Origin of the sequence: Microcoleus sp. FACHB-1515 (assembly GCF_014696105.1) — a bacterium.
GTDB lineage: Bacteria > Cyanobacteriota > Cyanobacteriia > Elainellales > Elainellaceae > JAAUTJ01.
Window position 1 is genome coordinate 1 of record NZ_JACJPO010000019.1, and the last position, 85837, is coordinate 85837.

Annotated in this window: 79 protein-coding genes; 44 read left to right on the forward strand and 35 right to left on the reverse strand. The window is 53.1% G+C overall.

Features of this window, described 5'->3' with window-relative positions:
- From H6F67_RS05215 to crtW, 3 genes are all read right to left on the reverse strand, one after another.
- The coding region (locus tag H6F67_RS05215) for an aquaporin (protein ID WP_190764033.1) at positions 1–440 on the reverse strand (440 nt) is incomplete at its 3' end.
- Between the two features lie 335 nt (positions 441–775).
- Positions 776–1390, reverse strand: a complete 615-nt coding sequence (locus tag H6F67_RS05220; protein WP_190764035.1) for a DUF732 domain-containing protein — start codon at positions 1388–1390, stop codon at positions 776–778.
- Between the two features lie 101 nt (positions 1391–1491).
- Positions 1492–2274, reverse strand: coding sequence for a beta-carotene ketolase CrtW (crtW, locus tag H6F67_RS05225; RefSeq protein WP_313926765.1), 783 nt, complete (start codon positions 2272–2274; stop codon positions 1492–1494).
- A 304-nt stretch (positions 2275–2578) separates the two neighbouring features.
- Between crtW and H6F67_RS05230 the strand changes: the two genes are divergently transcribed.
- Entirely contained in the window at positions 2579–3400 is an 822-nt protein-coding gene (locus tag H6F67_RS05230; RefSeq protein WP_190764037.1) for an SDR family oxidoreductase, read from the forward strand.
- A 50-nt stretch (positions 3401–3450) separates the two neighbouring features.
- Here the strand turns inward: H6F67_RS05230 and H6F67_RS05235 are convergent, their stop codons facing one another.
- From H6F67_RS05235 to H6F67_RS05250, 4 genes are all read right to left on the reverse strand, one after another.
- Positions 3451–4050, reverse strand: a complete 600-nt coding sequence (locus H6F67_RS05235; protein WP_190764039.1) for a nucleoside triphosphate pyrophosphatase — start codon at positions 4048–4050, stop codon at positions 3451–3453.
- Between the two features lie 62 nt (positions 4051–4112).
- Positions 4113–4652 (reverse strand): photosystem II reaction center PsbP, encoded by a 540-nt coding sequence (gene psbP / locus H6F67_RS05240; RefSeq protein WP_190764041.1) that lies wholly within the window; start codon positions 4650–4652, stop codon positions 4113–4115.
- A gap of 50 nt (positions 4653–4702) precedes the next feature.
- Positions 4703–5614 (reverse strand): homoserine kinase, encoded by a 912-nt coding sequence (gene thrB / locus H6F67_RS05245; protein ID WP_190764043.1) that lies wholly within the window; start codon positions 5612–5614, stop codon positions 4703–4705.
- A 60-nt stretch (positions 5615–5674) separates the two neighbouring features.
- A complete protein-coding gene (locus tag H6F67_RS05250) occupies positions 5675–6136 on the reverse strand; it encodes an NUDIX hydrolase (RefSeq protein WP_190764045.1) in 462 nt (153 codons plus the stop codon).
- Positions 6137–6500: 364 nt separating this feature from the next.
- Between H6F67_RS05250 and H6F67_RS05255 the strand changes: the two genes are divergently transcribed.
- From H6F67_RS05255 to H6F67_RS05285, 7 genes are all read left to right on the forward strand, one after another.
- Positions 6501–8306 (forward strand): ATP-binding protein, encoded by a 1806-nt coding sequence (locus H6F67_RS05255; protein WP_190764047.1) that lies wholly within the window; start codon positions 6501–6503, stop codon positions 8304–8306.
- Positions 8307–8372: 66 nt separating this feature from the next.
- The gene (gene psb32 / locus H6F67_RS05260; RefSeq protein ID WP_190764049.1) at positions 8373–9131 is read left to right on the forward strand and encodes a photosystem II repair protein Psb32; all 759 of its coding nucleotides are present in this window, start codon (positions 8373–8375) and stop codon (positions 9129–9131) included.
- A gap of 313 nt (positions 9132–9444) precedes the next feature.
- Complete coding sequence (locus H6F67_RS05265) at positions 9445–10788, forward strand: nicotinate phosphoribosyltransferase (RefSeq protein WP_190764051.1); 1344 nt, start codon at positions 9445–9447, stop codon at positions 10786–10788.
- Between the two features lie 3 nt (positions 10789–10791).
- A complete protein-coding gene (locus H6F67_RS05270) occupies positions 10792–11388 on the forward strand; it encodes a nicotinate-nucleotide adenylyltransferase (protein WP_190764054.1) in 597 nt (198 codons plus the stop codon).
- Positions 11352–12095 carry an NrtR DNA-binding winged helix domain-containing protein gene (locus H6F67_RS05275; RefSeq protein ID WP_190764056.1) on the forward strand — a complete coding sequence of 248 codons (744 nt, stop codon included), beginning with the start codon at positions 11352–11354 and terminating at the stop codon, positions 12093–12095. Before H6F67_RS05270 ends, H6F67_RS05275 begins: the two co-directional genes overlap by 37 nt.
- A gap of 84 nt (positions 12096–12179) precedes the next feature.
- Positions 12180–12959, forward strand: a complete 780-nt coding sequence (locus H6F67_RS05280) for an NYN domain-containing protein (protein WP_190764058.1) — start codon at positions 12180–12182, stop codon at positions 12957–12959.
- Positions 12960–12961: 2 nt separating this feature from the next.
- On the forward strand, positions 12962–14695 hold the full coding sequence (locus H6F67_RS05285; RefSeq protein WP_190764060.1) for an NAD+ synthase: 1734 nt from the start codon (positions 12962–12964) through the stop codon (positions 14693–14695).
- Position 14696: 1 nt separating this feature from the next.
- On the opposite strand, the gene H6F67_RS05290 is transcribed toward H6F67_RS05285, so the two are convergent.
- Positions 14697–15572 carry a 4-hydroxybenzoate solanesyltransferase gene (locus H6F67_RS05290; protein WP_190764062.1) on the reverse strand — a complete coding sequence of 292 codons (876 nt, stop codon included), beginning with the start codon at positions 15570–15572 and terminating at the stop codon, positions 14697–14699.
- A gap of 140 nt (positions 15573–15712) precedes the next feature.
- Here H6F67_RS05290 and H6F67_RS05295 point away from each other — a divergent pair, with 140 nt between their 5' ends.
- Both H6F67_RS05295 and smpB read left to right on the forward strand, forming a co-directional pair.
- Entirely contained in the window at positions 15713–15979 is a 267-nt protein-coding gene (locus tag H6F67_RS05295; protein WP_190764184.1) for a YciI family protein, read from the forward strand.
- 37 nt (positions 15980–16016) lie between these two features.
- Positions 16017–16481 (forward strand): SsrA-binding protein SmpB, encoded by a 465-nt coding sequence (gene smpB / locus H6F67_RS05300; RefSeq protein ID WP_190764071.1) that lies wholly within the window; start codon positions 16017–16019, stop codon positions 16479–16481.
- A 30-nt stretch (positions 16482–16511) separates the two neighbouring features.
- Here the strand turns inward: smpB and H6F67_RS05305 are convergent, their stop codons facing one another.
- Both H6F67_RS05305 and holA read right to left on the reverse strand, forming a co-directional pair.
- On the reverse strand, positions 16512–16802 hold the full coding sequence (locus tag H6F67_RS05305; RefSeq protein ID WP_190764073.1) for a hypothetical protein: 291 nt from the start codon (positions 16800–16802) through the stop codon (positions 16512–16514).
- A 93-nt stretch (positions 16803–16895) separates the two neighbouring features.
- The gene (gene holA / locus H6F67_RS05310) at positions 16896–17879 is read right to left on the reverse strand and encodes a DNA polymerase III subunit delta (RefSeq protein ID WP_190764075.1); all 984 of its coding nucleotides are present in this window, start codon (positions 17877–17879) and stop codon (positions 16896–16898) included.
- Positions 17880–18166: 287 nt separating this feature from the next.
- Between holA and H6F67_RS05315 the strand changes: the two genes are divergently transcribed.
- The 5 genes from H6F67_RS05315 to H6F67_RS05335 all read left to right on the forward strand — a co-directional run bounded on the left by H6F67_RS05315 (position 18167) and on the right by H6F67_RS05335 (position 26182).
- The gene (locus tag H6F67_RS05315) at positions 18167–18949 is read left to right on the forward strand and encodes a DUF1868 domain-containing protein (protein WP_190764077.1); all 783 of its coding nucleotides are present in this window, start codon (positions 18167–18169) and stop codon (positions 18947–18949) included.
- Positions 18946–19575: a cobalt-precorrin-8X methylmutase gene (locus tag H6F67_RS05320; RefSeq protein ID WP_190764079.1), complete on the forward strand. Its 630-nt coding sequence runs from the start codon at positions 18946–18948 to the stop codon at positions 19573–19575. The genes H6F67_RS05315 and H6F67_RS05320 overlap by 4 nt, the downstream gene beginning before the upstream one ends.
- A gap of 382 nt (positions 19576–19957) precedes the next feature.
- Positions 19958–21367, forward strand: coding sequence for a glycoside hydrolase 100 family protein (locus H6F67_RS05325; protein WP_190764081.1), 1410 nt, complete (start codon positions 19958–19960; stop codon positions 21365–21367).
- Between the two features lie 412 nt (positions 21368–21779).
- A complete protein-coding gene (locus H6F67_RS05330) occupies positions 21780–22019 on the forward strand; it encodes a transcriptional regulator (RefSeq protein WP_190764083.1) in 240 nt (79 codons plus the stop codon).
- Positions 22016–26182 carry an ATP-binding protein gene (locus tag H6F67_RS05335; RefSeq protein WP_190764085.1) on the forward strand — a complete coding sequence of 1389 codons (4167 nt, stop codon included), beginning with the start codon at positions 22016–22018 and terminating at the stop codon, positions 26180–26182. The genes H6F67_RS05330 and H6F67_RS05335 overlap by 4 nt, the downstream gene beginning before the upstream one ends.
- A gap of 39 nt (positions 26183–26221) precedes the next feature.
- Here H6F67_RS05335 and H6F67_RS05340 read toward each other — a convergent pair whose 3' ends face one another.
- Entirely contained in the window at positions 26222–26920 is a 699-nt protein-coding gene (locus H6F67_RS05340) for a triacylglycerol lipase (protein WP_190764087.1), read from the reverse strand.
- Positions 26921–27027: 107 nt separating this feature from the next.
- Positions 27028–27918 carry an alpha/beta fold hydrolase gene (locus tag H6F67_RS05345; RefSeq protein ID WP_190764089.1) on the reverse strand — a complete coding sequence of 297 codons (891 nt, stop codon included), beginning with the start codon at positions 27916–27918 and terminating at the stop codon, positions 27028–27030.
- A gap of 55 nt (positions 27919–27973) precedes the next feature.
- Between H6F67_RS05345 and H6F67_RS05350 the strand changes: the two genes are divergently transcribed.
- A complete protein-coding gene (locus H6F67_RS05350) occupies positions 27974–28675 on the forward strand; it encodes a hypothetical protein (protein WP_190764091.1) in 702 nt (233 codons plus the stop codon).
- On the opposite strand, the gene H6F67_RS05355 is transcribed toward H6F67_RS05350, so the two are convergent.
- From H6F67_RS05355 to H6F67_RS05390, 8 genes are all read right to left on the reverse strand, one after another.
- On the reverse strand, positions 28672–29814 hold the full coding sequence (locus H6F67_RS05355; protein ID WP_190764093.1) for a glycosyltransferase family 4 protein: 1143 nt from the start codon (positions 29812–29814) through the stop codon (positions 28672–28674). The two genes, H6F67_RS05350 and H6F67_RS05355, sit on opposite strands and share 4 nt — an antisense overlap.
- A gap of 68 nt (positions 29815–29882) precedes the next feature.
- Entirely contained in the window at positions 29883–31436 is a 1554-nt protein-coding gene (locus tag H6F67_RS05360; protein ID WP_190764094.1) for an MFS transporter, read from the reverse strand.
- A gap of 9 nt (positions 31437–31445) precedes the next feature.
- The gene (gene recO / locus H6F67_RS05365) at positions 31446–32333 is read right to left on the reverse strand and encodes a DNA repair protein RecO (RefSeq protein WP_190764096.1); all 888 of its coding nucleotides are present in this window, start codon (positions 32331–32333) and stop codon (positions 31446–31448) included.
- An 87-nt stretch (positions 32334–32420) separates the two neighbouring features.
- Positions 32421–33101 carry a deoxyribose-phosphate aldolase gene (gene deoC / locus H6F67_RS05370; RefSeq protein ID WP_190764098.1) on the reverse strand — a complete coding sequence of 227 codons (681 nt, stop codon included), beginning with the start codon at positions 33099–33101 and terminating at the stop codon, positions 32421–32423.
- 318 nt (positions 33102–33419) lie between these two features.
- Positions 33420–34385, reverse strand: coding sequence for a manganese catalase family protein (locus H6F67_RS05375; RefSeq protein ID WP_190764100.1), 966 nt, complete (start codon positions 34383–34385; stop codon positions 33420–33422).
- 438 nt (positions 34386–34823) lie between these two features.
- A complete protein-coding gene (locus H6F67_RS05380) occupies positions 34824–35684 on the reverse strand; it encodes an Npun_R2479 family HD domain-containing metalloprotein (RefSeq protein ID WP_190764102.1) in 861 nt (286 codons plus the stop codon).
- A 269-nt stretch (positions 35685–35953) separates the two neighbouring features.
- Positions 35954–36154 (reverse strand): hypothetical protein, encoded by a 201-nt coding sequence (locus H6F67_RS05385; RefSeq protein ID WP_190764104.1) that lies wholly within the window; start codon positions 36152–36154, stop codon positions 35954–35956.
- A 35-nt stretch (positions 36155–36189) separates the two neighbouring features.
- Positions 36190–36468: a hypothetical protein gene (locus tag H6F67_RS05390; RefSeq protein WP_190764106.1), complete on the reverse strand. Its 279-nt coding sequence runs from the start codon at positions 36466–36468 to the stop codon at positions 36190–36192.
- A 524-nt stretch (positions 36469–36992) separates the two neighbouring features.
- Here H6F67_RS05390 and H6F67_RS05395 point away from each other — a divergent pair.
- Both H6F67_RS05395 and H6F67_RS05400 read left to right on the forward strand, forming a co-directional pair.
- Complete coding sequence (locus tag H6F67_RS05395) at positions 36993–37565, forward strand: N-acetylmuramoyl-L-alanine amidase (RefSeq protein ID WP_190764108.1); 573 nt, start codon at positions 36993–36995, stop codon at positions 37563–37565.
- A 225-nt stretch (positions 37566–37790) separates the two neighbouring features.
- Positions 37791–38873, forward strand: coding sequence for a tol-pal system YbgF family protein (locus H6F67_RS05400; protein WP_190764110.1), 1083 nt, complete (start codon positions 37791–37793; stop codon positions 38871–38873).
- A gap of 39 nt (positions 38874–38912) precedes the next feature.
- Here the strand turns inward: H6F67_RS05400 and H6F67_RS05405 are convergent, their stop codons facing one another.
- Positions 38913–39446, reverse strand: coding sequence for a hypothetical protein (locus H6F67_RS05405; RefSeq protein WP_190764112.1), 534 nt, complete (start codon positions 39444–39446; stop codon positions 38913–38915).
- A 415-nt stretch (positions 39447–39861) separates the two neighbouring features.
- Between H6F67_RS05405 and H6F67_RS05410 the strand changes: the two genes are divergently transcribed.
- Positions 39862–41022, forward strand: coding sequence for a murein hydrolase activator EnvC (locus H6F67_RS05410; RefSeq protein WP_190764114.1), 1161 nt, complete (start codon positions 39862–39864; stop codon positions 41020–41022).
- Between the two features lie 359 nt (positions 41023–41381).
- Positions 41382–42761, forward strand: coding sequence for a hypothetical protein (locus H6F67_RS05415; protein ID WP_190764116.1), 1380 nt, complete (start codon positions 41382–41384; stop codon positions 42759–42761).
- Between the two features lie 7 nt (positions 42762–42768).
- On the opposite strand, the gene H6F67_RS05420 is transcribed toward H6F67_RS05415, so the two are convergent.
- The 3 genes from H6F67_RS05420 to H6F67_RS05430 form a co-directional block, all read right to left on the reverse strand.
- Positions 42769–43083 carry a 2Fe-2S iron-sulfur cluster-binding protein gene (locus H6F67_RS05420; protein ID WP_190764118.1) on the reverse strand — a complete coding sequence of 105 codons (315 nt, stop codon included), beginning with the start codon at positions 43081–43083 and terminating at the stop codon, positions 42769–42771.
- A gap of 17 nt (positions 43084–43100) precedes the next feature.
- Positions 43101–44465, reverse strand: a complete 1365-nt coding sequence (locus tag H6F67_RS05425) for a selenium-binding family protein (protein ID WP_190764120.1) — start codon at positions 44463–44465, stop codon at positions 43101–43103.
- A gap of 90 nt (positions 44466–44555) precedes the next feature.
- Positions 44556–45275, reverse strand: coding sequence for a Uma2 family endonuclease (locus H6F67_RS05430; protein ID WP_190764122.1), 720 nt, complete (start codon positions 45273–45275; stop codon positions 44556–44558).
- Between the two features lie 117 nt (positions 45276–45392).
- On the opposite strand from H6F67_RS05430, the gene H6F67_RS05435 reads away from it, so the two are divergent.
- Positions 45393–45881 (forward strand): molybdenum cofactor biosynthesis protein MoaE, encoded by a 489-nt coding sequence (locus H6F67_RS05435; protein WP_190764124.1) that lies wholly within the window; start codon positions 45393–45395, stop codon positions 45879–45881.
- A gap of 82 nt (positions 45882–45963) precedes the next feature.
- On the opposite strand, the gene H6F67_RS05440 is transcribed toward H6F67_RS05435, so the two are convergent.
- Together H6F67_RS05440 and H6F67_RS05445 are read right to left on the reverse strand one after the other, a co-directional pair.
- A complete protein-coding gene (locus tag H6F67_RS05440; protein ID WP_190764126.1) occupies positions 45964–46506 on the reverse strand; it encodes a hypothetical protein in 543 nt (180 codons plus the stop codon).
- Positions 46506–48917 carry an ATP-binding protein gene (locus H6F67_RS05445; protein WP_190764128.1) on the reverse strand — a complete coding sequence of 804 codons (2412 nt, stop codon included), beginning with the start codon at positions 48915–48917 and terminating at the stop codon, positions 46506–46508. Before H6F67_RS05445 ends, H6F67_RS05440 begins: the two co-directional genes overlap by 1 nt.
- Positions 48918–49323: 406 nt before the next feature.
- Between H6F67_RS05445 and H6F67_RS05450 the strand changes: the two genes are divergently transcribed.
- The 3 genes from H6F67_RS05450 to H6F67_RS05460 all read left to right on the forward strand — a co-directional run bounded on the left by H6F67_RS05450 (position 49324) and on the right by H6F67_RS05460 (position 53476).
- Entirely contained in the window at positions 49324–50928 is a 1605-nt protein-coding gene (locus H6F67_RS05450) for a peptide ligase PGM1-related protein (RefSeq protein WP_190764130.1), read from the forward strand.
- A 209-nt stretch (positions 50929–51137) separates the two neighbouring features.
- The gene (locus tag H6F67_RS05455) at positions 51138–52181 is read left to right on the forward strand and encodes a hemerythrin domain-containing protein (RefSeq protein ID WP_190764132.1); all 1044 of its coding nucleotides are present in this window, start codon (positions 51138–51140) and stop codon (positions 52179–52181) included.
- A gap of 137 nt (positions 52182–52318) precedes the next feature.
- Positions 52319–53476 (forward strand): hypothetical protein, encoded by a 1158-nt coding sequence (locus H6F67_RS05460; RefSeq protein ID WP_190764134.1) that lies wholly within the window; start codon positions 52319–52321, stop codon positions 53474–53476.
- A 300-nt stretch (positions 53477–53776) separates the two neighbouring features.
- Here the strand turns inward: H6F67_RS05460 and H6F67_RS05465 are convergent, their stop codons facing one another.
- Both H6F67_RS05465 and H6F67_RS05470 read right to left on the reverse strand, forming a co-directional pair.
- Positions 53777–54553, reverse strand: coding sequence for an MBL fold metallo-hydrolase (locus H6F67_RS05465; protein ID WP_190764136.1), 777 nt, complete (start codon positions 54551–54553; stop codon positions 53777–53779).
- Positions 54554–54647: 94 nt separating this feature from the next.
- The gene (locus tag H6F67_RS05470; RefSeq protein WP_190764138.1) at positions 54648–55958 is read right to left on the reverse strand and encodes a hemolysin family protein; all 1311 of its coding nucleotides are present in this window, start codon (positions 55956–55958) and stop codon (positions 54648–54650) included.
- Positions 55959–56186: 228 nt separating this feature from the next.
- Here H6F67_RS05470 and H6F67_RS05475 point away from each other — a divergent pair, with 228 nt between their 5' ends.
- From H6F67_RS05475 to H6F67_RS05490, 4 genes are all read left to right on the forward strand, one after another.
- Positions 56187–56906: a rhomboid family intramembrane serine protease gene (locus tag H6F67_RS05475; RefSeq protein ID WP_190764140.1), complete on the forward strand. Its 720-nt coding sequence runs from the start codon at positions 56187–56189 to the stop codon at positions 56904–56906.
- A 199-nt stretch (positions 56907–57105) separates the two neighbouring features.
- Entirely contained in the window at positions 57106–60078 is a 2973-nt protein-coding gene (pruA, locus tag H6F67_RS05480; RefSeq protein WP_190764142.1) for an L-glutamate gamma-semialdehyde dehydrogenase, read from the forward strand.
- A 63-nt stretch (positions 60079–60141) separates the two neighbouring features.
- Complete coding sequence (locus H6F67_RS05485) at positions 60142–60795, forward strand: restriction endonuclease subunit R (RefSeq protein ID WP_190764144.1); 654 nt, start codon at positions 60142–60144, stop codon at positions 60793–60795.
- Positions 60795–61001 (forward strand): hypothetical protein, encoded by a 207-nt coding sequence (locus H6F67_RS05490; RefSeq protein WP_190764146.1) that lies wholly within the window; start codon positions 60795–60797, stop codon positions 60999–61001. The genes H6F67_RS05485 and H6F67_RS05490 overlap by 1 nt, the downstream gene beginning before the upstream one ends.
- Positions 61002–61077: 76 nt before the next feature.
- On the opposite strand, the gene H6F67_RS05495 is transcribed toward H6F67_RS05490, so the two are convergent.
- Positions 61078–61563, reverse strand: a complete 486-nt coding sequence (locus H6F67_RS05495) for a thioesterase family protein (protein WP_242020513.1) — start codon at positions 61561–61563, stop codon at positions 61078–61080.
- A gap of 343 nt (positions 61564–61906) precedes the next feature.
- Between H6F67_RS05495 and H6F67_RS05500 the strand changes: the two genes are divergently transcribed.
- The 4 genes from H6F67_RS05500 to H6F67_RS05515 all read left to right on the forward strand — a co-directional run bounded on the left by H6F67_RS05500 (position 61907) and on the right by H6F67_RS05515 (position 65060).
- A complete protein-coding gene (locus H6F67_RS05500; RefSeq protein WP_190764150.1) occupies positions 61907–62755 on the forward strand; it encodes a universal stress protein in 849 nt (282 codons plus the stop codon).
- Positions 62752–63702 carry a site-specific DNA-methyltransferase gene (locus H6F67_RS05505; RefSeq protein ID WP_190764152.1) on the forward strand — a complete coding sequence of 317 codons (951 nt, stop codon included), beginning with the start codon at positions 62752–62754 and terminating at the stop codon, positions 63700–63702. Before H6F67_RS05500 ends, H6F67_RS05505 begins: the two co-directional genes overlap by 4 nt.
- A 415-nt stretch (positions 63703–64117) precedes the next feature.
- Positions 64118–64663: an HNH endonuclease gene (locus H6F67_RS05510; RefSeq protein ID WP_190764153.1), complete on the forward strand. Its 546-nt coding sequence runs from the start codon at positions 64118–64120 to the stop codon at positions 64661–64663.
- A 16-nt stretch (positions 64664–64679) separates the two neighbouring features.
- Complete coding sequence (locus H6F67_RS05515; protein WP_190764154.1) at positions 64680–65060, forward strand: alr0857 family protein; 381 nt, start codon at positions 64680–64682, stop codon at positions 65058–65060.
- Positions 65061–65347: 287 nt separating this feature from the next.
- On the opposite strand, the gene H6F67_RS05520 is transcribed toward H6F67_RS05515, so the two are convergent.
- A complete protein-coding gene (locus tag H6F67_RS05520) occupies positions 65348–66826 on the reverse strand; it encodes an aminotransferase class I/II-fold pyridoxal phosphate-dependent enzyme (protein WP_190764155.1) in 1479 nt (492 codons plus the stop codon).
- A 240-nt stretch (positions 66827–67066) separates the two neighbouring features.
- Here H6F67_RS05520 and H6F67_RS05525 point away from each other — a divergent pair, with 240 nt between their 5' ends.
- A complete protein-coding gene (locus tag H6F67_RS05525) occupies positions 67067–67336 on the forward strand; it encodes a hypothetical protein (protein WP_190764156.1) in 270 nt (89 codons plus the stop codon).
- A 77-nt stretch (positions 67337–67413) separates the two neighbouring features.
- Positions 67414–68172 carry a TSUP family transporter gene (locus tag H6F67_RS05530; RefSeq protein WP_190764157.1) on the forward strand — a complete coding sequence of 253 codons (759 nt, stop codon included), beginning with the start codon at positions 67414–67416 and terminating at the stop codon, positions 68170–68172.
- Positions 68173–68350: 178 nt separating this feature from the next.
- Here the strand turns inward: H6F67_RS05530 and H6F67_RS05535 are convergent, their stop codons facing one another.
- Positions 68351–69538, reverse strand: a complete 1188-nt coding sequence (locus H6F67_RS05535) for an aminotransferase class V-fold PLP-dependent enzyme (protein WP_190764158.1) — start codon at positions 69536–69538, stop codon at positions 68351–68353.
- A 249-nt stretch (positions 69539–69787) separates the two neighbouring features.
- Here H6F67_RS05535 and H6F67_RS05540 point away from each other — a divergent pair, with 249 nt between their 5' ends.
- Together H6F67_RS05540 and H6F67_RS05545 are read left to right on the forward strand one after the other, a co-directional pair.
- Positions 69788–70342, forward strand: a complete 555-nt coding sequence (locus H6F67_RS05540; RefSeq protein WP_190764160.1) for a hypothetical protein — start codon at positions 69788–69790, stop codon at positions 70340–70342.
- Between the two features lie 110 nt (positions 70343–70452).
- Complete coding sequence (locus H6F67_RS05545; protein ID WP_190764162.1) at positions 70453–71919, forward strand: TM0106 family RecB-like putative nuclease; 1467 nt, start codon at positions 70453–70455, stop codon at positions 71917–71919.
- A gap of 8 nt (positions 71920–71927) precedes the next feature.
- Here the strand turns inward: H6F67_RS05545 and H6F67_RS28320 are convergent, their stop codons facing one another.
- Complete coding sequence (locus H6F67_RS28320) at positions 71928–73601, reverse strand: AAA family ATPase (protein ID WP_199304253.1); 1674 nt, start codon at positions 73599–73601, stop codon at positions 71928–71930.
- Positions 73602–74252: 651 nt separating this feature from the next.
- On the opposite strand from H6F67_RS28320, the gene secD reads away from it, so the two are divergent.
- The 6 genes from secD (at position 74253) to grxD (ending at position 78477) form a co-directional block, all read left to right on the forward strand.
- Positions 74253–75647, forward strand: a complete 1395-nt coding sequence (gene secD / locus H6F67_RS05555) for a protein translocase subunit SecD (protein ID WP_190764165.1) — start codon at positions 74253–74255, stop codon at positions 75645–75647.
- A 9-nt stretch (positions 75648–75656) separates the two neighbouring features.
- A complete protein-coding gene (secF, locus tag H6F67_RS05560) occupies positions 75657–76616 on the forward strand; it encodes a protein translocase subunit SecF (protein WP_190764167.1) in 960 nt (319 codons plus the stop codon).
- Positions 76617–76621: 5 nt separating this feature from the next.
- On the forward strand, positions 76622–77035 hold the full coding sequence (locus tag H6F67_RS05565; RefSeq protein ID WP_190764169.1) for a hypothetical protein: 414 nt from the start codon (positions 76622–76624) through the stop codon (positions 77033–77035).
- A 140-nt stretch (positions 77036–77175) separates the two neighbouring features.
- The gene (locus H6F67_RS05570) at positions 77176–77796 is read left to right on the forward strand and encodes a hypothetical protein (protein WP_190764170.1); all 621 of its coding nucleotides are present in this window, start codon (positions 77176–77178) and stop codon (positions 77794–77796) included.
- 24 nt (positions 77797–77820) lie between these two features.
- Entirely contained in the window at positions 77821–78081 is a 261-nt protein-coding gene (locus tag H6F67_RS05575) for a BolA family protein (RefSeq protein ID WP_190764172.1), read from the forward strand.
- A 72-nt stretch (positions 78082–78153) separates the two neighbouring features.
- Positions 78154–78477 carry a Grx4 family monothiol glutaredoxin gene (gene grxD, locus H6F67_RS05580; protein ID WP_190764174.1) on the forward strand — a complete coding sequence of 108 codons (324 nt, stop codon included), beginning with the start codon at positions 78154–78156 and terminating at the stop codon, positions 78475–78477.
- Between the two features lie 156 nt (positions 78478–78633).
- Here the strand turns inward: grxD and H6F67_RS05585 are convergent, their stop codons facing one another.
- From H6F67_RS05585 to pgeF, 3 genes are all read right to left on the reverse strand, one after another.
- Entirely contained in the window at positions 78634–80985 is a 2352-nt protein-coding gene (locus H6F67_RS05585; RefSeq protein ID WP_190764176.1) for an amylo-alpha-1,6-glucosidase, read from the reverse strand.
- Between the two features lie 225 nt (positions 80986–81210).
- Complete coding sequence (locus tag H6F67_RS05590; protein WP_190764178.1) at positions 81211–82287, reverse strand: glycosyltransferase family 4 protein; 1077 nt, start codon at positions 82285–82287, stop codon at positions 81211–81213.
- A 287-nt stretch (positions 82288–82574) separates the two neighbouring features.
- The gene (gene pgeF / locus H6F67_RS05595) at positions 82575–83360 is read right to left on the reverse strand and encodes a peptidoglycan editing factor PgeF (protein ID WP_190764180.1); all 786 of its coding nucleotides are present in this window, start codon (positions 83358–83360) and stop codon (positions 82575–82577) included.
- 36 nt (positions 83361–83396) lie between these two features.
- Between pgeF and H6F67_RS05600 the strand changes: the two genes are divergently transcribed.
- On the forward strand, positions 83397–84260 hold the full coding sequence (locus H6F67_RS05600) for a biotin--[acetyl-CoA-carboxylase] ligase (protein ID WP_190764188.1): 864 nt from the start codon (positions 83397–83399) through the stop codon (positions 84258–84260).
- A gap of 105 nt (positions 84261–84365) precedes the next feature.
- Entirely contained in the window at positions 84366–85592 is a 1227-nt protein-coding gene (locus tag H6F67_RS05605) for a M23 family metallopeptidase (protein ID WP_242020514.1), read from the forward strand.
- Positions 85593–85837: the final 245 nt, after the last annotated feature.

The window sequence follows — 85837 nt, forward strand, 5'->3', positions numbered from 1 at the left end:
AACAAGCCGTAGCCACCGGGCGAGTGCACGCCATAGCCGTTGGTTGCCAGCGGATTGCCGCCCGTGAGCGTGAAGCCGTCGCGTCCGCTGGCAATGAGGTAGATCGTGCCGCCCGCCACGATCGCGCCGAGCACCTGAGCGACGATGTAGGGCAGCAGGTCACCCGCCGGAAAGCGCTTGCCTGCCCACAGGCCGAAGGAGACAGCCGGGTTGAAGTGGCCGCCTGAGACATGACCGACGGCATAAGCCATCGTCAGCACAGTCAAGCCGAACGCGAGCGAGACGCCGACCAGTCCGATGCCCAAAGGGAACAGCGTGTTGTCAGCGATGGTCGCGCCATCGCTGGTGAAGGAAGCGGCGAGCACGGCGCTACCGCAGCCACCCAGGACGAGCCAAAAGGTGCCAAAGAACTCAGCAATACATCGTTTAATCAGAGGCATTTCATCAACTCCGAATACAGTTAAAAAACCGTTGTTCAGCAACCGATTGGAACAACCTAATCGATCGCTGCTGTCTGAAAAAATACTTGAAAATCGTAAACTGCCCGCGATCGAAACCAGTGATATAAAAAGATTTCGTCATCTAGAACACACGCAAAACATCTAGCCCGAACAATTGGCAAGATTCGTATTCTCAGGCTTTTTCCAGCAATTTGATCAGTAATAGTTTGAATGACGCGGTAACAAAGCTGTAAGCGGCTTAAGCCTTTTTTAAGAATTGGACGACTCTCGCCGCTGTTCAACACAGAGGTTTAGGGGTGGTTTACAGTTCGTTTCTAGCGCCCGATCTGATTGATGAACTGCGGACAGTATGTATGAATGGCGGCGACGTTGACGGCAGCATCAAAAGCCGCAGGCAGACCGCTTTGCACCTGAACCGATCGAATCTGCGGCAACGTACCACCGCTGCTTAGAAACGGACAAATTGTTGTGCTGTAGGCCAAAAGCTGCTGGCGATCGATCGACTCGCTGTATTCGATCGCGGCTGGACTAGCAATGTTCAAAAATGCTTCCCAAAATGCGTTCTGCGTCGGATCGGGCGGCGGCGTTTGCTGCTCTACAAGCTGCACCTGTTGCTGACAGTATTCATTCAGCGACACAAGTTGACTCGCGCTGTTGACGATCGATCGCCCACCCAATTCGCCCACGCTGCAAATTCCATACGGATCAGGCAAAATCGCTTCGGAAGCTTGCGCCTGTCCAGAAAGCAGCATGAACAGTCCAATCCACAAGAAACGCACAAGATTGATTTGCTCGATTTCTATCGAATCACTGCGGCTATTTCGATGACGAATTGTCAGCAGCAGGCGAATTGCGATCGAAATCGCTGCTCGACAGGTAAAGGCTTTCGAGCGTCCAGCTTTGTGCATCTGTCGCGGTCGGCCACTCAATGGCTCGTCCTGCCTGCTTCGATCGGTTCTTGTTTTGCTGCGCCATTGTTCCTTCACCAGTTCCGAGCCTCAGCATAGAACGTTGCGGAAGGCGCTCGCCTCTAGCTAGAGGCACATTCGCGCTGAGAGCGGTGAACAGCGGGAAGTTGCCACCAAGGAACATGCGGAAATTCGTGATGTTCACGGTGATAGCCGAAGTGGTAGCAGGTGATGAACGACCAGAAGGTGGGCAGTGCCGTTGTGGACGCTCGAAACGGTTCTTCGTAGCCATCTTCCGGTTCACGATGCGGGCGGTAGGTGCCGAAATAGAAAAGCTGAGCCGAGCTTGCGATCGAGGGAATTACCCAAAACAAATTCAGATTTTGCTGTGGAATATGCAGCAGTCCGTGCAGCGAATGGTAAATCGCAACTAGACCAATGATCCGCCACCAACTCCAGTAGTTTTTCATGAAGGTGAAATACCAAGCAAAGAAATTTTTGTGATTGCCATCATGAAAATCCGGGTCGCGATCGCTTGCGGGATGATAGTGATGCTGCCAATGGGTTCTTAACAGTTTCTTAAACGAAAATAGCGCGTAGAGCTGAAGGGCGATCGCACCAATCAGATTATTAACTTTAGGATTCGAGTAGACAACGCCGTGCATTGCATCGTGGGCAGTGATGAACAAGCCAGTATAAAGAAACATCTGCACCAGCATTGCCAAAATAATTGCAGCAGGCGGCATTTGTGCCACATTTGCAGTCAGCAAAAGCGTTAAACTGCCCGCCCAAATGAAGAGAATTGCCAGCGCAACGATCAAGCCTTTTGCACCCGTTGGACGATCGACAACCGATCGATCAATTGCAGTGGCCGGAAGAGGGGGGGGAGATGAAATGGCAGTCACATTAAGCTCCAAAAAGTCGATCGAGACTCAAACAAGAAAAGTTGATGAATTAAATTTGCTTTTTTGAACGATGCTTATCAATTCAAACAAAGTAACTGTTTGTTAACTTTACAAAGTTTAACACTTGGTTTGCCTGTTCCGTCTCAACCATTAGCGGCAATCTTGACTTGTTTTTCAGCGCGTCACATCTGCCAAAAGCTGAAGTCTGTGTACGCGGTCACAGACGCCAAACCTCGCTTTCGGTAGAGGTTGCATCAGTGGCAATCGCCGTTCATAAAAGAAAGACTTCAAAACACGAGTAGATATGGCTCCTACAGCACTGATTACAGGTGGTTCCCAAGGCATCGGGCGCGAAACAGCCCTGCTTTTTGCCAGCAAAGGCTACAACATTGCGATCGCAGCGCGGAACGCCGAGCGGCTCGAAGCAGCGGCCAATGAAATTCGCAGACAAGGTGTGGAAGTGCTGGCTCATCCCGCCGATACGCGCGATTTTGGGCAGGTGCGATCGCTTGTTGAAAAAGTGCAGTCGCAGTTTGGCGCGATCGATGTGCTGATCAACAACGCAGGCATCTACTGCTCTGGCCCGACCGAAGCATTTTCGCTCGATGACTGGCACACGATTCTTGATACGAATTTGTGGGGCTACATCCACACAATTCATGCTGTTTTGCCCGCGATGATCGAGCGCGGCAAAGGAACGATTATCAACCTGAGTTCGATCGGCGGCAAAGTTCCGGTTCCCTACCTCACCGTCTATTGCACCAGCAAGTTTGCCGTTGCAGGGTTGACCGAATCGCTGCACAGCGAACTCGAACCCAAAGGCATTCACGTCGGCGGCATCTATCCCAACTTGATCAAAAGCGATTTCATGGAACGCGCTGTTTTTCGCGGCAAAGACATGGAAGATGCGAAGGCTCGTCGCGATCAGTTAAATCAAGTGCTGGCTGCTCCGATCGTCGAAAAACCAACAGATGTCGCGAAAGCCGTTTGGGAAGCGGTCGATCAGCGCAAAAAAGAAGTAATCGTCGGTTCCGCAAATGCTTCGATCGCGTCTCATCGCTTGATCCCTGGTGCGATGCAAGCGCTGTTTCGTCGCACATTTAAGCTGCAAGACAACTGGAAATAGGCCGTGCTTTTTGGGATAGAAGTTCGATCGTCCGAGCAGTTGGCACTGCTTTAGCGTTGCCAAAACTGCGTCACGTCGTAGCCTAATTCAGCTAGCATCTGGCGCAGCAGCGGTAGGCTGAGGCCAATCACGTTAGTGTGACAGCCTTCTAGCTTTTCCACAAATAGTCCGCCTTTGCCTTCGAGTGCGAAGCATCCAGCGCAGTTGAGCGGTTCACCTGTGGCGATGTAGGCTTCAATTTCGCGATCGCTCACATCGGCAAAATGTACCCACGTGACGCGATAGCGCACCAAGGTTTTTTGCTGCGTTTGATCGATCAGAACATGGCCTGTGTAGAGTTCGCCGACGCGCCCGCGCATGAGTTGCCAGCGGGCGATCGCCTCGCTCACATCCGCTGGCTTCCCGTGAATTTCGCCATTAAAGGCAAGAACCGAATCGCAGCCTAAAATTAGCGAATTCGATCGCGTTTGAGCAATTGCTTTTGCCTTTCCCTGCGCTAAAGTTTGCACGAGATCGGCAGCGTTGCGGCTGGTCACTTGCGATTCGTCGAAGTCGCTGGGACAAACGATCGCCTCGATTCCCACACTTTGCAGCAGGCGACGGCGGGCAGGCGAGGCAGAAGCAAGGATGAATGGAGGAATTCGCTGCATAAAGTATCGGCTGTCCGCTGTTTGATTCACCACTCAGCCCTCAGTCCTCAATTCTCAGCTTGTCAAAAGACCGAGAAGGAGTCTGCGATCGTCCGCATTTTTTCCTGAAGTTTCTGCCAGCGCTGTTCGGTTGTAGAGATGTTGAAGGTGAACAGTTGGCCGCGCCGCACAACGACGCTGGCAAGATTGTGGCGAAGCTGATCCGGCAGTTTGACGGCATATTCCAGCAGGTAGTAGGTCACGTCGCCAAGCTGACGCGCTTCGGCGTTGACGAGTTCGGCTTCGCGGCCAGAGTCAGGTGGAGCGATCGCATTTTTGGACAGACGATAGCCGACTTCGCTGGGGCTGCCCAAATCTTCGAGGGTTTTGTTGTCGGGAACAGGACTAATCACAACGCTGACGTTTTCCGTTTCCTGAATCAAATCATGAAAAACAATGTCAGGACCGTCGCTGACCTGTACAGGAACCCAGCCGACCGGATAGAGAAACTGATAGCCGTCGTATTCATCGACATAGCTTTTTAGCCCGGAGGTTGCCGAGGCGCAGCTTTGTAAACTCAAACTCACCACGAGTAGAACAACGATCGCAATTCGCCTCAACATCTCTGATCCCTTCATCCGCTTACCGTTTAACATTCTCCCATCAACTGCGGTCATCGCGTTGAGATTCGTGCGCCTTGGGGATCGATCGCCAAAATCTGCACCTGCGGATCAACATCGATCGATCGCCACGCTTCACGCATTGCCGCTGCCACATCCGAAGCGCGATCGCCCGACGCCAAAGCCAGCAGCGTTGGCCCCGCGCCGCTGATCACCAATCCATAAGCTCCTGCTGCAAGAGCGGCCTGCTCGATCGCGTTATAGCCGCGAATCAAAACTTTGCGGTAGGGCTGATGAATTCGGTCTTGCAGCGCACTTTTGAGCCAGTCGGCGTGATTGGTTTGCAGGCCGCGCAGCAGCAGTCCAAAATGCGCCACGTTAAAAATTGCGTCTGCACGACTGTAGGTTTGCGGCAGAACGCGGCGTGCCTCGGCAGTCGATAGCTCAAAGTTCGGACTCGCGACGATCGGCACAATCTCGAAATGCCAATCGATCGCGCAGATCGCCCAGTCCGAATTTGTCGAAGCCGCCAACTGACATCCGCCGATCAAAGCAGGCACAACGTTGTCGGGATGACCTTCGATCGCGATCGCCAGCTTCATCACTGCATCTTTTGACAATGGCGATCCGGCCAGCACGTTTGCGCCCAGCAGTCCGCCGACGATCGCCGTTGCTGAACTGCCTAAGCCTCTGGCAAGCGGAACGTTGAGCGCGATCGCAATTCGCACCGACGGCACAGGCTGATTGATTTGCTCATAGAGTTTGACAAACGATCGATAGGCAAGATTGCTTTCATCGCAAGCGACGCGATCGGCTTCCAGTCCAGTTGCGGTAATTTGCAGCGGTTCGCCTTCCGGCAGCGGCGTAAATTCAAACTCGTTATACAGCGTCAACGCCGCGCCGACGCAGTCAAATCCCGCGCCTAAATTGGCAGTCGTTGCCGGAACAATAATCGAAGCAGTCATACCCTTGATCTAGAAAATCGCTCAATTAGCATGGCATGAAACGCGATCGGGTGTCGGGGGTCAGCCGAAACGCGACAAATACTGCAAGCACTGTTCGGGAACGAGGCGCAGTTCGCCAGATAAAAATCGATCGATCGCCACCCAAACTGCGGTTTTCTTGAAGTCGCCTTCGGTAAACAAAACGCTGTCTTGTTCGTAGAGATGGCGATCGACAAAATCGCAGCGGTAAAGCTGAATGATTTCGTGGCCGGGATTGCCGTTGAAGGTGAAGATGTTTTCGATCGTGGCGAGGTAGCGAATGTTCGTGAGGGCTGCGCCAACTTCTTCCTCAAATTCGCGCTGCAATGCGACTTCACTGGTTTCACCAAACTCCACACCCCCACCCAACGCGCGATAAAACGTTTGCTGTTTTGTGCGATCGAAGCCTTCACCGACAAACAGGCGATCGCCATCTTGAATCAAACCCAGCGCGATGACGCGGATCGATCGCGGCGGCCAAACAGAAGCTTGTGGTTCAGTCATTGCCCATTGGAAAACGATTGAGATGCAATTAGCCTGCCTCATCATCTCGTCTATCTGCAACTCCAAACAATGACGCCAAAAGTCTCTCCTAAGTGGGGTATGGCGGACTGAGGCAATCGGCTAGGTTCGAGAGGTGAGTTATCCCTGATTTTTCCCTGTCTGGTTTTTTCCTGCCTGTTGTTGTGTGTTTCCCCCGATCGAAATTTCGTCCGGCTGAGGCAAGTGATTTTCCCTGAGTCGGCGCTTAGTGTTACTCGGCTACAGGCGATCGCGCCAACTTAAAACGGCTGACAATTTGGATTGTTTGCACTCCAAAATTCTCGCCTGAAATCAACGTGCTGGGTATTTAGTTGTCACGATTTCAATGAAGAAATGGCTGAAAGCGCAGTTTTTGACTGTGCAAATGGGTGTTGCATTCAGTTTTGCAGCAGTGTCGCTGGTGACAATTGCCAATCGAGAATGGCAGTCTGCGATCGCGCTGGCTGCCTGCGGAGCGATCGGCCTGCTGCTAGTTTCAAGACGATTGCATCGCAGTATCGATCGCAAACAGGTGGCGATCGAACCGACCGAAAGCAATCGGTGGGAGTGGAATTTGCGCTCAGACAGTTTCGTTTGGAACCGCGCAACTCGATCGTTTGCAGGCAACTCTGAGGTGCTGCTGGACTCGGTTCACCCAGACGATCGCGCGGTTGTTGCCGCAGCGATGCAGCAGGCCAAGCGATCGCGTCCTGGCGACACGATCGCGCAGGAATTTCGCGTCCAGCAGTCTGACGGTTCTACCTTGTGGCTGGCGGCAACAGGTCGCGTATTGAGCGGCGATCGCATTGCTGGCACGGCGATCGACATCACGCCCTACAAGCAAACGGCGATCGAACTTCAGCAAATCAACTCCCAGCTTGAAGCGCAACTTCAACTTCGCACCGCCCAGCTTGAGCAGGCGAACGACCTGGAAACGCGCCTGAAGCGAATTAGCGACAAGGTGCGCGATTCGCTCGACGAGTCGCAAATTTTGCAAACCGTCGTGCAGGAGTTGGGCGTGGGTTTGGGCGTGCGATCGTGCAATGCCGCGCTATACGATTTGGTCGATCGCACCAGCACGATTTGCTATGAATACAATTCGACGCTGTTTCCGCTCAAAGGTCACGTCGCAAAAATGGCGAATTTTGCCGAAGTGTATGACCGTCTGCTGCAAGGCGAATACCTTCAGTTTTGCAATTTCATCGCCAATCCGATGCGCGGACATGTGGTCATGCTCGCCTGTCCGATCGCAGACGATCGCGGTGTGCTCGGTGATTTGTGGCTGATTAACGACAAAGACTATTTGTTTCGCGATTTGGAATTGCGCTTGGTGCAGCAGGTGGCAAACCAGTGTGCGATCGCCATTCGCCAAGCGCGTCTTTATGAAGCAGCCCAAGCGGAAGTGCGATCGCTAGAGCGAATCAACTGGCTCAAAGATGAATTTTTGAGTACCGTGTCATATGAACTTTGTGCACCTGTCGCCAATATGAAGCTGTCGATTCGGCTGCTGGAAACGGCGATCGATCAAACAGAATCCACGACAAAAACACGCCAATATTTGCAGATTCTCAACAGCGAATGCGATCGCGAAATCCGCTTGATCAACGATTTGCTGGAATTGCAGCGGCTTGATGCGGGACGGCGATCGCTGCTCCTGGAATCGATCGATCTGACCAGCTTGCTGCCCCAAGTGGTCGCCGCATTTCAACCCCGCGCCCGATCGCGTCAGCAGCACCTTCATCTGGAGCTTGGATCTGAAGCATTACCCGCGATCGTCACCGATCGCGTCAGTTTCGATCGCATTCTCAACGAACTGCTCACGAACGCCTGCAAGTTTTCGCCGCCCGCCGCCGAAATTGCTGTCACAGTGGAACTGACGGGCGATCGCGTCTGCTTCATCGTTTGCAACAGCGGCGTTGAAATTCCCGCTGCCGAAATGCCTCGCCTGTTTGACAAGTTCTACCGAGTTCCTCAAGGCGATCCTTGGCAGCAAGGCGGCACAGGGCTTGGCCTCGCGCTCGTCAAGCGGCTTGTCGATCTGCTTGAAGGTTCAATTCACGTTACTTCTTCATCGAATCAAACCTGCTTCATCGTTCAACTGCCAGACTTGCAGGCGCGATCGCTGCCTGCCGATGTTGCCACCTTTAGCTAATGCGCTTCCCCGCACTGGCTGGAACTGTATTATTTTGAATAAATCAGTATTTGGAAGCCATTCATCATGTCTTTGTTTTCCTTGGTGATCCGGCCTCGCCAGTGGCTGCTGGCAATGGCGATCGCGCTGGCTGCTTTTGTTCAGGTGTGGCTGCTAGAAATGCCAAACGCGCTGGCGACGGGCGTTTACAGCTTTCCGGTCAGCGTCGATCGATCGACTTTTGTGATTGACGAAGCCGAAATTCTCAGTCGTTTGAGCGAGAACAACATCAGCGGTCAGCTCAGCAGTCTGGCGAAAAAAACAGGCAACGAAGTTCGCTTAGTCACCATCCACCGCTTGGACTACGGAGAAACGATCGACAGCTTTGCCGACCAGCTTTTTGACCAGTGGTTTCCCACGCCCGAAGCAAAAGCGCACCAAACGCTAATCGTCCTCGATGAAGTCACCAACACAACCGCCATCCGCAAAGGCGACCAGACGCCGCTGACCGACGAAATTGCCACCAGCGTTGTGCAAGAAACCATGCAGGTTCCCCTCCGCGACGGCAACAAATACAATCAGGCGTTTGCAGATGCGAGCGATCGACTGGTCGCTGTCCTGTCCGGTCAGCCTGATCCGGGACCACCGATCGTCGAGTCAAACGTGCAAACGAAAGGCACGTTCGCCACAGCGGAACAAACCAAAGCCGGAGCCACGAACTACATCGGCTGGGTTGTTGGCCTGCTGATCGCCGCGACAATCATTCCAATGGCAACCTACTATCTCTATTTAGTTGCTCAACCTGCACCGTCCGAACCGTCGGATTCGTCAGATTCACAAAGTTAAACAGCTATCCTTCATCCTCATTCCTTCTCCTCAAGAAAGAAGCGGATCAAAAGTCCCTCTCCCACCGGGAGAGGGATTGAGGGTGAGGGCAAGACTGGCGGAAAAGCGATCGCCTCTCCATCAATAATTTTTGGTTAATTTCAACATTAAAAGATTTGTTAAATAGAACACGGAATTCGGATTTTATTGGTTTTCAAGCTTCTCACCTCTGAAAGAGGCGGGTAGTTCGATCGAATTTATCTGGTTTCCCTGCTGTTGCGCGATCGAATTTTGGTTAGTATAACTATAACTACCTCACATTTGGTGCGCGGCAATGGCACTCGACGTTTCTTCGTCCGACTACAGCCTCTTGACCGATCTCTATGAACTGACGATGGCTGCTTGCTATGCAGGCGAACAAATTGACCAGCGCCGCGCCAGCTTTGAACTTTTTGTGCGCCGTCTGCCCGATCGCTACGGCTATCTCATTGCAATGGGACTGGCTCAGGCGCTGGAGTATCTAGAAGCGTTGCGCTTTAGCGAGACGCAAATTCAGCAGCTACAGGCAACCGGAATTTTCGATCGCGCTCCGGCTGCTTTCTGGGAACTGCTGCAAACGGGACGATTCACCGGAGACGTTTGGGCAGTCCCCGAAGGTACACCAATTTTTGCCAACGAGCCGCTGCTGCGAATTGAAGCTCCGCTGTGGCAGGCGCAAATCGTTGAAACCTATTTGCTCAACACGCTCAACTATCAAACCTTGGTGGCAACGCGATCGGCCAGACTGCGCGATACAGCAGGCGATCGTGCTACCCTGCTCGAATTCGGGACGCGCCGCGCCTTCAGTCCGCAAGCCTCACTTTGGGCAGCCCGCGCCAGCCTTGCCGCCGGACTTGATGCCACGTCCAACGTCCTCGCCGCCCTGCAACTCGGCCAGAAACCGAGCGGCACAATGGCACATGCTCTCGTCATGGCGCTGGGCGCGATCGAAGGCAGCGAAGACGAAGCATTCACCGCCTTTCACCGCTACTTTCCCGGTGCGCCTTTGCTGATCGACACCTACGATGCGATCGCCGCCGCCCAACGACTGCGCGATCGCGTTCGATCGGGTGAAATGCAGCTTACAGGTGTCCGACTCGACTCTGGCGATCTCGTCTCCCAGTCGCAACAGGTGCGCGAACTGCTGCCAGACATCACGATTTTTGCGAGTGGCGATCTCGATGAGTACGAAATCGATCGCCTCCAAAAATCTGGAGCATCGATCGACGGCTACGGACTCGGAACGCGCTTGGTTACGGGAACTCCCGTCAATGGCGTTTACAAACTAGTCGAAATCGACGGCATTCCCACGTTCAAAGCCGCCAGCGGCAAAGCCACGTATCCCGGTCGCAAGCAGATTTTTCGATCGAGCCGAGGCGATCGCTTAGGCTTAGCCGACGAATCCCCGCAGTCCGACGAACAACCGCTTCTCCAGCTTGTCATGCGCGAGGGTAATCGCATCAATCCGCCCGAATCGCTCCAGTCGATCGCCCGCCGCACTCGTCAAAACGTTCTTCACCTGCCCGAATCGGTTCGCCACATTCACGACCCGATCGATCGCTCCCCTCAACTTTCCACCGCTCTACTAGCGTTGACCGACCAAGCGCAACGCCGCCTCCACAAACTGCAAGCCGTTTAACCCATGACCTCGATCGCCCTCTTCGGAACCAGTGCCGACCCGCCCACGACCGGACACCAGCAGATTCTTAGCTGGCTGGCCGATCATTACGATCGCGTTTTCGTCTGGGCATCCAACAATCCGTTTAAGTCGCACCAAACGCCCTTAGAGCATCGCGCCACCATGCTGCGATTGCTCGTTGAAGAAATCGATCCGCCCTGTGAAAATGTGCAGTTTCGGCAGGAGTTGAGCAGTCCAAGATCGATCGTCACGATCGAGTTGGCTCGCCAGCTTTATCCCAATGCCGAATTTACCTTTGTCATTGGCTCGGATCTCGTCGCGCAACTGCCAAGCTGGTATCGAATTGCCGATGTGGTTCAAGCCGTGAAGCTGCTGGTGATCCCGCGTCCGGGTCATGGCATCACCGAGACGGATCTGAAAGAATTAAAGGAAATGGGGGCGGATGTGGCGATCGCCAACCTGACCGGACTGCCCGTCTCCTCCACCACCTATCGGCAGGTGCATGACCCGCATCTGCTCACCGCCCGCATCGAAGACTATATTCACCGAGAACGCCTTTATTCATGCCGGGACGCAATGCCAAAAATACCGACGCGGTAGCGCCACGAGCCTTGGCCGATTTCAAAGTCGGTGTCGATAACGTGATTTTCTCGCTCGACACCGACCAAAATCGCCTGCTCGTCCTGCTCGTGATGCGGCAAGATGAACCGTATCTCGGCCAGTGGAGCCTACCGGGAACCTTGGTGCGGCAGGGCGAATCGCTCGAAGATGCCGCCTACCGCGTTCTAGCGGAAAAAATTCGCGTCAAAAATCTGTATCTAGAACAGCTTTATACGTTCGGTGGGCCAGAGCGCGATCCGCGAGAATCGCCCGATCGCTTCGGTGTCCGCTATCTCTCCGTCAGCTATTTCGCCCTCGTCCGCTTTGTCGAAGCCGAACTCGTCGCCGTCGGATTAACGGGGATCGCTTGGTATCCGCTCAAAGATGTGCCGAAACTCGCGTTCGATCACAACCAAATTCTCGAATATGGCTATCGCCGTTTACGCAACAAATTAGAGTACAGCCCGATCGCTTTTGAAGTCCTCCCCGAACTCTTCACCTTGAGCGATCTCTATCAGCTTTACACCACCGTTCTAGGCGAAAATTTCTCTGATTACTCCAACTTCCGCGCCCGCCTTCTAAAGCTCGGTTTCTTGAGCGACACAGGCATCAAAGCCTCTCGTGGTGCAGGTCGTCCCGCCAGCCTTTACCGCTTCGATGCCGAAGCGTTCGCGCCCTTTAAAGATAAACCGCTGGTGTTTATTTAAACGATGAAAATTAAGGAAGAACACAAGGGAAAGCTGTATGAATCAAGATAATGGCGATCGAGCCTCACCCCAGGAATTGTAATCATGAGCAACAAAGGTCAATTCAACTCAGCCCGACTTGCAGTTTTGATTGATGCGGACAATGCCAACCCTGATTTGATTGAACCTTTGCTGAAAGAAGTTGCAACCTATGGAATTGCTCATGTTAAAAGAATTTATGGAGATTGGACGACTCCGCAGCTTGGCAAATGGAAGGAGAACCTGAATAAATATGCAATTCAACCAATACAGCAATTTGGATATACGAAAGGAAAAAATGCAACAGACAGCGCAATGATTATCGATGCGATGGATTTACTTTATACTCAAAATTTTGATGGCTTCTGTATTGTTTCAAGCGACAGCGATTTCACTCGACTAGCAAGTCGAATTCGCGAATCTGGCTTGATTGTTTACGGTTTTGGCGACAAGGAGAAGACACCGCAAGCATTTATCAGTGCTTGTGATAAATTCATCTACACAGAGATTCTAGAGCGACCAGACAGTATCAGCAAAACTCAATTACCTAGCAGCAATGCCAAGGAGGGCGGTCTGAAGGAGTCTTTAGAACCCAAAAACGGCCAAAAGACAAAGGAAAACCAGGAATTGATTCGCCTCCTCAAAGATGCTTATGAAGCATCTCCGGCAGAAGATGGATGGGCAAATTTGGGATTACTGGGACATAATTTGCAAAAAATATCTCCATCATTTGATTCTAGAAACTACGGATACAAGCGACTTGGACTAGCAAATTTAGTGCGAGCAGTTGAAATCTTTGAGGTGAAGGACACCTCAAAAGGAACACAGATAAGGTTAAAGACTTAAGTATGCAAATTGCGATCGCCCAACTCAACCCCACTATTGGCAACCTTGCCACCAACGCTCAGCAAATCCTCGATGCTGCCAATTCTGCTCACGCCCAAGGTGCAGAATTATTGCTCACAACTGAACTATCGCTGTGTGGCTATCCGCCTCGCGATTTGCTGATGCAGCCCAGCTTTATTTCAGCGATGAATGTGGAGCTTGAGAAGCTAGCGCGATCGCTCCCTGCCAATCTCGCCGTTTTAGTGGGAACTGTGACACCAAATGAGCGATCGGTCGAGCTTGGCGGCAAACCATTGTTTAACAGCACAGCGCTTTTACAGCACGGTAAAATTCAGCAAATTTTCCACAAGCGACTATTGCCAACCTACGATGTTTTTGATGAAGACCGCTACTTTGAACCGAGCTTGCAGAGCAGCGAATTTGAGCTAAACGGTGTGCGAATTGGCGTGACGATTTGCGAAGATTTGTGGAACGATGAACAGTTTTGGGGTAAGCGGAATTATCGCGAAAATCCGATCGCAGATCTCGCTCGTCAAGGCGTTGATCTCGTTGTCAATCTATCAGCCTCGCCTTACAGTCAAGGCAAGCAAAAACTGCGAGAAGCGATGCTGCAACACGCCGCCCGACGCTATGAATTACCGATTCTGTACGCGAATCAGGTTGGCGGAAATGATGATCTAATCTTTGATGGCAATAGTGTGGGGTTCGATCGCGCTGGCAATCTTGTTTGTCGATCGAAATCCTTCGCTTCAGATTTAACTATTGTCGAATTTGCAGGTGATTTGCTGCCCGGATCGATCGCACCTCAGCCGGAAGAAATCGATGCAGAAATTTGGGCGGCACTCGTCTTAGGCGTACAGGATTATGCTCGAAAATGCGGCTTTTCAAAAGTCGTAATCGGATTAAGTGGCGGAATTGATTCGGCGTTGGTGGCGGCGATCGCAACAGCCGCTTTAGGACACGAAAATGTCTTCGGAATCTTGATGCCGTCGCCTTATAGTTCCGAGCATTCGATTACCGATGCGCTGAAGCTGGCGGAGAATTTGGGAATTGCAACGCAAACTTTGGCGATCGCGCCGATGATGCAGGCGTTCGATCAAACGCTGGCAAACTTGTTTGAAAACACCGACTTTGGCTTAGCGGAAGAAAATTTGCAGTCGCGCATTCGCGGCACGTTGCTGATGTCAATTTCCAATAAATTTGGACATTTGCTGCTTTCAACAGGCAACAAATCCGAAATGGCAGTCGGCTACTGTACGCTGTATGGCGACATGAATGGCGGGCTGGCGGCGATCGCAGACGTGCCCAAAACGCGAGTTTATGCCCTCTGTCGCTGGCTGAATCGGACGATGGCAACACCACCGATCCCCGAAAACGTCCTCATCAAGCCGCCCAGTGCCGAACTCAAACCGGGACAGGTCGATCAAGATTCGCTGCCGCCTTACGATGTGCTGGATGACATTCTCGATCGCTTTTTGCATCAGCACCAGTCGCCGGATGCGATCGCCCAGTCCGGCCACGATCCCGATACGGTAAATTGGGTGATTAAACTGGTGACGCGATCGGAGTTCAAACGCAAGCAGGCTCCTCCGGGCTTGAAAATTACCGATCGCGCCTTCGGAACCGGATGGCGAATGCCGATCGCAAGTCGATGGCTGGCAAAAGGCGATTCTGAAGCTGCCGTTTCGCCTGCTTTGACCGAAGCAATGGTGATCAATGTGAAAGCACCAACTTGAGCTAGAAGCAGCCTGCGATCATGCCCGCCAGCAGCACAAACCCGATCCAGACATTTTGGCGGAAGATGCGACCATAAATTGAATGGTGCGGCTTGTGCGGACGCAGTTCCCAGTAGTGATATGCCCAAGCGATCGCCGCGCCCACCAGCGTCAACCAAAACACCCAGTTCAACCCTAATCCATAGCCGATCAAGCCCAGCAAAATCACCGTTCCGGCAAAGAACAGAGCGACCGCATTAGCCGCTTGATTCCCGAAAAACAAAGCGCTCGATCGCACTCCCAAGCGGCGATCGTCCTCGCGATCGGACATCGCATAGACGGTATCAAAGCCCAACGTCCACAGCACCGTTGCGCCCCACAGCACCCAGGTTGCAGGTTCCAAATTTCCCGTGACGGCACTCCAGCTAATCAAAACGGCGAAACCCCACGCGATCGACAGCACCAGTTGCGGCACAGGAAAGACGCGCTTTGCCGCCGGATAAAAAATGATGAACGGCACAGCCGCCACGCAGAGCCAATAGCTAAGCGGATTCAGGTAGGCCGCAAGTACCCAGGCGCAGAGGAAGGAAATCAGGGCGATGACCACACCGATTTGGACGGAGAGCGATCGCGCCGCCAGTGGGCGATTTCGCGTCCGTTTCACTTTCGGATCGATGTTGCGATCCCACAAGTCATTCACGACGCAGCCCGCCGCGCTGGTTGCCAGCGTTCCCAGGACGATCACGCCGACAAGCGGTAACGGTGGCGTTCCGCGTGCGGCGAGGAAGACTGCCCACAGTGCGGGGATCATCAGAATCAGGCGACCTGCGGGCTTGTCCCAGCGCAGGAGGCGCAGCACAATCAGCCAAGTAGGTTCCTGTCGCGGTTCGGTTCGCATAGCGGGCGATCGAAGTAAAGATTGATGAAGGCTTGTCCTCTAGGATATCGCTTTGCGAAGCGCGATTTGGGGATCGATCGAGGCAATGCGATATTGTTGATTTTGAGCGTCAGAAGATGTCTAAAGCGAGAAGCCAACCGATGCCCTGGTTTGTCAAGATTGAAAAAGGCGTAGTCGATAAAGCAACGTTTGACCAGTCCGTGCCTGCTCACAAAGCCTATGTGCGATCGCTGATCGAACAAGGCCATCGTGCCAAGTCCGGCTACTGGGCAGAATTTGGCGGCGGAATGCTGCTATTTTGGGCGGATTCGTTGCAGCAAGCTCAGGCGATCGTCCTGCAAGACCCGCTGATTCAAAACGGCTGCGTCAAATATGAACTACACGAATGGCGTGTTGTCGTTGAATAGTTTCTCTTTGTATCTTTTTGAGATTAAATAACAGCTTATGAGTGAAAGTGACGGCTATAAGATTGTTAGCGATAACCGCCAAGCTCGATTTCTCTACGAGATTTTAGAAACCTATGAAGCCGGAATTGAACTGCGCGGGACAGAGGTGAAATCAATTCGTCAAGGTAAAGTGAATTTGCGCGATGGATACGCTTTGATTCGCAATGGGGAAGCGTGGCTGCACAACGTTCACATCTCGCCGCACGAAAGCGCCAGCCAAGTTTTCAATCACGACCCGCGCCGGACACGCCGCTTGCTGCTGCACAATCAGGAAATCCGCAAACTAATTGGTCAAGTTGAGCAAAAAGGCTTAACGCTGATTCCTTTGAAGCTGTATCTCAAGCGCGGCTGGCTGAAAGTGACGATCGGTTTAGCGCGAGGTAAAAAGCTGCACGACAAGCGCGAAGACCTGAAGCGCAAACAGGAAAAACGCGAGATCGATCGCGCCGTCAAGAACTTCTAAAGGCACGATCGATCTGAATCAAAAATTAATTTATTTGCCCTGTTGATCGTCTCTCAAGCTGATGTTGCCGTCGCCTTGTTCGGTATCAATTGGATAGCCACTTGCGGCATTTTGCGAAGCAGCATTCGGATTCGATTTGCGATCAGGAGAAGCATTTGTGGCAGCAGGATTGGAGTCAATCGGCTCGATAATATCTTGTTCGGTCAAAGCGGCTTCGGCATCGAGCATTGCGCTTCCGCCCGCATATTGCGAGGTTTGCGTTTCGGCTTTGGCATCGATCGCCGCTTGACTCGGCTTCGATTGTGCGTCGGGATTCGTCATGATTTTAAACTGTGAATTTTATCGTCTATTTCGATCGTGGCGATCGCTTTTCGACAATTCACGAATCCACAGATAGATCATCGAAAAGATAAATCATTGAAACAGCGCACACAGTTCGATCGCTTTCGTCTGCATCAGGGCAACAGGTTCGGCTCCGCGCTTGAGGCCAAATTCCAGATCGAGCAGCAGCGGCAAGGTTTGCAAGAGGCGATCGAGCCGCACCGAGCGAACTTCCTGCTGAAGAAAATAGATGCGCTTGGGATTGGCAATTTCGGCAGCTTTGGCGATCGTCCGTTCGTCGCGTTCGCCCGATTCGATCAGCAGCTTCAGCCACAGCCACAGGCGAAACTGAGTTACCAGCGTTGCCACAATTCGCAGCGGTGCTTCATTTTGGCGAAACAAATCGTCAATCAGTCCCAGAGCGCGAGCCGTGTCGCCCTGCCGAATCGCGGTGGCAAGCTGCAAACTGCTTTGCGTGGAAGTGGTGACAAGCTGAGCGATCGCTGCCCCGTCGATCGCCTTTTGCGTCGCCATCTGATAGAGCTTAAGCTTTTCGAGTTCGGTGTAAAGCTGGCGCGACTGGTTGCCGACCGCTTCCACCAAGCGATCGAGTCCGTCGCCAGTCAGCTTCACGCCCACTTCCTGTGCCGCCTGCCGCGCCTGCTGCATCAGCAAATCCGTTTTCCAAGGCGGGATCTGAGCAAATTCGCGAATTTCCAGGGCGTGCTGTTGCAGCAGTTTAGTAGATTTAATGCGTCCATCCGGCTTATTGGCAGTCGTCAGCAGCAGCACCGTCGATTCGGGGATCGCGGGCAGGGTGCGATCGAGTTCCGTCAGCAAATCTTCCGGGCAGCGCTGGCAGATAGTTGTATCGGCTAGCCACACAAAGCGACTGCCTGCGCCAAATGGAGCGGTCATTGCTTGGTTCAGGGCTTGGCGAACTGGATCGGGTTGGTCGGGCGCAATTTTCTCAAAGTTGAAGCTTGCCCAGTCGGGATCGAGGACTCGATCGCGCAGCACGGTCACGGCTCGACTCAGCGCAAAATCATCGTCGCCCCAGTAAAGGTAAACGGGCATCCTGGTAAACTAATGCAGGGATTTCTGGACTGGTTCTGGATCTTGCACTCGCGGCGGCGATGCCCTGAATTCAAATTCGGGCTAAAAGCTCAAGTCTGTTGCAACAGACTCAAAGCCAAATCAGCCGGAAGTCATCACCCCTTTCAATGGGTTTTGGCTTCCAGACAGGAAATTGATTTCCTGGCTTGAGTTGCAAGATCTTAGCCATAGTAGCGCGACACAGCACCCGCCGAAAATTCCCGCTACAGTAAGGATCGAGCAATCACTTTGGTTAAGGACGGGCAGCGATGGACGATACCTATTCGGCGTATGTGAATCGCGTGGCGCGGCTGACGCTGCCGGATGCCTACCAGTCGCAGGTGCAGCATCTCCAAACTTCCCCGAAGTTTCAGCGGCAGGCCGACGGCAAGGTTGCGACCGTGCCGTTTCCGGGCTATTCGGTGATCACGCCGCCTCTAAGCGATGATCCCGAAAATGCCGAATACTATCAGGCATTGGCTGACCTTCAGCGGCAAGTGTGCGATCGCCTCCCTGCCGATCTGGTGATCCCCTTGCCGCCCGACAGCTTTCACATGACGCTGGCCGATCTAATTTGGGATAGCGCCTTTCGTCACGCGATCGAAAACCCGGATTTTGAGCAGCAGTTGCGCGATCGAATTGCCGAAAGTTTTCAGCAGTGCCAACCGCAACTTGCCGGAGGCCCGCCGATCTACTGGCAAACCTTAGGACTGATCCTCATGCCCAGAGCGATCGGCGTTTGCCTCGCGCCCAAAGACGAAGCCGCCTACAGCCGCATTTTGCAGCTTCGCCGCGCCATCTACCAAAACCAAGAGCTGATCGGCCTGGGAATCGAGCAGCAATATCACTTCACCGCGCATGTAACGCTGGGCTACTTCGGGACGGTTCCCGACGATCGATCGACGATCAGCGACACGCTCAACGACCTGACGCACGAGTGGATCGAAAGCAATTCACCGCAGTCACTTTGGGTGCATCGCGCTGAACTGCGGAAGTTTGAAGATATGACACGCTACGATCGACAACCGGACTGGCCGAGGCTGGAGTTTTGAGCGAATCGCCGCTGCATCATCCGATTCTAAAGCAAAGTTTTGCCGCGATCGATCGCGAAATTGGCTCCCACCATTTCACGCCCGCCGAATATGCGATCGTCCGGCGCATCATCCACAGCACAGCGGATTTTGAGTTTAAGCATCTGCTGCGCTTCAGTCCCAGTGCGATCGACTCGGCCATTGCTGCCCTGCAAGCCCAAACGCCGATCGTCGTGGACGTGAGCATGGTGGCGCAGGGAATCGGGTCGATGGTGCAAAAAACCTTTGGCAATCCGGTGATGGCGGCGATCGATCGTGCCCCCAAAGCGCTTCCTGGCAAAACGCGCACCGAAACTGGCCTACTCGACTGCTGGCGCGAATTTCCACAGGCGGTTTATGTGATTGGTAATGCGCCGACTGCGCTGTTGGCTTTGTGCGAACAGATGGCACAGGCAGAAATTAAGCCGCCGATCGTGATTGGTGCGCCTGTCGGGTTTATTGCGGTTGTGGAGTCGAAAGCGGCACTGGCAGACATTTCGGTTCCACAAATTCGCGTCGAAGGGCGCAAAGGCGGCTCTCCGGTGGCGGCGGCGATCGTCAATGCGCTACTTGTTTTAGCCTGGGAACAAACGTCGCTGAAACTTTAGAATTCAGTGGTTTTCAAGCTTCATCATTTACTATTACGAATTGCATCTTTCCTTACTAAGATTTCATCGTTTGCTCTTTCATCGATCAAAACTCATCTTTATAGTAGATAGAGTAGGCAGTTGAAGCCTTGGCAATATTGCGTGAATCCGCGATCGCAATTTTGCCTTGTTTCGTTCTTGCTTGCTCAATAATTCCTGATTATCCAAATTGCTTTTGTGCTGTGGCGATCGCTGTACATTCGTGTCCCGATTGCGATTGTCGCCTGCTGCTATTGCTGTTTCGATCGGGCTGCTGTTTTCAGCGGCTTGAAATGTTTTTCGTTCGATTTTAACTGCTTAATTAACCTTTCGTCTCGTCCTCTTTGTAAAGTCGATCGCCATCATGAAATCAGAAGACATTCTCGTCAAAGAAGCCTGGAATTTGCTCGAAGCCTCGATGGTTTATTACCAGGATCGTCCGGTTGGAACAGTTGCCGCTCGCGATCTCAGCGTTGATGCACTCAACTATGACCAGTGCTTTGTGCGCGATTTTGTTTCTTCTGCGCTGCTCTTTTTGATTCATGGAAAATCCGAGATTGTCCGTGATTTTCTAATTGAAACGTTGGCACTGCAAAGCAACGACAAGCAAATGGACTGCTTCAATGCTGGACGTGGCTTGATGCCTGCCAGTTTCAAGGTAGAAAGTTGGGACGGCAAACAATCACTAACCGCAGACTTTGGTGAGCACGCGATCGGGCGTGTGACTCCGGTTGATTCTTGCCTTTGGTGGCTGATTCTGCTGCGAGCTTATGTGAAAGCCACAGGCGATATTGCCCTCGCGCATCGATCGGAATTTCAAGAAGGAATTGTGTTAATTCTCAAACTTTGTTTGGCCGATCGCTTTGATATGTACCCGACCATGCTTGTTCCTGATGGCGCATTTATGATCGATCGCCGCATGGGAGTCGCCGGACATCCGCTCGAAATTCAAGCTTTGTTTTATGCCGCTTTGCGATCGGCTCGCGAACTTTTGAAACCCGGACGACAAGGCGATATTTACACACAAGTCCTCGGCTATCGTCTCAGCACGTTGAACTATCACATTCGCGAATATTACTGGCTTGACCTAAAGCGATTAAACGACATTTATCGCTATCAAGGTGAAGAATTTGGCGCAAGCGCGGTGAATAAATTCAACATCTATCCCGATTCAATTCCGTATTGGCTCACTGAATGGATGCCGGAACAAGGCGGCTATCTCGCTGGAAATCTTGGTCCTGCCATGATGGATTTTCGTTTCTTCACACTGGGGAATTTAATGGCAGTAATCGCCTCACTTGCCAGTCCGAAAGAATCGCGATCGATCATGGATTTGATCGAACAGCGCTGGCAGGATTTGGTTGGCTATATGCCGATGAAAATTTGCTTTCCAGCAGTGGCGGATCTGGAGTGGAAAATTCTGACGGGCTGCGATCCTAAAAATGTGCCTTGGTCTTATCACAACGGTGGCAACTGGCCTGTTCTGCTGTGGACATTGGCCGCAGTTGCACAGAAAACCAATCGCCCAGAACTCGGCTGGAATGCTTTAGAAATTGCGGCGCGGCGGCTGAGTGAAGATGAATGGCCGGAATATTATGACGGGCGCAATGGTCGTTTGGTCGGCAAGGCATCGCGGAAGTATCAAACCTGGACGATCGCTGGATTTCTGTTAGCGAAAGAATTCATGGAACACCCTGAACATCTCAATTTAATTGCGTTTGATGAAGATTCAGATCTAACTGCCATGCTCGCTTTAGCGCAGGAATGGAGTTAAAACGTTCAAACTGAAAAGGCAGAAGTCGTGTTGCCTCTGCCTTGAATTTTTTGCAACTCATCAATAGTTCTCTTCAATTAAACCTACCGAAACTCAGAGTTGCCCGCGCAGCGGACGGCTCTGGGTTTCACAATTTTAGATTGCAAGATAGCGGCAGAAGCCGTGAACTCAAGTTCCGGCTGAAAGCGCAAACCCATTCAAATGGGTTGGTTTAACGCTATGCTTTGCGGAGCAGAATCCGAGTGAGGCCAACGTTGGCGATCGCCGCTGTGTGGTTTAGTTGTTCAGGCTGTGGAGTTGTGCACCTGCCTGGATGAGCTTGTTGTCACAATAGTTCTACGCCCTACAATAGATTAGAACGCGGCTATACCAGAAGGTTATAGCGAGTGATGCAGTTTAACGGTTGTGTTCTATGTCTGCGACTGAACAGTCCGAGCTTGCCGCGCTGCTGCGGGAAATGCAATCGCGGCTGGAACTGTCGCAAGTCAATGCTGAAAAAATTAAGGTTCTCTTTCAAAGTGTGAATGGTTGGAAGAACGGACGCACTAAACCTTTACCAGTTGCTTTGAAGCAGACTAAACAGTTGCCGCATCAAATAAGAGTGCAGGGCGAAAACCTGCTTGCTCAGTATTTTGGGAAGCCGCAGCGATGACAGGTTCAGCACAGGGCAAGGCGACCCCCAATATTTTTGGGGGCGGTGGCGAAATGGGTGAGTTGATGCGATCGACCGATTGGAGTCAAACACCCGTCGGATCAGTGCAGTCTTGGTCACAAAGTCTCAAATCATTGGTCAAGACCTTGCTCACCTCGCGCTATCCAATGGTGTTGACTTGGGGAGCAGCGTTCACGCAGTTTTACAACGATGCCTACTCGCAGTTGATCGGTGACAAACACCCCGCAGCCTTGGGAACCGACATTCGGGAAACGCTGGCGGAAGCGTGGGACACCCTTGGGCCAATGATTCAGCGCGTCATGGCAACCGGAGTTGCAAACTGGACAGAGGCGCTGCTGCTGGTTTTGGAACGTGCAGGCTATCGAGAAGAATCGTACTTCAGCGTCTCCCACGCTCCAGCCGAAGATGACGATGGACAAATTGTCGGAATGCTAGCGGTGTGTAGCGAAGTGACGCAGCAAGTTTTGGGAGAGCGGCGACTTCGACTGCTGCGCGATCTGGCGTCGAAAGCAGGTGAAATGCGCAGTGTGCAAGATACCTGCCAAGATTTGATGGCAGCGATCGCCGCTCATCCTCTAGATGTGCCGTTTGCGCTGCTTTATCTGCGAGACTCGGACGGCAAAACGCTCACCCTGCAAGGAGCGGTGGGCTTGGCAGCAGACGAACAACTTTGCCCTCATTCTGTCAATTTAGCGACGAGTCATCAGCTTTGGTCTTTTGCTCCAGTTGCATCTGGTGAAACGATTCTTGTGGAGGAATTCGATCGCCAGATGACTGTACCGGGAGGACCTTGGAACGAGCCAGTTCACACGGCTTTGATGATGCCGATCGCATCTTCTGGTCAAACTGCTCCTTTGGGTGTGCTGGTCGCTGGAGTCAACCCCAATCGGGCATTAGACGAAGGATATCGATCGTTCTACGAATTACTCGTCGGACAGGTTTCTGTTTCCATCCGCAATGCTCAGGCGTATGAGGAAGAGCGGCGACGCGCCGAAATGTTGGCCGAACTCGATCGCGCCAAAACTGCCTTCTTTTCTAACATCAGCCACGAGTTTCGCACGCCCTTGACCTTGATGCTCAATCCGCTGGAGGAGATGCTGCAAGGCGATCGCCTGCCCAGCGTTGAACGATCGCAAATTGCCGTCGCCTATCGCAACGCCCTCCGCTTGCTCAAGCTGGTCAACACGCTGCTCGACTTCTCACGAATTGAAGCCGGGCGCACGCAGGCACGCTTGGAACCCATCGATCTCGTAGCCTACACGAGCGAACTGGCAAGTTTGTTTCAATCGACCATTGAGCAGGCAGGATTGCAGTTCACGGTGGACTGTCCGCCCTTGCCCGAACGGATTGATGTCGATCGCGAAATGTGGGAAAAGATCGTCCTCAATCTGCTTTCAAATGCATTTAAGTTCACGTTTGCAGGCGAGATTGCCGTTTCGCTTTGTCCAATTGGCGATCAGGTCGAGCTGAGCGTGCGCGATACGGGCACGGGCGTTCCGGCTGAGGAAATTCCCCGCTTGTTTGAACGGTTTCATCGGGTTGAAGGCACACGCGGACGCACGTTTGAAGGCACAGGCATCGGGCTATCGCTGGTGCAGGAACTCGTTCATCTGCATGGGGGAACGATCGCTGTTGAAAGCAGGTTGGGTGAGGGCAGCACGTTTCGCGTGCGGTTGCCGATGAAGATAGCGTCGGCTGAAAGCGATCGCCATACTGCTAGCTCGACTCAACCCGCTGACAGCGCAACGTCCTATGTTCAAGAAGCATCAGGCTGGCTGCCTGCAAATGCGCCCTCAGCGCAATCGGCTCAACGCTCATCAGCGGCTCGAATTTTCTTGGTGGACGACAACGCTGACATGCGGAACTATCTGCACCGCATCTTGAGCGAGTGCTATCAGGTCGAAGTGTTTAGTGAAGGAACAGCCGCGCTCAACGCTGCTCGCACCTCGGTTCCAGATTTAGTCCTCAGCGATGTGATGATGCCGGGGATGGATGGCTTCGAGTTGCTCAGGCAGCTACGCCGCGATCCTCAAACCTGCGAAATTCCCATTTTGCTGCTGTCGGCGCGGGCGGGAGAAGAATCGGCAGTTGAAGGACTGAACGCGGGAGCCGATGATTACCTTGTGAAGCCGTTTAGTACCCGTGAACTGCTGGCGCGAGTTGCCTCGAATGTGGAACTGGGGCGATCGCGGCGGGCGACAGCGCGGCGACGTATCGATCAGGTGTTGGCCTCTGTTCCCGATTTGATCTACACGTTTGATCTATCTGGACGCTTCACCTACGTCAATCAGCCGCTGCTCGATCTGTGGCAGAAAACTTATGCAGAAGCGATCGGCAAAACGCTGTTTGAACTGGACTATCCGCCAGAATTAGCCGCTCGACTGCATCAACAGATTCAACAGGTAATCGCCACAGGTCAATCTTTGCGCGACGAAACGCCCTACACTAGCGGGTTCGAGACCAGAGCATACGAATATATTTTTGTGCCGCTGTTGAATGCAGAGGGCGCAGTCGAAGCGGTTGCCGGAGTTGGACGCGACATTACCGATCGCAAACAAACAGAAGCCGCGCTGCGCCAAAGCGAAGAACGGTTTCGGACTTTGATTAGCGCCAGTTCAAACGTGCTGTATCGCATGAGTGCGGACTGGCGCGAACTGCAAGAACTGCGGGGCGGCAATTTCATTGCCGACACACCTGAACCGAGCCGCGACTGGCTGCAAAAATACATTCATCCCGATGACCATGAGCGGGTGTTAGCGGCCATTGATTCTGCCATTCAAACCAAAAGTTTGTTCGAGCTAGAACATCGCGTCCGCCAAGTCGATGGCACATTCGGCTGGACTTATTCCCGCGCTGTTCCTTTACTCGACAGTGCAGGTGAAATTATTGAATGGTTTGGTGAGGCGAATGACATCACCGTTGCGAAGCACCTCGAAGAGGGTCGCAAACGCATCGAGCAAGAGCGCGAACAAATTTTGCAGCGTGAACAAACTGCTCGCGAAGCCGCTGAACGAGCCAACCAAATCAAAGATGAGTTTCTAGCCGTCTTGTCACACGAGTTGAGAACGCCCCTAAATCCAATTTTGGGCTGGTCTCGGCTGCTTCGCAGCGGCAAGCTGGACGCAGAAAAATCGGCTCAGGCTGCCGAAATTATTGAGCGCAACACCAAACTTCAGGTGCAACTGATTGAAGACTTGCTCGATATTTCCCGAATTTTGCGCGGCAAGCTGAGCCTCAATCTCATTCCAGTGAACCTCAAGGTTGCGATCAATCCCGCGATCGAAACGGTGCGCTTGGCGATCGATGCTAAAGCGATCGCCTTGCAAACGCAGTTCGACTCGGTTGGACAGGTGAAAGGCGATGTGGCGCGACTCCAGCAGGTCGTGTGGAATCTCGTCTCGAATGCAGTGAAGTTCACGCCGCCCAAAGGCAAAATCACCGTCACGCTCACTCAGGTTGGTTCAGATGCACAAATTCAGGTAATCGACACAGGCAAAGGCATTCACCCTGATTTTTTGCCGTATGTCTTCGAGCATTTTCGGCAAGAAGATGGCGCAACCACGCGCAAGTTTGGCGGGCTGGGCTTGGGACTGGCGATCGCGCGGCAAATTGTCGAACTGCACGGCGGCACGATTCAAGCCGAAAGTGCAGGCGAAGACCAAGGCGCAACCTTTACGGTCAAATTGCCGCTGCTGGAAGATGCAGGCGCAGCAGCAGAAAGGAAGGAAACTCAACATTCACTGACATCTTCGCATTCACCGCTCAAAAACCTTCGAGTGCTAGTGGTGGATGATGAAATGGATACTCGTGAGCTAACAGCGTTTGTTTTAGAACAGGCGGGCGCGATCGTAACGGCTGTGCCTTCCGCGATCGCTGCTCTGAATGTTTTTGTTCAGTCTCCGCCTGATGTTCTTGTCAGCGACATTGGAATGCCCGACATGGACGGCTATGAACTGATGCGCCAGCTTCGGCATCGGCAAGGCGATCGCGTTCCGGCAGTTGCTCTGACGGCTTATGCTGGAGAAATCAATCAGCAACAGGCGATCGCTGCCGGATTCCACATTCACCTGTCGAAACCAATTGAGCCAGAGCAACTGATCGGTGCAATTTGTACGCTATGCGATCGTTCTGCTCATGCTTGAGGGCGATCGCAGCAACAAACAACAAAATTGATCGCCCCACTACTGAAGATAGTTTGCCCACTGCTGCACGGCACTGGCCGAACCGTACCAGGTTTTTCCCGGACGAGGTGAATGGAGTACGCCATCGAGCGTAATGTTTTCTGCACCTTCGAGATGGGCAGCTTCGATCGGCGTGATGCCGTCGCCCCAAGTTGCGCCTTGCCCGATCGTCAGTTCATAGCTGCTGTAGGCAAACCACGAGCCGAGTTTGCGCTGTCCAAAAATCGCTTTGCCCGCTACGCAAACATAGCGCACAGTGGGATGAAACGCGCCCGGATAATTGTTTTTGACAAAATCGAGGTTGCGCTTTGTCCAGCGTTCGCGGCTGACATGCGGCGTTCCCAGCGTCACCAGCGTTGCCACAGACGGATGCGCCTTCCACAAGGTCACTTTGCCCGCATCGGTCGGATGCACTTCGTAAGCCACCTCCCCCAAATAGATGCGCGAAATCCATCCGCCCGCCGAATGTCCCACCAAGTTGATGCGATCGCTTCCCGTCTCCCGCATCACCTGCTTCACTGTCTCATCGAGCAGTTGCAAAATTGGCAGCATCGATCGCCCGCCCACAGTGGGAAACCAAGTCTTCCGCAAGAGTGGAACGGTTTTCACGCAGAAGCCAAGCGATTCGAGCGATCGTTCCATCTCGCCATAAGCGATCGCACCAGCCAAATATCCAGGCAAAATCACAACAGGCAGCATGAGGGAGAGAGGTTAGGAGTAAACGAAGCGAGTTCAAAGTTCCCCAAATTGGGGGATTTAGGGGACGAAAAGATGACGCAATCCGCGATTAACTTCATTTCAAATTATCAGAAATTGGCTGAATACTTGCGATCGAGCCATTCTAAAATTAATCGATTCACCAAAGTCGGATTTTCATCATGGGGGCAATGTCCGGCATTCGGAATTGAAGTAAATTCAACCGATTCCCCTGACAAATCTTGATAGATTTTTGCGCCGGAAATCGGTGTCCAAGGATCAGCCTCGCCCCACAAAATCAGCATCGGTGCGTGAATTTTTGGCAGCAGTTCTGTCGGTTTTGGCCCTGGTGGAGCGGTGAGAATCGAGGCGAAGACTTTTTGCGCTCCGGGGTCGCAAGACGGCTCGTAGAGCAGATCGACGAGTTCATCGGTGACGGCGGTGCGATCGCGATATACCTGCATCAAGGTTTTGCGAATGCGCGGCTTTTGCCTTACCAAATTAAACAAAAAGGGACCAAATCTTTCTGAGCCGACCAGTTTCACAAACGTTCCCATCACGACGCGCAACGGCAGCGTTAGCTCGTCAGGTCGGTGGTTAAGTCCGCCTGCGGCATTGAGCAAAATGCCGCCTCGCGACAGGTCAGGATGATTGGCAAGCATCATCATGCTCAGCAGTGCGCCGATCGAATTGCCGACAAAAATTGCAGGTTCTTTTACCAGCGCGGCGCAAAAATCCGTCAGCAGTTCTTCCCAAACCTCGACGCTGTAGTCGATCGCAGGCTTGTCGGAACTGCCGAAGCCGAGCAGATCGATCGCAAAGACGCGGTAGCCACCTGAGGCCAAAACCGGAATATTTTGTCGCCAGTGGCCGATCGAGGCTCCAAAGCCGTGAATTAAAATTAAGGGAATGCCGCTGCCCTGCACGGTGTAGCAGATGCGGTGTCCCTGCCAGTTCCAAAAGGATTTCGTCAGCGTGCGGGGTAATTGCTCGGTTGTCACAGGTCGAATTTAATTAAGTTTCTTTAACTATGTGTATCACAAGCGGGAGCGAAAAATGGTTGCAGCGCTAGAGCAAAAAACGACTGACCAGCTTAAGCAAGAACTGCTTGAACTGGTGCGCGATCGAGACAGTCAGCCGTTGGGCAAAAAAGTTGCCTTTGCCAAAACTGAACTGATGCCTTGGTTTGAAGAACTGAGTCGCCGCAATCCGTTTCCGAATGCGATCGATCAAATTGATTTAGTCGTCGGCGTTTGGTCGCCCGTTTGGTCAACCATTCCGTTTCAAGACACATTTCCCGGACGCATCTATGAGCAGTCCTATCAAATTTTTGCAAATAACGGCTACTACGCAAATATGGCTCGCTATGCACCGGGAAGTAAGCTGCCGTTTCTGAAGCAATTTACCGAAAAGTTGGTGGCGTATGACTTCATGATTTTGCAGAGATTTGAAGTTCAAAACAATCAGTGGTTCATTCAAAATGTTGGAATTCAACAGGGATTTCGGGTGAATCTTGCGCCGTTGACGATCGAAAAAGCCCAAGCCTGGTTTGAATCTGCCGTGAAAAAGCTTGCCAATCGACCTGTGAAGCCGGATTTTGAAAAGCTTGATCAAAGCACGGCGAAAAAGTACGAAAAAATCTTTGAAGCCACACCGCAATTAGAGCATTTGTATATCGATCGAGATTTTCGACTGGTGAAAACGCAGCGGGAAGCGAAACAGCGACCGTCCTATACGATCGCCGTTCGCAAACGCTAAACCCAACTTCTCAGATAGGCGTGCTGCTGCTGCATCACTTGGCGATAAAGTTCTTCAAGCTGAGTGATGTTGTTGCTCAACGTGTAGCGATCGAGTACTCTTTGCCGTGCCTTGCGACCCAACAGCGTCGTCATCTCTGGATGATCTCGGAACAGCGGCAATAAGGTTTGAAGCTGCATTGCGACTCGGTGCGTATGCATCATCACGCCCGCTCCGGCTTCGAGGACTTCTCCATCGGCTCCGGCATCGGTGGCGAGGCAGGCGACACCGCAGGCCATCGCTTCCAGCAAAGAGAGCGACAAACCTTCGACCAGCGAAGGCAGGATAAACACATCTGCGCCGCGCAAAATTTCGACTCGGCGCTGTTCATCGGCCACAAAGCCGAGCCACAAGATGTTGTGTTCGTCGCCGTAAGTGGCTTTGAGGATGGGTGCAAGCGGGCCATTGCCGACGATCGCCAGTTTGCTGCTCGCGCCCATATCCGCATGTTTCCACGCCTTCAGCAGCGACTCAACGTTTTTCTCCGTTGCGATCCGACCTTGGTAGACGAATAGGCGATCGGCTTCCAGTTCCGTCTTGATGCGCGACAAACCGGGCGAATATTTTTCGACATCGACGCCGTTGGGGATCACGACGACTTGCGGTGCGGGAACGCCCAAGCGAATCAGCAGATCGCGCTGGACATGTGAGAAAACAATGACGCGATCGTAATTCGCCAAAAACGGCGCATAAAGCTGATACATCAGGTGTTGCGTTCCTGATGTCAGGTTGCGGCGTTTGCGATCGAAGGGCGGGTGAAATGTTGCAATCAGCGGCAGCGAAAGCTCCTGACAAATTTCTGGCAAGAGAAAATCGAGCGGTGAAAGGGTCAGGGAGGCGTGAACGATGTCGGGCTTAAGGCGTTCGAGCGCTTTGGCGAGTACCTTGCTCGATTTAAATGTGGGGATCGTGTAGATCTGCGATTTGTAGAGGCAGGGGATCGACACTTCGTGCGGCTCGGAAATTTCCTCGGAATCTTCTGGGGCGAAATGTAAGAAGCTGACCTGATAGCCACGATCGAGCAAGGCATTAGTGACTTCTCGACCGTAAGTAACGTTGCCACAGAAGGGAGATTTTTTCCCAAGCCACGCGATATGCATTTAAGTCCGGTATTTTAGCGTTTTGAAAGATTAATCTAACATAAAGGATTTTAGGGGCATCTCGTCAATTAAGATACTGTTTTTGATTGAGCTTCGCGAGAAATCGTCCAGGTGAGTGCGCCACCTGCGATCGTCAAAGTCGCCAAAATCAGCAGCACAATTCGCAGTCCCAAGAACGTTTCTGCCACACCTGCGAGGGCGAGGGGCAAACTGAGCGCAATATTAATCGCGTTATTTTGCAGGCCAAACACCTTGCCGCGCATTTCTTCCGGCGTTTCTTCCTGAATCGTGGTTTGCATTGGGACACCCACGATCGCCGCACAGCAGCCCAACACGACCAGCAAGCCCAACGTCGGCCAAAGCTGATGCGTAAAGATTGACATGCCGCCCAGCGCACCTGCCATGCCGATCGATCCTGCTAAGGCCAGTTGCGCCCGACTGAAGCGCTGTCCAAACTGTCCGACCAGCGTTGCACCGATCGCCATGCCAACGCCGCCTGCCGCCAGCAAAAAGCCAAACTGTGACGACTTCAAAGCAGGCATCACTTCCGCCAAACGCACCGCAAGCACGGCCAAGGCTGCGAAGATCGAAAACAAAATGACAAGCTGAATCAAGGCGGCTCGGACGCGCCCCTGTTCGCCCAAGTAGCGCACTCCATCGCGGATGTTGTCCCACACCTTCGGCGGCTCTTGCTCGGCTAGCTCGGCCAAATCAATTTTTTCTCGCGTCTGCATGGCGATCAAAATAATTCCGGCGATCGCATAGCTAAAGCCGACCAGCAATTCTTTCCCGATATTTAGCCCGCCGCCCAAGTGAGCTACGAGCGAATCGGCGATCGCCAGAAGCGGCTCACCGACCGCAAAGCCGATGATCACCGAGGCCATCATCGTGGTGGTGTAGAGCGAGTTGGCGGAAAGCAGGTGACGGCGATCGACAATCAAAGGAATCGCGGCTTGTTCTGCTGGCGCGAAGAACTGCGTCAGCGTGGAAACGAGAAACGTAATTGCCAGCAGCATTCCGAAGCCGATCGGCAGCGTTCCCAGCGGCGACCAGCCCTGCGTAATCCACAGGAGCGGCGGCAGGATGAGGACAAGGCCGCCGCGCAGTAAGTTCGTCGCAACGAGAACGGCTTTTTTCGGCCAGTGATCAACGTAGACTCCGGCGATCGAACCGAACAAAACGGCGGGAATCGTAAACGCGATCATGATCGAGGAGACCCAGCCGGAGATCGGCTGTCCCGCTGTTTGGAAGCGGTTGTCGATCAGCATGATCATCAGCACGAGATAGACCTTATCGGCCAGTTGCGAGAAGACCTGCCCGCCCCAAAGTGCGAGGAAATTCAAGTTGCGGAGGACAGGCAAGAAGCCTGCTTGAAATTCTTCGATCGGATGGTCTTCGCCCTCAGGTTGGGCGATTTCTTCGGCAATTTCTTCGACCAGTTCCGAAATCGCTTCGAGCGCTTCGACCATATCGCCGCCCGGAAAGGTGAGCGGTTCCGGCAAAGAGCGCGGCAGGTCGCTTTTCCTTGGCGTTGGCTGGCTGGGAGACAAGCCGTTTTCTGCTCCGGCTGGGCTGAGTCGGGGCAGGCGATTTTCAAGATCAAACTCGAATCTTGGGGTCATGGCGATCGACTAAACGAGGATTTCAACAGGAGTAAAGCAGGCATCAAGCAGAGTCGCCGATCGAATCGGTTTCTCAAAATAAAATTCGGCGCAGTAGCGCAAAATCTGCTCGATCGTGTGCCAAGCAGGATCGCTCGGTTCGGGCAAATCGTCGGGGGCAAAGGCATCTTGGACGGGGCGATCGGCTAGATGTTGCAGCAGTCCGAGTTCCCAAGCGTCAAGCTGAAGCCGCAGTTCCGTTGGCTTGGCAGTCGCCCCATAGGAACCACTCGACTCCGCCACCCGCGTCGATTCTTCAGCAGGTGAACTGGTATCTGGCGGTAGCTGCTGCATCGCTTCTAGCGTCACGGTTCCGCCTGCGGCTACGCTGAAACCAACGCGCCATTCGCGATGGGCGAAACTGGGGATCAGCGGCACTTGCGTCACGCAGCAGTGATGAACTTGGGGCGCAACTCCGGCCAAGGCAAGCAGTTGAAAAGCGGCTTGCGTCAGGAAGGGCAGCACTTGGGCGGAAGGTAGCTGCTCAAGCTGACGCAGATTGTCGCACAGCAGAACGAAGAGTTCTTCCTGCGGCTGATCGCTAAGCGCCTGATAGAGCGCGAGTTCGGCAAGGTACTGGCTGGCCGTTAGCTTGGTGAGGTCTTGGCTGAGCGCGGTGAACGATTCGATCGATTCCGCCTGCGTAATCTTATCGAGGTTGCGACCTTTGACGATCAGCAAATTGTTGACGACAAACAGGCCGCTGCGTCCGCGCAAACTCGAATCGTGCTTGCGCGATCCGGGCGCGATCGCCCGCAGCAAGCCATACTCGCGAGTCAAAACGGTCAGCAGTCGATCGGACTCGCCAAACGGCATTCCTTTGAGGTTTATTCCAGTGGCCTTGTAGGTTCCGCTCATGATTGCCAGCGTGACGCGATCGCACGGTTACTTTTATTAACCGATCGACTCAGTAAGCTTTACCTCGGTAAAAGGTAAGACTCCAAGCTATTCCTTTTCCAGGGTATCGCGCTGGCGCACCAAATCGGGGCCGCGAGAAGTTCCTAATCGAGTCGCACCCGCCAAAATCAAGTCGATCGCCTGCTGTGCAGTGCGGATTCCCCCCGCTGCCTTGATCCCGACGCGATCGCGTGAGAGTTCCTTTAATAGGCGGACATCTTCAACGGTTGCGCCGCCCTGCCAGCCCGTGCTGGTCTTGAGAAAGGCAACGCCCGCATCGAGACAAACCTCTGTTGCTAGCCGCTTTTCCGGTTCAGTCAGCAACGACATTTCCAGAATTGCCTTGACGGGCACTCCGGTCGCCTCGACGATCTCGGCCAGTTCTCGATTCAGTTCGGTTGTGCGCTCAGTCTTGAGCCATCCCAGGTTGATCACGACATCAAGTTCGGCTGCGCCATTTTCGACGGCTTCTTGCGCTTCGTAGCGCTTGACGGCGGGCGTAGTTGCTCCGGTCGGAAATCCGATCACCGTGCAAACTTTTGGAGACTTGTTGTTGAGCAGTTCAACCGCTTGCCGGACGTGAATCGGGTAGACGCAAACCGTCGCGAACTGAAAGCGATCGGCTTCTTCACAAACCCGAATCACCTGATCGCTGGTTGCGGCAGGATGGAGCAAAGCGTGATCGATAAATGGAGCTAAATCAATTTCTTCTGCGGAATGAATTGCCATCAATAAAACCTCGATCGCGCCTTTCAATTTTTAGCAGAAAGTGACCAAGAAAAATTAGAACTATTTCAGCTTTGCGATCGCGCCTTGAACGAAGATTCAGGCTGAAAGCAAAAAACTATTAAAACAGGTTGAGTTCAAAATCCAAGTTTGTTTTAACAAACTTTCGCTTTTAGCTCGAACTTTCGTTCAGAGCAGCCCCGCAAAAAGAAAAAGCAGCCTATCAAGACTGCTTCATGACGGTGAAAAGTCAAACTTCTCTCAAAATTCGAGGTAATTCCGCAGCCTGCGGAGTGAATTCTACACGCTGCGGATAATGCGTTACTTGGAGTCGCCCGGAGTGATGCGATCGATCACTTCGGCCACTTTATCGACCACATTCGACTGGCCTGGCTTGTTGGTCGAAGTCATTTGAGCGGCGGGCGTTTTGGGCGTTCCATGCAGGCGGGGATCAGGCTGCGGCGGTTCGGGTTGCGGGCCGATCGGTTCCGGATCCGAGATGTAGGTGAATTCGCCTTTGCCATCCATTGACTGACCTTTTGCCCAGCGGCCTTCAGCGCTTTCCGTACCCTTGGAGTGGTTCCAGAACTGGTAGGCATACTCGTTCTTCCCATATTCATAGGCGATGTTGGGAGTTACGACTTCCTCAAAGCCGTCGTCCTTGAGGTTTTCGATCGCCGCAAGCCATTGATTTTGGTGCATCGTATCGCGAGCGATCATAAAGCTCAGGTGGTCTCTCACGCCCGGATCGTCTGACATCTCATACATGCGGACGGCTTGAATGAGACCTTGGGACTCGGCATGAAGATTCGATCGAAAATCTGCCAGCAGGTTGCCGCTCGCGATGATGTAGCGACCGTTCCAAGCATAGCCCACGCTGTCTTCCGGCATCGCGCCGCCACCGGAGACGATCGTATGCTTCGGACTCATCGCGGCTGCCATGATGTCCATCATCGTGTCAGTCGGCTTGCTGCCGCCCATCACCGCACCGACGATCGGATCCTTGGTGACGGCTTCTTCTTGCAGCTTGATCGGGGCTTTATCGAGCAGATGGGCGACCATCGTGGCGAGCATCTCGACGTGACCGATTTCCTCAGTCCCAATGTCAAGCAGCATATCGCGATACTTGGCGGGACCTCGGCAGTTCCAGCCCTGAAACAGGTACTGCATCATCACAGTCATTTCACCCATCGGCCCGCCGATTAGCTCTTGCAGCTTCTTGGCATAAACCGGATCGGGATTCGTGGGTGGAGTGAAATACTGTAGCCGTTTTTCGTGATAGAACATGAGAAATTCCTTAATTAAAATCGTTGCAGTTGTTAAGAGATCAGCGCAAAAAATGTTTTCTCGAAACTGAGATGATGACACTTGATAGTTGTGTCATTACTCTTCTCAGGTAACTACTTTGAAATCTTCTGTACCTCAGTCTTTAGAAAGGTCACAATACACTCAGCAGACATAAGCATATTTCTCTACCTCTTGAGTTATGTTCTGAGAGATACATTAAAACTTTTCATCATAAAATCTGTCAGCAATTCAACTGCTTATTCAGCTTCGATCGCGATCGAATGCGTCCGCTTGCAGTGGGAAAGACCGCTGTGAAATCGCGCAGCCGCAAAGCTCGTTTCCAACACTTGAGCGGCTTCAACCTAAAAAGGTCTTGCCCTATTCACCGGAACGGAGCAAGACCTTTTTGGAGACAAATTGTAGGGAGAAGTCGATCGCTCAGTTCGCCAAACTTCCCGCAATTTTCGATAGCTCGTCGTTGTGTTCAACCACAAACACATTCGAGTAGAGATTGGCAATTACCTGTTGGCCTTGCTGCGTCAATCTTAGATAGCGCAGGGCGTGCTGCACGTAGGGATAAACGCCGCCCCAATAGAATTTAGGATAGTTGCGGCGCAAATCGTCAGGATTTTTGTAGCCGAGTGCTTTGTTGACGCCTGTTTCTTCAAATTCGTAAAACAGGGCGCTAATCTTCTTCAGATAGCGAGGATCGCTGAGCTGTCCGATCAGGTCAGAAGCGCGAATTAAACCGGGATATTCGATCGTGTCTTGGTGGTCGCCTTCTTTGGGAACCGGAAAGCGCGTTAGCTCGATGTTGCGGATGATCTGCTTTGAGTCGATCAGGGGATGACCGCCAAAGCGCTCATTGATGAACAGCTTAGCGCGATCGACATGGTAGGGCGTCAAGGCGGCATCTGACGCTCCGGGCGGCAAAGGAATCATGTCATCGTCCTGTCCAGTGGCGTACCAGCCGTCTCGGTCTTTGCGGCAAACGCCTTTCACATAGCCAATGTCGTGACAGACGAGCGAAATGATGAAGTGCAGCCAGTCTTCGCTGGTGACGCCGCCTTCGCGAATGTGGCGACCGCGCAAAATTTCCTGGCCGACCAGCGTCACCAAAATCGAATGCTCGACGTTGTGGTAGAGGGCGTCACTGTTGGCGATGTTTTCCAGCGCCATGCTGCCCACCCAGCCAATGATGTCTTCATAGTCAGAGTTCAGCCCGCCATAGGTGCGGCGATAGCCTTCCTTAAGCTGGGCGACAAAGTGGTCGATGAGCAGTTCAGTGGCGTTAAACATCTGACACTTGCAGGTAGAGATTTGCGATGACAGGATGTGGCCTAAAGCTTAACCGAGATTGACACTCGCGAGTGAGCGTATCTAGCTCACCTATCCATAAATACTAAGGCCGCCTCTGGCTGTTGCCTGTTCTATGCTACCGAATTTTCCCGTTCTGCGGGGAAAGCCAACAGTGGTCACAGGGCAGGAGTGGCTGCTTGTGGTTTGTGCGATCGCTCCAACCAAAGCAAATCTCGTGCTGATGCTGTCACCCTTGACACAGCCTAAGATCAACGCGATTGCGGCAGGGGGCAAGGTTTGAACTGCTCAGCAGGATGCGTCGAATGAAGGCGATCGCCAGATGGACTCCACATAGACGATCGCCACTGGGTTTCAGAAGCTTTTTCAATACTGTGAATTGAACGAAATGGTGCAAAGGCGATCGCTGCACTTGAAAGGTGTAGCGATCGCAAGGTGTTCCAAAACGGCATCGCGCAGCTTGTGCAACGGCTTCGCCCAATCGAACCTATTCCAATGCCAAATAGCGCACCAGCAGGCTGATCACATCACCGGGATCAGGCACGATGTTCAGTGGTGCATCGAGTTCGAGCGGCATGGCCCACTCGATCGCCTGCGCGTATCCGGCCTGCTCTAAGCGGCGCGTCGTGAATTGAACAATCTGCGGTGTGCCAATCAGAATGTGCTTGATCGGCGTGCGCTTGTCGCCCGGAGGTCGAGTGGTTGAGCGAATTTGCGGCGTGGGCAAATCGTTCCGCTCTGAGGCGGAATGATCAGAAGTGTTCATGAGTTTTCCTTGTGTTTGGTGGATAGGAAAACCCAAAAGCCTAGCCGCCCCGACGCAAGACGCAGCAATCGAGACGGCTAGGAGGGTATGATCCCAGTTAGCCTATCAACTGCCAGTATCAGTTTGGTGGGTCAGCGGCTCGAAGTCTGTTCGCACCAGCTTCGGGTCGCGTGGCTAGACCTTGGGTCTAAGCGATCGGTCTTTGCTGTCATTTAGCAGCATTAGCAAAAGACCTTAGCGGATTTGCTTGGGGATGTCAATAGGGCGAGTTTGAAGATTTTCGGGGCTACATCCACCCCGACTGCTGTGCAAAAAAATATTGCGATCGCTTCATTTTCTTGCATCGATCGCACAGCGGTTCGGGGCAGCAGTTCATGCAAAAAGGTCGATCGCCTTGTGGGGATTTGTGTAGAAACAAAAATGTAATTACTTGATCTAACATAAATTCCTAACGTGCATTAGGTGACGAATAAAATGCAATTTACTTCAATAAAGATCAAGCTTCTAAAAAGGAAATTGATGTTATGAGAACTTCGTCATTACGTCTTTTGCAAGACCCTACTGTTGTCGTTTTAGCTGCGGGGCATGGTGGCAGTGATTCAGGAGCCGTTAACCTACCTCATAAAGAGCGCGATCAAGCAATTGCGATCGTTGATCAAACTGCTGATCTGCTGCGATCGCAGGGCATTGAGGTAGAAATTGCTCCGCACAGTGAAGATACAGAGAAATCAATTCAATGGGTCAACAGAAACTTTGGCTTTGGCGATGCTTGGGTATTGGAAGTACATCGTGATTCGGCTTCTGGATTGAGTTCGGATGATGCTTCACGTCGCTGTGGAATCTACTACGGCACTTCTGAAAGCAGCAAAGATGTTGGCAAATTCGTTCGTAATGCCTATATTTTGAACGGCGCTCATCCGAATTCATGGGCGCGACCTGATACTGCATCTCGGTTTGGTAGGCTCGGCTGGATTCGCCAAACTCGGCCAGTTGCTCATTTGCTAGAGCTAGGTTTTATGCAGGGAAAAAACGACGATGCTCACCTAAGCTGGCTGGCGAAAATTGCATCTGCGGTCATTTTTGATGCTTTTACCTAATGCGCTTTTCAGTCGTTCATAAACTGCTCTATCGCTCGATTCTGCTGTAGCGATCGTGTTGGTGGCAGACGGCATCGCGTTTTGAGGAGACAAAACTAACTGCCACCGCTGAACACAATTGCAGCGCAACTGTAGTGTCGTTTGATATTCGATCGCTCTCGCTTACCGTAACCATTTCGCTGCTTTCCAACTAAGCTAAAAGCAGCGTTTTCCCTCGTGCCAACCATGATCGAACCCGTTGCGGCAGCGTTTGAGCGGCAAGACTATAAGCTGGCGGCCAAGCTGCTCAAACCGCTGTGGCAGCAATTTCCTGAAGATCCGACGGTGCAGCTTTATGTGGCGCGGCTGCAAGAAGCGATCGGCAAATTTGACCAAGCCGATCGCCTCTATCGACAACTGCTGCGCGACACCACCAATCCAAAAATTGCGATGCAGGCAAGGCAGGGATTGCAGCAGATTGAAGCAGCACAACAGGAGCGCAGGCAGCAGGCGATCGCGCAGGCCACCGCTGACTCAGACGATCGCGCCGCTGGTGTTTTGGTGATTGAGCCGATCGCCGGAGCAGCGCGAGCAGAAGCGGTGCGGAACTTCGCCAAAATTATGCGGCTAGATGCGTATACGGCCAATCTTCAGCTTCCCAGTCGGCACTGGCGGTTGTATCGGACAGGAGCGATCGGGGAACTGCGCGTGTATGGCGAAGAATTGCAGCGCGGCGGCATTGCAAGTTTTTGGTGGGCGATCGAGCAGATCGAGCAAATTCGCGTGTTTCGTGTGCAGTATTTGCAGTCGGTTTCGCCGCCGACCGTTGTTTGCCTAGATGAAAACGGTCAGCTTGGAGCGCTGAAGTTCGACTGGCAGGAAGTGCAGCAGCGCGTTGAAGGCAGGCTACCGATTTTTGAAGATGTTGTGGACTTAGATTTGCACAAAAAGCTTCAGCGCAAAGAGCAAATCCGAGACTACGCGCAGTTTTGCGATTTGCATTTGACTCGGCGCAATTTGATCTTGCGATTTGGCGACAGCAGCTATCAGTTTCAGCAAGGCGTGGTTTTTGCCGCTGAGGATCAGCCTGCCAAAATCACCATTCGCCGCAGTTGGAATCAGATGATTGGCTATTTTCAGTCGCAACTGCCCGCCGTACCTTTGTCCTCCAGCTTCACGCCATTTGCCGAAACTGCGCTGGAGCATTTGAATTTGTTGAGTGCATTTCCGGCGCATATCGATTTGTTCCGCAAAGCGCCGACCGAGTGGGATCGCGCGTTTCAGCTTTATAGCGGACTGGCGTTTCTGCAAAAAAAGGGCACGGTTTGAGCCGCACCCTCGATCGCCTTTTGAACAAATGATTTTGATCTAGTTGGTTTTTACCTGTTTTGCCATATCGCGGAAATAGTTGAGACTTGGACCCGGACGCCGCCGTCCATTGGTACTCATGCCCACCAAATATTTCGGGGCGAAGGTTTGCTCTGCTGAAGGTTGCACCACACCAACCGGAACGGCTGCGGGAGCCGACTCAGACAATTGTTCCACCTTGCCATTCTCGATCTTGGCAACTTGAACTTTGGGCTTGGGTGCAGGTGCTTCCGCTTTGGCAGCAGGCTTGGCAGCCTCGGCTTTCGCAGGCGGCGCGGCAGAAACAGGCTGCACTGGTGGTTCTACTTTCGGTTCTACTTTTGGTTCTGCTTTGGCCGCAGGCGCGGGCTGTGCGGGTGCGGCAGCTTTGGCAGGCGAAGCAGCGGGAAGGGTGGCGGCAGTCTCTTCTTTCGCTTCTTCCATTTCCATGAAATATTCTGACTTTTTACCCAAACCGATTAGCCCACCCAAGAAGCCGAAGATGCCTCCTAGAAAAGCTAGAGTGCCGCCGAGCAGCTTTTTGACAAGACCCATTACGACGATCGCTCCCTCAAAATAAATCTCAAATTAGTGCTGATAGGTTTTTGCAACTCACCGCAAAAAACTCGATCGCTCACAAGAACCCAGATAACTATAGTAACCGAACGGCGATTCGTTTCCTTCTGTTCGTTTTCAAGATTTAGAAATGCCGATCAGTGGTGCGGCTTCCTCCTTGCTTACGGGGTTGGGGAGGATCAAGCGTCTGGAAACACGCCCTAGCCTCTACTGGCTCGGAAATCGAAGTAATCCTAAAGGCGATCGATCTGTTTCCCAATCGAACCACAGAAAATCAAAACATGCGATCGACAATTAACCCGCAAGGCTTAAAATGGCTCAATCGAATTTCCGGGCTGATCATCCTAGCATTTGGCCTGATCTCCCTATCTCCCTGGCACTGGCAAATCGAAGCATGATCCATCGATCGACTGGGCATCCTACCGCACTCAAATCAGTCTTCCTCGCCGTTCTGCTCGCGATCGGCCTTTGGCTAACGCAAATGGCGATCGCTCCCGCCCAATCGATAGATGACTTGCGCCAGCAGCAGCAGCAAATCGAACAGCAGCGATCGACCCTCAACCAAGAGCAAACTCGCCTGCGCGGAATGGAATCCGCCGCCACCGCGCAACTTGGCGGACTGCAAGACACAATTCAATTCACCGCTGCCCAAATTGCCCAGCAGCAAGCGAAACTCCAATCCGCCACCGCGCAGCTTCAGAAATTGCAAGCAGATCTGGCGATCGCTGAGAAAAGCTACGAAGACCGCCAAATTGCCACCGTTGCCCGCCTGCGCTTTATGCAGCGACAGCAAAGCACACGCGGCTGGGCTGTTCTGCTGCAAAGCCGCGATCTCAACGAATTTCTCGATCGCCGCTGGCAGCTCAAGCGCGTTTATCAAGCCGATCGCGAAATTCTCACCAATCTGCAAGCTGCCGCTGATGCGATCGAGCGACAGCAGCAGCAGATTGAAGACCAAAAAAACCAAATTGACTTGCTGACAGTGGAACTGCAAGCGCAGCAGTCACAATTCCAAGCGCAGGCCGAAACACAGCAGCAGTTGATCGATCGCCTCCGCCAAGATCGTCGCGCCCTCGAAGCTGCCCAAACTCAGCTTGAGCACGATTCCGAAAATCTTGGCATTTTAATTCGCCAGCGGCTCGCGATCGCCGCCAACCGCAACGTGCGCGGAACCGGAAAATTCGCGTTTCCCAGCGATGGCCCGATTACGAGCGGATTCGGAATGCGCGTGCATCCGATTTTGGGCTACCGCCGCCTTCACGCCGGAATTGACTTTGGCGGAGCTTATGGCAGCCCGATTCGCGCAGCAGATGCGGGAACCGTAATTTTTGCGGGCTGGTACGGCGGCTATGGCAAAGCCGTAATTGTTTCGCACGGCGACGGACTGACCACGCTCTACGGCCACGCCAGCACCATCTACGTTTCCGAAGGCCAAATCGTTCAGCGCGGCCAAACGATCGCCGCGCTTGGCTCAACAGGATTTTCAACTGGCCCACATTTGCATTTTGAAGTGCGTCAAGCCGGAGAACCAATTGATCCCCAGCAGTATTTATAGATACGTTGCCTCACCGGAGTTTATGCGTATAATGGATGCTTCCGATCGATCGCGAAGACGTAAGCAATCATGTCAATCAGGACGCTGCGCGATTTGTTTGACTACGATAAGAGAAATAAGGTTAGTCTTTAACATTAAGAGATTTAAGCGATCGAATTTTCGTGTATGTTTCCTAGCAGCAGTGTGACGTTTGGCCGCTGTTCACGCAAGCTCACAACTGAGCAGACCGCTCGCGAAGGGTCGATCGATGCCTGATGCTCGCTGATTAGACGATGAGAAAATGACCTTTTATGTGTTTCATTGCAGGCCATTACTTTCGTCCACTTTGTCATGAAAGGGTGCGATAAAGGGTAGGAGAAATGACAGACCGCCAGCCGCTCAACAAGAAGCGATCGCCGCAAAGTATCGCCCATGCCCAAGAAACAGTCTATAGCTTCCTATTAAAAATTGTGCAGCAATGGCCGCCAGAAGATGTGTTGACCGAATTTCGTCATCTATTTATTGAACATGCGGAAACAGCCAGTTCAACCATTCTGCCTGCGCTCTATGAAATCGTTTTTTCCAATCAAGAATTGGAATTTCGTCACACGCTCAAACGCTCCTGCTACATCTTAATCAACAACTGGGAACTATCGCGCAGCCACCAAGCAATTCAAGCACTCATCAAGCTATTTGCAGACTCTACTTTAGATAAACCCACAATATCGCCAACGCTCAAGCGGATGCGCGTCTGGGTGAAAAACTTCATCAGCAGCAGTGATTTTCAAGAACTCCGGCTGTTTGCAATGCGCTATGAAGAGCGCAATCGCCACTGGAGCGATCGCTATGTTTCCTATCTTTTAGTTCCGCAATATATCGACCTCAACAATCCGATCGAGCAGCGAGAAGCCGCCAAAATGCTTTCGCATAACTTGAAGGAGAAATTCAAGTTTGAGCTGGCGCTATATACGGCGCACAGCCAGCCTGCGATCGAAACGCCTGAACCGTCCGCACCCAAAAATCCAACCCTGCTGGGTGATGAAGGGCTGCGATTGATCAAGGCGATCGTGGCACGACGCGGTTTGTTTAGCCACACCAACCTCGCCAATATTTTTTTGAAGCAAACGCAAAACCTCAGCTACCGCGACTTCAAAAAAGCTCTACAAAAATATTTGATCTTTTCTGTTGAAAACCACGAATTTGTCGAAGCGCTCAATCATCAGCTTGCCGAAAAGCTAACGACGCTTTATGCAGCCCATGACGATCGATCGATCGATGATGCTTTGCTGTTGCGTACCACCAACCGCGTCATTGAATTTCTCACTACAGAAGATCATCACGAACCCTCGTCGCTGTTTGTCCTGCTGCTTTCTCGCGGCACGCCGCTGACGCTTGTGGTGGTGTTGCTGAAGCTAATTTTGATTTGTCGCTATGCCCGCACGCACCTTGACGCCCGCATCGCCGAACTAATCAAGTACTATCAGGAATTTCCGCAAGAAGAATGCCAGTGGGTCGTCAGTTTTTTCGAGATTTTTAACATCACAATGACGATCTATGCAGAAAACATCGAGTACAACTTGGTGAGCATGAGCAACGGCCTCAAGCATTCCAACGGCAATGTAGACCGCAACTTAGAAACCTATCGCATCTTCTCGCAACTAAAGCAAGATGCCGCCAGCGAACCGGATTTGGCCGAGATTGAAACAGTCCTGGAAGAAGATGAACCCGAAATTGCGATCGACGAAATGATTTCAAGCTGATCGGCCTTCATCTCGCCGCAAATGGATTGTGATACAGTCCAGCTTGACTTTCATGACCCACTTCAAACTGACAGTCGCTTTGCGCCGTTGCAATGCACAGCAGCACATAGCCCGCTGCTGCCTGAGTGGGTTTGAGCGCAACGGCAAGCGGCTGATCGACTTTGCCACTGAGCAGCCGTGCCGCGCAGGTGATGCAGGCTCCATAGCGACAGCCGACGGGCAATCGCAATCCGGCAGCCTCGATCGCCTCCAGAATAAATTGACCTTCGGCAACTTCGATCGCCAAATTGCGATTGACTAGTTCAATGCGGTAGTGTTTCATTCGTTGAGATGCGATCGCTACACCCAAATATCCGATGTGCAGTCGCCACCGGGATAGCGCATTTCGTGAGCGCGAGCCGCACCTTTCGGTTCCGCGCCAAAATCAACAAAGAAATCGGGATTGACGCTCAAACCGCCATTCTCCGTGTCGCAATTAATTTGCAGCATATAGGAACCCGACTGCGCCATGTCCGGATAAAACTGATTGTCCCAAGTGCTAAACAGCGAATTGGTCACATACAGCCGCTTGCCATCGAGACTCAGTTGCAGCATTTGTGGCCCACCGCTAATTTTGTGGCCGTTCACCTCCGTCGCTTTGCCCAGCAAGCCGCCCACGTAAACCTGTCCGGTAAGCTTGGGATGTTGCGGATCGGTGATGTCGTACTGACGCAGATCGCCGTGCAGCCAGTTGGAGAAATAGAGCCAGCGATCGTCCAGCGAAATCAGCAAATCGGTGATCAGTGAGGGCAGCGGCACAGGAAAGCCTTCCAGATCGACTGCGGGCACATCGATGATTTTCTCGACTTGCCAATGACCGTTGGGCTTGTGCCAGTGGATGATGTTGCTGCTCAAAGCGGCGCCAACGAAGCCGTGCGTACTTTCGGGATTGTGGTGAAAGCGAATTTCCAGCGGAATCAGGCCATCTTCGCCCAGATCGATCGACTGGAGAATTTCGCGTTTTTCCCAATCCCAAAAATGCACCTGCTGACCGTAGTTGCCCGCCGTCACATCATTCAGGTCAAAACCAGGGTAAAAGGTTTTCGGTGCGCCCCATTCGCTGCTGACCATGACGTTGTGGCGCGGCTGATACCAAAAGTCATAGTTATATTTCATTGCGGAATTTGGTTCGCGATCCCAGCGTCCGGCAATGTCGAAATTTTCATCGAGCAGCAAAAATCCACCGGGGCCGTTGCCTGCACCATCGCCCAGCATCGAGATCATGATCTGCCCGTCTGCAAGGCAGTGAACCGTGTGCGGTGCGGTGAGATTTGTTTTTGCCTTAATTTCTTCTGGATCAATGACTTTGTGGATTTTCGGTGCTTTCGCTTCTCCGACATCGACAATGTAGAGGCGGCTCGATCGAATCCCCGGAATGACCAAAAAGCGGCGCGATCGCGTCGGGTCGTCGTGGCAAGAGCTACAGGCATTCCAGCCAAAGTGGTGCAGTTCATCGCCGATGTAGGGCATTTCTAGCCGATGAATCACCTGCGAATAAGTGGGTGAAGCGGGGTCAACATCGATCGTTGCCAGATAGTCGGGCTGCTGAATGCCCGTTCCGGTGTAGAGCGCGATCGAATACAGCAGTTTTTCGCGATCGGCTTGCATTGCCGCTTGGGGTGTGGCGTATCCGGGGCCACAGCAGGCGTGATCCGAGGATGTCATAGCGCGGACTCAAAGGAAGGTCACTTTTGAGTGTAGAAGCAACTCCGATTTCTCGATCGATAAAGTGTACTTTTCTTAAGAATCCAGCGGCTACAAATCCGGTTCAATTCCTGCCGCTCTAAGCTGCGCGATCAGCCGTTCCACGCGATCGCGTTCCTGTGCCAACCGCTCTTGTTCCTGTGCAACTCGTTCAGTTCCCCACAGCAGCAACTCGCCCGATTCATCCCACCAGCGCAACCAGCCACCCGATCGATTTTCGCGACTGCCCTGCCAAATGCCCAAAAACAAGTTCATTTCGGCAATCCAGAAGCGCCCCTGACTATCCGGCGGTTGCAGCTTGTAGCGCTTCGATTCGTCTAGACGGTAAACTTCGATCGCGTTTGTCTGCGGGTCGAACAGCACGTAGGTTGGCACTTTGAGAATTTGTTCGTAGAAAAACCATTTTCCGGGCGGATAGGTCGGCTTGATTGAATATTCGTCGCCCTCGGTATTCGAGAGGAATTCCATGACGACGATCGGCAAATCGCCCTGAAGCTGCGGCGTGTAGCTGCGCTGCACTTCGTCACGCGCCACGCGAATCGACGGCACATAGCCCCAGTCGGGTGCTTTGACGACGATGCGATCGTCCAGCGTGGCACAGATGCCGTAGTTCGTCATCACGAGCGCTTCAGGCGGCAACTTGTCCGCTAGGTCCAAGCTTTCCGTCAGCGCGGCAGCAATCAGCGGCTGATTGATATTGTCCACAGGCGATCGATCAAGTTCATAATCGTCCGGTAGCTTTTCCCAGGTAATTCGCACGGTCGCCACCATTGTTCAGCCTCAACGCGAACTGAGCTTAATTGTAGAGTCGATCGAGGCGCCCCGATACGGTATCGCCCTGCCGCCAATTTCCGCACAATAGAAAGAGCCGTTATTCCCTGGATTTCGATGAATTCGATCGCCCCTACACTTCTTGCCACCAACGATTTTGTCATCACCTTTGCACCACTGTCGATCGAGGAAGTGTATCGCCTCGCAGACGATGGCGCAAACGGAGCGATCGTGCTGATGAGCGGCATGGTACGCAACCAAACAGACGGTCGGCCAGTGGTTGCGCTCGAATATCAAGCCTATGAGCCGATGGCGATCGAAGTGTTCAAGCAAATCGCCGCCCAAATTCGCCAAACCTGGACAGATGTAACTCGCGTCGTGATTCATCACCGGACGGGACGCTTGGGAATTGGCGAAATTAGCGTCCTCGTTGCGGTTGGCTGTCCGCATCGAGCAGAAGCGTTTGCCGCCTGTCAGTTTGCGATCGATACGCTCAAGCACACCGCTCCTATCTGGAAAAAGGAGTGGTATAGCGAGCAAGAAGGTAAGTTGTCCAGTAGCTGGGTAAGCATTGGCGCTTGTGAGCAACCAGGAGAAGATTGTTGAAGTCTCAGAGCCGATCGCTACGCCTGCGTTTTTTTTGGGGAACAGGCCGAAGATTCGGCGGCACTCGACCAGCAAAATCGCTTCATTCTTGGACGGTGAGCGTATACTCGATGCGCGTGTCGGCCTCAAACGACCCGACCCAAATTCGGTATTCTCCGGCACTCCAGTCGGCATCTTGCACTGCTGCATTGAGGTTTGTGCGGCTGATGTCGTCTCCGCAGCGAATCGAGTTGCCGGGACCGCGCACCAGCAGCGTTGTGTCGCTCTCGCTGCTCACCTGCAAACTCAGGCGTGGCAGATCGCGCTGAAGCACCAAAACGTGATCGGGCGTGGAGTCTGCAAATCCAACACAGAGATTTCCAGCCGGATCGCGATTGGCGATCGAGGCCAGCGAAACCGAACCTTGCGTAAAGCCCTGTACTCGCTCTGAACCAAATCCGGGTGCAAGCTCGATCGTGCCAAAGTTGGCAGACTGCGCCCAAACAGGCAGCATCCCCAGCCCGATCGCCACACCGCTGCACAAACTCAACATCGATCGCCACACCATGATCACAACTCCTCGCCAGCTTGCCTTTCTCCATTTTTGCGTAGCGATCGATCGCCCGGCAATTTTGAGCCTGAGCATCAAAAATCTTTGCGAACAACTTGCGCGATCGCCTGAGCAAGCTGAACCGGATCAATTGGTTTGGCAAGGTGCTGAACGAATCCGGCAGCAAGGACTTTCTGGCGGTCTTCTGCTTTTGCCAAAGCAGTCACGGCCACAACCGGAATCTGAGTGGTGGACTGAATCGATCGCATCAGCGCATAGCCGTCTGCGTCCGGCATGGCAATGTCGCTGATGATCACATCGGGCTGCAACGAAGTCAGCAAATGCAGCGCTTCATCCACCGAAGCCGCCGCCGCCAAGTTCGCGCCGTACTGCTCTAAAGCCGCCACCAGCATATCGCGGCTATCCATTTCGTCATCCACAACGAGAATTTTTAAGCCGTTGAGAATCGAGAGATCGATCGCGGACTGCGGATTTCGCCTCGCTGGAGCGATACGGTGCGGCTGGTGCATTGAACGAACGATCGGCAATTCAACGCTAAAAGTGGTGCCCTGCCCTTCGCCCGCACTGGTGACTTCCACCGTGCCGCCATGCAGTTCGACCAGATTGCGGACGATCGCCAAGCCCAACCCCAGCCCGCTTTGTGCCTTGGTTGTGCTGTGCTGCGCCTGCCGGAAGCGATCGAACACAAACGGCAAAAAGTCGGGATGAATGCCAATGCCTGTGTCGGAAATGGTCAGACGAGCAGTGGGAGTAGCAAAGTTGCCCGCTGCCACCAGTCGCACTGTGACCCGCCCGCCGTTTGGCGTGAACTTGATTGCATTTGAGAGCAAGTTGGTGATCACCTGCTGGAGGCGATCGCGATCGCCCACGCTTTCAACCGCATCCGCCAGATCAGTTGCAATTTGAATTTGTTTGCTGTCAGCGGCAGGGTGGATGGCGTCGATCGCGGCTGTGAGCAGGTTGGTGAGATTGACCGGATAGTGCTGTAGCTTAATTTTGCCGCGAATGATGCGCGAGACATCGAGCAAATCGTCGATCAGTTGGCTTTGGGCTTGAGCGTTGCGATCGATCACTTCCAGAGCGCGATCGATCGTGGCTGAATCATAAGAACGGGAGCGCAGCAGTTTTGCCCAGCCGAGGATGGCGTTGAGCGGCGATCGCAGTTCGTGAGAGACGATCGCCAGAAATTCATCTTTGGTGCGGCTGGCGGTTTCGGCTTGGCGGCGGGCTTCTTGTTCGCGACGCAAAAGCTGTTCGCGCTCTTGGGCGGCGACTTTTTGGCGCGTGATGTCTTGCGCTGTCCCGATCACCTGACGGGCACTGCCCCTTGCAAAACTGCGGCCTTTAGCGGCGATCCAGCGGATGCTGCCGTTCGGCCACAGCAGGCGATATTCGATGTCATATTCGCCGCCATCTGCGATCGCTTGGGCGAGAGCCGCTTCGACACGCAGGCGATCGTCGGGATGAAGGCGATCGATCACCTGTCGGTGCGACACATCCTCAGCTTGTGCAAAACCAAACAGCGTTTTGCATTCGTCGCTCAGTTCAAGCTGCTTGCGATCCGGTTGCCAGCACCACAAACCCAAGTTGGCGGCTGTGGTTGCCAGTCGCACCTGCGCTTCGCTCGCTTGCAGTTGCGCTTCCAGCCGTTTGCGAGTCGTGATATCGACATACACGCCAATGCAGCCCCAGACGTTGCCCTGCGGATCGCGCAGTGGCGTTGCGCTGCTGAGCAGATCGATCGCCTCGCCGTTCGATCGCACAAGCTGAAGCTCGATGTCGCGAATAGTCACGTTCTGCTGGCAGGCCATTGCCATCGGCAGGTCAGAAGCCGAAATTTCTTGATTGTTCTGGAAGGCTCGAAACGGAACTTCGGCGGCGGGAATGCCATGCTGTGAAGCGTTTGCATTCACGTTCAGGCCAAGCATCTGCTGCAAATGCGCGTTGAGCCGCAAAACGCGACAGGCTGGATCGGTGGCGATCGCAATGCCAACCGGAGCCGCATCAAGCAGCGTTTGCAGTTCGGTCAAGCACTGCTCTAGCTCGCCACTCAAGCGATCGCCAGAAGCGGGGCGGTGGGCGATCGGAAATGTGACAACCGAAAACGTGACAACAGCAGCATCCGGCGACCGCTGCAAATTGAGAAACAGCGGCTCGGCCTGCACTGCCAGCCACACCAGATCGCCATCTGGCCGATAAAATCCTAAAGTCGCCTCGGTCGATCGACCCGTTCGCAATGCCTGAAAAGCCGGGGTGTCTAGGAGCGCGACGCGATCGCCTTGCAGATTGATGATTTGCCAGGGTGGTTGCGCGGGGCAGAGCATTTGCTGAAGCGTCACGCCCAAGATTTGCTCAGCCGCAGCGTTGCAGGCCAAAATGCCGCCGCTCGCGCTGTGCAGCACCATTGCCACAGTATGCTGCTTACCATGTTGCTCCACCTGTGGGGCTGAAGCAAGCGGAAACGGCATTCTCACATCATCGGCCATAAATTTTCAGTCCGTCGAATTCGCAAACAGTCAAGCCGCAGAACGGCGAAGATTATGTTAGAACGGTCGGCACTTTTCGAGGCGGGTCGTAGAAAGAGCTGAGCGCAGCAGAGAGACTGTCGATCGCAAACCTCGCGCTGATTGAATCGATCGAGAACCTCAGGCTTTCATTCTAAAGGCAGGTGACAAGCCGTCTGCCTGTCTTGATGTTTTCTTCAGAATTACTTCAGCTTTTGGTCTGTCATTTGGCTGGACTTCCAGGCCGAAGCGGTCGTGAACTGGGCAGAGGCAAGTCGGAATTTGACAAAATTCACTTTTTTCTATCTGTGGAGAGGCAGATGTTCTTGTCAAAATCTGGATAGAATCACTGATATTTCTATTTTTGGCAGTCAAGCCGTTTAGCGAAATGCAAAGTCTGACCGCTTCTTCATCGACCTCAGTTGAATTTGATCAGGCTGTGCAGTTTCGACTGCTTCAATCGCAACTGCGCGATCGCTGGCAGTCGATCGAACAGTTCGATCACAGCGACTGCGACATTATTGTGATTCCGTCTTTGACGCTTGATCAGCAAGAACTCAAGAAGATCAAAGGCGTGAACTATTATGAAGAACGGCTTTTATTTTCGCTGATTCGGTTGGGCAACCCCAACACGCGATTGGTCTATGTCACCTCGCAGCCCATTCATCCCAGCGTCATCGAATATTACCTTCAGCTTTTGCCGGGAATTCCGTTTTCGCACGCTCGCGATCGCCTCCTGCTGCTGTGTGTTCACGACAATTCCTCGCGTCCCTTAACCGAAAAGATTCTGGAGCGTCCACGACTGGTCGATCGCATCCGCAAAGCCGTTCGACCCACTCAAGCCTACATGACCTGCTTCAACTCGACTGCGATCGAGCGGGAACTATCGGTCAAGCTGGGAATTCCGCTGCTGGCCGTTGATCCTGACCTGCTGTATTGGGGAACCAAAAGCGGCAGCCGCCAGATTTTTGCCGAGTGCAATGTGCCGCATCCTGACGGCAGTCCGCTGACTCACTCGATCGAGGATCTCGCCGTTGCTGCCAGCGAACTGTGGGAGCGCAATCCCGACCTGAAGCGGATGGTGATTAAGCTCAACGAAGGCTTTTCGGGTCAGGGAAATGCGCTGCTCGATCTACGTCCGATCGCCCATGCCGCTCCGGACAAAGCATCGAGTGCCGAACGGATTGCGATTCTGACCGATCGCTTCTACCACCTCAGCTTTCAGTCGGAGTGGGAAACCTGGGATAATTTCAGCCTGCAAATTCCCGGCCTGGGCGCGATCGCAGAAGCGTTTGTGGAAGGCGAAGAGAAGCGATCGCCCAGTGTGCAAGGTCGAATTACTCCGGATGGCGAAGTTGAAATTCTCTCCACCCACGATCAGATTTTGGGCGGTCCCGATGGACAAATTTTCCTCGGCTGCAATTTTCCTGCTGATGAAGCGTATCGCGTTCGTATTCAAGAATGGGGACGGCGCGTCGGCCAAAATCTCGCGGACAAAGGCGCACTTGAACGATTTGGCGTCGATTTTATTGCCGTTAAATGTGAGCGGAACGGACGCGAAGATTGGGACTTGCAGGCGATCGAAATTAACCTGCGAAAAGGCGGCACAACGCATCCATTCATGACGCTGAAATTGCTCACAGGCGGACGTTACGATGCGACAACAGGCTTGTTCTACAGTCAGCAAGGAACGCCCAAGTTCTACATGGCTTCGGACAATCTGCACAAAGACCGCTATCGCGGTTTGCTGCCGAATGACCTGATGGATATCATCGCCCATCATCGCCTGCACTTTAACAGCACATCCGAAACTGGAACGGTGTTTCATCTAATGGGTTGCCTGTCCGAATTTGGCAAACTGGGACTCACCAGCATCGGCAATTCGCCGCAGCAAGCCGAGGACATTTACAATCGCGTCATTCATGCTCTAGACGAAGAAACGCGCACCTCACACGTCAATGCCGAGCCGATTATTTGGAACGGACAGAGCTAATTTGCAGCAAAGGATTAGCTGTAAAGCTCTAACTCAGGTTAGGTGAACCAAATTTGTATCGGATTCACCATAAGAGGAAAGCTCGATCTTTGAGTTCAAATTCGATCGCTTGCCCTGTAAGCAATTGCAGCGTTCAGCGGTTTGCTTTGACTTGGGATTAGGAACATAAAATTGCAAAACTAATCAGAATTTTCACATCAGGAGAACACATGGTTGCAACTTTAGACGACACAAAGCGAATGGCAATCGCCCAAAAGCTCGCTGATATTCGTGCTTTTCAAAATCTGTTGATTAAAAACGATCAGCTTTTGATTTCGGAATGCCAAGATCAAGACATTCGCGATCGCCTACAGAACATGCTGGAGGACGATCAAAAGAATTTAGGTATTCTTGAAACTGTGATCGTGCAGTATGGGGTTCAGTCGGAGCCGCATCCTTCGACACCGCAAATCATCGAGCAATACGATCGCTTGATGTCGAGCGCAGACATGACTTTCTATCGCAAACTGGTTCAGCATGAACTGATCAAGCATGGTCAGGCAATGGCGGGCATTTTGATTCACAAAGCCGCCCAAAAAGTTGGAGCCGACATTGAAGTGGCGATCGCTCCGCTCAACACCGTCAACTTTGAAAATCGCGCTCACCAAGAACAGCTAAAAGGAATGCTGGAACTGGCTGGCGTGCGCGAACTAACCGGACAAGATGCCGATCAAGGACTGTGGGCACGAGTGCAAGACGCAGTTGCTGCGATTAGCGGCGTTGCGGGCAGCGTGATTACGCAAAACAGCGACAAGCAAGACATGAACATCCAAACGCTGATTCGTTTGGATCACAACAAGGTGAACACGATCTTCACGGAAATTGGCAACACCAAAGATCCGCAAAAGCTGCAAGAATACTTCGGCCAGCTTTACAAAGATCTGCTCGCTCACGCTCAAGCTGAAGAGGAAATTGTCTATTCGCGCATTCGTCCGTTCTACGGTGAAGAAAACACCCAAGAACTGTATGATGAACAGGCCGAATGGCGTCCGATGCTTGACGAAATTAAAGCGATCGATCCCGCTTCTTCCCCTGACGAATTCCGCTCAAAGGTCAAAGATTTGATGGATCACGTCGGCGATCACATTCGTCAAGAAGAAAGCACAATGTTCGCTGCGATCGACAACAATTGCAGCAGTGAACAGAAAGAGCAAATGGCAAGCGAATTCAAGCAGGTGAAGGTCAAAGTTCAAGAAGAAATGGCTGCTAAGTAATCGCCATCCACTGAATTAAACGCAGGCTCGATCGCACCGTGCGATCGAGCTTTTTTCTGTCATTGGGCAGGGGCTGCATCAGGCAAAAATTTCTACGATCGATATGTTTATATCCTGTTTATTTCACCCCAATTAATATGAGCTTCCTTTCGATCGAAGAACTCAAAGAACTGGTTGAACAGCCGCAAGGGTTGTGCGTGTCGATCTACATGCCAACGGTGCTGCTTGGTTCAGAAACTCAGCAAAATACTGTCCGCTTCAAAAATCTGATTCGACAGGCAGAAGCAGAATTAGAAAAATATGAATCGCGTCCGACTGATGCAGGCAATCTTCTTCAGCCCGCGATGGATTTGGATGAAGATGAATTTTGGCAGCACCAGGACGCGGGTTTAGCATTGTTCATCTCAGAAGGATTCTTCCGCTACTACCGTCTGCCGATCGAAACGATTGAACTGGTGGTTGTGAGCGATCGCTTTCATCTCAAACCGTTAATTCCGCTGTTAAGTGAAGACGATCGCTTCTACATTCTCACGCTTGGTCAGCGTGATGTGCGGCTGTTAGAAGGCAACCGCTACGGCATGACTCGCGAAATCGAAATTGAAGGCTTGCCGAAAAGCATGGATGACGCCTTGCAGTATGATGAAACGGCAAAAGATGAGCAGCGTAGACAGGGTGGCGGTGCAGGTCGTGCAGCCTTGCAGGGCGGTGGTTCCTATCACGGGCAGGGCGGCGAGCGCGAAAACGTCAAGGAAGATTTGCTGCAATATTTCCAGCTAGTGGATAAAGCGCTGCACGACTTTTTCCGCAATCGCCGTGCCCCGCTGGTTCTCGCAGGCGTGAGCTATCTGCTGCCGATCTATCAGGAGGCCAACACCTACAATTTCATTGTGGAAGAAGGAATTCAACACAGCACCAAGGAGCAAACGGCGCAAGAACTTCATGCCGAAGCTTGGGCGATCGTTGAGCCGCAGTTTGAAGAACAAAAACAAAAAGCGATCGATTACTATCACGAATCGATCGCCGCTGGCAAAGGTTCAAACGACTTAAACGAAGTGATTCAAGGTGCATTTTATGGCCGAGTTGAGCAGCTATTTGTTCCGGTCGGCGTGCAGAAATGGGGACATTTTGATCCGGAAGCAATGGAACTGGAAATGCACGACGACGCTCAACCAGGCGACGAAGATCTGCTGAATGCAGCCGCCGTTCAAACACTGTTTCACGGCGGAATTGTCTATGCCGTTGAGCCGGAAAAAGTACCCGATGATGCTCCGGTTGCTGCTGTATTCCGCTACTAGTGAACCTGCAATTTCTGTGCTGACAAATTGCATTTTACCGATCAGGAAGACGCCTCTATTCCTATGAGTTCAATTCCTGCGCTTGGATTCATCGAGGGTCGATCGACCCTCGATGTTATTTTCCCAAGGCCAATCCCGACCCTTTTAATCGCCTTCAGCAGCCAAATTGTTCTCAGTCCACTCCTGGAGCTTCTGAAAACACGCCCTAGCCTCTACTGGCTCGGAAACTCAAAAGTAGTATCAACGGCGACGCTGTCCGCAGGAATCGCTCGTTCACAAAAAGCAATCCAACCTCGATCGCTAACTTCGCTTCGACAATCCAACCTCAGCTGGACACCCCGGAACTCGCCGCATCGCCTGATACTCGGCAATAATCTCTTGATACCGCTTCCGCCCAAACATCGCATAGTGACCGGGATACACCGCCTCAACCGACAGCTTTTGCAGGCGATCGTAAGTCTCCAAATAAGTCGGAATATGACTGCAATGCAGTTCATCCAACAGTTCACCGTCGTAGATCACATCCCCAGAAAACAATGCTTGCGATCGCGGTTCATACAGCCCAATACAGCCCGGAGAATGTCCCGGTAGGTGCAGCACTTCAAAGGCGCGATCGCCCAAGTCCAGCACATCTCCTTCCTGCAAAACCTGCGTCGGTTCTGCCGCCATCATGGTATATTCCGCCACTGTAAACCCTGCATACGGTAGCTGCTCAAAATGTTCTTGCAGCACCCAGCCTTGAGCAGGCGTACACAACGCCTCGTAGTCATCACCCGATCGCAGCGCCTCCGCCTCTGCCGCATGAATCGCACGATGCTCAAACTCGTGCATTCCCGCCGCATGATCGAAATGAATATGTGACGCGATCGCCAGCAGCGGCTTGTCGATCAAGCTGGCGATATGCTGGCGCAAACTCATGACACCAAGCCCCGTATCGATCAGCAGATCGCGATCGCGCCCTTTGATTAGCCACAGATTCGCTCGATTGAACCAGTAGTAATGTGGCTCCGTGATCAAGTAAAGATCGTCGGAGATCTTTTGCGTCAAAAACCAGCTTTCGCAAACGGAAGGAGACATTGGCCTGTCAAAATGAAATCGCAGCACACTGCCAATCATCCGATCATTCGATCGCCTTTTGAAACCGATGTCATGAATTGCTCACGATCGCACTTCATTCCACCTGCGTTAGCTGCGCTTGCGGCACAACCAGCACTTTATCAACGCGATTTCCATCCATGTCTACGACTTCAAAGCGGACATTCTCCCAGTCAAAATGGTCAGTCGCGGTGGGAATTCGACCCAACTGCGTGACAATGAAGCCGCCCAACGTTTGATAGTTGCCGCGCTCTTCTCCCGGCAGTTCTTCCAGTTCAAAAATTTCTTTGAGCTTGTCGATCGGCAACATGCCATCGAGCAGCCACGAGCCATCATCGCGCTGAACCGCAGGTGATTCGTGAGGGCGATCGGCAAACGGCACATCCCCAATGATCACTTCCATGACATCGTTCAGCGTGACAACGCCCTGCAACACGCCGTATTCATCGACAACCAGCGCAATATGCGTACTCGACTGCTTAAACAGTTCCAGCACCTTCAAGGCATGTGTACCTTCAGGAATGTAGAGCGGCTGACGCAGCATCGTCGTTAGGTCAAACGATTCGCCTGCCAAACTGCGAGCTAATAGATCCGTGACATGCACCACGCCCAAAACCGTATCAAGATTGTCCTGGCAAACCGGAAAGCGACTGTGGCGACTTTCCATCATCTTGTGGCGATTCACCTCAGCCGGATCGTTCAAATCCAGCCAAACAACATCGAGTCGTGGCGTCATCAACGCCACCACGCGCTGATCCGCGAGTCGAAAGACACGCTCGACCATATCTTGCTCGGCCACTTCAAACGTGCCCGCCTCCGCACCCTGCCGCACCATCACCTTGATTTCTTCTTCAGTCACGAGCGGTTCATCTGAGGGACGGTTTGCGCCCAGCAGCGTCAAAACCAGATCCGTCGAAGTTGTCAAAAAGCGAATCACCGGATTGGCGAGCGAAGTGACCCAGTGCATCGGTACAGAAACGTTCGCCGCAATGCGCTCAGGATTATTCAAGGCGAGCCGTTTGGGAACCAGTTCGCCCAAGATCAAAGAAAGATAAGTGGTCAGCAGTACCACCAGCCCAACCCCGGCTACTTGGCTATACGGAGCGAGAACGGGAATTTGGGCGATCGACTCTGCGATCGGATCGGACAAAGCTGCCCCGCCAAACACCCCGGTCAAAACGCCAATTAAGGTAATGCCGACCTGAACGGCAGAAAGAAACTGATTGGGTGAATTCGCCAGCTTGAGGGCTGCCCGCGCTTTGTTATCTCCTCGCTCGGCCAATTCAACTAAGCGCGTTTTTCGGGCAGACACGACTGCCATTTCTGCCATTGAAAATAAACCGCTGGCAATAATCAAAAGCAGAACGACGGTGACTTTAAAGGCCATAGATGACGGATGGATGCCTCACGAATCGATGCAGCCTGTGTAAGTTTGCTGGAAACTGCAAGGCCGATATACAAGAAGGTAGCATTCTCAACCGATTGCGATCGCATCAATCTCCCAACGTTCTGCCATCGATCGCTCTAGTGAGACCTATCCGAAGAAAGAAGACCGATCGCCCAAAGCGGGTTAGGGTTCCCTTTGTAGACAATTCTTAAAACTTAGGAAAAACACGTGGTTCCTATACGTGACGATAATCCGACGCAGACAACTCCCTATGTCACTTATGCGCTAATTGTTATCAATATTGCCGTCTTTATTTATGAATTAAGTTTGGCTGGTCCGTCGCTGGAAGCGTTTTTGCGCGATTGGGCGGTTGTGCCACGAGAGCTAACGGCGTCACTGGGCGGACAAACGATCGTGCAGGGGCCGCCCGAACTGCTAACGCTGATTACCTCGCAATTTCTGCACGGCGGCTTTCTGCATGTCGGCGGCAACATGCTCTATCTGTGGATTTTTGGCAACAACGTGGAAGACCGCATGGGGCATGTGCGCTTCACGGTTTTCTATTTGCTGTGTGGTGTGTTGGCATCGCTGGCACAGTGGTATTTCTCGCAAGGGTCGAACATTCCCTCACTGGGAGCGAGTGGCGCGATCGCTGGCGTCATGGGCGCTTACTTCCTCAAATTTCCAGGCACAAAAATTTTGACCTTGCTGCCGCTGGGGTTTTTGCTGCTGCCAATTCGGATTCCGGCGATCTTCTTTTTGGGCATTTGGTTTGCTCAGCAAGCGCTCTACGGTTTAGCCAGCCTGCAAGCTCCCACCAACATCGGCATGGAAAGCGGCGGCGTGGCATATTGGGCACACGCGGGCGGCTTTGTGTTTGGCGCACTTTTGGCTCCCTTATTTGGAATGCTGAGCAAGCCTCGCGATCCGTATTCGGGCTATCGCTAAGTCAATTTTTCAACGAAGAAGCCAGCGTTGATTCACATCGACGCTGGTTTTTTCATGGGTGGCGATCGTCAGCCATTGTTAACAAACGTAATTTGCGTTCCCCAAAAATTCGACAATAGAAGCATACACAATGCTTTCAAGCAGCAGCAGGCGCGATCGATCGACATGGCCTGACTGCCAAAAAGGGGGAATTTTAGCTGTGGTTTTACAAGTCTCGCAACAAACCTACGAAACGCAAACGCAAGCGATCGCCAAAGAATTATTGGCCGCGACGAAGGAGAAGCGATCGTTTCTCGCTCAAATGCGCGATCAGATGCGCTGGGATGACAAGCTTTTGGCCTGGACGATGAACAATCCGGGCTTGCGCGTCCAGATGTTTCGCTTCATCGATTGCCTGCCCGCCCTGAAAAGTAAGGCTGAGATCGCTCGCCACATGCAGGAATATTTGGGCGATCCCTCGGTGGAACTGCCTGCTGCCATGAAGGGACTGCTGAACTTCACCAATCCCGACTCGATGCCTGGACAGGTCGCTGCAACGACGGTTTCGAGCGCGGTTGAAGCCTTGGCACATAAGTACATCGCGGGCGAAAACATCCAGCAGGTGATCAAGACGATCGAACAGCTACGTCGTCAAAAAATGACCTTTACGGTTGATCTGCTCGGTGAAGCCGTAATCACCGAAGCCGAAGCGCTTTCGTATCTGAATCGCTATCTGGAACTGATGCAGCAGCTAACCGAAGCATCAAAATCCTGGTCGCGTGTGCCGCAAATTGACGATGCGGGCGGGGAATCTTTGCCGAGCGTACAGGTTTCCGTCAAGCTGACGGCGTTCTACTCGCAGTTCGATCCGCTGGATGCGGCAGGCAGTGAAGAGCGGGTGAGCGATCGCATCCGCACCCTGCTTCGTCGCGCTCGTGAACTGGGTGCTGCCGTGCATTTCGACATGGAGCAGTACGCCTACAAAGACATTACGATCGCCATCCTCAAGAAAATCTTGACCGAGCCGGAGTTTCGCGATCGCACCGATATCGGCGTGACGCTGCAAGCCTATTTGAAAGATACCGAAGCCGATTTGCGCGGCTGGATCGACTGGGCAAAACAGCGCGGCGTGCCGATCACGATTCGACTGGTGAAAGGTGCGTATTGGGATCAAGAAACGATCAAGGCGATTCAAAAAGATTGGGAACTTCCGGTTTTTTCGGAAAAATCCTCGACCGATGCCAACTTCGAGCGGCTAACCGAAATTCTGCTGGAGAACAACGAATATCTGTATGCGGCGATCGGGTCGCACAACGTCCGGTCACACGCCCACGCGATCGCCATTGCCGAAACGCTCAACATTCCGCGCCGCCGCTTTGAACTGCAAGTGCTGTACGGCATGGGCGATAAGTTGGCGAGAGCGCTGGTCGATCGCGGCTATCGTGTCCGAGTTTACTGTCCGTATGGCGAACTGATTCCGGGAATGTCCTACCTGATTCGCCGCCTGCTGGAAAATACGGCCAACAGTTCGTTCTTGAAGCAAAATCTGGAAGACCGACCGATCGATGAACTCCTCGCCCCGCCCGTGATGGAATCGGAAGAATTGAAAATCAAAAATCATTCGGAATTTCACAACGCTGCCGATACGGATTACGCCGTGTTGGAAGTTCGCGATCGCGCTCTTGCCGCCTTTCAAACCGTTCGTGATCAGTTGGGTAAAACCTACCGTCCGCTGATCAATGGCGAATCGGTGAATACCGTCGAGACGATCGATTCGGTCAATCCTTCTAATTTCAGTGAAGTCGTCGGGCGAATTGGGCTGATTAGCGTTGAGCAGGCGGATGAGGCGATCGCCGCCGCAAAAGCTGCCTTCCCCGCTTGGCGAGATACTCCGGCCACAGAAAGGGCAAACGTGCTGCGTCGTACAGCCGAAATCATGGAAGAGCGGCGGGCGGAACTGTGCGCTTGGATTGTGCTGGAAGTCGGGAAGCCGTTGAAGGAAGCGGATGGGGAAGTGTCGGAGGCGATCGACTTTTGCAACTATTACGCGGACGAGATGGAACGGCTCGATCGAGGTCACGCCTACGATTTGCCGGGAGAAACGAACCGCTACCGCTACTATCCGCGTGGCGTTGCGGTTGTGATTTCCCCCTGGAATTTCCCCTTAGCAATTCCCCTAGGCATGACCGTCGCCTCGCTGGTGACGGGCAACTGTACGCTGTTGAAACCTGCGGAAACTTCGTCCGTCATTGCCGCGAAAATTGCCGAAATTCTGGTTGCGGCAGGCATTCCCAAAGGCGTGTTTCAGTTCGTTCCCGGCTGGGGTCACACCGTTGGAGCGCACATGGTCAAGCATCCGGACGTTCACATGATCACGTTCACGGGTTCGCAAGAAGTCGGCTGTCGCATTTATGCCGAAGCTGCGATTTTGCAACCGGGACAGAAGCACCTCAAGCGCGTCGTGGCCGAGATGGGCGGCAAAAATGCGATCGTCGTCGATGAAAGTGCCGATCTCGATCAGGCCGTTCAAGGCGTCGTACAGTCGGCTTTTGGCTACAGCGGCCAAAAATGTTCCGCCTGCTCTCGCGTGATCGTGCTAGAGCCAATCTACGAAGCGTTCGTGGCACGACTGGTGGAGGCAGCGCGATCGCTCAACGTCGGAGAAGCCGACAATCCCAGTACGCAAATTGGTCCCGTGATCGATGGTGACGCCCAAGCCCGCATCCGTGAATTCATCGCCAAAGGCAAAGCTGAAGCGACCTGTGCGATCGAAATTCCCGTTGCCGATCACGGCTACTACGTTGAACCGACGATCTTTACGGATGTGCCGCCAGATGCCGCGATCGCCCAGCAGGAAATCTTTGGTCCCGTTCTTTCGGTGATGCGGGCGAAGAATTTTGACGAAGCGATCGCGCTTGCCAACAGAACGCCCTTTGCTCTGACAGGCGGATTGTTCTCGCGCACCCCGTCCCACATCGATCGGGCGCAAGCGGAGTTTGAAGTCGGAAACTTGTATATCAACCGGGGAATTACGGGGGCGATCGTCGCTCGTCAGCCGTTCGGTGGCTTCAAGCTGTCGGGCGTCGGCTCGAAGGCAGGTGGTCCCGACTATCTGCTGCAATTCCTTGAACCGCGTGTCGTGACGGAAAACGTGCAGCGTCAGGGCTTCGCGCCGATCGAAGGCGTCGAATAGTCGTAATTGAGGGTGGGGCGACCTACCCTCAATTGAAATTTTGTTGGGTTCGATCGAATTGCCATGTCAACCACGCTCAACGCTCGAAATTTAACGCTTGCAGATGTGCATCGACTGCTGAATTTTCAAATGCAGACGGATGGAAAATTGACATCTGAATTGTCTTTAGAACCACTGACTGAGGCAGAACAGCAGGAATTGATTTGCATTCGCGATGACTTTCAGCCTTACATTGCTGCCGGAAAAATGTCTGAAGGCATTGTCAAAGCGCTAACGGTTTTTCCGCTATTGCGGCTGGCTGGATTCTATCGTTCTCCGATTCAACTGAGCATTGAAGAAGGAATCGATGCTATTTGCATTGACACTGAAGATACAAAAGTGACAGGCCGGATGGACATTTTGGCGATTAATCATGTTGAAAGAACCAGTCCGCTATTTTGGATTCTTGTGATTGAAGCCAAAGAAGGACTATCAAACGTATGGGCAGGATTGCCGCAACTACTTACCTACACTTACAAAAGCCTTGATCATCAATCTTCCGTTTGGGGACTGGCAACCAATGGATTAAACTATCAATTTGTTCAAGTTCAAGCGGGAAATCCTGCGATCTATCGACTGATGCCACTGCTCAATTTGATTGAATCAGACCATCTTTTGCAGCTACTTCAAGTTCTCAAAGCAATCCACAATCTGAACTTTTCGACAGGTGATTCGTAATGGAACTGGTCTTGCTCCTCGGCGCGATCGTCATCACCGCGATCGTCTTCTCCTTCCTCGTCAAAGTTGTGCGAGCCGCGATCGGAACCGCGATTATGATCGCCGCGATCGTCCTCATCCTGCAAATCCTCGGAATTGGCACGGGCGACCTGTGGCAAGCCGTCAGCAGCCTGTGGCAAAGTTTGCGGAATGCGATCGGATGGTAGAGGTCGGGCGGCGGGCGGCGGCCACCCCCGTAGAGACGCGAGATCTCGCGTCTCCTCCCTCCCCAAAAATTCGCGTCTAACCTCGATCGCCCCCACCCGCCAGCCGCGCTAAGGCATCCTTCACAGCAGACGGCAACTGCCGCATAATCTTCCCCTTCTCCCGATCGATCGCCACCAATGTCACCTGCGCCGTAATGTAAAGCTCCTGGGCATCCGGCGACTGAATCTGATAGTCCCAAACGATCCGCACCCCTTCACTCTGCGTCATCCGCGTCTTCACGATCGCCGCCATCCCCATTTGAACCGGACGATGATAGCGAATCGACAGTTCAACCACAGGCAACTCACAGCCAAGCGCGACCAAATCCACAAAGCTGACGCCGATCGATCGCAAACATTCCATCCGCGCCTCTTCCATCCAGGCCACGTATGTACCATGCCAAACAACTCCGGCATAGTCGGTGTGATGCGGCTGAGCGCGAACCGGATATTCAAACCAAGACTCGCTCAACAGGGTCGGAAGATTTTGAATTGCTTCAGTGGGGGGAAGTTGGGGTTGCATCGATCGCGCCTCCATCGCGTAAAACTCAAGAGCAGTTTCTAAATTAATCTTTACACAACTAAATTCATATTTCTTCAGAAACAAACCTGATGTTTCTCAGTTTATTTTACACATTCAATTTTACGAACTGTTTCGCCGTAAAGATGAATGTTGAACCCGCCGATCGACCAGCAAATTCAACGTATAATTTCTCAGTGTAAGGATTGATTGAAAACTGCAATTGTTGAAGTGATTAACGTAAAGAATCATGAACAACAGTTGCGATTTTGTTTGGGCGATCGTCCAAGCAAAACATTAATTTCCAAATCCATCGCTGACGCCCAAACAAAGCAGTGAGACAAAGATGATAGAAAAAATTTTGGTGGCAGTTGCCGGAGCCGGACAAGCTGAGCAAATGCTCAAAGCCCTAATGGAAATTCCCTCCATTGCTCAAGCCCACGTGACGATTTTACACGTCGTTCCTTCACAAGTTTCGGCCACCGCAATGGCGCAGAAATTAGAAGAAGGCGGCAAAATCATGGCAACCGCGATCGAAACCCTGGCACTCGATCCAAATCGATCGACCGCCATGCTGCGCGAAGGCGACCCCAAAGATATCGTCTGCCGCGTTGCCGAAGAAATCGACGCCGACCTGATCATCATGGGTTCACGCGGCCTCAAGCGCCTGCAATCAATTCTAGAAAATTCCGTCAGCCAGTACGTGTTTCAGCTTGCCTCACGCCCCATGCTGCTGGTCAAAGATGACATCTACGTCAAAAAAATTAACCGAATCATGGTGGCGATGGACAAATCTGAATCGGCACAGGAAGCGCTGAAACTGGCGATCGCTTTCTTACGCGACATCAAAGGCGGCGAACTCGTCTTGGTGCACACCAACCCTGAGATGAAGCAAAAAGCCGGAGAAATTCCCACCGATCCTAACCAAGATCCCGTTCTGATTCCTGCCGCGACGGAAGCCAAAAAGCAAGGCATCAAGTACAAATGCATCGCCCCGACTGGAAAACCCGGTGAGCGCATCTGTCAGGTGGCCGAAGAAATGAACGTCGATTTGCTGATGCTTGGTTCGCCCGAACGCCGCCCGACCGTCGCGAGAGGACTGCCGGATCTCGATCGCCTGCTTGGACAATCGCTCTCTGACTACGTGCGCGTTTATGCAAACTGTCCCGTCATGCTGGTGAGGAACGAAGCGTGACGCACGAGGAGTCAGAGCCACCCAAAGCACTGGCTCCCCGCAATCGCACCGTTCAGCTTAGCGAAACGGAACGCCAGCACTATCGATCGCGCCTGCTCCACCTCGATCGCCCTGCCGAAGTCGAAGAACTGCTCGATCGCACGATCTGTCAGGATTTATTTACCGTTCTCGATCAACTGCCCACGAATTTCGTCGATCTGCTCTTTCTCGATCCGCCCTACAACCTCAACAAGCTTTTCCATCAGCAGCAGGTGAAGCGGCGATCGCTCTCCGACTATGCAGACTGGCTCGATTCCTGGCTTTCTCGCCTGCTGCCCTGCCTGAAACCAACCGCCTCCATTTATCTTTGTGGCGACTGGCAATCTTCACCCGCCTTGTATGAAGTTGCCAGTCGCTATTTTTTTGTTCGCAACCGGATTACCTGGGAGCGCGAAAAAGGTCGGGGTGCGCGATCGAACTGGAAAAATTGTTCTGAGGATATTTGGTTTTGCACGGTTTCTCAAGAATATGATTTCGACGCTGAAGCGGTTCGCTTGTGTCGTCGCGTTCGTGCGCCCTACACCGATGCCGCAGGTGAACCAAAAGACTGGCAGCGCAGCGATCGCGGTAACTTCCGTCTCACCGCCGCCTCAAACCTGTGGACAGACCTGACTGTGCCGTTCTGGTCGATGCCCGAAAATACGAATCACCCGACGCAAAAGCCGGAGAAGCTGCTGGCAAAAATTATTCTGGCAAGCTGCCCGATCGCAGGCGTTGTTCTCGATCCATTCTTGGGATCGGGAACCACTTCAGTTGTGGCAAAAAAGCTCGATCGCCACTTTGTCGGCATTGAAATTGAAGAATATTACGCCTGTCTTGCCGAAAAGCGGCTGGAAATTGCTGTAGACCATCGACAGATTCAAGGCTGGCGCGATCGCGTTTTCTGGGAACGCAACAGCCACCCTTGAAGCGCGATCGAAATCTTGACGATGAAATTGAAAAAAGACTGGACAACCGATACTACAGCGTGTAGTATCGTAAACAAGATAAATTCTCAGACATTCTCGCCTCAAAGGGTTTCGCCTTCAATGACACGCACCCTCTTCCACCTCTGCCTCAGCGATCGGCCAAGCCAGCCCCTCACGGGTTGGTATTTACCGACGCTGTTTGTCGTGGGTGAAGGGCGTGGTTTTGCGATGCCCAATCATTCAATTGGCGCGATCGCCCTGCGGTCAGAGGCCATCAAAGATAGCGATCGATCAACTCAAAGCGGAAGGTGTAGGTTCGCTACACCCACATAGGCAACCCAGCCGCCCGAAGCTGCCTGCCCCCGCTTTTGAAGTATCAAAAAGCGGGGGCAAATTTTTTTAGGAGCTTTCTTCCATGCAAGTGCAACAGCCAGTGCAAGCGCAACCCAGTCAAATCGCCGTGCTGCAAAACTCAGTGGTGGTGTTCTCCAAGAACTATTTGCCGCTGGCGCGAATCAACATCAAGCGAGCGATCGCCCTGCTCGTGACGGGACAAGCCGAATCGCTCGACAGCAGCACGAAGCACTGGCCGATTCGCTCTCCCAGTCAGGTCTACTACGTTTCCGAGCATATCCGGCTGACGGGCAGCAATCCAGAGCGCCTGTGGAAAGTGCCGCCCGTCAACCGCCGCGAAGTGCTGCGCCGCGACAACCACACCTGTCAATACTGCGGCAGCACCAAGCACCTGACGCTCGATCACGTGATTCCGCGATCGAAAGGCGGAACCCACACCTGGGACAACGTGGTGACAGCCTGCACGACCTGTAACGGCAAAAAGGGCGATCGCTGGCTGCAAGACACAGGCATGACGCTGAAAGCCAAGCCCAAAGCACCGATGCATCCGGCTGTTGCCTTTGCCGAAATGTTCTGGGCGCAGCAAGACGAATCAGTTAAGACTTGAAAGGAGGCGAGTTCTGATGTTGAAGCTGAACTACACCGAGTCGGATTTGTACCTGGAGCGGATCGCCGCGCCGATCGAAGTGATGGTCGCTCAGCGCGTTTTGCTGGCACTGCGGGCGGGTCAAACTCTGCATGTCCAAGCGGGTCGAGCCTCGTTCTTGATTGCGGCAGATGCGCCCGGACTCGATCAGCTTGAAGTGCTGCTGCGTCAAGAAGCGCAAGCGAGCTTGTCGCCCGTTGACGAGCAGTTCATGGAAATCTGCGTTCAGGGAAGCTGGATCGCGGAAACTGCCGATTCGGATGAAGGCACGTTCATTGCCGCTTTGGGCGATCGCGCTGAATTCCTAGTCTACAAGCTGTGGCAGGCTACTCAGCCGCAAGCGTCCTACCTTGCGTAGTGCCGAGCGTCCGTAGGGGCATGACAGGTCGTGCCCCTTGCAGGTCAAGAGTAGACTCGTCAACACACCCGAAAAATATCAGCCTCACTCGTTGACCCGAAGGAAAAAACGGATGAGGCTGGAGACGCAGTTAGGAGGTATCTTGCAGACTAACTTAGCTGGAGAAGGCTGCAAAAACGACAGCCTTAACAAGTTCTTAAGCTTATCGGAGAAAAATCGCGATTTTTTGCTAAAGCTGTTACTTTTCTTGAGCAAATTTCCAGCTTTACTAGCTGATTTTCACTTTTTCAGGAGCAGCGCTTCATGCGCGTCTTGAGCAGGTCGCCCAAGATGCGGATGCCCTGCTCGATCGCTTCGGGAGACTGCGAAAAATTCAGCCGTAAAGCCGGATAGCCTTGCTGATTCGGGAAGAAGGTCGATCCGGGAACGATAAAGACTTTTTGCAGCGCGGCGGCATGACAAATCGCCTGCATGGGCAGACCCTCCGGCAGCGTCACCCACAGAAACAAGCCGCCATTCGGAACCGTCCAGGTTGCTTCTTGGGGAAAATAGCGCTCTAGCGCTTTCAGCATTGTGTTTCGATTCGTCAGGTTTTGCGTCCGCAACTGATTGAGATAGCGGCGATAGTGTCCGGTTGCTAGATATTCGCTGACGATCGCCTGCGACACGGTAGACACGCATAAATCACTGAGCAGCTTTCGTTCCAGCAATGCCTGATACGCCGTGCCCGTCACGACCATGTAGCCAACGCGCAATCCGGGCATCAGCGTTTTCGAGAAAGTGCCGAGGTAGATGACGCGGCCAGCTTTGCTGATCCCGGTGGGATCGCTGCGGTCGATCGCTTTAATCGGCGGCGGTACGGCCTCAAAGCTGAGTCCTTCATAGGCGTTGTCTTCCAGCACGACGCAATCGTATTGTTCGGCCAGTGCCAAAAGCTGCTGGCGGTGCGGCTGTGAGGTGGTGATTCCGGTTGGATTGTGCAGCGTGCTGATCGTATAGATCAGCTTGGGGCGATGGCTGCGTAAATACTGTTCCAACAGCATCAAATTCATGCCGTCGGGTGTCATCGGAATGCCAATCACTCGTGCGCCAATGCCTTGCAGAACCGCGAGTGCGCCGTGATAGTTCGGAGATTCGACGATCGCCCAGTCTCCCGGCTTCAGATAGTGCTGCATTGTCAGCGACAGCCCTTGCATCGAGCCGTTTGTGACGATTAGTTCTTCCGGCGAAACTTCCAGCCCTTTGTGCAGCAGCAGTTGGGCGATTTGCTTTCGCAGGCCGATTTGTCCTTGCGGAAAGTCATAGCGAAACAGTTCATCGCCCACGCCTTTGACTGCCCGTCGCGCAATGCGCTGGAGGTCTTCGACTGCGCCAATCATCGGAAAACCAGAGGCGAAATTAATCACATCCTCCTGCAAATTGGCATGACCCACAGCGGTACAAATCTCGAAATACGACATCTCCCTGGTTTCGGGAATGATCACTTCCTGACGCGGTGCAAACGTAGCCGGAACGGGCGTTTCGATCGACTGCTCGTAGACGAAATATCCGGCTCCCGGACGCGCATAAATCAAGCCGTCCGCCTCCAACATGCTGTAGGCTTCGATCACGGTCAGCTTGTTGACCTGCGTGGCTTCGGCAAGGGCGCGAATTGAGGGAAGTCGATCGCCTGCCTGCAATTTTTCAGCTTCAATCAGGTGGCGAATGCGGTTGCGAATTTGCAGATAAACTGGCTCGGACGATCGGCGATCGAGAATGATTTTCACGGCACAATTTCCCCTGTGCAACGTCAAGATGCATCGCTTCAAATTGCCCGCAATGCATCGCTATTGGGCACTATACGCGATCTTACAATCTTTCACCTGGTACAGTTTTCTTCAGTTCTACCAGTACAGTTTCTCAATGCAAAAACTGTACCAGTTAAATTTAATTTTTTTGTACCTTTGCAGCCGAAAATCGATCGCGCATAGTGAAGCTACACCACCGTTTGAAGAGGATTCTTCACGATGAAAGCTTTTCCAATCACCGCTTCAACTTCCAAAGAATATCGCAGACTTGAAGGATTGACGCGCTTTTCAACTGCCCAAATCCTGCTACAAAATCTTTGGCGATCGCTTGTCTTAAATCTCACTCGCGGCGCAGAAATTCAAATTTGGAAAGTCAAAACGCGATCGGGTTTTGCTTGGCGCGTTTATGATCCGCACACAAATTCTGTGATGGGATTTAGCTCAGAAGCAGAAGTGCGATCGTGGATTGAAAGTCGCTATTCCCGCTGATTTCTTCTATCACAAGCAAGATTGCAATTCGATGTGAAATCTTCAATTATAGAAAAGCAATTTGCTTGTGGTTTGCGATGGATTGGACGTTTTTAATCGGAATTTTTGCCGCAGGTATGCTGGCTGGATTTGTGGATGCGATCGCAGGCGGCGGCGGTTTAATTCTACTTCCCGCCGTTCTGCTCAGCGGTCTACCCGTCGGAGCCGCAGTCGCCACAAACAAGCTGTGCGGTACATTTGGAGCGCTCACCAGTTCGCTCAGATTCGCTCAAGCGAAACAGGTGAATCTAACGGCCTGTTTGTGGATGGGAATTCCCGCTGCGATCGGTGCGTTTTTAGGCAGTCAGTCGATCGGCTTTTTGCCGAAACAGTGGGCAGAACCGATCGTGATTCTGCTGATGATCGGCATCACGATTTTTGTGCTTGTCAAACCGGAATTTGGTCAAGCAAACAGTGAGGTGAAGTTCGATCGCCCGCAACAATTCAAGCTGGCATTTTGGGGATTGGCGATCGGATTTCACGACGGATTTTTTGGACCAGGAACCGGAACGTTTTTAGTATTTGCCTTGGTTTCGATCGGTTCGCTCAATTTCTTGCAGGGAACTGGAACCGCCAAAGTAATCAATTTCATCACCAACATTACTGCCCTGATTGCATTTTTACTGATGGGAAGCGTCAATTTTGCGATCGGTCTATCGGGCGCAGCAGGCTCGATTATTGGCTCTTATTTGGGTGCTTCGGTTGCCACCCAAAGAGGCGCAAAAATTATCAAGCCGCTATTTCTAACTGTGACTTCCGTTCTGGTTGGCAAACTGATTTGGAACTACGTTGATTGACCGAGATCTTGCACCTGTTGCAACACAGCCCTGAAATCAATTTCGGGCTGAAAGCACAAACCCGTTGAAACGGGTTAAAACCTTAACGCAGCCTGGTTTTCAGTCAGTTTCAACTGACTTTCGTTGTTAGCCCAAATTTCAATTTAGGGCGGGTCATGCCACAGGTGCAAAATCTCAGTTATCGGATTACATTCGCGATCGCGGCTGCCAATCGATCGATTTCCGATTCCAGTGTCAAATAGTGGACGCAGGCGCGAATGCAGTCCGGGTCGAGAATGGTGCGGACGAAAATTTGCTGCTGCTCTAGCGCTTGGACGATCGCCGCATGTGCCTGTCCGGTCGTCACCTGAAAGGAAATCAGTCCCGCTTCCGGCGGTGCAGCGCGGAGACAGCGAATCTGCGGAACTTCGCAAAGCTGCTGCCAAAGCTGTTTGCTCAAGCTGCGGATGCGATCGAAGCGATCGGCCTGCGTGCCCCATTCGTTTTGAACCGCGATCGCCGCACACAAAGCGCCGTACAGCGTAAAGTCAGACGTGGCAATTTCGTAGCGTCGGCCATCGGGTCGCCATGCGCTCGGCTGTCCGCGATCGTCATACACAATGCCGCGCCAGCCGATGAACGTCGGACTCAAGCTTTCCCTCGTTTCGGGTCGCACGTACAGTCCGCCCACGCCTGCCGCGCCGCCCCACCATTTATGTCCGGTGAACGCATAGAAATCAACGTTCAGTTCGGCCAGATTCAAGGGCAGAACGCCGATCGACTGCGCGGCATCCACCAAAACGCGAATCGGCTGACGGCTGGCGAACTGCTGACAGGCGGCGACCATTTCAGCCAGCGGCAAGACTTGGCCTGTGTTCCACAGAATGTGGCTGACGACAAACAGGCGCGTGTTGGGTCGCAAGTGCTGAGTGACGATCGCAACCGGATCGCCTTCATTCAACGTTTCGCGCAATGGACAGACCGAGACTTCGATCGCAAATCGGCGCTGAATCTCTTGAATCGCCGCAATAATGCCCGGATGCTCGCAATCCGAAACCAGCAGATGATCGCCCGCCTGCCAGTCGATGCCCCACAGCCCGATGTTGCAGCCAACCGAGACATCTTCCGTCAGCGTAATTGTGCTGGGATCGACTTGCAGTTCAGCGGCGATCGCACTGCGGGCGCGATCGGCTTCCCGCATCATCCAGGCATTCACCTGCCCGGAAAATGGTCCTTGCTGCTGCGCCTGATTGTGTGCCTGCAAGATGGCATCGATCGCGGCTTGCGGCATCGGCCCCTGTCCGCCGTAGTTGAAGTAAGCTTTGTTGGCAAGCGCGGGAAACTGCTGGCGATGAAGGGCGAGTTGCGGAGAGGAAGCGATCGTCATGGTGGAAAGGCGAAACTTTTTGGAATTGTATCAATCCTCGTTTGAAGTGCTGCGATCGAACGTGAATCGCTGTGGTGGGAATGCCGTGTCAAGTTCCGGCTCAAAGCTTAAACTCATTGAAATGAGCTGAGTGCGATCGCTTGAAGTTCGTTTCAACTGACTTGAGCTTTTAGCCAAGAAATTGATTTCCTGGTTTGATTTCCTGGTTTTAGGTACGCAGTTCCCAATCAAAGGGAAGGGGATCGATCGATGCTGAAAACGGTACTGGTTGGATTGGCCTTGGGGCTGGTGGCAGATGCAGCTTGGGCGCAGGTGCAGACTGTGCCGCTGGCGATCGTCTCCACCACCCGACCTCCCAGCATCCGCACCATTCGCGAAGTGGGCGGCTATCCACAACGGTTCAGCTACACCGTTGGCAGTGGCGCACTCATTCTCAATGCCGCCAATCAGGTGACGGGCTACTACTTCACGATGAACGATCTTGAAGCCAGAACTGCCTACACCTATGGCTTGTTTAGCAGTCACAATCAGGGGGTGCCAACAAGCTGTGAAGGCGCAAGAAATCTCACCCAGCGCGAATCCGCAGGTGAACTGCTGCTCGACCTGAGCGAAACCGCACCGCTGACAGCTTCTAATCGCGGCGTGGCGTTTATTGGCTCGATCGATCGCCCCATCACGTTGTCTGAGCCGATTCCGCTGGAATCGATCGGCTATCTCTACATTCAGCCTGTCCCTGAAGCCGCGCTCACATCCAGCGAATTTTGTGCGAATGTGCGATTGAATCCGGGCGGATATGCACGTTAGCGTTCAAAAGTGAACAATTTTTGCCAGAATTTAAACAAGTTCGTTGTTCGCACTCAACGTTCGCACTCAACAGTCGGTTACTGACTTGTTCCTCTTCGCAGCGTGATCGAATGTGGCTGACTGATGAACTGTTCTTCAATTTTCAGCGATGTCGTCGTCGGGCGTTTCTCGATCGCTTTGGGGACGAAACGCAGCGCGACCCGCCGAGCGACTATGTGCTGAAGCTCCGGCAAGACAGTCTTGCCCATCGACGCACGATTCTGGCTGACGCGATCGCGCAGTTCCAACCTGTCTACCCCAAAGGCGACTGGAACGCCGGAGCAGCGGCGACGCTCGACCTGATGCGGCAGGGCGTCGATCGCATCACCAAAGGCGTTCTGCTGCTGCCGATCGATGGCGGCATCACCTTAGTAAGCTGCCCGGATCTGCTTGTGCGTCAGTCGGGAAACTCGATTTTGGGCGACTGGCACTATGCGCCGATCGACATTCGACTCGGCAAACGCCCAAAGCTCGACTATCAGCTAACGGCTGCTTTCCACGCTTTCGTTCTCGCTGGCGTACAGCGCACCTGGTCAAAAACCTGGTTGATTTTGCGACAGCGCGGCCAATATGCGGTGAATCTGACGGAAATGCTGCCGCGCATGGAAGATGTTTTGCAAGCCTGCGTCGAACTGCTGCAAACTCAGCAAGAACCCGAAGTTTTCATCGCCAACAATCGCTGCGATCTTTGTCCCTGGCTGGGTCACTGCTACGAAATTGCCCAGCAGCAAAATCATTTGTCCCTGCTTCCGGGTGTAACACCGAGCCGCTATGTGCAGCTTCAGGCGATCGAACTGCTGACGGTGGAAGCCTTAGCGATCGCTCGTCCCAAACAGCTTGAATCGCTGCCCGGATTTGGCATTCACGTGGCCGATCGACTGGTTCGCCAAGCGCAATCGCAACTGCAAAACCGCGCCCTGCCAATCTACACTGCTCCCTCACACATTCTGCTGACTGAAACCGAACTGCCGACCGCCCCGATCGAGCTTTACTACGACATTGAATCCGCACCGGATCACAATTTGGCGTATCTGCACGGCGTTTTGGTAGTCGATCGCATCGCGCAAACTGAAACCTTTCACGCACTTTGGGCGGATGATGAAGCATCCGAGGCGATCGTGTGGCAGCAGTTCCTCGCCCTTGTCACTCAGTATGGCAACGCGCCAATCTTCCACTTTTGCCCGTATGAAGTGCAAACCGTGCAGCGTCTAGCTGCTGCTTTCGGAACGCCTGCCATGCAGATTGAACCTTTGCTCGATCGCTTCGTCGATCTGCACGAGCGGGTGACTCGCGTTGCCACGCTGCCTGTGGAAAGCTATGCGCTCAAGCCGATCGCCCGCTGGCTGAATTTTGACTGGCGCGATGCGGATGCCAGCGGCGCACAATCGATCTACTGGTACGCGCAGTGGCGATCGACGGGCGATCCGTTTTTCCTCAATGCCATCTTGCGCTACAACGAAGACGACTGCCGCGCTACGCGCCACGTCAAAGATTGGCTCGTCCAGTTTGCTCGCCCGGAACTGTCGCAGATTTCTTGAGCCGCCCACTACTGAACTTCAAACTTGCGGCTCCAGTTTTCTCCGTTCGCCTGTCCCATTAGCTGCATTTGCGGAATTGACAGCTTCAGCCGCTTCAAGGTTTTGCAAACCAGGTTTGACATCGCATCGAAATCAGACAAAGCCGCTCCTTCAAAGGCGATTTGCAGGCGATCGCCGTTCGTACTCACTTCCGCCATCGTTCCATCTGGCAGCGCTTCATTCAGCAACGTGGCAAATCGCGCCGCATCAGAAGGAACAGGCGGCGAAATCTGAGCGCCGATACCATTTTGCGATCGCTCTGCGATCCCGTTCTGGGAGCGCTCTGCGATCGGCGCAGAACTCAAAGACTCGATCGCGGGCAAATCTTCCGGCAGCAAGGTCACAAGCTCTTCATCCGTCAAAGTCGCCGCACTCGCCAATCGATTCGCCTGCTGTTCGATCGCTTTTTCAAACAGATTGCGAACCAAGCGACCGTTGCCAAACGTGCGATCGCGATTTGCATAAAGCTGCTCAAACATTTGCTTCAGTTTTGCCTGCGTTTCTTCAGTCGGATTAAAGTTACTTTTGCTGCACATTTTTGTGAAGATGGCGAGCAAATCTTCCGGTGGGTAATCGGCGAAATAAAAATAGCGATTGAAGCGCGATTTTAATCCGGGATTTGCTTCAATGAAGTGATTCATTTCATCGGTGTAGCCCGCCACAATCACAACCAATCGATCGCGAAAATCTTCCATTCGCTTGAGCAAAGTGTCGATCGCTTCTCGCCCAAAATCATTTCCTGCTCCGGGCGGTGACAGCGCATAAGCTTCATCAATAAACAAGACGCCGTCGAGGGCAGAATTCACCATATCATCGGTTTTCTTCGCCGTTTGTCCGACATATCCGGCAACGAGGCCAGCGCGATCGGTTTCGACTAGATGCCCTTTTTTCAAAATTCCCAATGCTTTGAATAAGCGTCCGGTGAGACGAGCGATCGTCGTCTTCCCCGTCCCCGGTGGCCCGCCAAAAACCATGTGCAGCGAAACCGAAGTTTGCGCCAAACCGCGCTCTTTTCGCACCTGCTGAACTTTGAGAAAGTTCGTCAGCGTCCGCACCGATTCTTTGATATTTTGCATTCCCACGAGGTCATCCAGTTCGGCCATCACCTGCTCTAGCGTTTCGGTTGGCATCGGTTGCAGTTCCGCCGGAATCGGTCGGTAGGTGTGCAAAAGCTGCCAGATGTGATTGAGCGCCGCCGTTTCATCTGGCGTCACTTCGCCATCCGCTCGAATAATCATCTGCGCGAAGCGGTGGATCGCATTCACGATCGGCTCTTGCAAACTGCTTCCCTGCGCTTGATCTTGCTGATGCAGCAGCGAGGGCAGCAAGAGGCGATCGTCCTCTTCCTTCGTCAAATCCAGCAAAATTTGCAAAATTTCCTTTTCTGCCGCTGTTCGACTGGCGCGATCGTCCCACCGAAGCGCCGCTGTCAGCTTGCTCTTATCCGGCTTGATCAGGCCATACAGCACCAAATACGCTAGCAACTCCAGCGAACTAATCACGCCATGACTGCGCCCGCAAATCTGCACAATCCGGGCTAGATCGCGCAAAATCACTCCGCGATAGTTTTCTCCCAGTTCCAGCGCTGGCTCGATCGCCTTATACAGTAAGTTCGCTTCTCGCTTGATGTCGTCGCTTTGCACAGGCTTTTCTCAAATGGCATCTTGCCAAATGTTAAAGAAGAAATTCGCGATAAACAACGTCTGAAAGTGGAGATGCAGTCTTCACAGCGCAAGATGAAGGATGAAGGGAGATGCGCGTCCCCTGTTGCGGTTGTCGCTTCAACTTGTCCTCACTTGACTGACTGCGGCCATATCACGAAACATTCCTCCCAAAGCTCCGACTGCGATCGCAAGAAAAATGAAGAGACTTGAACTCGTGGTGAGGACAACAATGGCAAAGAAGCAAAAATGGCAAAGAAAGCAAAAGCAGAACCTATCGTAGTCGCCATTTGAAATCTTTTCGTTGCGATTAAGCAGCATACTCGAATCATCTGAAATTGATGCATCAGACGACTGGAATTCAAAAGTTATCAAGCGTTGTGGGGCAAAAAGATCAACTTCAAAAGCTCAATCTATCCATCCATTCGCAGAAACAGCACTGCTGATAGTTTTTGCCTAGATAGGGTTCTAGTCTCTAAAAATCAAGCTTGCTAACTCCAGATATGTCAGTTTTCAAACGCGGCGAATCCTTGACGTCAATCATCTCGACAAGCTTCAGTGACACACGAATTGTTGAAAAGCCGAGACGAGTCAAATCCAGCTATCATAGCGGTTGTTGTAGCGACGATCAGTATGGGTAGGCAGCGGCTTCTTTTAGCGTTTATTTTGGCGCTGACCATTTTGGCGATCGGCATCATCGCCAAGGTTCCAGCCCGCTTGGGACTCGATTTGCAGGGCGGTTCTCAGCTAACGCTTCAGGTGAAAACGACTGAGGCCGTTCCCCAAATTGATGCCAACAAGCTTTCCTCTGTGCAGCAGGTGATCGAAAATCGGATTAACGGGTTGGGCGTGTCCGAGGCGATCGTGCAGCCCGTTCCCGATCGCGCTCAACTGCTCATTCAGCTTCCGGGCGTTAGCGATCCTGCCGAGGCGGAGCGGGTTTTGGGCGGCACAGCGCAGCTTGATTTTCGATCGCAAAAAGCCGGAACCGAAACGGAATTTCCTGCCCAATATCAGCAATTGCTGCTGCTGCGAGCGGAACGCGAAGCTTTGAAAAACAGCGCAGATCAAGAGAAGATTGCCGAGAATCAGGCAGCGATCGCGAAAGCGCAAACGGCGATCGCTGCTTTGTTCGACAAGACAGGTTTAACAGGCGACCAACTGCAAGACGCGCAAGCGGTCACGTTCGGTGGCAATGCGTGGCAGGTCGAAATTTTCTTTAATCAAGCAGGCGGCGAAAAGTTTGCTGAAATCACCAAAAACATCGCCGGAACCGGACGCGGACTTGGCATTTTCCTCGATAACGATTTAATCAGCGCTCCGAGCGTTGAAGTCAAATATGCAGAAAGCGGAATTACCGGAGGTCGCGCGAGCATTTCTGGCGGCTTTAATGCCCAGTCTGCCAGCGAGCTAGCCGTGCAGCTTCGCGGTGGGGCGCTGCCCGTTCCGGTTGAAATTGTGGAAAATCGCACGGTCGGCGCAACTTTGGGACGCGACAGCATCCAAAGCAGCATCTACGCGGGACTGGCCGGACTCGCGCTCGTTCTCATTTTCATGGTGGTTTACTATCGCCTGCCCGGACTGATTGCTGACATTGCCCTTGTCATTTACGCCCTGCTGACCTTTGCGATCTTCACCGTCTTGGGCGTGACGCTGACGCTGCCGGGAATTGCTGGATTCATTCTCAGCATTGGCATGGCCGTAGACGCGAATGTGCTGATTTTTGAGCGGACGCGGGAAGAACTGCAATCGGGAAAAACGCTGTATCGATCGGTCGAGTCTGGCTTTTACCGCGCTTTCTCCAGCATTCTCGACAGCAACGTGACAACGCTGATCGCTTGCGCTGCGCTGTTTTGGCTGGGTGCAGGATTGGTGAAAGGATTCGCCTTGACGCTGGCCTTGGGCGTTGGTGTCAGTATGTTTACAGCTTTGACCTGTAGCCGAACGCTGCTGCTCGTCGCGCTGAGCATTCCCGGCTTGCGGAAGCCCCAGCTTTTTGCTCCCAACGTTACTCCTGCGAAATCATAGAGGCGCTTCATGAAACTGCAAGTTATCAAACAGCGATCGCTCTGGTGGACGATTTCGATCGCCATTATCCTCAGCGGCCTCATCGCAATGGGCATTTCGCTGACGCGCCCAGACATCAAAGCGCCGTTACGTCCCGGACTCGATTTTGTAGGCGGCACGCGCCTCCAGCTAGAGCTAGACTGCAATCAGCCCGGAAACTGCGACAACCCGATCGATCTAGCTGAAGTTCGCGACATCCTCAACGAGCAAGGGTTGGGCAACAGCAGCATTCAAGTCGTCGATCAGCATGGTCTCTCCGTCCGCACGTCAGCCTTGAACGTGGATCAGCGGGGCGAACTCGTCAACGCCTTGCAAGAGCGAATCGGTCAGTTCGATCGCAACGCGACGCAGATCGACACGGTTGGCCCAGTCGTCGGACGGCAGTTGTTTCGATCGGGTTTGCTCTCGCTGCTGGTTTCGTTCGTCGGCATCACAGCCTACATGACAATTCGCTTCCAGCTTGACTACGCAATTTTTGCGATCGTCGCTCTCTTCCACGATGTTCTGATTACGGTTGGGAGTTTTGCAATTCTCGGCTTGGTCGCAGGCGTAGAAGTGGATAGCTTGTTTATCGTCGCCCTGCTGACGATCGTCGGCTTCTCGGTGAACGATACGGTCGTGATTTACGATCGCATCCGCGAAACGATTCAGCTTCATCCCGATCGACACATTAATGAAATTGTCGATGATGCCGTCAATCAAACTTTGACGCGATCGATCAACACCACGCTTACCGTTTTGCTTACCCTGACGGCGATCTTCCTGTTCGGCGGCGAAACGCTGAAATATTTCGCGCTAGCTTTGATCATCGGTTTCACAATGGGCGCATACTCCAGCATCTTTATCGCCAGTACGCTACTAGCTCTGTGGCGGGAACGAACGGGACAAGCGATCGCCGCTCCTGCTGATGCGATCGATGCCGATGCCTAAAGCCGATGGTCAAAGATCCACTCGCTCCGATCGATGCCGAAACGCCTGACCCGCTGCTGCGTCAGCAAATGCGCCGATTACATGAAGTGACGGTGCAGGGTCGCTGGGCGGTGACAATTGCGGCTTGGCTGACGATCGGCCTGCTGAGCTTGTGGCAGTTGCGATCGGAGTTTGCGCTGTGGCGCGAATATTTTACCTGGGCGGCAGTGCGCTATGGTTTGGCGTTTAATCCGTTGAGCGCGATCGGACTGGCAACCTGCATCGGTTTGACAGTTTCGGTTCTGCTGTGGCAAAGCCACAATATTTTGTTTGGCATTTCCCAGCGGCAGGTGCAGCGCTTGAAGAAGCAAGTTTTGCAAATTCGCCAGCAGGGATCGAGTCATCCGCTTTGGAAGCGGGTGATTGATGATCGAAAGTGATGGAACTTTGCAGCGCGATCGCCGTCTAGAATGGCTCAGCCTAGTGAGTTTTCAACTCAGTGCCATTTCGTGAAGCTTCACAGATGGTAATATACCTAGGTTGGCTCGCCCTGTTCTTTCACAGATTAGACGCTGCTTTCATGCCACTCAAACGATTTCTTTCATTGGCCTGTCTGTCCGTTACTGCCGCTCTAGCGCTGTCGGTTCCGGCGCGATCGCAATCGCTGTCTGTTCCCGATGAAGAGCTACAGCCACAGCAAAGCGATTTGCGCCCGCTGACGCAAGACGGCAGCCTTTTGAGTATGCAGGGGGGGCAGCGCTTGATGAACGAAGCGAGTGCCGCCGTCAACGCTCAAAACTACGACTTGGCCGTCAGCAAGCTGCAAGACGCCCGCCAAGTCTACAACCAGCTTTCCAACTTTTATCAGCAGCTTGCGGCCAGCTTCTCCGGCATCGACAACCGCATCACCGAAAGCCAGCGACAGCAGGCGCTTCAAGCCGCTCAGATGCGCGATCAAGCAACCTACCAGCTTGCGCTTGTTCATCGCGCCCAAAATCGTCCGGAGTTGGCTGTGCCGCTTTTGGTACAGATTATTCGCAGCCAGCAGCCGACTCGCGATCTAGGCCAGCAAGCCTATCGGCAACTGTATGAACTGGGCTTTGTCGATTCGCCCTTTCCCAGAGACAGCGGCTCTACGTCGTCTGCACCTGCTCCGGCCACGTCTGCAACGCCCATTCAGTCCAGCCAACCGCTAAATTAGTAGCAAAAGCGTTTTTCAGGTCGCATGGCAAACCCAGTTCAAGTAGAAGCAATGATCAAGGCCGGATTGCCGGACGCACAAGTGCAGGTGCAAGACCTGACGGGCGGTGGCGATCACTATCAGGTTCTCGTCGTTTCCTCGGCGTTTGAAGGGAAAGGACTGCTTCAGCAGCACCAGCTTGTTTACGGTGCGGTGAAAGCGGCAATGTCCACTGAGGAAATTCACGCGCTGTCAATCAAAACCTTTACGCCGCAGGCGTGGGCAGCGTCCGGTCAGTCGGCTTGATGCGGGATGCAACTCGATCGCATCCCGATCCTCGCTAGGATAAGGCTAGAAACGAACCTCAAATCCGAACTTATGGAACCACAAGTACAGCAGCGCATTGAAGAAATCGTCCGCAGCAACAAGATTGTTGTCTTCATGAAGGGCAATAAGCTGATGCCCCAGTGCGGATTCTCGAACAACGTGGTGCAAATTCTCAACGTGTTGGGCGTTCCTTACCAAACGGTGGACGTGCTGGCTGATCCAGAAATTCGTCAGGGCATCAAAGAATATTCAAACTGGCCGACGATCCCGCAGGTCTATGTCAACGGCGAATTTGTCGGCGGTTCCGACATCTTGATTGAGCTTTACCAGTCCGGCGAACTTCAGCAGATGATGGAAGTCGCGCTGGCTTCGTAGGGCGATCGAACCCAGCTTGCAAGGGGGGTGGATGGCTGAACAGCGATCGCCCCTTTTTCTTTTCTATGCTCAGAATCTCTTCAGAGGCGACCATCACTCCGACAGCGTCACTTCCCAAACCGGGGATCAGGTGTTGGCCTGATCCCCGACACTCAACTACGCTTCGATCACCACGCGCAGATTGCCGCGCTTTCTGACGACGCGACAGGCGGTTGTGCCGTTCGATCGCTCAAACTCCAAGTCCAGCAAAGTCTGACCGACGCGCAGATTTTGCAGGGAGAGGCGGTTAATCGATTCGGGCAAGGCGGGATCGATGATGCGGAGATAGTTGCTCGGTGCATCGGGCACGAGGTTGACCATCATGTGCAGCAGTTGGAAGATTGTTCCGGTTGCCCAAGCTTGCGGCGTACAGGCGACCGGATACTGAACCGGAGAATCTTCGCCCATGCGCTCATAGCCGCAGAACAGTTCCGGCGGACGCTGATAAGGCTGCTGCATCGTCATGTCAAACAAGCCTTGTGCGACTTCGAGAGCTTGATCGATATAGCCGATCGATCGCAATCCCATTGCCGTCAGGCTGTTATCGTGCGGCCAAACCGAGCCGACGTGATAGCCCATCGGGTTGTAGGCGGGAGACAAACTGCTGAGCGTCCGAATGCCCCAACCGCTGAACATATCGGGAGCCTGCAAGCGTTCCGCAACGCTCTTGGCGCGATCGGGCGTGAAGATGCCTAGATGCAGACAGTGACCGGGATTCGAGCTAATGCTATCGACCTGTTTGCCTTCGCCATCGAGGGCAAGAGCGCAAAAATCGAGGTCTTCCATCCAGAAGTCACGATTAAAGCGCTCTTTCAGGTCGGCGGCTTCTTCCGTCCAGCGATCGGCCAAATCGAGCCGCTTTTTCATCCGGGCAATTTCACTCAGGCGAATCTTGGCGGCATAAACGTAGGCTTGCACTTCGCACAGGGCGATCGCGCCTTTTGCCATCTTGCCGTGCCGATCGACAATGCAGTCGCCGGAATCTTTCCAGCCTTGATTCACCAGTCCGCGCTTCGATCGACGGTTGTAGGCAAGATATCCGGTTTCTTGCAGGTTGAAGTCGATCCAGTCCATTGCGGCAAGGGCGTTGAGCCACAGGCGATCGAGCGTTTCGCGATCGTGCGTCCAGGCGTAATACTCGGCGTAGAGCATCAGCCACAGGGGAGTCGCGTCGATCGTGCCGTAGTAGGGCGTGTGGGGAATTTCGTGGCATCGCGCCATTTCGCCCATCCGCAACTCGTGCAGAATTTTTCCCGGTTCTTCTTCGCGCCAGTTGTCGTCGGTTTTGCCTTGATACTGGGCAAGCACGTTGAGCGTGTGGCGAGCTAAGGTCGGATCAAGAATCAGCGTTTGCGAAGCGGCAATCAGCGAGTCGCGTCCAAATAAAGTCGAGAACCAGGGCACTCCGGCAGAAAGCGCTTTATCCTTGCCAAAGGTTTGCCGCAGGATGAAGATGTCTTGCTCGGCGCGTTCGATCACCTGGTTAAAGGCTTTGTTGTCCGATCGCAACCGCGTCACCTGCTGCGCCCACTCTTTTTCTTCGAGCAGTTCGGCGGCTTTGGCCTGCATCAGAGTGACGGGCGGATTGACGGCAGAAGTCGATCGCCCGTTCGTAAGCATTTGCAGGCGATAGCCGAGCTTTTGCGTTTCGTGCGAACCGAGCGTCAGTTGCCAAACGGCGGTGTAGCCTTTTAGGGCGGAAGGCTGCTGGTGGACAAATTCGATGCGCGATTCCATCAGCGTGCCGTCGAGTCCCTGATAGGCGATCGTCATTTCGCGCGGCGTTGTGGTTTGGATGCCGTTCCAACTAGCGGATTGGCGCTGCGCCTGCACGATCGCTTCATTGAGCGTTGCTTCGGCTGAGTAGGGATTGCTGTGTTCCCCGCCTGCAATCGCAGCGACCGCTTCGGGCTGTTCGCCTTCTGTCGTGCCTTCTGTGCTAGCAAGCCGCAGCATTTGGCCGCGCTGTTCACGAGCGTTGCCGCGCACTTCAAACAGATCCATGAAGTCTGCCGCAAAGCTCAAACTGAGTTCAAAGCTAACGGGATTGGTGCTGTAGTTGGTGATTGTCAGTTCTTCAAACAGGCCACCGTTGAGCACGAGTTCGCGCTGAATGCCAACCGTTTCGGCAGGCAGGCGATCGTCCACCTGCGGATTGGCACAGAGAGCAGACAGAACAAAGCCTTTTTGAGCGTTGCTGCTGAGCAGGATCGGCGATCGCCCTTCGATCTGTAGCTCTAGCCGACTCAAGAAGCGCGTGTCGCGACAGAACAAGCCTAAGCTCGTGGTCGTTCCTTCTTCGAGGCAGCCCGAAATATTACCGAGCGTGTCTGTAATCAAAAACAAGTCGTCATCTTTCAGGGTCAGCGTCGGCTGAGGTCGCTCACTAATGACGCAAGGCCATTCAGTCAACGGAAACTCAGCGGCGGGAAGAAAAGTGCGTCCATCCAGTTCAATCATGTCTGGCATCGTGTAAGCAAAATCAGTGGTGAGCGGGGATCAAGTATCAATCGGCATATCTCTCTATGATGCACCCAGAGTGCAAGCGATCGCAGCCCAACTGTAAAGCTTGAATAAACGCTGAATGGCGTAATGAATATTTAATTTTAGATAAGATTCTTCAAAAGAAAACGCCAGGTTGAAAATACAATCCTGGCGAAATATGTTTAGTTTTCGATCGATGCTTTAAGCAATCTAATTACGGCTCAAGCTCACCGAGCGCAAATGCCCATTTTGCGAGACCTTTTGCTCGATCGTCTGCCGATAAACCGCTTCATAGCCATCTACCATGCATTGCACGCTGAAGTTGTCGATCACGTGCTGGCGACAGGCTTGCCGATCGATCGTGGGGATTTTGTCAAGCGCGGCGACGCATTCATCGATGTCCTGACACAAGAAGCCGGATTTGCCGTGCGCGATGACTTCTGAGGTGGAGCCAAGTTCGATCGCAATCACGGGCGTTCCGGCTGCCATCGATTCGATCATCACCAAGCCGAACGGTTCACGCCAAGTGATCGGGAACAAGGTGGCAACCGCACCGCCCATCAAAATATTTTTCTGCACGTGGTTGGCTTCACCCAGATACTCAATCTGCTGGCCGTCAATGTGTGGCTTGACCATCGTTTCGTAGTATTCGACATCCACGACATCGACCTTGCCCGCAATTTTCAGATGCCAGCCCGATCGCTTGGCAATTTCGATCGCCAGATGCGTTCCTTTCTCCGGCGAAATCCGACCCAAGAAGGCAAGATAGGGCGGATTGTCCGGCTGCGGATAGAAGTTGTAGCTGTCTACATCAACGCCGTTATAAACGGTTGAGACGTAGTTGAGACCCAGTTCAAGCTTGCGCTGCGTGTTGGAAATGCTGATGTAAGGCTGCTTGCGAGCGTATTTGAACAGCTTTTCGTTGTCAGGGGTGAAAACGCCGTGCAGCGTGTGAACGGTCGGAGTTTTGACGAGGTTGCAGTAGGGCAATGCCGCGCAGCCCATGTGCGAGTGAATGATGTCAAATTCCTGGGCTTGCTCGTAAACGCGGCTCAGGTGCAGCATTTCGTAGATGCCGTACTCTTTCACGGTCGGGTCAAGCCGCAGAGCTTGGGGATGAACCGATTCAAGTTTCGCCAGCGTGATCGAATCACCGGAGGCAAATAGCGTGACATCGTGGCCGCGACGAACTAACTCATCGGTCAACAGCCCGACCACCAACTCGATGCCGCCATACCCAGGCGGGGGAACACGTTCCCATAACGGCGCAATCTGGGCAATCCGCATAGCTATTCTCCTGTTGATAAGGGCTGAAATAAAGGTTAAGAAAATGTGACCTTATCTTACGAATTGCGAGGAATGATTGCATCCGGCTGGAGTAGTAAAGTTTTGGTAAAGTCTTTGACTGCTCTGTGCATTTTCGCTGCGATCGCTTAAAATTCGCTTCCCATCTGCGTTTCACTCGATCCAAGGTAAGTACATCTACCCAAGATAATTGCGATCGCGACGATCTCAGATCACTATAAATAAGCTTTTATACAGCAGAAATTTCTGTCTAAAGATAGAGGAAGCTGCTAGCGGCTGACGATGCCCGACCACTGCACCTGCTTAAGCCGTTCCCGTCGGTAGGAAAAGAAGTCATCTGCATCTTGAAAAGTACAAAACGGAGCAGTGGCAATTTGTTCTGCCACCAAGCCCAACTGCTGAAGCTGAATGCGATTTACGCCGCGCACATCCAGCCGGACGCGATCGACTTGGGGATCGCTGAGCAGCGGCGACTGTGGTAACTGAGCTAGCTTTTCGAGGCGAACCTCGTCTTCAATTTCCGGAAAAATCGAAGCCGCCACTTCTGCCGCGCAGCTTGTCGAAACCTGATAGACTTCTCCGGCGATCGCAGGTCCCAAAGCAACGCGCAAATGTTCAATCTGGCTGCCTTGCGCTTGCAGTCGAGCGATCGCAGCGGGCACAATTCGCAGGCTTGTTCCGCGCCATCCGGCATGAACCGCAGCGACTTGACCGGTTGCAACATCGGCAATGATAGCGGGAACACAATCTGCGGTTGCCACCCAAACGGCTTGATTGGCCTGAGTCGAAATTACGCCGTCTGCTGGGGAGCGATCGCGCAGCGCTCCCGGAACGGTATCGGTTTCATTGGCTTCAATTTCATCGGGTGATAGAACCACGTTGCCATGCACCTGCCGCACCCAATTCACTGAGGCAGTTCGATCGAGAAGCGGCGTTAAGCTTTCGGGACGGCGCGGCGCGAACTGGCGCGTGAAAAAACCGTGCGGCCAAGCATCCAGCAGGCTACAGCGTAAGTAGGACAGACCTTCGCAATTTTCCCAGTACCAATGATGCATGAAGCGCTAATTCTCGCGAGTCGGGCAGAGCGTTTTATGCTAGTCTATGCCGACCTTGCGATCGATTGTTCACCTGTGGTCGATTCTTCTCGTTTTGCCGTTTTGCTAGAACAGTTGGCGCTGTCGCAGCGAGCGATCGCTTGCGGATTGCCAATGCTTGACCTGCGAATTTTTGATACGGTCAATTCCACGAATCGAACGGTGTGGGAACTGCTCGATGCAGGCACGACAGCAGGCACAGGCGCGATCGCCGCTTGTCAAGAATTTGGACGCGGACAGTGGGGCAGGATTTGGCAGTCGCAGCGGGGCGGACTGTATTTGTCGCTGGCGCTCGCGCCAAATCTGCTGGCGATCGAAGCAGGTCAACTGACACTCAGTTGCGCTTGGGGCATTGCAGCGGCTTTGCGCGAATACGATATTCCCGTCGGACTGAAGTGGCCGAATGATTTGGTGTATCGCAACCAAAAAGTCGGCGGCATTTTGATCGAAACGCGCCTTCAGCACGATCGCATTCGGCAAGCGGTCGTCGGTGTGGGGATCAACTGGGAAAATTCAGTTGCGCCACCGGGGATCAATATTCAAACCATTCTCAAACAGCGCTTTCATCCGCAAGTTGCGCCGAAGCTGACTTCGCTGGAACTGCTCGCGGCGATCGCAGTTGCGGGCATTCTCAACGGTTATGAACGCTGGCAGCAACAGGGGATCGATGCGATTTTGCCGGACTATCAGTTTTTGCTGGTGAATTTGGGACAGGCGATCGTGGTTGATAATCATCGGGGGCGCGTGATTGGCGTGACGCGACGAGGTGAACTGCGGGTGAGTCTGCCTTCGCCGGATGATCCGGCTTGGTCGCAAGAAATTTGCTTGCCGCCCGGAGCGATCAGCTTGGGCTATGGCTGAAGTGCGATCGAAATTGATTGTCAGCCGCCGATCTTCGGCTATGATGTCTCAAGCCCTGCGCCCTGATTTTGGCGATCGCTTTTGCTCTTTCACGCCCAGATGCTTATGATGTCATCTCGTCACACGGCTCAATCATCTGCTCCTCGTTCAGCCTATCGGCAACTGCTGCTGCACGGCATTGGGTGGGCAGGCGGACTCAGTTTGCTCAGCGGCGGCGTGACGCTTGCCCAAACTGCTGATCCCGCTGCGAGTGTGCCCAGTGCCCAAGAGCTAATTGCACCTGCCGCACCTGCTCCGGAACCCGCTGCCCAGCCTGAACCTGTGGTGCGTCCGCAGCCCGAAATTGCTCGTCCCGAAGCGATTGCTCCGGTTGAAGCGCCTCGCCCCGCACCTGTGCGGCAAGCGGCTCCCCGTCGCGCAGCACCTACACCTGTCGTTGAAGCGCCTGTTCAGCGTTCGGTTCCCAGCGCCAACACCTACATCGACACAACGAATTACAGCATCGGGGCAACCCAGCGCGATGAGCAGCGTCCCGGCTCGATCGTGCTGTCGGAGCGATCGACCGGATGTCAATTCACGCTCAGACAAGGCGCGAGTGTGCCAAACAGCGTTTGTGCCAATCGCCGCATCCCCGCCGCTGGCAGCACAGCCAGAAATGCAACGGCCAGCAGTGTCGCCGCCAGCAGAGGCATTCCGGCACTGGTGAGCCGCAGCCAGCGGGCGATCGCTCGTTCGATCGGCACTCGTCCCATCAGCGCATCAAGCGCAACCGCCAGCGGCAGTCGCTTCTACAATCTCACCGTTCGTCCGCCAGGACGCATTGGCAACAACAACACCGCCATTATTTTTCCACTGTCGATTCCCGCTGCGATTACTTCTGTATTTGGCTGGCGCGTCCATCCGATCGCAGGCACTCGTCGCTTCCACAGCGGCACGGATTTGGGTGCACCAATGGGCACTCCTGTTCTAGCTGCGTATTCGGGACAGGTGGCACGGGCAGACTGGATGCGCGGCTATGGTCTGACGGTTGTCTTGAATCACGATCCGGATGCGCGCGATCGCAACAGTTTCGAGCCTGTTGCTGAAACGCTTTACGCTCACATGTCTGAACTGTTTGTGCAGCCGGGACAGTGGGTGAATCAGGGCGAGGTGATCGGGCGCGTGGGCAGTACAGGATACTCGACTGGCCCACATCTCCACTTTGAATATCGCGAACTGACCGCACAAGGCTGGCAGAAGCTCGATCCCGGTCAGATGCTTGAAACCTCGCTAGCTCAGCTAATTCAAGCGTTGCAGACGGCGCAGGCTCGACCAGCAGGCGATCGCGGCTAGGGTGTGTATTAAAAGGCATTGATCCTCCCCCGCCCTCCTTAACAAGGAGGGAGTCGAACTGCTCTTCAAAGTCCCCCTTTTGAAGGGCAGGGCTGATTCATTGGCAGAAGGAAAATAGACGGTGGACGTCGCGCGCGAGTTGTCGAATGGCAGTGGTGAGTGAGGCAAATCCGTGTTGACGCAGGAGGTTGAGCGCAATTGTCCGCAAGATGGCCGCGTTAACCAGGCCATGACCGTCGCACAAG

Bases quoted from the DNA above. Each gene is read 5' to 3' on its own strand.
- H6F67_RS05420 (WP_190764118.1), bottom strand. From the start codon at position 43,083: ATGAAACACTACCGCATTGAACTAGTCAATCGCAATTTGGCGATCGAA.
- H6F67_RS05305 (WP_190764073.1), bottom strand. From the start codon at position 16,802: ATGACGAATCCCGACGCACAATCGAAGCCGAGTCAAGCGGCGATCGAT.
- H6F67_RS05445 (WP_190764128.1), bottom strand. From the start codon at position 48,917: ATGGCCGATGATGTGAGAATGCCGTTTCCGCTTGCTTCAGCCCCACAG.
- H6F67_RS05355 (WP_190764093.1), bottom strand. From the start codon at position 29,814: ATGCATATCGCGTGGCTTGGGAAAAAATCTCCCTTCTGTGGCAACGTT.
- H6F67_RS05275 (WP_190764056.1), top strand. From the start codon at position 11,352: ATGCCGGGACGCAATGCCAAAAATACCGACGCGGTAGCGCCACGAGCC.
- H6F67_RS05570 (WP_190764170.1), top strand. From the start codon at position 77,176: ATGCCACTCAAACGATTTCTTTCATTGGCCTGTCTGTCCGTTACTGCC.
- H6F67_RS05325 (WP_190764081.1), top strand. From the start codon at position 19,958: ATGAAATCAGAAGACATTCTCGTCAAAGAAGCCTGGAATTTGCTCGAA.
- H6F67_RS05400 (WP_190764110.1), top strand. From the start codon at position 37,791: ATGATCGAACCCGTTGCGGCAGCGTTTGAGCGGCAAGACTATAAGCTG.
- H6F67_RS05315 (WP_190764077.1), top strand. From the start codon at position 18,167: ATGGACGATACCTATTCGGCGTATGTGAATCGCGTGGCGCGGCTGACG.
- H6F67_RS05430 (WP_190764122.1), bottom strand. From the start codon at position 45,275: ATGGTGGCGACCGTGCGAATTACCTGGGAAAAGCTACCGGACGATTAT.
- H6F67_RS05525 (WP_190764156.1), top strand. From the start codon at position 67,067: ATGAAAGCTTTTCCAATCACCGCTTCAACTTCCAAAGAATATCGCAGA.
- H6F67_RS05530 (WP_190764157.1), top strand. From the start codon at position 67,414: ATGGATTGGACGTTTTTAATCGGAATTTTTGCCGCAGGTATGCTGGCT.
- H6F67_RS05335 (WP_190764085.1), top strand. From the start codon at position 22,016: ATGACAGGTTCAGCACAGGGCAAGGCGACCCCCAATATTTTTGGGGGC.
- H6F67_RS05515 (WP_190764154.1), top strand. From the start codon at position 64,680: ATGTTGAAGCTGAACTACACCGAGTCGGATTTGTACCTGGAGCGGATC.
- H6F67_RS05295 (WP_190764184.1), top strand. From the start codon at position 15,713: ATGCCCTGGTTTGTCAAGATTGAAAAAGGCGTAGTCGATAAAGCAACG.
- H6F67_RS05405 (WP_190764112.1), bottom strand. From the start codon at position 39,446: ATGGGTCTTGTCAAAAAGCTGCTCGGCGGCACTCTAGCTTTTCTAGGA.
- H6F67_RS05495 (WP_242020513.1), bottom strand. From the start codon at position 61,563: ATGCAACCCCAACTTCCCCCCACTGAAGCAATTCAAAATCTTCCGACC.
- H6F67_RS05545 (WP_190764162.1), top strand. From the start codon at position 70,453: ATGTGGCTGACTGATGAACTGTTCTTCAATTTTCAGCGATGTCGTCGT.
- psb32 (WP_190764049.1), top strand. From the start codon at position 8,373: ATGTCTTTGTTTTCCTTGGTGATCCGGCCTCGCCAGTGGCTGCTGGCA.
- holA (WP_190764075.1), bottom strand. From the start codon at position 17,879: ATGCCCGTTTACCTTTACTGGGGCGACGATGATTTTGCGCTGAGTCGA.
- H6F67_RS05385 (WP_190764104.1), bottom strand. From the start codon at position 36,154: ATGCCGTTTTGGAACACCTTGCGATCGCTACACCTTTCAAGTGCAGCG.
- secD (WP_190764165.1), top strand. From the start codon at position 74,253: ATGGGTAGGCAGCGGCTTCTTTTAGCGTTTATTTTGGCGCTGACCATT.
- H6F67_RS05280 (WP_190764058.1), top strand. From the start codon at position 12,180: ATGAGCAACAAAGGTCAATTCAACTCAGCCCGACTTGCAGTTTTGATT.
- H6F67_RS05410 (WP_190764114.1), top strand. From the start codon at position 39,862: ATGATCCATCGATCGACTGGGCATCCTACCGCACTCAAATCAGTCTTC.
- H6F67_RS05290 (WP_190764062.1), bottom strand. From the start codon at position 15,572: ATGCGAACCGAACCGCGACAGGAACCTACTTGGCTGATTGTGCTGCGC.
- H6F67_RS05415 (WP_190764116.1), top strand. From the start codon at position 41,382: ATGACAGACCGCCAGCCGCTCAACAAGAAGCGATCGCCGCAAAGTATC.
- secF (WP_190764167.1), top strand. From the start codon at position 75,657: ATGAAACTGCAAGTTATCAAACAGCGATCGCTCTGGTGGACGATTTCG.
- H6F67_RS05390 (WP_190764106.1), bottom strand. From the start codon at position 36,468: ATGAACACTTCTGATCATTCCGCCTCAGAGCGGAACGATTTGCCCACG.
- H6F67_RS05435 (WP_190764124.1), top strand. From the start codon at position 45,393: ATGAATTCGATCGCCCCTACACTTCTTGCCACCAACGATTTTGTCATC.
- H6F67_RS05565 (WP_190764169.1), top strand. From the start codon at position 76,622: ATGGTCAAAGATCCACTCGCTCCGATCGATGCCGAAACGCCTGACCCG.
- H6F67_RS05360 (WP_190764094.1), bottom strand. From the start codon at position 31,436: ATGACCCCAAGATTCGAGTTTGATCTTGAAAATCGCCTGCCCCGACTC.
- H6F67_RS05265 (WP_190764051.1), top strand. From the start codon at position 9,445: ATGGCACTCGACGTTTCTTCGTCCGACTACAGCCTCTTGACCGATCTC.
- H6F67_RS05380 (WP_190764102.1), bottom strand. From the start codon at position 35,684: ATGTTTAACGCCACTGAACTGCTCATCGACCACTTTGTCGCCCAGCTT.
- thrB (WP_190764043.1), bottom strand. From the start codon at position 5,614: ATGACTGCTTCGATTATTGTTCCGGCAACGACTGCCAATTTAGGCGCG.
- H6F67_RS05600 (WP_190764188.1), top strand. From the start codon at position 83,397: ATGCTAGTCTATGCCGACCTTGCGATCGATTGTTCACCTGTGGTCGAT.
- H6F67_RS05590 (WP_190764178.1), bottom strand. From the start codon at position 82,287: ATGCGGATTGCCCAGATTGCGCCGTTATGGGAACGTGTTCCCCCGCCT.
- H6F67_RS05395 (WP_190764108.1), top strand. From the start codon at position 36,993: ATGAGAACTTCGTCATTACGTCTTTTGCAAGACCCTACTGTTGTCGTT.
- H6F67_RS05485 (WP_190764144.1), top strand. From the start codon at position 60,142: ATGTCAACCACGCTCAACGCTCGAAATTTAACGCTTGCAGATGTGCAT.
- H6F67_RS05465 (WP_190764136.1), bottom strand. From the start codon at position 54,553: ATGTCTCCTTCCGTTTGCGAAAGCTGGTTTTTGACGCAAAAGATCTCC.
- H6F67_RS05340 (WP_190764087.1), bottom strand. From the start codon at position 26,920: ATGCTGCCTGTTGTGATTTTGCCTGGATATTTGGCTGGTGCGATCGCT.
- H6F67_RS05440 (WP_190764126.1), bottom strand. From the start codon at position 46,506: ATGCTCAGGCTCAAAATTGCCGGGCGATCGATCGCTACGCAAAAATGG.
- H6F67_RS05585 (WP_190764176.1), bottom strand. From the start codon at position 80,985: ATGCCAGACATGATTGAACTGGATGGACGCACTTTTCTTCCCGCCGCT.
- H6F67_RS05455 (WP_190764132.1), top strand. From the start codon at position 51,138: ATGGTTGCAACTTTAGACGACACAAAGCGAATGGCAATCGCCCAAAAG.
- H6F67_RS05270 (WP_190764054.1), top strand. From the start codon at position 10,792: ATGACCTCGATCGCCCTCTTCGGAACCAGTGCCGACCCGCCCACGACC.
- H6F67_RS05490 (WP_190764146.1), top strand. From the start codon at position 60,795: ATGGAACTGGTCTTGCTCCTCGGCGCGATCGTCATCACCGCGATCGTC.
- H6F67_RS05425 (WP_190764120.1), bottom strand. From the start codon at position 44,465: ATGACATCCTCGGATCACGCCTGCTGTGGCCCCGGATACGCCACACCC.
- H6F67_RS05605 (WP_242020514.1), top strand. From the start codon at position 84,366: ATGATGTCATCTCGTCACACGGCTCAATCATCTGCTCCTCGTTCAGCC.
- smpB (WP_190764071.1), top strand. From the start codon at position 16,017: ATGAGTGAAAGTGACGGCTATAAGATTGTTAGCGATAACCGCCAAGCT.
- pgeF (WP_190764180.1), bottom strand. From the start codon at position 83,360: ATGCATCATTGGTACTGGGAAAATTGCGAAGGTCTGTCCTACTTACGC.
- H6F67_RS05575 (WP_190764172.1), top strand. From the start codon at position 77,821: ATGGCAAACCCAGTTCAAGTAGAAGCAATGATCAAGGCCGGATTGCCG.
- H6F67_RS05330 (WP_190764083.1), top strand. From the start codon at position 21,780: ATGTCTGCGACTGAACAGTCCGAGCTTGCCGCGCTGCTGCGGGAAATG.
- psbP (WP_190764041.1), bottom strand. From the start codon at position 4,652: ATGTTGAGGCGAATTGCGATCGTTGTTCTACTCGTGGTGAGTTTGAGT.
- H6F67_RS05535 (WP_190764158.1), bottom strand. From the start codon at position 69,538: ATGACGATCGCTTCCTCTCCGCAACTCGCCCTTCATCGCCAGCAGTTT.
- H6F67_RS05510 (WP_190764153.1), top strand. From the start codon at position 64,118: ATGCAAGTGCAACAGCCAGTGCAAGCGCAACCCAGTCAAATCGCCGTG.
- recO (WP_190764096.1), bottom strand. From the start codon at position 32,333: ATGAGCGGAACCTACAAGGCCACTGGAATAAACCTCAAAGGAATGCCG.
- H6F67_RS05230 (WP_190764037.1), top strand. From the start codon at position 2,579: ATGGCTCCTACAGCACTGATTACAGGTGGTTCCCAAGGCATCGGGCGC.
- H6F67_RS05470 (WP_190764138.1), bottom strand. From the start codon at position 55,958: ATGGCCTTTAAAGTCACCGTCGTTCTGCTTTTGATTATTGCCAGCGGT.
- H6F67_RS05235 (WP_190764039.1), bottom strand. From the start codon at position 4,050: ATGCAGCGAATTCCTCCATTCATCCTTGCTTCTGCCTCGCCTGCCCGC.
- H6F67_RS05540 (WP_190764160.1), top strand. From the start codon at position 69,788: ATGCTGAAAACGGTACTGGTTGGATTGGCCTTGGGGCTGGTGGCAGAT.
- H6F67_RS05285 (WP_190764060.1), top strand. From the start codon at position 12,962: ATGCAAATTGCGATCGCCCAACTCAACCCCACTATTGGCAACCTTGCC.
- H6F67_RS05350 (WP_190764091.1), top strand. From the start codon at position 27,974: ATGGTTGCAGCGCTAGAGCAAAAAACGACTGACCAGCTTAAGCAAGAA.
- H6F67_RS05450 (WP_190764130.1), top strand. From the start codon at position 49,324: ATGCAAAGTCTGACCGCTTCTTCATCGACCTCAGTTGAATTTGATCAG.
- H6F67_RS05460 (WP_190764134.1), top strand. From the start codon at position 52,319: ATGAGCTTCCTTTCGATCGAAGAACTCAAAGAACTGGTTGAACAGCCG.
- H6F67_RS05375 (WP_190764100.1), bottom strand. From the start codon at position 34,385: ATGTTCTATCACGAAAAACGGCTACAGTATTTCACTCCACCCACGAAT.
- H6F67_RS05250 (WP_190764045.1), bottom strand. From the start codon at position 6,136: ATGACTGAACCACAAGCTTCTGTTTGGCCGCCGCGATCGATCCGCGTC.
- H6F67_RS05500 (WP_190764150.1), top strand. From the start codon at position 61,907: ATGATAGAAAAAATTTTGGTGGCAGTTGCCGGAGCCGGACAAGCTGAG.
- deoC (WP_190764098.1), bottom strand. From the start codon at position 33,101: ATGGCAATTCATTCCGCAGAAGAAATTGATTTAGCTCCATTTATCGAT.
- grxD (WP_190764174.1), top strand. From the start codon at position 78,154: ATGGAACCACAAGTACAGCAGCGCATTGAAGAAATCGTCCGCAGCAAC.
- H6F67_RS05255 (WP_190764047.1), top strand. From the start codon at position 6,501: ATGAAGAAATGGCTGAAAGCGCAGTTTTTGACTGTGCAAATGGGTGTT.